Here is a 95663-nt window from a genome sequence, read left to right as displayed (position 1 = left end):
CGGGCCGCCTCCAATTTTAATTCCAAGGAGTACCGTTGGTAAGTTTGTCCTTTTTTAGCCATGAAAAAATCCCCTTCGTTAGGCAAGATTAAGTCCATCTTAACAGATGTCTTTTTTCTCTTGTCTACTAAAAGGGGATAATACCAACATGGCGACTTCAAGAGTTAATCATACGGATTGACACAAGCCAAAAGACTATTTCGGCGTGTTGCTATTCCGAGGATCATATAATCCCGACGTGTCCTTGAACCATTCGAAGATATGCGATACACAAACCTTAAGGACCGCATAGCCGGGAACGGCTAACAAAATGCCAACCACACCGAACAGATTGCCGGCCGTCAGTATGACAAAGATAATCGTAATGGGGTGAATCTTGAGCGTTTTACCCATGATTTGGGGTGAGATGAACTTCCCTTCTATTAATTGCACGATCGTCCATACCGCCACCATCTTCAGCAGCATCACCGGAGAAGTGACCAGAGCCACAATGAGCGCAGGCGTAATCGCGATTGCGGGTCCCAGATAAGGCACCACGCTGGTGAACGATGCAATAATCGCCAGAATCAACGCGTAATCCAAACCGATGATCATGTAACCGATATACAGCAGAATACCAATACAGAAGCTCACAATAATCTGCCCGCGGATAAACGAGCTGATCTGATGGTTGATATCCTGAAGCACATGCAAAATTCCGGAACGACTCTTCGTCGGCAGGAAAGACAATATTTTCAGAGGGAGCTTCTTGCCGTCTTTCAGCATATAAAACAGTACAAAAGGTACCGTCACGATCGACAACACAACCTCTGTAAATGCACCCAGAAACCCGCCAACTCTACTCCACGTGTGGTTTAGAAGTTCCGTTGCCTTCTGCGTGACGGTGGTCCACCATTCCTGGGAGTTAATGTTCATGGTTTCTTGAATCTGGTTATACAACTCGCTGCCCGTTAGATCTTCAAACTGCTGTCTAACCTTTTCGCTATATGTCGGAAAGTTATCAATCAGCCCCATAATCTGGTTGCGCAGCACCGGAATGACCGCGAGCACCACAATCGTTAGAATACCGGCTATAACCAGATAGAGGATCAGGATGGACCATCCACGCTTGATTTTCCATTTCTCCATCACATCCACCAGAGGATTCAGCAAATAATAGAGTATTCCTGATAAAATGATCGGCAAAACGATCGTCTTGATTAACACGGCGAGCGGATGCAGCACAAACGAAATTTTGCTTAGAACCAACACATTGAGTCCAACCAGCAACAGAACAAGCAAAAGAAGCACAAATTTATTGTTCAGAAAAAAGCGCTTGAACCGATCCGGCCAAATACGGGGTTGCTCCATACATGTCCTCCCTTACTTATGTATACATATTCAAGTTGTAACGCTGAGCATCGATTCACGACACCGAAAAAAACCGACAAAACGACGCGCTCTTCATTCTTTTAACTATAATGTTTGAACGGGGCACATGTCCAGTTTACCAAGAACGAACGGGGAGATACGTTCATGTATTCACAGACATCAGTAATAAACAAGCCCGCATGTCACTATGACACGCAGGCTGAAGCAATTCGGTAAGATGATGTTACAAGTATCGAGAAATGATCCGCACCAGCTTGGCTGGCAGCTCATTCAGGTTGGTCATATCCAAAAATCTCTCGGCACCATAGATCTGACTAATGACATCTTTGTCTTGGCCGATGGCTGCCGCCAGAAATTTGACTCCTTTTCTTTCGTATTCGGATAGAGTCTGCCGCATGTCTTGAATCGCCAGACTACCGGTATAGTCATCCATGGCTTTAGGCTGCCCGTCGCTGATGCTAATCAACAGCTTCGTTTGTTTCGGTGAATTTGCTAACCGTTCCGCCATAATTCTTAAAGCCATACCATCCCGATTATTACTTCTGGCCCGGATGCCCATCAGCCTGAACCGGTCGCGGACATCCGGTTGATCGTAATCGGCATAAGCGAAGATGGACATCTGCTCCAAACGGGAAACATCCGCAGTATCCCCATAAATTAAAACAGGTATATGGCAAATTTGGCAGAATTCATAGACCGCGATGACCGCCCGCTTAGCCGCCTCGAGTCTCCCGAAAGCAGCCATCGATGCTGATTCATCGACCCTTAAACCGACGACAAGACCAGGGGATTCCGTCGGAGGACGTTTCTTGGCAAAATACCTGAAATCACGGTAAGCCACGCTGTCTGCCTGAAACTTAGAACCATAGTAATGGTTCTTGGCATATTCCGTGGTTATCTCGTGCTCCAACAGCGGCATCGTCTGTCTGGCGATTTCCCGCACGATGGGCATAATGTCCTTACGCAGACTCCGATATTCCTCCTGCTGGATCGGGTCAACATCAGGACGGTGAACGATCAGCTTTACAGCCTGATGAATCGAATCGGACACGATGGCCCTGGAGACTTGATTCAGCTTTTTGCGGAAGTCCCGCTCCTTCTGTTTCTCCTCCTCTGTCATGGGTTCGGGATTGGCCTGATGATATTGCGGTGATCCGTCCTCTCCTGAATCCGTGCTTTCCATATCCGCTGACTCATCCGCGAGGATGGATGTGCTGTCTTCGCTTTCAGCGGACTTCTTTAACTGGAGCCCTTCTTCCTCAGCTTGCCCGTCAGGCATGGAATCCAGTTCTATATCGCTCTCCCATGTCGCGATCTCCACTGCCTCTGGGCTTCGTTTTTTATCCTTTTCAACCGGGACTTCCTCCAACATATCCAGCAAACCTTCGCCTTTCAGCGCTTCTTCCAGCAGTGTGATCTCTTCCGAATCGGTTGTTATCTTGTAAATCACTTTATGATAAAGGGATTCCCTCGCAGAAGCACCTTGCGAAACGGTATCCAGCCAATAGAAATAAGAGCGCATGCCATCCACGCCTTTAATGGCATTAGCTCGGGCTGTTTTATCCAATAGGATAATGACCCTTGCCAGCACATCCAGCATTTCATCGTTTTGATAGCCGGTTTTGGCCATCGCTCGCTCTATCATAATCTCTTTGGTCGGCAGGTCCATCTTCTCCGTATGCTGCACTCGGTCACGCAATGCCTCGTTAAGCGGCCTGGATCCGGCGTAACTGCGGTTTGCCGTGATCACCGCTATGAAATCCGGATGCCGCTGCACGATCTCCGTTGGGAGATTAAGACTGCCGCCCGGCTCCAATGCGGAATTCAATGCCATTAATACGCCGGCATCCCGAATCACGTTCGGTTCCTGGATTTCCAGCAGATAGCCCTTCTGAAAAGCTCGGACGATCTCGGAAGCGTAAAATCGATATTCTACAGCTCCATCCTGAGCCATATTCGCGGCCAGCTTCAATAATTGCTTCATTTTTGCGGAAGCCATCTCTTGTGTAATCTCCAGCGCCTCCATCAAAATCTCCGTCGAGCTTCGAAAGCCGTCGCTTTCGTATAATGCTTTCAAGGCCGCTCGGTCCGCTGATTCCAACTGCTTCATTCGATCAGATGAAATAACCGGCAAAATGGCTCCGAGGATATCCGATTTATCCATATCGGCAAAACAAGTTACTTTGGTATAGGGTAACCTGAAGTTTGCGGACAACGCCTTGGCAAGCTGCGTTTTTCCGGAGCCGGCATCCCCTTCCAATAAAATCGTGGCGATTTTCATCTCGCCGCGGTGCCAATTACGCTTGATTTCATTCGTGATTCGCCGTTCTTCCTCGCTTGCTTTATGTGATAATGGTTTTTTCCAGACAAGACTTTTTTCTTCCTCGGTCAATACTCTCCCAGGAGACAGCACGTAAGATTCATTATCATGCTGGTCTTTCATGACCGCTCACCTCCAAACTCTCGTTAACTCTGAACGCAGGAATGGGTTCATCACTCCCAATCCGGCAGCTTTCTCACCGTACATAACCCAATTCTTCTAACATTCTCGTCAAAGTGCGCAGACGTTCACCAATCATCTCACCATTATCGCTCAATGCCTCGTTGAACAGCTTGATATCCTCCTGAATCTGTTCATTATCCGTGCATACTGCTACCGTCATGGCGTTCCCCTGCAATCCGATCCGGTCGATCACAGGATGTTGCGGGTCATATAAATCTTCAAATCTATAGGCTTCGCTAAAATGTGTCAGGGCACTGCAAATGAGGATGGATAAATCCAGAATTCGATGAAGAGGTAACTCATCCGATGGACCGGCCCCTTGTTCCTCAGCGGCTCTCCATACTTTGGCGGCAATATGCGCCCTACCGTCCCCGTTCTGCTTGGTCAATCCCAAAGATAGTGCACTTACATCTGTCTTATATGCGAATCGCCCATCCACTTTCCCATAGTTATCCGAAATAATCACGGGTTTATGATTTGTAGAAGCAGGTATATTCATTGCGTCTCCTCTTTTCCAAAGAATTAAATCGTAATCCAACTGTGCTCATAGCTGCCTATTTAATATAGGTTTCAACACATTAATTTAAATTATTAAATAAACATAAACATGATCGATCTATCTATATAATAGACAATATTAATATTGTTGTAAACAGGAGCTTGAAAACACGCATATCGAATCGTTTCCGAGAAGGGGCCGGGTTCCCCAAAAAACGGTGAAGGCCGATGTCGATATGTCTAAGCCGGAACAAACGAAAGGCTGCCGCACTATTCCTGCGGCAGCCTTGGTACAGCTGAAGATATTCTATACATTTACTACTCCAGATTAAATGCTGATTCGAGCTCGCGAATCCGATCGTCATCGATGTGTATGACATTCCCAAGCGTTCTAGCCGACAGAATGGACTTGGCGCTGTACTCTGCAACTTCCAATCGATCAAAAGCATTGAGCAGGCTCTGTCCCGCAACGATGATGCAATTATTGTTCACGATGGCGATCGGCGTATCGGGTCTAAACAGCGAAGCGGTACGCTCGGGCTCATTGTAAACCGCATTAAAGGGAAGCTTGGGCATTCCGCGAAGCAAGATATAACTCTCCGGAATCGTTCTTGAATCGAATACGGTATCCGTTACGGCAAATGCCATGATGTTAGGCGGGTGCGCGATAATCACCGAATCGACATGCGGCTGCATTTTATAGATCGCTTCATGGAGAAAGACGGATTTGCTCGGCTGTTTGCCGGCCTCGGCTTTGCCGTTCTCTATACGAACGAGGTCACCCGGCTCCAGATGGTTGCGGTCTTTGCCGTAGGGTGTAATGATAAAATCATGACCAAATAAACGATGGGAAAAAGTACCCTGCGTGCTTGTAAACAGACCTTGTTTATACGCACGCCGCATAATTGCGCACATGTCCCGGCGAATTTCTTTTTCCTCCGACGTGCAGGTGTCGCGGATATACGTATCCAGCTGCAGCGTGCTTTTGTTGCGGACGATGTCGTAATCCTCATCGGTCAACAGGACGGGATTTCCGAGTCGCCGCGCCTCGATCTCCAGCCTCGCACAGAAGTCTAGGGTTTCAAACCGGTTAAACGCTTGCGGAAGATCCCCGGCTCCGACCACAACGCCATGGTTCTCCAGCATGACCGTGTCAATCCCGCGCTTGAAAACAGCCGCAATGTTCTCCCCGAGCTGCTCGCTTCCAGGCAGGGCGTAAGGTGCGATCCCGATCTCGCCGCAGATCTGCCGTTCGTTCGGAAGCAGCCTGGTATCCGGAATGCGCCGGACAATACTGAACGAAACCAGCGCTGGCGGATGGGCATGAATGATTGCTTTCAAATCCGGACGGGCTTGATAGATAAGCCTGTGGAAGGGAAATTCACTGGATGGTTTATGATTTCCCAGAACCGTACCATCCTCCTTCACGCATACCATATCTCCCCGTGTAAGGGAGCCTTTGTCCACCCCGGCGGGTGTTATCCAAATATCTCCGTTCTCGTCCCTGATAGACAGATTACCCCCGGACGTGGTCGTCATGCCATGGTTATAAATACGATTAATAAATTGAAGGAGCAGATCTGCCGGATGCAAAAACTCCTGATTCATTCCTACCACCGCCTTATCCGAATGTCTTTGTTTAGTTTTGTTTGTTTTTATTATACTGTTTTTTCTATTGATAAGCGATCAAGATTGTGGCAAAAACAAAACAATAACTGTAAGTAATGATTGTGATCTCGAACGGGAACAAAACAGAGATGATATCATCCCTGTTTTGTTGTGTCGCGGTTTATCTTCATGTCTTTACTTCAACAAATCAACCATTGGATAGTCTGCGGACGGAGAGGTCAGCAGCGGCTGTGGAGCACCCTTTAAATGAAAATCGAAGAAGGCAGCGACATAATCTCGATGGGCAGCGATTGTCTGTTTCGGGTCGGCAGTTCCGATAAATTGCTGGACTACTCGCGGCGATAGGCTCAGCTTATCTTGAAGCTGTGGAAGCAGCGTCTGATAATCTGTAAACGTATAATGTGCTCCCTCGGGAATAGTTAGATCGAGTTTCCAGCCGGTCGAATGCTGCCAGAACGATTGACGGTCCATCGCGGTTAGATGGGAATCAACCTCGCCATCCTTATTGTAGCCTGAATTCATGAGCATGAAAGGACGATCCAAACCATGCTGCGCCACCGGCAATGGATTATCGGGCATGTGGCCCATCGTTCCATCCATGTCGATGCCAGCGTCAAAGCGATCATCCTCGTACATCACCTGAGCAGCAGTAGCCCCGCCGGCGGAATGTCCGAATATTCCGATCTTAGACAGGTCCCATGTTTGTTGAAGTCCAGCGGGCAATGGTTGATCGCCTGGATGACGGCCTTCCTTGATGAGTTCGAATTGGTCCAACACATATTGGATATCATCCACTCTTACCTCCAGCATCTTCAGTACCGTCTCTGCACTGAAAGGCGGTAATGACTCCGTTGCCACACGTCCATCGGGAAATTGGACCGCAGAGGCTTCATACGTATGATCGACTGTAACGACCACATAACCTCTGCTGGCCAAGTCTTCGACTACAGCCGTCCCGAAGTTTCTTGGAACAGACCCGCCAGGTGAGTAGATGAGCAGCGGCCACCCAACGTCGTTGTTCGCCGGCGGTGCATTTAACCAAGCGTGAGTGCCGATACCGGAGAGATCGACCCGACCGGGATCCAATCCGATCGTCGAGATTGTGTTTTCATCATAATATTTTGCTGCTTCGGGCTGCATGTACACTGCCTTCTGCTCGCTTTTTCCCGTGGCGGGGTACCATATGCTGATCATGAGTTCCCTGTCTCTGTCCTGTTTCCATGGATCCACCCGGTTGTCATCCTTGAAGTGCATTTCCATCGTCCCCACAGAATATTCTCCAGTAGGTTCTGGTAGCTGTAATTGGATTTTCTCTGCCTGGCCCCTCTCATCCTGCGTTGCAGGGGTTTCCGTGCTGAAGAAGATTCCAATCAGAACCAGAAGACAGACCATGATTGCGATAGCCGCAATTCTAACCACGGGGGCAGACCTTCCATTGACGATCCTGCTGATGGAGTTGACCGTGAGCACATAATAAACCGTGTAGATCAGGAAAAACACAGCCACGCAGATCAGGATGGGCAGCATGAGACTGGCGCCTGCCATATTGCTGAATAATCTTTTTAACAATTGCAGGATGACCATGTAATGTGCAAGGCCGATCATGAGCGGCAAAGCAAAAATAAATGCGTTCTGCCTAATGATTGCCACACTTACTTCTTTTCCGCTTACACCGATTTTTTTAAGAATATCGTACCGTGGTTTGTCTGCTGTTGCTTCAGTCAGCTGCTTGAAATAGATCATGCTGCCTGTTGCCATGACAAAAACGAGCCCAAGAAATCCTAAGATAAACACATTAAAGGCCGCTTCTTCGATTCCAAGACGGTATTCGGAATAATATGAAGATAAATTCGATTCCGGTGTCTTCAGCGACGCCAGCGCATCAGCCGTGTGCTTCGTCGTCTTCTGTTCCTGCACGGCATACCCGACGTAGCGGGTCGGAGAAACTTGCGCCTCCATTTTGTCGTAGGTGCCGTTACTTACAACAATCATCACATCCGGATAACTCCAATTAATGATTCGTTCTTCGGTCATCCCCGTAAAAGCAAGAGTTAACCGTTGATCCGGCAATTCGATATCGACCGTTTCGCCTTCATAATCGGGCCACTCATAGTCCGTATACATGGGCCGGATCGCTATAGCTTCATCCTGTTCGATCGGATCAAGTACAGGGAAGCGCAGCGCCGCTGCCACCTGGTTGTATTGATCGATCGAGACCACTTTGAGCGGGGTTTTGTCTGCTTCGATCATTCTCTCCGGAAGGATCTCTGGATTGGAAGCCTCCCCTTTTGTCTCCAGCACCGGAATCGTCATTTGCGCAATAATCGGATGCGCTTCATCTCCACGTATGATTTCGTCTACTTTTTTATTAAAGGCGTTGTCCTGGGCAATATACATGTAGCTAAATGGAGCGGTAAGCTTCGATGTTTTGTCAAACGTATAGTATGCGCCTAAGCCGACGCTGAAGGCGCACAACGCCGCAGCGGATAACAGGGAAATGACGCTTAACAAACGAGCGTTTCCTTTAATCCGGTACACCAAATTAGAGGTGATGACCAAATTCATGCCTTTATAATAACTTCGTTTTCTCTTCTTGGCGGTTCTCAGCAAGACAATGACCAGCGAGGAGAAGAGCAGAAGCGTTCCAGCGATAATTCCGACAGTCATCACGCTCAGATTGACAAGAATTTCTTCGGTGACGGCAAAATCGCGGAAGGCGAACCCATATCCCGCAGTCAAAAAGAGAACTGCACCCACTGCCGATAGAAACGACGCTTTCGGCTCTTGCTCCCCTTCCTGCTCCGCGCGAAACAATTCGATGAGTTTAAAGCTGTAAATCAATCGATAGCCTTGGATCGACGTCGCCAAAATAATCACCATGAACACGATGAGCGTATGAATCAGAGCTCGAAGAGAGAAAGCCATGCCTACCTGTACCGGCGTCCCCAGCAGCTTGATTAAGATCATAGCGAACAGCTTGGACAACAATGTGCCAATCAAGATTCCTATGATTAAAACAGTTACCCCAATGATCAGGTTTTCATAAAACAGCATTTTTCCGATCTTTTTTTTGGGTAGACCAAGTAACGCGTACAAGCCTACTTCCTTTTTACGCTGCCTGGAGAAAAAACGGTTGGAATACATAATAAAGACGGTAACAAATACGATCAAAATGATGGATGCTATCATAAAAACGGATCGCATGCTCTGCGATGATTCGATTGAATTCGTAATTTCTTGGCTGTATTGCAAAGAAAGAAAAGTATAATAGATAATGACGCTGAACAGGATGGAAATGAAATAGATCGTGTAGTTTTTGAAGTTCCCTTTCATGTTCTTTTTCACGATGTCAAACAAGGTCACTTGCATCCCCTCCCAGAACGGTCAATACATCCAATATTTTTTTGAAAAAGTGTTTGCGGGATGCATCTCCTCTAGTCAGTTCGGTGAAAATGCGACCATCCTTTATAAACAGCACCCGCGTGCAGTAGCTTGCCGCAAACGTGTCATGAGTGACCATCAAAATCGTTGCCTGATCATATTCATTCAGGTCTTTCAGGCTCTCCAGCAGCGCGGTCGCCGATTTCGAATCCAGAGCGCCGGTCGGCTCATCGGCCAGCAGCAGACTGGGGCCGGAAATCATGGCGCGTGAAGCCGCAGTCCGCTGTTTTTGCCCTCCGGAAATCTGATACGGGTATTTGTCCAGAATCGGGGTGATGCCGAATTTGTCCGCGATTTCCTCCACTCTATGCTCCAGTTCTTTGACATTCGTCTTGGCCAGCGCCAAGGGCAGCAAGATGTTCTCCTTCACCGTTAAAGTGTCCAGCAAATTGTAATCTTGAAAAATGAATCCCAGTTTATCCCGGCGAAAAGCGGATAATTGTTCCTCATCCATCTTCAGTACGTCTACCCCGTCAATCATCACCTCTCCCGAAGTAGGCTGATCAATTGTCGCAAGCACATGGAGCAATGTCGACTTGCCTGCGCCGGACGGCCCCATGATCCCCACGAACTCTCCCTCCTGCACGGTCAAATCGATATCATCCAAGGCGGTATATACATTTCCTTTTACGCCATAAACCTTTCTAATCTGAGAAGCGTTCACTACCATTTTCATGTTGATCTATCCTTCCTGGTTATCAATATAGAAACAATCAGCACGATTTCGACATCATGTATTTCTTATCCTGATCTTAATACAGTTCACCTTTACTTTAGCTTACAACTTCCCCCTCTACCTTACATTCCTGTCACATTAGACAAAGGAAGAACCCCCGGATACTTGCTTGTCTGCCGCGGGAAGATCGTATACAATGTGTTTAATTTGCCGCTCGTAACGCCCGGGAGGATCGTTTATGAAAATCATGATCGTAGAGGATGACCCGACCATTCGGGGGATGATCCAATTAGCATTAACCAAATGGAGCTTGGAAACGGTAATCGTCGAAAACTTTGACCATGTCGTACAGTGCTTTATTCATAACCAACCCCATCTTGTCATCATGGATATTAACCTGCCTTCGTATGATGGATTTTACTGGTGTCAGAAGATAAGAGAAATTTCCAATGTACCGGTGGTCTTTCTTTCTTCCCGCGATTCGCCCATGGATGTTGTTATGTCAGTGAATATGGGCGGGGACGATTATATTCAGAAGCCGTTCCATATGGATGTGTTGACCGCTAAAGTTAATGCGCTGCTGCGCCGAACCTATTCCTATTCGGACATGCAATCGGATGTGCTCGAACATGAGGGGGTCATGTTCCATCCGGAGAAAGGTATTCTCTCGTATGAAGGAGGGAAAGCGGAGCTTACCAAAACGGAGGTCAGTATACTGAAAATCCTCATGCAGCAAAAGGGAAAGGTTGTTGACCGTAAGAAAATCATGCGTCATCTTTGGCAGGATGAAAGCTTCGTGGACGAAAACACGTTAACCGTTAACATCGTCCGCTTGCGTAAAAAACTGGCCGGCATCGGAAAGGAAAACTGGATTGTTACCAAGAAAGGGCAAGGTTATATGGTCCCATGAGTTTCATTCAATACATAAAGGACAAACGTTATTTTTTGATGTTGTACGCGGGTATGATGGGCTTTATTTCAATAATCATGACTTTATCCTTCAACCCGGCCCTCGTGTCAGGCAACTTGCTGTATATTCATATCGTTTGCTTTGCCTTGGTCGCAGCCTACTTGCTAATTGGCTATTATTATCGAAGATCCTATTACCGGAAGCTTCAGCAACTGATCCATCTGGACCGGGATGATTGGACTGTCGTTGCCCCTGAACCACAAAACTTGCAACAACGGCTGTATCTCGAGCTTTTCACCAAATTGCATCGCCAACATGAACGCGACCTTCGGAAACTGAATGAAGAGAAGATCGATCATCAGGAATTTATCTTGTCCTGGATTCATGAGGTGAAACTTCCGATAGCGGCAAGTCGTCTGCTAATGGAGAATAGCACCGGGGAAACAGCAGATTCCCTAGCCGATAAACTTGAGGATGAGCTCGACAAAATTGAAAATTATGTGGAGCAAGCATTATACTATTCTCGAATTGATTCCTTCTCCAAAGATTACTTCATCACGGAAGAACCATTAGACGCGATCATTAAAACCTGTGCGAAAAAATTCGCAAAAACGTTTATCAACAAGCGGATTCGCTTTCATATGGAGGACATTCGGCAATCGGTTCATACCGACCGGAAATGGCTCGGATTTATCCTTGATCAAATCGTTGCGAATGCTTTGAAATATACGAATGAAGGCGGAACCATCACATTCACGGTCGAGGAGGACCGACAGGAAAAAAGGATGCATATTATAGATTCGGGCATCGGAATTCAGCCGGAAGATCTTCATCGAGTCTTTGAAAAAGGATTTACCGGTTCCATCGGAAGAAGCCATGCCAAATCGACCGGCATGGGTCTTTACCTCGCAAAGCAATTAGTGCATAAGCTGGGCCATCATTTATCCATCCAATCGGAGGCGGGAGCTTATACCAAGGTCACGATCCATTTTCCTAAAACGGATACGTATCACAGCTTGCTGTAACGGTTTGAGCCCGCTACCCAACCTAAATCAAAGGAAGCCGCCAGTATGGCGGCTTCTTCATCGTATAGAGTTCTTGTCGACTGGCAGTCATCAAAGTCATCCTATCAGACCATACATGTTATGATCGAATGCCTACATCACTAAGCAGAATGCTTCCCCGCTTGGTTAGATTGAACTCGATGCGAATCTTGCTCAACTGCAGCGGGTTGAAGTCCGGATTCATTTTGTGATAATCGTCTAACTGGAAATCATAGCTTTGAAATACGGGTTCTGAAGTATTGCCTGCATTCGAAAATGGCCATTTCAGCAGTTTACCTTCAATAACAGGCGGCAACTTGGATATGTGGCTGAGGGGAAGACTTGCCTGATGGCCCTTCCTATCTTCAACCGTAATCGTAAAATTGATAAGCTCTTTCGGGTCGCCGCTTTCTTCTGTTTTGCGTGCATCTGCCAGCGAAAATACGATCGAGCTATCCCTCCCTGTTTCCACCCCGTTATCCGGCAAAGTAACCGTATAGGACGCAGGCTCGGACGAACCGTCCGAATTCCAGCCTAAGCGAACCGCGCTGTAATCCGCTTCGCCTAATTTTGTCTTAACCTTTTCTTCCTTCCATTGCTGCAGGTTCTCGCCCTGCAAGCTGCCGCCGGTAAGTGTGGTGCTCTGCAGATCGATGTCTTCATGAAAATTGGCGATCAAAGTCATCTGCGAATCGTAATAATTGCCCACATACAGATTGTCGGGAATCCATTCCTTGGCATAACCCAAATCCTTGAACACCTCCCTGTATTGCCTTTGGTCCTTCAGCGTGGCATCCAGGAACGAAGATATGAACACTTTTGCGATGGTTTCCTGCTCATCCCGTGGCATAATTTGACGTAGGTTAAACAGTTGGTTCCCCAACCCTGCCCCAGCCTCCGTTAAACTGGCCGTGGTTGGCTCCATAGATATAGATCAGCGATTTCATGTAATTTGTGCCCTTGGTATAACGAATCCGGTGATATTGCTTCGCACCGTCCAGGCTGTTGACATCCATATCATGAGCTCCATGCAAAGCCAGATAATTTACGTCTTGCAGCGGCAAAGGTTTGCCTTGCGGCTTATATTGCCCGTCTGTTCCCGCAATGGAAATGAGCGAGCGGATCGAGAAGTTATAATCAAACTTGATATCCCCATGGTCCGGATGACGGCTAAGCTTGTTATACGCTGCCGCGATCGCGACCGCTTCGCCGCCTCGGGAATGACCGATGAGGGCGATTCGTTCCATATTGACCTTTTGGTAAAACGGGTTGTCCGGATCGCTGTTCCAGCCCTTCCAGGTTTGCAAATGCTCCAGCAGCAGCAGACCCCTTGCCGGGTTTTCCTTTAGCAGCGGATTGATCAGGAATAGATCCTCATATGGGGAGAAATTGAGGAAATTTTCATCCACGGAGACAAATATATACCCTTTGCTCGCGAGCAGCCTGCCGAGATATTCATAACCCGGATCGGAATAATCATTCATTAAGTGATTACCATGTACAATCAAAACAAGCGGAAAGGTGCCCTCCCCTTCGGGATACCACACTCTTCCGTTTAACGGCATGGCCTCGGGTCCGAATCCAAGCGACTTCGTGCGCAAAGACGACCATTTCTCAACAAACCTGGACGCATCCACCGTTTGGGTGGTTAGGGAACCGCTTTGGTTAAATTCTGTCCGATAGTTGTCAGGATTTCCGTATAACAGGCTTTGGACGGGATATGTGCCTTGTTCGGCCGGGTTATTCATCATCGAGTCTTCATATCGGGTTGAGATTTTCAGCTGTTTCAATGTGATGTCCGGAGCGGCATCATCTCCGGCACGAATCAGCCAGAAACTGCCCGCGCCGATCGCGATGGTGATCAAGGACAAACAGGCCATCGAGCCGATTTTCCTGGTTTTAGACACTTGCTTGTAGCTTCCCGCTGCAAATTTATAAGCCAATGCACCAAATAAAGATAAAACAATGGCCAAAGAGACGATGAAGACTGCCGATACGCCCGGCTGCACAATAAAACAGAACAAAAACATGATCAGGGAATACAGCAACATCCAAATATAACGGCTTGGTAGTTTCTTGACCCCGTGCAGCAACATTGATGCTAGGCCGCTTATAAGGGCAGCCGCAAAGAGAAACAGGAATGTGCCCACGATGAATTTACCGACACCATGCCCCGTCAATAGATAGTTGGCCTGTATCAAAATTAGAATAAAGCCGGTGGCGCCAAGCCCAAGCGACGCCCCCTTCCATCCAGGGGATAACGGCCCCCTACGCTTCCGGTTTGCCATGATTCTTCGAAAAAAAGTAACGCCTTTTTCTTTCTCTTTCTCTTTGTGTATTTCCAATCTCTCCAGTCCTCCTGTATCCCTTAAAGTGGTTGGTTCTACTTCTGAGGTTACCGGATAACTCTTTCGCTCCGCTTTCCTGAATCTTTCAGTAATCTTACAATTCGTTAGGAAGAAAAAGAATGAATTTCGTATGCCCGTTCGTGATCAGCCTGATGTTACCCCCATGTTTTTCAATCACTTGTTTGGCAATGGCAAGACCCAGACCCGTCCCCCCATCGCTTTTTCGGGCTTGGTCTCCGCGGACAAAGGCATCGAAGACCTTTTCCTTCAACACATCCGGGATTCCGATGCCATCGTCTGTAATGTGAATTTCGACTCCTTTCCCCGTTGCTGCCAATTTCAGTTCAACAGCTGTACCGGGCGGATTGTATTGAATAGCGTTTGATAGGATATTGGAAACCGCCCGATTTAACCAGGTCGTGTTGAATGGTACGATGATTTCACTGTCAGGAATATCGTAATGGAAATGAAACTTCTGTTCGTCGAACACCTCGTAATACTCGGCTGCAATTTCCCTTGTGAATTCTGTAATGTCGGATGCCTCAACGGCAAAAGGATAGTCGGGACTATCCAGCTTGGACAGCTCGAAGATACCGTCGATCAGCTCCGACATCAGGCTGGCTTTGTCGGAAATCAAACGCAGGATTTTTTGCCTTCTCTCTTCCGAATTAACGAGCCCCAATCCCATCGCTTCGATATAGCCCTGAATGGTGGTCATCGGTGTCTTCAGGTCATGGGAAATGTCAATCAGCATTCGCTGCTTGCTCTCTGCAAGCTCTCGCTTTTCCCTCTCCATCCGTTCGAGCCGTGCAGCCATATCATTGAAATCATCCTGAATCTGCGCAAGTTCATAGCTCGCTCGAAAATGTAATCTTTCATGGTAATGTCCACGTGCAATGCTGCGGATACCATCCGCAATCGATCGGAGCGGGGTCGTCAGCCGGGATGCCGTCCATCTTCCGAAGACATATACGGTAATTGCAAACAAAGCGAGAAACAGCAGCAGCGTTTTCAGTGCCATTCCATAAAACACCTTCTCATGCTGATCGCTGTCCATGCCTGGCACGGCTGTTGGACTGCCTATGACTCCAGCCTCCGCCTTGACCGGTCCGGAAGCCTCCATAAAATAATCCATGATCAGCGCATTTAATACAAATAGCGAAAACGCGGCAATAAGCGCAATGGTAACAAAGAAAAAAATATATTGGCGAATCAGCGAACGCTGCAGACGATTAGGTGAATTCATGGCTGTAACTCATCTTTCTTCGCAAACCGGTAACCGAGACCGCGAATGGTTTTGATATAGACAGGCTTCCTGGGACAAGCCTCGATTTTGTCGCGAAGCCTGCTGATTTGGACCATCACGGCATTATCGTCAGCCAAATAAAGTTCATCCCAGGCATGCTCAAAAATTTGCTTCTTCGTAAATACGCGCCCCGGCTCCCCCATGAACAGCTTCAATAATTTGTACTCGATCGCACTCAGCGAAATCGGCGTTCCCTTGATGTATAACATGCATTCCCGGTGATCCAGCTGCAAGTCCCCAACGCAGGTTTCGGATACCGCTGGAGCTTCCAACGGCTCATTAAACTCACAGGAGCGTCTTAACTGTGCCTGAATTCTCGCCATCACTTCGAGCGGGCTGAACGGCTTGGACACATAATCGTCTGCCCCCAGCTTGAGTCCGGTTATTTTATCAAGCTCCTGATTTTTGGCCGAGATGAGAATAACCGGGATTTTATAATCCTGCCGCATCATACGGAGCAGCTGGAATCCGTCGATGAGCGGCATCATGATATCGAAGAGTGCGAGATCCACGTGCCTGCTTCGCAGATGCTCTAGGGCAGTTTTCCCGTCGAAAGCTTCGAGCGTCTTATATCCCTCTGCGTCCAGATAAAGTTTAAGCATGTCAATGATATCCGGATCATCATCGACTACAAGTATGGTTTTAGGCATAGATGCATCCTCCTCCAAGTAATATATGGTTCTCCTTGGGGGGCGAAATTCCTTTTTAGGGTTTGTTCGTTAACTCATGGTCGGAGGTCCCAGCAACTTTACCAAGGCAGATTCGAAACGGCAGGCAAGTCGAATGCCCACTGGAAATCTCGCTTCTTGCCAATAACGGTTCGTTTTAATGTAATTGATGGCGGGATGTTCGTTAAACCTGGAATCGCAAATTCCAAATATTCCGATGTTACTGGCTCCCCCTGCGTATAAGCTCCACCGATATGGACCTTGTATTCCTGCCCATTATTATCAACTGCTACCCATTCATCAAGTAATGGCTGATTCATAAACCTTCCCTTGGCGTACAGGGCAACAATTTGTTCTCCTGTAGAAGGATCTTTCAGCAGCGAAGATTTTGTAAACGTAAGGGTGTCTCCTCCATCCATCATCACAGCGGGATTCTTATCCAGCTCTCTGGGGTTAAGCTGAATGGCGCCTTCGTTTAGGAAACGCATGGTCAAGCCGTCGACCACCACCCTCACATGACTGGAATCCGGAGGAATCACGGTCGAATCGAATTCATTGGACCATTCCAGGGTCCCGCTTGAAGTATTCATTTGCTGCGATTCCACTTTTTTAATATAGGATCCGATGGTCTTATACCGGTTACCTTCCTTAATCTTCACATGATACAAAACCTCCAGGCCGTTATGCCAGTTCGATGGGACCTGTTCGAGCATCTGGGGAGCCAGGGATATCGACATATCAAAGCGGATACCGTTTGGTGTAACTAGAAGCTGTTTCATGTCCATATTGAGCCCATCCTGCGTTGAATATGTATCCTCTAAAGGTTTAGATACCGATAAAGATTTGGCATTTGTCATATCCATCGTCAACTCCAGCGGCCAATTAACCAGGACACGTTCTTGTGGTTGTTGTTCTGGATCAGCTACTACTTCTACTGCTTTACCCTGGATAACAATGTGATCCGGAACCGTGCCATTGAATACATAAACATAATCCTGTATTCCCGGATCCGTGTTGCGAAGATGCCTACCGGGAATTGCAACTTGGCGTCCCTGCGTGTCCGTAATCAAGAACGGATCGCGCACACTGTCTTTTAGTGAACGGCCATCTGGTCCGAATTGCTTCGCGATGATAACAATATGGGAACGGTCCTTCAACACGGCCATGATTTCCATCGAGTATCCGCCATCTTCCACTTTGACGTTCTGCATTTGAAGAAGATCAAAGCGTCGAGCTCTTTCATATTCCTCATCCCATAACCAATATCCGTTGGTGGATAAAGAGTCACTTCCTTGATACCGATGCTCGCCGATCATAGAGGTACTGTCAGGCGAATTCTGCCATACCATATACGCTCCGCCCATGAGTATTACGGCAGCAGCTCCGGTCATCACCATTCGCCGCAATACCTGCTTGAAAGCGGCTTTCTTTTGCAAGCCTCCGCCAAGCCCCCTCGGGTCCATTTCGATGTTCTCTAATGCTTTCATCACGTTTGAAGTAAATTCGGGGTCCGGTCCTTCCTCATATATTTTGGAGCTCCAATACTCCTCGTCACTAGCCTTTAATATAGGTTTCAAACCATATCCCTCCCTTGTTCTCGATTTGTTTCTTGAGATTCTTTTTGCCTCTGTGCATGGCATTTCGAACTTGGTCAGCATTTAATCCGGTAATCTCGCAGATTTCTTCATATGTCAGGTCATTCGTATACTTGAGAAGGAGCACCAATCGATACTTAAAGGGCAATTCCTGTAGCTGGTGATATAATTCCCTCTGCATTTCTTTTTGAAGGACAAACTGTTCAGGCGTATGCTGGTGGCTTAGTTCATGGGTCCCTTCATTTGAAGCAGAACGGATTCGATTTCGGCGCTGAAGATCCTTCACCGCATGAACGACGATTCTATATACCCAGGCCGAAAAATGCCCTTCGTCTCGATAATTCGCCAAGCTGCGGTAGATTTTAACAAATGCTTCCTGCGCAATGTCCTGAGAATCCTGATGATTTAACCCCATGCTGCGGATGATTCCGTATACTTTAATTTTGTAACGATCGACGATAACGGCAAATAATTGCTTTTCGCCTCCGACGATACGACGAATGATCTCGGTTTCGGAAGACGCATCTGTCATGTGTTTCACCTCATTTCCCTGCTCATTTAATACAACCTATAAACGTAAGCTGTCCCTCAAACTTCTCAGTAAAGTTAAAAATAAAAAACAAAAAAGAACCTTCCGGAATCGGAAAGGCACTTTCCATCTGACTATTTAGCGGCGTCCAACGAAACCATATAAGAGTAGCTGGATAAGCTCCGCCATCTTGTTTTTATAATTCCCGGCTCTGGCCCAGGAAGCTTGGAGCGTCCCGACGACACTTAATAATTCCAATAGGGTCTCCAGCGAAACAGAGGAATGAATCGCCCCTTCCTTGTTCCCCAGCTCAATAAATTCCTGAATAAGCTCTATTCTAATTTGATTCGTGTTTTCACTATATAAGCTCGCTAACACCTGATCCTCAACGGCACCCGGTGTACCAAGCAATTGATAGTCTTGATCTGCACAGATCTCCAAAATCCGAGATATCTTATCCTTAAAGTCGATATTTTGATGCAAAAGCTCCTCAGCCATTCGGATCGTATTTTGCATCAGAACATTCGCACATTCCTTGACCACCCCTTCTTTGCTGCCGAAGTAGTTATACAGCGATACCGACGATACGCCGGATTCATCGGCAATGTCCTTAATGCTAACATGGACGAAGCCTTTTTCTTTAAAAAGCTTTAATGCCGCATGAATGATCGCATCCTTCTTTTGCTGCGTTCTGATTTCGAATTTATTCATCACTCTTCACTCACTTCCCGTGTCCATCACTACAAGTAGTTTAACATAATGCGAATAGTTTTTAAATTTCACATCCAATATTTAAAAACTTGTTGACATCCTGGTTGATGTCCATATAGAATCAAGCTATGATTTTTAAATTTTGAAGATAATATTTAAAAACTTTGTTAAAGAGACAAGGGATAAACGCTTGAGCAAACATGGTTTGATCCAATCGTTCAACCCAAAATGGAGGGACCCGCGATGAGAATATTGGTTTACGGCGCAGGGGTTCTGGGCAGTTATTTAGCCCACGAGCTAGTGCGTGGAGGGCACAACGTCACGATGCTGGCAAGAGGACGACGAGCAGAGGAGCTGGAGAAGAACGGCAATGTCATTCGGCATTATTTTCAGTTTCAAACTACGGTTAATCAAGTAAGGGTCATCCGAGAACTACAGCCGGACGATGTTTATGACCTTATTTTTGTTGTAATGAAATATCCGGATTTTGAGGCTGTGCTGCCTGCCCTTGCGGCGAATCATAGCTGCCATATCGTTATAATGGGCAACAATGCAAGCCCTGGGGAAATGGAGAAGTATTTGCAAACCCATAGTCCGGTAGCGAAACAGGTTGCGTTCGCTTTTCAGTCGATTGCCGGCTGGAGGGAGAATGGCCGGATCATTAGCGTGCACGGCCCAAAAACCAACCTAACGATCGGTGGTTTAGGAGAGGATCTGTCATGGCGCACACTGATCGATGAAGCCTTGGTTAACACTAAATATAAATGGAATTACATTACAAATATGGATGAGTGGCTGAAAAGTCATTTTGTGATCATCTTGCCTTTGAATTCCATAGCTTCCTCATATAACGGTAATTTGCGCAGAGCCGCAAAAGACAAAAAGCTTCTTAATCTGGTCATCCATGCGGTAGATGAGGGGCATCAAGTGTTAGAGAAAAACGGCTTTACGGTTACGCCTGCCGGTCAGAAGCAATTTGCCCGGGGCAAAAGAAAGCTGTTCTACATCCTGCTGAAGCTGATGCTCTCAAGCCCGATTGGCAGAATCCTGTTAAGTGATAAGGCGGTGTCGGCAGACGAGATGACCGCTTTACAGCAAGCTTTTGATCATTTGAAGATACGCGCAAACATAGCGACGCCTCATTGGGATGAGCTTCTACATTATTCCCCACCCATACAGGGATCATAGAAGATGGCTCAGTCGATCTATCACTTAGCCAGATAAGAGACAATGTTCATTAAAAATCTCTGCTCAACCAACGAGCAGAGATGATATGAACCTTCCGACGGACCTAGACTGACACTTCAAGAGCAGGCTGTCACCGCCTTGAACCTTGTTAAACGGCTACACATCCCCTTCACTCTCCTTGGCAAGGTTGTTGCTCGAAGCCACCAAGCTTCCTCTTCGCTCGTACGCAACAATTACCATAGCCATGCTTAATACAGCGCATATCATATACATGACGGAGTATGAGAAATAATCCGCGATGGGCCCCATCACAACCCCGCCCATGGATACGCCAAGGTCAGCCATGGCAATAAACAGCCCGATTAACACATTGCGGTTGGATGAAGGTAAAACAAAGGACAAATAAGTAGTTAACGTTGGGTATAAGAGCGCCTGCGTAATGCCCATGAGAATAGCGCCAGTATAAAGAAAAGCTGCTCCCTGCTCTGAAGAAATGCTGATGCAAACTGCAGCGAGGGTTAGTAGAAGCATAGTACCCATGATAAAAAACGAATGCCATTTGCCATCCGAAGGAATTCTTTTTCTTAGAAGAAATCGTGAAGCAACAACGACCGCAGCCTGGAGCATCAAATAAATGCCGGCACTGCCGCTGCTTAGCTGCGATCCGTATAATGGCATAAACGTTGTTACGGCTCCAAATACGATCGATGCCGACAGCATTAACACGCTGCATTTGAACAGGGACGGATTCTTCACGATTTGTCCAAAGGAATGAAATACGCCCGAACGATTCGCCGATTGTCCGGATGGTCCCTCTTCTCTATCCATCTTGACGCTGTATCCAAACAAACCGGTACAGATTGCGATGGCTACAAAAATGACGGTGAATGAATCCATCCCCCCGGTCTGCCAGAGACCTAATGCGAGAACGGGGCCGATCACGCCGGGAATATAGGAAAACAATGAATAGAACGAGATTCCTTGCGAACGTTCCTTCTCGGGCAGTGCATCGATGATGCCGATCTGGAGTGCCATCGAAAAAAAAGCCGTTGCTACCCCTTGCAATATTCGAGCAACCAGATATCCTCCTAATCCTGTACATGTATACAGAATTAAGGCAGCGCCATTGACCAAAAGGATCAGCCGCAGCACCTTGACCGGACCGTGCTTTTGAATCAAATGTCCGGCCCAGGGTCGAAAGAACATCGTCGTGAACATGTAAGCTCCCATGACAAGACCGATGGTTGAGCTGCTGGCTCCCCAAGCAGCTCCTTGTAGCGGAATTAATACATTGAGTAAAGCATTCGCGCTGAAATAAAGCAGCGCCAGTATATATAAACGCAAAAATGGCCAAGACATCGCTCCACTCACTATTTCTCTCCTCCTGCTTGCGACTGATCCTTAGAACGTAATCAAATGCTCCATTAATTTTTTGGCATAATCCGACTGAACATGCTTTAATTCCTCTACACGAACCGTTTCCTCCACCCTGCCGCTTTTGAATATCAGAACCCTGTCGCAAAGATAAGCGGCAGCTTGTATATCATGCGTGATGAAGATGTAACTCATCTTATAAATGTCTTTGAGCTCCTTCAATAATCGAAGGACTTGAATTTGTACGGATACGTCCAAAGAGCTAATCGCCTCGTCGAGTACGATACACTTCGGTTCCGTGGCAATGGCTCTGGCAATGCATACTCGCTGCGCCTCACCACCGGATAACTCATGAGCATATTTCGTTTTATAGGAAGCATCCAATCCGACCTGATTCAGCAACAGATCGATTTTGGCCCTCGTATCATCATTCAATGACCTCTGCGCCGTTAAGGGTTCCATGATCGCTTGTTCCACAGTAAAGAATGGGTTGATTGACGAAGTGTAATCCTGAAATACGGCGCTTATATTGCCAAATCGCACATGGCGATATATGACGTGGTTCCCTTCGAATAAGACATGCCCAAGGTCCGGTTTCTCAATTCCCAAGATCATGCGTCCCAGGGTTGATTTGCCGCTACCGCTTTCACCGATGATGCCGAGGCATTCCCCACTGCCGCATTCAAAGCTTACACCCTCCAGAATGCGTTGCCTTTTCCCTGAAAACAAGCCGCCGACCCGGTAGGATTTATGAACGTTCTCAACTTTCAGCACGTTACACTCCCCCGTTCATAATCTTATTGAAATGGTGGCTGAGCTCAAGGCGCGTGGAAACCAAGTATTGCGTGTAAGGGTGCTGTGGTGCTGTAAATACCTCTTCAACGTTCCCGCTCTCCACGATGTCGCCGTTTCTCATAACCAGGACTTCATCGGCAATCTTCTTCACGACACCCAAGTCATGCGACACAAAGATCATGGAGCCGCCCATCCTTTCGCGAAGCTGGATGAATTGTTCCACGACCTCGAATTGCGAGATCGTATCCAGCGCCGTTGTCGGTTCATCGGCGATGACGACAGCGGGTTCCAGCACCAGCGTGAGCGCGATCATTAAACGCTGCAGCATCCCGCCGGATAACTGGTGAGGAAACTTATTCATGATCTCCATCGGATGGGAAAGCATAACGCTTTCCATCGCTTTTTTCATGCTGGCTTCAGCCTCGCCTTTGCTCCAGCCGAAATGCTCCTTCAACGTCTCTTGGAAATGAACGCCGACCACACTGGAGGGATCGAATGCTCCCATCCCGTTCTGCATGATCATGCCGATGTGCTTTCCCCTTCTTTTTCTCATGTCCCTTTCCGACAGATGATTTAAATGCTCTCCTTGGAAGATGATTTCCCCGGATTGGCGAATCCAGGGTTTATGCAGCCTTATGATCGACCTGCATGTCAGGGATTTTCCGCTCCCGCTTTCCCCTACAATCGCCAGACAGGTTCCCTCCTTTAATTGAAAGGAGCTGTCATGAATAATCTCTTTTCCCTCGTTCGCATCCCATACCCTTAGATGCTTAACCTCTAGCATATTCATAAGTCGGTTTCTCCACCTCTGTTGATCTCGGCTGCTTACCGGAATTCATCCTTTTGGGATCAAGCGCGACTTGAAGCCCATCTGCCAGAAAATTGAAAGCCGATACGGCAATCACAATAGCCAAGCCAGGCGCTAACATGAGCTCGGGGCGTGAGAACATAACCTCTCTCGCTTCATTCAGCATCATCCCCCATTCCGCATTGGGGGCCTTGATGCCAAGCCCTAAGAATGACAATCCGGAGATCTGCAGAATCATGGAACACATCGAACCGCTGGCAATGACGGCAATATCCGAAAATGTCATGGGAACGATATGCTTCAATATGATCCTGCGATTGCTGATGCCGGCTGCTTTTGAAAACTTCACATAATCCATTTCCGCGTACTGCAGGACCGACGTTCGGATGACACGGGCAAACCACGCCCATTTCATGGCAACAAAAGCAATCAGGATGTTCTCAAGGCCTGCGCCCAGGATGCCGACAACCGCCAGCGTCATAACATAACCGGGAAAAGATAGCATGATATCGCAAATTCGCATCAGGATCGCGTCCGTTTTTCCTCTGAAGTAACCTGCAATGAAACCAACGATCCCGCCAACTCCTACCGACGCCAACAGAGCTGCCAACACCCATAAAATACTGGGACGTATGCCATAAATTATCCGGGATAAGATACATCTCCCCAGATGATCGTTACCGAACCAATGCGCCCAGGAAGACCCGGCATAACGCAGCTTCATATCAACTTGATTCGGATCGTGGGGCGCGAATATAGGGGCACACAGGCCCACGATGACAATTGCAGCTATGGCGACCAGTGACAGGCTGGCCAGCTTGTCTCTACTCAAACTTCGAAGTACGTTCATCAGATTTCCTTCCTTAGTTTCGGATTCAGTGCAGCATTGATCATGTCAGACAAAGTGTTAAATAACACGAAAGCGACAGCCAGAATAAGAACATACGCCTGGATGACCGGAAAGTCCCTGCTCAGAATGGATTTCACGCTCAGCCGCCCAAGTCCGGGCCATGCAAACACATTCTCGATGACGACAGTGCTGCCCAGAATAATGGGGATCGCCATGCAAAATATGGATACGGCAACCTGAAGCGAATTTCTCAGAATGCGCATAGTAATCTTCTTCTCGGGCAAACCGCAGGCTCTCCCGTAAACAACATAGTCTTCATGCAAGTGATTCAACATCGAGCTTCTTACGTTTCTGAAATAAATGCCGACATAACTCACCGATATGACCGTCACGGGAAGGATATAGCTTTGATACGAATCCATTCCGCTGGTTGGCAGCAGGTCCAAACGCACGGAAAAATACCAGATCAAAATCGATGCAAGCCAGTATGAAGGCATCGCTGTTAGAAAGAAGGAAACTCCTCTCACTGACCGATCCCATATTCTGCCCTCGTTTAATGCGCAAGCAACCCCCAAGATAATGGACATGATGATAATAATGGTTGACGAAACCATGGTCAGCTTTAAAGTATTGAGAAATGCCGGGCTTATCAATGACCAAACCGTCTGTCCCGTCACGTAGGATTCTCCAAAGCCCAATCGAAGGCAGGCCATCACCCAATCGGCGTACTGTTTCAAGAACGGCTGATTCAGCCCTAGCTCTTCACGCGTCTGTGCGATCAGTTCTTCCGTGATTTCCGGAACTTCTTGGGCGCGGAGCACCACTTCGGCAGGATCCATGGGGGACAGATTAATCAGCAGAAAGGTCAAAAACGAAATGATGAGCAGAATCGGAACGGACAACAATAACCTTTTTACTATATAACTTCCCATAATGACTCCTTATCGAATAATAAGTTCGTGTCCTATTCAAAATACATTTGCTCAAAAGGAAGCTCAAACTGGGTTTGCTTGAACGTGATGCCTTTCAAGTCCTTCGGTGCAAGAACCGTGACGCTCCCGCTCGAGATCGGGATAAACACCGCTTCATCGTGAACCGTTCGCATAATTTCAGCGTATAGCGACTTGCGGGTCTCCTCGTCCTTGGATACCATAACTTCTTGAATATGCTCATAAAGATGATCCGCTTGTGCGATTCCTTTGGTTGTATGTAGATAAGAAGCTTCAGAAGTGAAGGCAGAGATGGTGCTCTGCGGGTCATACGCCAAACCCCAGGTTTGATTAAACAATAACTCATAATCCCCCGTGGATCTTCGATTCGCGATGGAGCTCGACTCTTCTCCGATGATATCCAGCTTGATTCCGATCCCTTTTACCGCATTTTGGATGAATTCCGCCTGCGTTTTTTGTGATGATGAATTACTGTCATAATATAATTTCATGGCCAGCTCCTTACCGGCTTTGATCCTGGCCTTGCCGTCACTCTCCTTCTTCCATCCTGCCTCTTCCAGCATTTGCTCAGCCCTTCCCGGATCATAGCCGCGTTCCTTCAATTCGACATCCGCATAATTCACATTGGATGAGAACAGCGTGTTCGCTTCGGTCTCGGTCCCCTCGAATATGTCCTTACTGATGGTTTCCCGATCGATTGTATGCCAGATCGCTTCACGGACCGCGGTTTCGCTTACCGGACTTTCCGATTTGCTGCTGTTCGCCACCATCATTTTTGTATTCATGGCTTCGCTGCGAACCAGTTGATATGTTCCGGCGTCAACCAGTTGATTCATCGCTTGCACGTCGATGCTGTCTGCTCCCCGATCATCGGTGAATACGAAGTTCACCTCTCCTTTCTGCATGGCCAAAAACGTCGTCTCGCCCGCAGGCAGTACCTTGGCCGTGATTTTTTTGATTTTTGGCGGACCTCCCCAATACTCCTCGTTGGCGGTAAAGGTAGCGTACTCGTCGATTTTATGTTCCGTAAACTGGTAAGGACCCGTACCGTGGTGTCCATTAACGCCATCCTTCGTTTCCCCCTGAATGAAATCCTTGGGTGAGAGAAACACATACGGCCGCGTCATGGACAGTTCGACCAGTGCAGGGTAATAGGCTTCGCTTAAAACCAATTGGACGGTGTATGCATCCACTACCTTCACGTTCTTGATTTTGGTCGACAGTTTAATCCAGGCGTGTTTCTCGGCATTATCCTGCACGGCATCGATATTCAGTTTGACAGCTTCGGCATTAAATGGTTCTCCGTCATGAAACTTCACGTCCTTCCTCAGATGAAAGGTGTAGGTGGTTCCATCTTCCGAAATGTCCCAGGATTCCGCCAGCAAAGGCTTGATCCCTTCCTTTGTGTTCTCCACCAGCGATTCATATACCATACCCTGAGCCGGCATGGATCCCGTGTATAAATGAGGATTCATATCATGAATATCTTTTGCTGTCGCATAGATGATTTCATCCCTGATTGCTGATTCGGCCTTACTTCCCTGCGTTGTCTCCCCGCACCCTGCCAGAAGCGCGATGGAGATCATTAACATCCATATCTTGACACTTTTTCTATTCACAGTTTTCCTCCTGCTATCCACTTGTTTATTGTTTCTTTCATTCGTTTGATAGTTCCATGCATATCAGATCCAGATCTTCCTCGAAGCTCTGAACCGTAAACGCATTGGACAACGACCGGCCCTTGTGAGCAAGTGATACATTTACGATTTTGTCCTCATACGATTGGATGAACTGATCGATGGTCGGACAATCCACCTTCAAGAATCTGGCAATGCCCTGGATCACCTTGATTCGATAATAGTCTTCTTTAGGCATTCTGGGGATATCCAGGCAGCCTTCCTTATTGATAAACAAACTCCTAATCGGAACAGCCGAGAAATCAAAGTACTTTCCATCTGCATCGGGCTGAGAAAAAGGGTCAATTAACAAGGAGGCGTAACGTATATACAATAGATACTCCTGATGAATCGCTTGTAATTGATCAAAGCTATCGATATCCTGGCGCGATAAACTCTCGTTTCTTACCGGATAGTTATCATCCGTCATAAATTTCAGCAAATTGATGCCCTTCATCCCTAATTGGTTTAAGATGTTCATCATCTCTTTCCACTGGGACAACATACTGCGAATCAGATCTTGCGTAATTGGGCCTTCAGGAAAAAGCTTGTAGACGTACTTGCGCGAACCCGACTCATCAAATATGGCGCTTAACGAGAAATCATTCATGAACAAAGCAGGATGAACATATAACGAAATATTTCTTGCCTCTGCCTCTAGCGGCGTCCTCATGACGCTTAGCTCAATATTCATCTCCTTATACAGGCGGCTCAGCTTGTCGACAAGATCAGAGTGCCCTCGCGTAGAGCCGATATAGACCTTTTTCTTAACCCCCGTCGTGATGACATGATTCGAAACTTGGTTATCCACCCACCTCGTGTCGCCATAATATGTAGAAAAACTAATGACTTCCGCATCCGGATTCAGTCGACGTATAAAACCGGATATCAAGCTGTTAGAACCAAAAGTTGGAGATATCAGCACCACACATTTGACCTTACGCAGGACGTTATGATTCATCTGCTGTAAGACTTCCATATACGCATCGGTCGTCACCGCAACAAATAAAGTGTCCCATTCGCCTTCTATGGTCTCAAAACCCTGAAACACATCGTCAATGCGACATTCGCCTTCCATGGAACGATGCTTTTCATTTTGGATGCTCGCGTAAACCATTTGATCGTTCCTCGCAAGGCCGTCGAAGAATCCAAGAGACCGAACCGATTCACGACCGGCGATCCCCAGGCGACAATGGAACCCCTTTTTAAGAGTCACTGCCAGCTGCAAGGCTGCAGGGCCTGTTCCCAACAACAGGACATGCTTCATCTCTTTCATAAGTCACCTCACTCCGATTACAGGTCTGCTAAGCCAGGATTTTTTGATATAAAGCGATGTCAAATATATCGTCTCGGCGCAGCACGTTATCCACTAATCCCCATTTAAGTTCATCCGTCTCTTTCAGGGGATAGTTGAATAAAGATTTCAATCGGTTTCCATACCTCATGGCTACAACAACCTGCTCATTCGTCAACGGATATAAACGCTCCAGCAGCTCGTACTTCTCTGCAACCGTTGAGCTGAAAATGATGTGGGTTATCTCATTTAAATCATCAAGGAATTCAACCGATGTCTTTTCCAATCGGATCTTCAGCTCCGGACCCAATGTCTCTACAACCTTCAGACCAAGCTCAATAGCTTCAGCATCAATGTCGATCCCGACCACCGCAGCTCCTGTGCGCTTTGCGATCAATAGTGCCGTCATCGGGAATGAACCAGAGCCAACCAACAATACCTTCGATGTAGAAGAAATCTGGAAACTTCCGAACTCTTTCTCGATGCATTCCTCGATATTCCTGAAATAATCGGTGATCTCCGTATCTCCCTTTTGCAAATTCAGCGCGCGATATTTCTCCAGTATCGCGACGCAGCGCGCTGAACTTTTCCTCAGTCCATCAACAAGACCGCTAGTTCTGCCGATTCCTTGTTGCTCCAGCTCATCCCAAACTGTGATGTTGGTTTCGTCAGTTATAAACGCCGAGTATTGGTCAATTAAACGCTCCAACTCGGATCGGTGACGAGGTGTGTAATCGAATCGGTCAGCAAAGTACTCAAACCTGGTTAAATAATCATCTAATGATTTCTCAAACTCTGCTAACTTCATGAATACCCTCCCCTGCAGATAGGTTAACTTCCGTATCAATGAACGCTGTGCCTTGTGCTACGATTCCAACAGAGCCTTCGATTTCCAGACGGGTCAGCCGGTCCTGCTCATAGAGTGCCTTTACAAGCATCGTCCCGCCGGGCTGATGGATATAGGTTTCGATATTGCGTTTATTCTTCCATGCTAAGTAAGCGCCTATGGAAGCCGTACCGGAGCCGCACCCTCTTTCCCACACCGCACTATTCAATGCGTGGACGTATATAAGCGGTGTTAGATGATTCGTGATATTGTTGTACAACAGAATCCCAAGCATGCTTGTGTCTAGAAATGGTCCGATGAGTTTGGCCAAGGATAACATGTTGTTCTTCATATCTGTGTCTATGCGTTCTACTTCAATCACGAAATGAATAAAGTCCTTGTATTTGACGACAACCATATCGATCGGGAAACGATCATCATGAAGTACCGTTTGTTCAATCTTCTCAGGAAGCGGCATATCGACACGACATTGAAAATCCTCCCTATTTTTGGTTATCAGGCATGTCACTAGTCGCTCTGCTCCTGAAACCTCTAACCTTATTTCATTCGTTTCGTAATGTTCCAAACCATGTTCATTCGCCAGAAATGCGGCTAAGGCCATACAAGCATTACCGCAAAATTCACCCCCTGCCATTTGTAAAAACGCATCAGCTTCCTGGTTCATGGTTGGCTCGATAAAACCAACTTGTTCAGCATAAACGTTGTCATAAGACATAATTTTAGAAGCAATACGTTTATGTTCATCACGTGGAAGCATCGTGTTAATTAGAATCGTCATATTCTGTGTTGGATTGCATTTCACAAAATCGATCATCTGCTTCATCACGTTTCTCGGACTCCCCTCTACTCCTAATTATGGTAGTTGGCTTGACCAGAATTTTAATCGTAATAATTACGATTAATAACGAAAAGAATATAGCATGGCATTTTGTAATAGTCAACAATTATTTCCATGGACACAACAAAAAAACCACTGGATTCCGTTTCGAATCAGCGGTTCAGAAAGTTTTTTCGCAATGCTTCAATCATCGCTTTCACTATAGGAAGGTTTCGAAATTTGATAGGATAAGCCAGATACAGCTCGTTGCTTACCTTGAAGGAAGGATAAATGATCTTTACCTGACGATTGTGTATTGATTTTTCCAGCATATAAGTGGGGAGGACACTAATTCCCGAACCGTGTTCTATGGCGGCTAATATGGAATGAAGGTCCGGCAGAACGTGCATGATTTGCATAGGTGGTCTTTTCTTGAAGTGTTCTCTCCATAATCTGCGTATGATCGGTAAATCACTGCCATAGCTGATCCAATCTTGAGCGCACAGCCAGGCTTCGAACCGGTCGGGATCTTCGAAGTCGATTTCTTTAAAATTATAGGGTGCAACCAGCACAAACTCTTCTTGAACATAATGGATATATTCAATGCCGGGAGCCAATATTTTTTGGGACGTTATAAGTATGTCGACCTTTTCTTCCAATAATAACTCCAAAATATGTGAGGCAACGCCAAAATGAGCAATCATTCGAAAGGGGAACTCCCCCAAATGGGGAGCTAGCTTCTCCCGAAAATATTCGTGGGCTGTCCCAATTCGGATGACGGGAGCTGTTACAGAAGTGTTCATCATGAATGTTTGCGTTGCTTCTTCCAAGGCTTCGATCAACGGAACCACTTGAGTATAGAGTTCTTTACCTTTTTCGGTGGGAACCATCTTTCTAGAGGTTCTTGTAAACAATGATTCACCCAGTTCGGCTTCCAATGCGGCAAGATGCTGGCTCATTGCGGGCTGGGTCATTAACCGAGTTTTGGCGGCTTCCGATACGGATCTATGTTTATAGATACTGATAAAGCTTCGGTACCATTCAAAATCCACCATTTATATTCCTACTCCTTTGCATATGGACTCAATCGTGGTGTCCCTAATATCAGCGCAATGTCGGTCCATGCTGCGCTTTTTTTGATACCGGTTTGTTTACTACAATGATAGACTTCCTAATCATTCTACACAAAAGAAAAGCATGGAGGCCACTGTTTTATACAAACAGCAGCCTCCGTGCTCCTTATCCGAGTTTTTCAATAACAGCTTTGGTTACAGCCAGGGTAGACTGAGGATTCTGGCCTGTTATCAAACTCCCGTCAACTTCATGATGGGTAGTCCAGTTAGGCGCCGCCACGAAAACGGCTCCCAATTCCCGAAGCTTGCTTTCAAGTAGAAAAGGAAGAATTTCGCTAAGTCCAGTTTCCGCCTCTTCCCTGTCTGTGAAAGCATTCACCCGTTTTCCAGCAACTAGGGGCTGTCCATCCGATAATGTGACTCCTGTCAATCCAGCAGGTCCATGACACACTGCAGCGACTATTTTTCCAGCTTCATAAAAATTACGGACTAATTGATGCAGCATTTGTTCGTCCGGCAAGTCATACATCGTTCCATGACCACCCGGCAGGAAAATAGCATCGAAATTATGGGCAGAAACATCACGGATACGAACCGTGTTTTCCAGATGTACTGCTGCTTCCCATATCTCTTTCGGGGTATCCTCATTCACGCTGTTTGGATCTACTGGACTTTGTCCGCCGAGCGGACTCGCCACTGTAACCTGATAGCCCTTCTTTATAAACTCAATATAAGCTTCAGCGAATTCTGCTAACCAGATGCCCGTTTTTCTTCCGTCTTGTATATCTGAATGATTGGTAACGACAATTAGTATGCTTTTCTCCATTGTACTTCCTCCTTTTTTTGTTGGCTGTTTACAGAGATTATTCTACAAGCCGTCTTTTAATAAGACAAATTAGATTATTATACTAGTTGTATAAATATATTTATAGATTGATCTGCCAACCCACAATCGAGGCCCCTTCAGTGCAAGAAAAACCCTTCCAGCCTTTCGGCGAAAGAGTTGCAGCTGAGAACATGACTGATTTGATTATCTGTGGACTTTCGAGCGAGATCACTTTATGTATCTGTTCAACTTATAGCGAATGGACTATTCTGCACGACCCTCAGCCATTCACGTGAAATCAATTGATGCCCGGCTGTCGTGGGATGAATGCCATCCCATATCCAATACTCTGCGCCTACTCGTTCTGCCGCATGATCAAACGCTTCTTGCAGGGGGACAAACAACGTTTCAAACTCTTGAGCCAATTGCCGGACAACTAGGCTATATTCATTCAACCGCTGACGCCATTCGTCCCAGTGTTGCACGGTGGTGCCCGTTTTCAGTACGAATGGCTCACATAACACCAGTCCCGTCTGTGGAAGCACTTCTTTCGTTTCCTCCAGTATGTGACGATATGCTTTTTCGAACCTGTCGGTAGCTCCGCTTGGCGAGCCTTCGATGATCCGGCCTGCGTCGTTAACGCCAACCAACATACTGATCAGGTCAGGTCGCAGGCTAATCGCATCTTCATTCCAACGCGCGTACAAATCCGAGACGCGATGGCCGCTGATTCCTCGATTGATGAACTGTGGCTGGCTTTCCGCTAGTTCATAGCCCAGCTCAGCAGCAATAAGATATACGAAGCCATGTCCATGAATATGATTAGGATCGTTGTCGCGCCCCCAATTCCCGTCCGTTATGGAGTCACCTTGAAACAATATGGTTTTGCTTGTCTTCGTCATCCTCTTCACTGTACCTTTCTTCAAATGGATTCGTGGAGCTATACGGATCTTTGACACGCCGAATGTTACCGCTTTCAAAATTACCCATTACATAATGATAAACCAAGCAGCGAAGCGAAAATACCCTAGCGATTAGTTTAAAAAGCATATCAACATTAGATATGAACCGGATATCTTTTGAGCTCATCGGCATCATGGTGCATTGCCACAGCATATCTAATAAAAAGCAGAAATACATCATAGGTGTATTTCTGCTCTTTTCTGCTCTATCTGCCGTATAAAATTAAGTTACACAGAGTATTCTGAGTTTCTATTGCTTGTTTTCTTTTGCATACAGGCTTTCTTCAGCTACCTGCGCTAACTCCTCTGCTTTGATACTAATCTCATGGATCGTTGCAGAGAATTCCTGAATCGCCCTTGACTGGGTATCGGTTAGCGTGTGGATATCGGAAAAAGCATGATTTAAGCGCTGCAAAAATTCCCCTGAATATTCTTCGTAATGCCATTAATCTGGTCCACGTTCTCTTTGGAGCTTGTCGCAAGCTTCCTAATCTCATCGGCAACGACCGAGAAGCCTCTTCCGACTTCCCCAGCTCTTGCTGCTTCGATAGAAGCATTAAGCCCTAGCATGTTGCTCTGATCCGAAATCTCCTTAACAACGCTGGAGATCTTCCCAATCTGCTGCGCGCTGGAGCTGACGTCCGTCATTTGGTTTGTTACATCAGTTACACGTTCGGTAAGGTGAGCAATTGATTGGCTGATATCTTCAATGGACGCGGTGGTCTGTTCAACAATTGCCGAGAAACTCTCGGCCATCTCAAACAGCGCATTCGCTTTTTCAAGACTTGTCCCCATGCCTACACCGCCGATAACCCTGCCTTGTTCGTCGTGCAGCGGGATCGCGCGTGCAGCTAGCGGAAATCCAAACAGCTCTTTCGGAACGACAGCCGATAAAGCTTTATTATTGCGGATGGCATCGGTTACGATATCCCCCTCCACTAGCGGGTCCCCAGGCTTGACATTCAGCGAAAAGGTTCTTCCCGGAATGTTGATGATAAGCTTCTCCGTATCATAAATGCCAATCGTGATGTCATCATTCGTAAGGCTTTTCAGCAATGGAGCTACCTTTACAAAGGCGCTGATCAGCTCATGCTGTGTTTGCTCTTCAGTCACATTATTCATGCCTATCTCCCCCAACCCTTAATACGGGAATTTCCTTTGTCCGTAATGAACCGATATCCACTTCATAGTCGTAAATTCATCCAAGCTCCATTCCCCATTCAGACGACCCAATCCCGACTGTTTCTCTCCGCCAAATGCTACGATCGGTTCGTCGTTGATCGTGACATCGTTCACATGGATCATACCTGTATGGACCTTCTTCGCCAGTTCTACCCCGCGTTCAAGATTGGAGGTGTGAATTGCACCGCTGAGCCCAAAACGTGTATCGTTTGCAATTGCAATGCCTTCTTCTTCCGTTTCGAACGGGATGATGCACACAACCGGGCCGAACAACTCCTCTTGCGCTACCTCCATATCCGGTTTGACATTAACGAGGACGGTAGGCTCCACCATTCTGCCGGTGATTTTACCCCGCACCAGTGGAACTGCACCTTGATCTATGCCCTTCTCAATCAGCTTCTCCAGTGTTTCTGCCTGCCGATGGTTGATGACGGGCCCGATAATGGTCTGCGGATCGCTCGGATCACCTGTTGTAAGGGTAGAGACCTTCTCTTTATATTTATCTACAAATTCCTGATAGATCGGCTTCTGTACAAGAATCCGGTTGGCCGACATACAGATCTGGCCTTGATGCGTGAATCTACTGAACGTTGCCGCTTGTACCGCGTAATCGATATCAGCATCTTCCAGTATAATGAACGCGCTGTTCCCGCCGAGCTCCAGCAGCGGCTTTTTGAAGTGCTTGACGGCCAACTGGCCAATATGGCTTCCAACCTTAGTCGAACCCGTGAAAGAAATGATTCTCGGTATCGGATGCTCAACGAACGCATCGCCAATCTCCTTGATATCTGTCACCACTACATTCAACAGGCCCTTCGGTACACCTGCTTCTTCGAAAATCTTGCCGATCAGCGTTCCACCCGTAATCGGCGAATCCTCATGCGGCTTCAGCACGACGCCGTTGCCGGCACCTAATGCCGGGGCGACGGACTTCATGGACAAGAAGAAAGGAAAGTTAAATGGACTGATCACCCCAACCACGCCAGCCGGGATCCGATACAGTCGGTTCTCCTTGCCATCTTCAGTGGATGGTAAAATCTTTCCCTCCATTCTTAGGGGGAACGTTGCCGCTTCCTTAATCATATTTTTCACAAGACCGATCTCGAATGCCGCCTTCAGACACGTTCCGCCCAGCTCCTGAACAATAATGGACGTAATATCTTCCTCATGCGACTCCATATATTTAACCGCATTTTCAAGGATGTCACGTTTACGGTAAGGGTTAACCTTGTCCCATTCCAGCTTAGCTTGGTAGGCAGCCTGATAGGCATCATCAATGTCTGCAACACTCGCGATTTGAAAAGCCGTAATGACCTCATCATTATATGGATTGATGTCAGGCAGCGTTTTACCGCTTTTACCGTCTCGCCATACCCCGCCTATGAATTGTTTTCCCAATTTCGAATAATCCATATGAACCCTCCTGTGTCGAATAATTCCAACTGATATATTTATCGACTGAATACAGGGAATAGTTAAGTGAATTTTATTTGACCTCTTCTCCCTCCCGGGGAAGGAGTCTGCACGCTAATCATGACAAAACAATAACGCCCTAACCTTAAGGTTAGGGCGTTATTGTTAGGGCGTTATTTTACACGTTCGATCGTCATCCGAGCAATACATCACCCAGCTTAGAAGGGGTTCTAACCAACGTTATACCGCTTCGCGAATCCGCTCAAACAAGATGTTGTTTTCCAGATGGATATGCTCGAAGGTGTCCTTTTCAAGCATGGCCAACCGTTGATAGACCAGCCGATACGTGCCGCAGGCATCCGACGGAAGTTCGAAATCAGCGGTTACTTCCCTGAGCTCTTGAAGCAATCTGCCGGCGTGAGCATGTTCATCTTCCAGCTCAGACACATGCGGCTTAAGCTCCGCTGCAGCTTGGTGGTTAGGCTCTGCAACAAATTTCAAGATAAGCGGGAATACATGCTCGTCCTCATCCTTCGTATGCTCCAGCAGTTCTTTTTTCAGATCCGAGAAAAGCTCCTGCACCCGGAGAAGCTCGGGATGATGCTCTCCATGAACGCGTGCCAACTTCGTCACATACGGCGTTAAAGCAGGTAATTCATCCCGCAAGAAGGCATGATGTTTATGCTGGATGTATTCAATCAGTTCGGATTCCCTCAGTGAAGCCGGACGGCTTTCCTGATAATCGGCAAACTTGTTCTCCAGGGTTTGAACCTTCTCCAGTACGGCGGCAGGTTCCAAATTACGCTGTTTAGCTGCTTCTTCCAGTGGCACCTGCCCTCCACAACAAAAATCAATCCGGAGTGATCGGAATAAATCCGCCGTTTGCGGGATGGATGTAACAATATCGGATACCTGGCTCTGAAGCGTGAATGAACTCATAGTCAAACCTCCTTAGACTAAACCCCGTCTTTGTGAACTATTTCACTCTTACAACCCAAGTATATGAAACTCCTGTCTCCGTACATGTGATTGCAGTCATACTGAAATGGAACACTATGTGAACGTTCAGGATCCGAGAACTACGGGAGCCAGAGCAACACAAAAACAGGGATCTCATCATCCCTGTTTTGTGGATTCTGGAATAGAAGCATCATGATATCCAGCGTGATTCAAAATTTGAGGGCTTTAGAACTTATATAATCCCTTCTCTTAATGCCTCGGCATGCCGCAGCAGGATGTCCGCCGCCAGTTCTGACACATGTTTGCCCCGCTGTGCCCGGACCTCGTTCTCAAAGCTGCCCATATTTCCCTTTTCCAGCTTCTTTGTCAAACTGTTGGCGATACCGGCATTCCCAATCTCTCCGCTGCTCAGGAACCGTTCGATCAAAGCGATCATATCACCGGTGCTCGTAACCGTCTGAAATTCAATCTCAGCTACTGACGTATTGCCCGCAAGATCTGCTCCTTCAACGGTTAAGACATGACTCCCGAGCGGGAGCTGATACAGCGGGATGGCTTCACCGGGTTGAACGGGATTACCGTCCAGCTTGATAACCGTCCGGCTGTCGTCGACGCCGGAAACGGAATCGCTCATTTCAATGATCGGCGTCCAATCCCTGGAGACATTCCATCCTCCCTCCTGTACCGGTGTTTCTACGTGAATATCCGGTGGGGACAGATCCATGTTCAATACAATGGATCGGATGCTTTCTTCAAGACCTGCAGCGTTGACGGAGCGATAGTATATCGCAGCCGCGGCCGCTTCCCGGTCCAGAACGATCGGCCCCGAGTACGAAGTCCAGGTGATACCGTCTAAACTGTAGACGGTTTCGGTAACAGTTGAACCGTCGTCTTCCGCACTCAATTCAATGGTAACCGGCACCGTATACCAGCCGTTCAGGCCGTTCGGTGTTTCCGGTGTTATTTTGGACGATGTGTGCGGAGGTGTATCGTCTTCTTCCCCGTAAGGCTGCGGAAGAACAGGCATTCTAGTCGGATCCCAACCATCCGATCCCTTCATCATCATTGGAATCGTGTACAGATTCGCTTCCTCCGGCGTGAGCTGCTTCGACCAATTCGCGCGGGCTTCGGCTGCCGCACCAGGTCCGGTATTGTTATATTCATAGTATTTGGCGGTTTTCTCGTTATCCGGTCGTCCCCAGTTATGCCAGCCTTTATCGTGCACGATTCCTTCCATTTCCGTGTTCATGAACAGCACATGGGCAAAGGGTCTCCATGGTCGCCCGAGGTAGACATCTTCGATTCCATCCGCTCCTGTAATCCTGCTGTTGAGGAACAAATATCCGTAGGGCTGATTTTCCGGCGTGCTGGCAGCGGTAATATATCCGCCTGAACGGACATTGTGAATGACGCTCTGGTCAAACACGGCGATTCCAGGTCCATAGATAAAATCCACCGCTCCTTCAATATAACTGTTCTTTACATAGACCCGTTTCCCGGCATTGTTCACAAAGAACGTATCCTGATAACCGATCATGCGGACATTGTTGAAATAGGCCCGGTCTCCCCGAAGGTCCAGCGCGGGCGCCGGGCCTTGAGGACCCGCTCCATTCGCAAACGTGATGTTCTCGGCGGTAAAATCATCGGATTCGACGGCGGTGGCACGTTCATTGAATCCGGTGCCCGTTATCCCGGTATAGGTAATGACCGTATCTTCCTTGCTCTCGCCAATAAAGCTCACGGCATGCTTCGTCTTGGGAACGGTAACCTGCTCCTCATAGATTCCATTACGGATATAGATTATCGTTCGGTCCGTATTGCCATCCGGGATGGAGTCCACCGCGGCTTGAACGCTGGTAAACATGCCTATGCCGTCTTTCGCCACGACGATGACGGAAGCAGGCGTTGCTCCTTGAGGATCGCTTCCGACGCCCGGCCCGTTCTCGTTTACCGACTGCACCGAATAATAATAAGTTGTGCCGGCAACGACATCCGTATCGATAAAACCGGGCTGCCGCAAATCGGAGGCGACGACACTTCCTGATTCGCTTCTTGATTCCGACCTTCTGATTTGATAAGAAGCTGCACCTTCTACGGCTGACCAGGACAGCTTGACGTGGTCTTTGGCCGGGTTTAGTCGAAGATCACCCGGAGGCGGCGAGGTATTCGCAGGGAATAGAATGACCCGAACCGCTTCAGAATTCGCGCTGGAGGCGGTGCCGTTATGTGCGGAAACAACATAATAGTAGGCCGTCCCGTTCTCCAAGCCGCTTTCCTCATAGCGGATATCCTTTACTTGATCGGCAATGACCTTGTATGGGCCGCCGAGAACGGTGCTTCGCTTGATCTGATAACTCGAAGCATCGGGTGAGGCATTCCACGAGATCACCGCCGATGCATCGCCGGCACTCGCTTTAACATCCGCTGGCGACTCTAGCGGCGCCACCGGACGGACCTCGACCGGGTCGGACGCCTCGCTTTCGCCGGCAACGCTTGTCGCCGTCACCGTATAATAGTAGACTTTACCGTTTACAAGCCCCGTATCTCTAAAGAAAGGCTCTTCTGCGCGTCCTGCCTCAATATAAGGCCCTTCCTGACTTTCGCTTCGCTTCACCGTATAGGTGACCGCATGCTCCACCGGCTGCCAGGTGAGATCAGCCTGTGTGTTGCGGCTAAGTCCCGCGAGCTCCGTCGGGGCTTGCGGCTTTACGGCATTCACCGATGGCGTAACACGCACTTGGTTCGAGGGATCGCTTTCTCCTAAATCACTCACGCCGGTAACCACATAATAATAAGTGGTTTCGTTAATTACGCTTGTATCCGTATACGATGGATTGGAAGCACTCAGATCGGATGCCACCGTCTCGTACGGCCCCCCGTTTGTCGTGCTTCTTTTGACGGTATACGATAAAGCACCTTGGGCGTTATCCCAATCCAGCTGAACCTTCCCGTTCCCAGAGATCGCCCGTAGTCCTTTAGGTGCGGCTGCCGGTTCCACGTATACCTTGATGTTGTCGAAGTAATAAGTTCCCTTGCCGGTTCCGGGCGTTCTGCCGAACAATGCGCTACCTACTCCTAATGTCCGCATATCGTCTCTAAACTCAACCTGCTCGGCTGCCAGTGCGTTGTCTACGTAAATATCCATGGTGTTAGCCGCCGCATTGGCAATGACCTTCAGATTGTACCAGCGGTTAGCGGCCGGAAGGTCGGTTAACTTTACGTCTTGCCCATTCTTGTTCTTGTAAACCAGGGCGTACGCATCCTCCTGAATCGGTAACTGCGGCTTGCGCACCTCAAGAGCAATCGGCGTCTTGGTACCTTCTGCATCCTTAATCTGAAGCAGCACCGAAGTGCCGGGCATGGCCGGGGACATGAAATCCGTCTCGACGACTACCGTACCCAACTGCTGCGGGAAGCTCATGGCAAACCCGGTGCTGCCTACTGCATTATCGTATACCTTTAGCGACTTCTCGGAATCGTTGCCCGTAGAATTCGCAGGCACTTGCTCCACCGTGACCGTATGATCGGCATCCTGCGGATCCGGGATCACGCCATATCTGTCAGGCACCGAGCCGGCTTCAAGGTTTTCAAAATCATCGTTCACATAATATACGGTTTTCGGGCCGCTGCCTGTATCTGCCGATATATTGATGTTAGTAAATGTCGAGGTATTGTATTTCCACGTCTCATTGTTCACTTTGGCCGCATCCGCCACGAGTCCGACATAGGCTTGCTTAGGCAAATCGACTTGGACGTTTCCGACCGTGGTCCAGCTGGTTCCATCTTGAGAGATCATTGATGTGAATTGGTTATCCTTGCGGACAAGCTTAATCCAATAAGGCAGCTGAAATTGCTGCTCCGGCTGAATTCTCGCAACCTCTCCGCCCTCCTCGGCTCGACTCAGGGTAACACCTCTTTTCCCCGTACGAATATAAGGGACGACCAGGGAAACGAATGGAGCATCCTCCTTCAGGCTCTCGTGGAACATGATGCCGGCTTCTGCTTCCTCGTTCGTTGGGGTAATGTATTCAACCCGGGCCACAATTTCAGCGTCCCCCTCGATCTCCTGATAGGCAAAATGAAAGACGCCCTTCGCTCCGCCGATATCGCCTGCTGCCTTGACGGTCATCTCGCCGAGGGCATCACCAAGCTGGGTGTGTCCCGGTATTCCCGGACTGCCTATATCGGCCGACTTCCAAGGCTCGATGCTCCCTTCGGTGTTCGCATGAACGACCACGCTCGTCGAGAACGCCATCGTTCCCGTATCGTCGATCGCTTTCGCGGCCCAATAATGGGTGCCGTCCGCAGCGTCCGTCCACTCATAGCGGAACGGCATGCTGTCGTCCTCTCCAACCTTCTCTCCGTTCCGGTAAAACTCGACCTTCGATACGCTTCCGTCTTTATCGGACACGGACGCTTCAATCGTCACGTTCGATCCGGCTTTGACCACCGTGTTGTTTGCCGGAGCGGTAATGACTGCAGAGGGATTAGCTGATCCGTTTCCCGTCATGGAATTCAAATACAGCTCCAGATTCGTGTATCCTTCCTCATTGGCCAGATTGCGGTCACTCGGATCTCTCGGGTCCAGCCCGCGAGCGATCTCCCAATCATTCGGCATACCATCATGATCATCATCTTCTAACGTGGATCTGACCATCTCTACTAGCGGATATCCGCCTACTTCATTCTGAGAGTTGATATGCATGCCGGTTCGGTGAATAACGTCATGGATGATTCTGGCATCGACGGCATCCCGTTTCGGCAGGGTGGCTCCGGCGCTTTGCATAACCGCTTCATAAGCCTCTTCGGCGGATTCGGTCGGCAGTGGATTGGCAAAGGAAGCGGGAGTTTCCAGCTTCACGTAATCCGGATACTTATGAACGCCGGACCAGTTATCCTGTGTATATTCCGGATATCCGTCCATAACGTTGCCGTCAATATAGTAGCTTCCGGTACTCTCCGCATTCATAAACCGAACCACTTCCGTTTCAGGTCCGGGCTTGTAATAATTGTTGATCATATTGGTAACCGCGCCTTTGCCTCCGTACGAAGCAAAGAATCCCCAGTTGTAAACAACGTTATTGCGAAAATCATGGGAATTGCCTGCCGTGCTGTCAAACGCCGGGTTGCGGCTGGAGTTGTGGGCGATCAAATTATGATGAAAGCTGGTGTTCTTGCCGCCCCATATCCCGCCGTAGCCGTGTCTGCCTTTGACATGTTTGCTAATGTGCATGGCGTCTGCTATGATCGACCACTGCACCGTGACATTTTCGTTACCGTAAGGGCTGAGCACTTCGTCGACGGACCAGCTGAACGAGGAGTGGTCGATGATAATGTTTTTCTTATACCGTCCGCCAAAAGAGTCTGCTTCCGTTTCATTCATATCGCCCAGACGGAATCGCATATAACGGATGATCAGGTTGTTTCCATCAAAGGACGTTGGATACCCGATGACCGTAATTCCATCGCCCGGCGCCGTTTGGCCGGCAATCGTCAGATTGTCTCCGAGAATCTTAAGGGGAGATTTCAGCTCGATGACGCCGCCGACTTTAAATACAACGGTCCGGTTTCCAGCACTGACCGCATCACGAAGCGAGCCTGGGCCCGAGTCGGCCAACGTCGTTACCTCGTACACGTTGCCGCCACGGCCGCCGGTCGTATACTTTCCACCGCCTTCGGCCCCCGGAAATGCCGGCGTTCGCGAGGAATTGGACGGGGTTATGATTTCTGTGCCCTCCTCAGCATAAGCGGCTCCGCCGGAAAAACTTGTGAACAGCATGGTGAGGACAAGCATTTGCTTTAACCATTTTGCTGCTATCAATTGCGTACCTCCTTATCATTTTGAAATGCTTGCAACGGTTATAATTCGATCACCTCCTTTCTAAGCCTTATTGAATCCAACAGCAAAGCTACTTGATCACGACCTCCTCCGGTTCCACTTCAGAAGAAATCATAATCTGCCTAGCCTTATCGGCCTTCAGCCCCGAGCATTCGATTTGCCTGGACCGTTCCCCGGTCACCACCAGCAGGCGGTCATCCTGTGAGCCCCCTTCTCCGCTGACATTCGCCACCTGAGCATTTCGGCTTTGGTGAAAGAGAAGCAGCTGATTTTCCTGATTACGAAGGACGATGTCCTGAATACTGAGGTTCTTTCCATTTCGGCATACAATGCCTTCCCGACTTGTGATGGCCGACCTCTTCACCGTCAAGTTCTCCACCGGCATCTCCGGCAAGCCGTTGATGAGCAGCGCAGTGTGCGCACCGCTGCACACAATATCCTGAATGACAATATTCCGGAACACGGGGGTTTCCTCGGTAACGGGCAGCATCACTTCCGTTTGATACTCGCCGGAGCCGGCTTTCCCTTCGTAATATAAATTGAAGGAGATCGCATCCCCGTCGATATCCCGCATCCGGATCCTTTCAATGAAGATGTTCTCGACCACGCCGCCGCGACCGCGGCAACTTTTAAAACGAATGCCGATATCGGTGCCGATGAAGGTGCAATCGGATACGTATACATCCTTGATGCCTCCGGACATTTCACTGCCGACCACGATGCCGCCGTGGCCGTGATAAACGGTGCAGTTCCGGATGCTGATCCGCTCACTCGGCTTTCCCAGCAGGCGCCCGGCTTCATTTTTACCGGACTTCAGACAAATCGCATCATCTCCTACATCAAACGAGCTGTTTTCCACGATTACGCATTTGCATGAATCGATGTCCAGACCGTCCCCGTTCTGGGCATACCATGGATTGCGGACGGTAATGTTCTGAATGGTAATCTGCTCTGATGCCCAAGGATGCAGGCACCAGGCTGCGGAGTTTTGAAAGGTCGGGCCGCTGAGCAGGATCCGCTTGCACTTTCTAAAGCTGAGCAGATTGGGCCTCAGGTAGTCTCTCACAGGCGCATAGTCATGTGGATCCTCGCTGCCTGTCTGTTCGATCCGGGCCAAGTTCTCCTTCCCGTCCCGGGCAGCCGGCGTTGGCCACCACAGTCCCTCGCCATCCACGACACCACCGTTGTGAATTAAACGATCCCACTGGCTTTCGGTCAGCTTCCCTTGCTTAACCGGCCTCCAGGCTTCGCCGCTTCCGTCAAAGATGCCGCTGCCGGTAATCGCGATATCCTCCAGCCCTTCTCCATCGAGCGGAGACTGGCAGCGGAACATCTGCCGGCCCTCATAAGTAGACATCCGGATCGGATAAGCTTCGAATTGCTTGCTGAACACAACAAGCGCACCGGCAGAGGCGTGAAGCTCAATCCGGCTCTGCAGGGTCAATGGACCGGTGTGCCAGATCCCGGGAGGGATGACCACCTTCCCACCACCGGCCTTAACGCAGGCTTCAATCGCTTGATGAAATGCCTCGGTGTTGTCATATACGCCGTCTCCAACGGCTCCATAGTCCGTAATCGTTACGATATACTCCGGGATCACTGGCAAGTCAGGACATATCGCTTCTTCTGTTTGTTTGATCATGTGTACCTCCGTATTTGTAAGATTGCTTATTCGATTTATACCGGCAGGACGATATACCTTCCGCCTTGTTCGGTAGGCATTTCGATGACATGGCCATGGCGTTCCATCGGGACCTCTATTCCATCCGGGGTTAAAAAAACTTCTGCTCCTCTGAAAACTCATACTTTCTTTCATCTTAAAAATTGTTGCCGATTGCGTTCAAAGCCCTTGAAGATCGGCTGCAGGCATGATATATAATTTTCTACGATCACAATCGGTGGTAATCCAACCATGCGAACTAAGGAGTTAATGAGGAATGAATGACCGGCTGCAGCCCAAGTACCATATCGGAGATCATGATTTCTCCATCCAATACATGTCGCGAAACGGTTCCAGCAGCATGCCCCGTCCGCATGAGCATCCCTACTTTGAGCTGTATTACTTGCTTAACGGTGAGCGGGTCTACTTCATGGACGATAACGTGTTTACCGTCAAAAAAGGGGACATGATGATCGTGAACCCGCATGATCTCCACTCAACGGCAAGCTCCGATAAGCTGACCTTCGAGCGGGTGCTGATCAGCTTCTCCAGAAGCTTCATCGAACAAGGCGATGCCGGCGTCGCCAAGCTGCTCGATCACGGGACGTCCAGACTCGTTCGCATTCCGCTGAAGCATCAGCCCGAAATCGAACGGTTGCTCCTCTCGATGCTCGCAGAATGCCAAACGGAGCAGACTCACTACAGCTCATTGGTTCGCGCATGGATGAACGAGCTGCTCATCCGCCTTCATCGGATCGAGACCACGCTTCAATTCCAAACCCATGAATATGAGCATCCGATGCATCAGAAAATTTCAGAAATTGCCCAATATATCAAATCCAATTATCATGAAAGGCTTACGCTGGAGCAGGTCGCCAAGCAGTTTTACATCAGCCCTTCCTATCTCAGCAGAGTGTTCACCAAGCTGACAGGCTTTCACTTTCGCGAATACCTGCAGGTGGTACGAATTCGCGAAGCACAGAAAATGCTCGTGAACAGCAGAGAATCCGTACAATTCATCTCCGAGCAAGCCGGATTTGAGCATATTGCCCACTTTAATAAAACCTTCAAAAAAATCGCGGGGACCACGCCTCTTCAGTACCGCAAGCGTCATGGATAGAATCGGGGCTGTTCCAAAGTTGTTACCGTCTTGGAGCAGCCCCGTAATCTTTCTCTTTCTATATCTCTCCTCTTCCAACCCTAAACCAGTCGATATCCACATACCCTCTATCCGCTTGTTCTTCCGTACTTGCCGCGAACAATCCGACCTTGGCACCGACCCAGTGACCCTTTTCGGCTTCGAACTCCCTATCTCCGCACGGCAAGAAAGGACCATCGGCAGAAGCAAAATAGAAGCGGCATTGAGCACCGGGATGAACGGTCACCCGAAGCGTTACCTTCCCTTCATCCAATCCGTCGGACCACACCACATTCTCCTCCGAGCCGTTCCCTTGGGCCTGGATGATTTCCATGCCGGAGCCGTCCGCCTTCATCTGAATGGCCGCATAAGCGAATGTTCGTCCGAATACGATCAAGCCCGCCCGTTCACCAGGCTTTAGCGCCGTTCCATCCAGTTTGGCTTCCGCATGAAATACTTCCGCCGGGAATTTCTGCATCAGCAAGTGAGGAGCATCGTAGATCGTGCGCGAAGGCTGGTTCTCCGGCACCGGGAAGGCGAATAATCGCAAATGGCTTTCCTCCTCGAATGCATACCAGGCCGGATTCGGATTAGCCTGCCACTGCCACTGAAGGCCAAGCTGAGCGTCTTCGAACTCGTCTGAATCGTCCGGTGCCTCAATCCTGTGTTCCCCGCCGACGTTTGGCTTCGGATAACGCAGAACCGGTTCGCCGATCCCGTCTCCATTCGTATCGGCACCCATTTCCGGCCAATCATCCACCCAGCGTATCGGCTGCAGATGAACAATTCTTCCGTAGGCCCCTTTGTCTTGAAAATGCATAAACCAGGATTCTCCCGAATCCAGCTCTACCCAGCCGCCCTGATGCGGGCCGTTAATCGGGCTATCGCCTTGATGCAGTACGATTTTGTCTTCATAAGGGCCAAAGACCGAGGTTGACCGAAGCACGGTCTGCCACCCCGTTGATACTCCCCCGGCAGGCGCAAAAATATAGTAATAACCATTTCGTTTATACATCTTCGGCCCTTCCATCGTCGGATGACGTTCGGTCCCGTCGAAGACAATCTGACCTTCATCCAAGAGGCGCTTTCCGTCCGGGGACATCCGGCACATTCTTAACAGATGCTTGATGCCGCATCTACTTTTGGCAAACGCGTGAACCAGGTAGGCCTGGCCGTCATCGTCCCAGAACGGACACGGGTCGATCAAGCCTTTCCCCTCTTGAACCAGATGCAGAGGCGTCCAGCTGCCTGCCGGGTCCGCAGCTGTGCTCATCATGATGCCGACATCCGGATCCCCATAGAACACCCAGTACTTGCCGTCATGGAACCGAAGGGCCGGAGCCCAGACGCCGTTCCCATGTTGAGGGACGTCATAGCCCGGCAGCTCCATCCGGGGCAGCACATGATTAATAATCCTCCAGTTAATCAAATCCTTCGAGTGCAGAATCGGCAGTCCCGGCAGATGACCGAAGCTGGAGGCCGTCATATAAAAATCTTCCCCGACCCGGATCACATCCGGATCCGAATAATCCGCATGAAGCACCGGGTTCACGAACGTCCCGTCTCCCTGATCCGACAACCATGATTTGTTCTGTAATGCTTGCAGCGATGACGATGAGTGCATCATTTAGTTCCTCCTCCTATCACGAATCTGCTAACCGCTCCATTTCCAGACTGGCAAGGATGAAAGGCGCTACGCCAATCTGGGCGTCGGACACCACTTGTTCACTGATGTAATATTCATACGAGCCGTTGCGGTCATCGCTGAGCCCCGCTCCATGACATATGGAATGAAGATGCACGCCGGTTTTGCCAGCCTCAACAAACCGCTGGATCAAACCTTCGTAAGCCCGCTCCGCAACAGGTCTTGAAGGCTGTTCCAGATACTGGAGCCGAACGCCCTTGGCCAAAGCGTAAATAAACATGGAGGAGCCGGAGGTTTCAAGATAATTGCCTTCCCGGAAGCCCTGATCGAGCACCTGGAACCACAGCCCGCTCTCTTTCTCCTGATAACGTGCCAGCGCTCGGCTTAGGCGTTCGAATATGCCAATCATCGTACCTCGCTTCGGATGATCTACCGGAAAAAATTCAAGACTGTCCACTAGCGCCATCGCATACCAGCCCAAGGCCCGGCTCCAAAAATGCGGGGACCGCCCGCTTTCCGGATCGGCCCATACCTGTTCCTTCGCTTCATCCCATCCGTGATAGAGCAGGCCCGTCTTGGAATCCCGGGTTCTACGCTCCACCAGCAGAAGCTGGTGAGCTACCTCGTCGAACAGTTCAGGCTGGTTATAAGTTTTGGCATACTGGGCCAGAAACGGCGATGACATATAGAGCCCATCCAGCCACATCTGAAACGGGTATACTTTTTTGTGCCAAAAACCGCCGTCCGTCGTTCTGGGCTGGCTGATCAGCTGGGCGGCTAGCGTATGGGAAGCCTTTTCATAACGGGAGTCATGAAATCTGGCACTTAGCGCAAATAAATTTTTCCCCTGATTGATCTGGTCCAGATTATATTCTTCGATTCTGTACCCCCGAATGTCCCCATCAGCCTGAACAAACAGATCCATATGCCGCTTCATGAAATCAAAATAATCGTCCTTGTTATAAAAGTCCCCTGTGCGGGCGACCGCCATGAGCATCATCCCGGGAACATACGCCCACCGGCGGGCAATTTCCGGGTGAAGTCCCTCGCTGTCCGCTTGACGGAGAATGGTTTCCGCCGTCCGGACGGACCAATTGTTCTCTTGCTTCAATACCGCCTCACCTCAATATCCTTGGAAGATTTAATCTCAAGCCTCATTATAAAGAAACATAAACGATAAAAATTCCGGATTTGATGCTGAATCAATCGCGTTTTTTGCATTTTATGCTCTGTTTACTTTCCCTCTAGAAAACAAGTCTAAGAAGCTGTTTTTTTTCAAATCCGGCAAAAAAGGCAAAGAATGACTCGATTTAAACATCGGAGATGTTTTTATTRGAATCTCCAATTCGATAACATAGATATAAAATCCATAGAGGAGCGTGTTCATCGATGAAAATCACAGTAGATCCCAACGGGCAAGGCGACTTCGTGACGGTGCAATCTGCAATCGACTCGATTCCCGAACAGTCCGATTGTCTTGTCATCATCGAAATTAAAAAAGGTGTTTACCGTGAGAAAATCAACATTCCTTCATCGAAACCAGCCATCCGTATGATCGGTGAAGGACCTGAAGAAACGATTCTTACATATTCGGATAACGCCCACACCTTAGATGAAGATGGACAACCCCTCGGGACCTTTCGCAGCGGAAGCTTCTATATCTGCGCAAATGATTTCAGCGCCGAACAATTGACCATCCGCAATGATTCCGGTCCTGGGACGGGTCAGGCAGTCGCTGCCTTTATCGATGCCGACCGGGTGTCCTTTCGGTATGTAAAACTTGAAGGTGATCAAGATACGCTCTATGTGTCCGGCGGACGTCATTTCTTTGCCGAATGTTATATCGAGGGCGATGTCGATTTTATATTTGGGCCTGCAACGGCCGTATTCGACCGGTGCACCATCCACTGCAAGCGGTCCGGTGGTTACCTGACCGCAGCCAATACGCCGGAGGAAGCGGAGTTTGGCTATGTCTTTATCGATTGCAAAATCTCGGGAGCACCCGGTGTTGAGAACGTATACCTTGGCCGGCCTTGGCGTGCTTATGCCAATGTGGTGTTCATCCGATCCGAGATGGACGGCTCCGTTCATCCACAGGGCTGGCATAACTGGAACCAACCGGACCGTGAAGAAACATCGCGTTATGCCGAATTCGGCAGCCGCGGCCCCGGAGCATCCCCCTCCTTGCGGGTTGCGTGGTCCAGGCAGCTCACTGAGACCGAGGCTAAACGGTTTACCATCGAACATGTGCTCAGTGGCCAAGACCGTTGGTATCCGCCCTACACTCCTGGTACATCCAATCAGACGAGAGGTTGATGATGATGACTGCACTGGCTCGAGTCCGTCCGGAGGACGTCGGTATTCCTCCTTCCGCCATTCTCCGCTTTATGGAGGATATGACGGAAAGGAATATGAACCTGCACAGCTTTATGCTGCTTCGGCATGGCAAAGTAGCTGCCGAAGGTTATTACTCCCCTTTTCACAAGGATTTAAGGCATCCGATCTTCTCCGTCAGCAAGAGCTTGACATCGGCAGCCGTCGGCATTGCCATCGGTGAAGGACGGATCTCCCTGGAGGACAAGGTCATTCATTTTTTTCCGGATAAGCAGCCGGAGACCGTACACCCGTACACAGCCGATATGACCATCCGGCATCTGCTGAGTATGCAAACCGTCCACCGAAAATCAACCAATAAAGAGGCCCGGGATATCGTGTTCGAGTATCTTCATACGCCACCGAGTCATCCCCCGGGGACCGTCTTTGCCTACGATACGACAGGTACGCATACGCTCTGCGCCATACTCCAACGGGTTACGGGGACAACCGTGCATGACTATCTCGATGACCGCTTGTTTCAGCCCCTCGGGATGCAGGATATCGAGTGGGAGACCTGCCCGCTCGGAATTAACCAGGGCGGCAGCGGAGCCTATTGCACCACGGAGGATCTGGCCAAATTCGGTCAGCTCTATCTGCAGGACGGGCTGTGGAACGGAATCCGGATCCTGCCGGAGGGCTGGGTAGAGTTAAGCACGTCCAAGGTCGTTGATAACTCCAGCGCCGGAATTCTGCTGGAAGGACGAAGCGGGTACGGATACCAGTTCTGGCGAGCCAGGCGTCAAGCCTACTGCGCTTTCGGCGCAGGCGGGCAATTCGTCCTTGTCATCCCAGACCATGACGCCGTTTTTGTCTCGACGGCCAACACCATGCTGAACCGGGATGAACACCAAGGAATCCTCGACTGCGTTTGGACCCATCTGGTTTCTTCCATGCAGGAGCCCTGCCCTTTCGATGATGCCGGTTATGACCGGATGCAGAAGCGTCTGAGCGCCTTGAAGCTCCATCTGCCGGATGGAAGCTTGATCTCCAGTACAGCCGTGCAGGTCTCGGGGCAGCAATATCGCCTAGCTGCTAATGAGCCGGGATGGACAGGTTGTCATTTTACGTTCAGTGAGCAAGCATGCGAGCTCACCTTCATTCATGAAACCGGTCGTCCCCGTGTTGTATGCTCCATGAATGATTGGCATATCGGTCCTGACCCTTTTTTCGGCCTTCCCTCCGCCTGTGGTGCCGTATGGGCAGACCCGTCGACCTGCTTGATCCACATTCAGCTGCTGGAACAACAGCAGATGTTTATCCTTACCTGCCGTTTTGACCGCGATGGTCTTGTGCTGCAAATCAAGCCGGCTGGCGCGCTTAGAACGAATCATCTTGATCTCGTGCTAATTGGAACGAAAATGGACAGCCCATGAACCGAGTGCTCCTAATTTGCCTCATTTATATAAGTTGAATGTGTGATTTGCCTATAAGGCAGCCGTGTGAAATGTTCTTTCGATCATTAATACAGATATATTAGTAGTGAGAGACAAAGCAGCCAAGGACACCAAAGGCACTTCCTTTTACTTGCCAGCTTTGTCTCTCGTTTACATTGCTCCTCAATGACCGCTATTTTTGATTCGTGTTAGATTCTTTATATTCTGCAGCCATTTGATCTCCGCCGCTCTTTCTCCATTTCTCCACTTCCGCCTTCCAGCCGGCCTCGTCAATCTGCCCCATAATGAACTTGGTTTGCGCATCGGTGATGATCTGCTCCAGCTCTCCGCCGCGTTCATTGTAAGTCGTCGATTTCAGGGTAAGCGCCGGATTCGGTACAATGTAATTCTCGTTCTCATACACGATTTGTTTGTTCTTGTTGAACAGCTCCGTTCCTTTCGGTTTCTTCTCCATGTTGTACAAATCGCCCCGTTGTGGAAACGTATCGCGATAAGGCTTGACTTCTTGAGCGTCCTTATCCGCATCGATCGTTACGGTATAATCTCCTTCGACTTTGTAATGCACGCCTTCGATGCCTTTGTTAATAACATTGACCATCTCGGGATCCAGCAGCTTGTCAACGAAGGTCAGCACTTTAGCCAGCTCTTCTTCAGACTTGACCGTCGATCTCGGGATTGCCAGGAAGCCGGTATTTCCGCTTTCCCCCGGAACACGAATGCCTTCTGGACCTTGCAGCGGAGATACGTCGACAACCGCTTCCGGAACAACCTTCTCCAGCTTGGTTTGCAGCGATTGACCGTTACCGCCGGAGATCCGGATATTCGCGCGGCCCGATTCATACACCTTATTGAGCTCGGAGGAATCAACCACGGCGAAATCCTGATTAATCAGCTTCTCTTCATATAATCTTCTAAACAGCTTCATGACATCGAAGAACTGCTCGGATACAAACTCCGGATAGAAATTGCCTTGCTCGTCGATGCCCCATTTATTAGGTGCGCCTTGGGAAACGGCAAGCCGGGTCAAGGTCGATGCCGTACCCTGGTTATAGCCTTTGTCGAGCATCATTCCGTAGGTGTCCCTTTTTCCGTTGCCATCCGGATCCTCCTCCGTGCTGAATCGGATAATTTCATACCAATCATCCAGAGTGACAGGCTCCTTCAAGCCGGCTGCATCGAGCCAGTCCTTGCGGTAGCTGACGATCGCCCGGCCCATGTCCCGGAACAGAGGGATGCCGTATACTTTGCCGTTCACGCTGATGTTGTCGTAATAGGCCTGCGGCTGCGCGGCCAAATTCGGGTAATTTTTCAATTGGTCGGTGATGTCCCAGAACAGATCGGCTTCGAGTGAGCTGATCGTCGTTGGCGTATAGTTCAGCTTGATCAGCTTCGGAAGCTCATTGGAAGCGACCATGACGTTAACCTTCTCGTCGTATGCAGAGTAGGGGATCCACTGAATCCGCAGATCCGTGTTCGTGTATTCGCGTATTTTTTCCTCCATCTGATTTTTCGGGTCGGGTATTTCCCCAACCTGATTAACCACCAGGGTGAGCGGATAAGGTCCGTCGCCATTGACCCCGCTCCCGCCGCTTTTGTCTCCGCAAGCCGTTACAACCATCATCCCCGCCAGCATTGCCATAACGGTTGTCATCCATCTTTTCTTCATCTTTAGCCCTCCATCATATTCATTTCTATTGAAACCCTCTTATGAGGTAGTTCAAAAAGTCGTCTTCCCATGACGAAGTAGTTCGGGAAGAGGGTTCGACGTCGAATCTTGAATTCAGCCGGGCCTAAGCAGATGCTTCCGAAGCATGTTTCCTACGAAACATTTCAGGTGCTCACGTACCCAAAACGTACGCTCCGCTCCTGACGTTCCTAGCTTCATTCAACCTTCTCGGTCCTAGAAACCCGTCTTTTTGAACTCGCATTCTTACTGGGAAGAAGGCGCATCCAACCGGTTATCCTTTCACTGAGCCCAGCATGACGCCTTTCGCAAAATGCTTCTGCAGAAAAGGATACACGAGCAGAATGGGCACGGTGGCAAAAACGATGACCGCCATACGAATCGTTAACGGCTGCACGTCCATTTCGTCGAAGCTGGAATCCCCTACCCGGCTCTGTGCCAAAATCACGATTTCCCTAAGCAGAACCTGAATCGGCCATTTCTCGTTATCATTGATGTATAGAATGGCATTAAAAAACGTGTTCCAATGAGCAACTGCGTAAAACAAACCGAACGTGGCCATCGCTGGCAGCGACAATGGAAGCACAATTCGAATCAGAACTCCCAAGTCATTGCAGCCATCGATTTTAGCCGAATCCTCCAGCCCGTCGGGAATTTGCTGGAAGAAGTTCTTCAGCACGATCAGGTTAAACGCACTGATGGCACTTGGTATCATCAAGGACCACAGCGTATTGGTCAAATTCAACCCGTTCACGACGAAGTATGTTGGGATCATCCCCCCGCTAAACAGCATCGTGATCAATACGCCGAGCAGGATGGGATTTCTGCCCCGGAGATGAGGCTTGGACAACGGATAAGCCATCAGCGATGTAAACGCCAGGTTGATTAGTGTTCCTACTACCGTAATATAGATCGAAACGAGCAAGCTTCGCGGCAGTGTGTCGGACGAGAAAATATATTGGTACGATACGAGCGACCATTCTTTGGGCCATAGAATCAACCCACCCTTGGCGACTTCAGCCGGACTGGCAAACGAAACCGCCAGCACATACACGAATGGAAGAACACACACGATCGCAACGATGAATAAAATCGAATGGTTAATGATATCAAACAGGCGATTGCCCCAGGTTTGATCTTGACGCACGTTTATTCCCTCCTGTCATTTCAAAAAATGCATCCGCGGCATCCTCCTAGTACACCCCTTCTTCCCCGAATCGCTTGGCCATCCAGTTTGAACCGAGAACCAGAATCAATCCGACAAAGGATTTAAACAAACCGACGGCTGCGCTGTAACTGTACTGTGCCTGCGTCATCCCTTTGGTGTATACATACGTATCGAATACTTCACTCACTTCCCGGTTTGTCGGCGTGATCATCAGGAAGATTTGCTCGAAGCCCGAGTCCAGGAAGTTGCCTAAACGAAGAATAAGCAAAATGATGATCGTGCTGCGGATGGCTGGCAGCGTGATATGCCACAGCTGACACCAGCGTCCGGCTCCGTCGATCCGTGCGGCTTCATACTGCTGCAGGTCTACGCCAGCAAGGGCGGCAAGAAAGATCACGGTGCCCCAGCCTACTTCCTTCCAGATCGACTGGGACACAATCATCGTCCGGAACCAGTCCTTCTCCAGCAGGAATGCGATTTTCTCTCCCGTTATCTGATAAATGATTTCATTCAGAATGCCGTTCTCGGTCGTAAACAATATATAGAAAATACCGACAACGACAACCCAGGATACAAAATGCGGAATGTAGATCAAGGTTTGTACAAACCTTTTGAAGCGCTCCCGCCTTAGCTCATTCAGCATGAGCGCCAATATAATCGGCAGCGGAAAGAAAAAGATCAGATTATATAAAGCTAAAATGATGGTGTTTCGAAAAAGCATCCAAAACTGCGGTTCGCTGAAAAAGCGCTCGAAATGCTTGAACCCGACCCACGGGCTGCCGAAGAACCCGGTATGCGGCTTGTAATCCTGAAAAGCCATCGTCACCCCGTACATCGGCACGTATTTAAATACGATAAAATACAGCACTCCTGGCAGCAGCATCAGATACATCCACCTGTCCCTGACCAGATCCCTTAGTAAGAGCTTTCGTTTCTCCAGGCGCAGTTCCCTCTTTACTTGCGGGTCGACTGTTGCCGGAGCTTGATTTGTTTTCATAGCACCTCTCCTCAAAGTTTTGTAAGCGTTACTTCTTGAATGAGATTCGAACAAAACTCACTTCGGAAGCATGCCCTTAGTTTTGTGAGCGTTACTTCCTGAATCAGTTTCGAACAAAACTCACATCGGAAGCACGCGCTTAGTTTTGTGAGCGTTACTTCCTTAATCAGCTTCGAACAAAGCTCGCTTCGGAAGCATGGGCATTGCCTGTTTGAACATCGTTTTTGTTGGTTGTATGCGTTTTCATGGATTAATTATCCGTCACCATCCTCGTGTCCGGCTATACTCCGTTCATGACTTCCGCACCAGCCCTCGGTAAATGCATTTCCAGCAAGGGTTACAGGATTTCACCAATTCCCCTGCATATGCCGTATTCCACCTTCTATATGCCGCATATGACATGCAGATAAGAACAGGATCTTTGCCGTCTACATTAGCCATGGAATAAATGGTCCCGAATCTATATTTATAATGGCACCGTACGGGCGTTCTTTTTCGTGCAAAAAAGCTGCTCCACCGCAGAACATTCTACGGATGGAACAGCTCCATTAAGTTCTTGTTATGGTGGCTTACTCAAAATTGAGCCATCATGCAGCCGGGTATGTCTTCATCTTCGGATCGAGCTGCTCATTCTCAAGCTAGCCTTCTTCACTATGCTGCTCCCGGTACTGGCCGGGAGTTACCCCAAATGTCCGACGGAACGTACGAATGAAGGCGCTGATATTTGTGTAGCTCACTTTCTGGCCGATTTCCGAGACCTTCATCTCGGTCGTGGCCAGCAGATTTTTGGCTATATTCATTCGGTACTCGCTTAAGTATTCACTGAAGGACACACCCATCTCTTTCTTAAATACCCGGCTGATATAAGCCGGATTAAAATTCATGACCGCCGCGCAGTATTCGAGTGAAATGTCTTTATCATACTGCTCTTGCACGATCTCCACGATTCGGCGGGTAATGCTTACGAATTGCTTATCTGCCATGTCCTCCAGAATCCCGATCACAGGTTTAAACAATTTGGAGTGGAACCAGCTCGCAATTTCGCTTCGTGTCTGCAGCCTGAACAGAAGCTTCAACTCCTCTTCGCCATTCCATAATTGCTGCATCGACAGTCCCTGCTCCTGGGCTATGCTTACGGTCCTGGACGCGAGCTGCAGCAGCAATAAATGATGCTCTTGATAAAGCCCGTCCTTGCACAGCAATTCATCCAAATAACGCTGAAACTGCTGCTCCACCTTCTCAAGCTGTCGTTCTTCAAGGGCAAGCATCATCTGTTCTTCAATCAGTCTTAATTTCGTGTATACTGTCTTCTCTGCACTTCCTTGATCCACAATATCGGCATAGCGTACGATGATATTCGATCCGAGAATAAATCGTAATTTGAGTGCCTGGCTGCTTTCTTTATAGGCGCGCTTCGCATTGGACAACCGCTTGAATGGAAGGCTGATGCCGATGCTGCATTCGAGCCCGAGGTATTCCTGAACCTTGGTTTTGATGTGCTGAGCGGTCTCATAGAACAAAGCTTGCCCGGCTTCGGCATCCTCTTCTTTACAGGTCAGCAGCGTCACCTGGGAATGATTCAGCACGATCGGACTGAAGCGGGCCTCTTCCGGCAGGGTTTCCGAGACGATATTGCTTACCGCAAACAGAAGAAGCTCCCGATCCTGTTCCTGGAACCGCGACTGCTGAAGGTTATCCAGCTCAAGCTGCAGCACCCCGAGGCTTCCCCAGCCCGTTGGAAACCCGTAGCGTTCGGAAGCGTACTTGTCATCGGCTCCGGACATTTGCTCAGTAAACAGCTTCAGGACATAGAACTCTCGCAAATGGACCGTTTGGGATTTCATCTGTTTGTCCAGCTCGTTTCTGGAAACGGCAAGGGAGGTCAGGCTCTCCCGAATGAACTCAAACTCATCTTTGCGGTTGTCATCGGCCTGCTGCGGCTGAACGTTCGTCGCGAACTCATGGAGTCTGCGGATTGGAGAATACATCCTCCGGCTGCCAAACCAGGAAGCAATCAGCACGGTCACAATAATCCCGAAACAGGCGGCGGCGGTAATCAGCGCAATGTTTCCTGTCTGGTCCGTTACTTTATCCAGGGATACGACGGATACATAGGTCCACCCGTTATATTCCGATTTGGCATACAGCACGCTCACCTTTTTACCTTCGCTCTCGGCATGGAATGCACCTTGGAGCTGATCGGACTGCTGAATCCTTGCCGAAATCTCTCCGTTGATCGAACGGTAAGCCTCACGATCCTGAACTGGCGACAGGAATGCATCTCCCTGCTCGTTTAGGATATACTGGGCGGCCCGCAAATTGACGGGCTCCAGCATGCTCCGGATATCTTTGGCGGTGATTTGCAGAATCAGAATACCCGTCGGCGACGCGTTCTTCGACAGCAGCGGTATTTTATGCACCAGCCGAAGGGTTGTTGCCGTTTGTTCGGCGCTGTTCCAATGATCCGTCTCCACCGGATTCGCGGTTTGCGAGATTTCTCCCGAGCCCGCTGCCCAGAATATGCTATCATTGGTATCCAGATACCGCTCGAACTCGGTTTTGTTCAATCCCTCCAGAGGTTTGAGGGAATTTAAATCCACGACCCATTCATGCTTCAGATTAACGACATACACCTGATTTAATATAGTCTGCGTCTGCAGGTTAAACATTTCCTTCATCAGTTCCCGGACCTTAATAAAGTCCTGTCCACTTAACTTGCTGTCCATCACAGACTTCAGCAGCGAAGAGTTCTCAAACTGCAGGGCGGTTCTTTGCATGGAATCGAGCACTTGCTCGACCCTCATCCGGGTCTGGTTCAACAGATGCATATTTCCCTCGTTTACCTTCTCCTCCACATCTTTGGCGGCTATAAAATAAGAGAAAAATCCGATAAGAATCGTCGGGAAGGATCCCAGCAGTAAACTATAAATGAGTATTTTGGATTTGAATGTTCCCAATATCGTCTGCTCCTTCTTGGTATTGGATGTAAAGAACAGGACCAACAGGACATTATAAATCGATATGTAGTCTTCTTATGATAACGCTTGCAAAAATAATGATTTAAAAATCATACCATACCCTAGCCATAATTTTTAGTCTCCCCATGCTTTTTTTGCCAGCATTTTGATCTATTTATGTCAAAAGCACTTCCCTCTGTTTATTCAATATAGAGAATCCAAAAGTTGCGAATATGGCCCTGGTCCATTCATATGCCAACAAGCTCTTGCGAATTGGCAAGAGCTTGTTGGCAATAGCCCATCATTCAGGCTGGAACATGATCTTATTCTGCTGAGTCGGTGACCGCACCTTTAGATGCTGAGGACACTAATCGTGCATATTTGTATAATACGCCTGTGGAAACCTTGAGTGGAGGCTGCTGCCATGTTTGTGCCCGTACAGCGAAATCTGCATCCGATACGTCGAAGTTCATTTCTTGCGTTTCACTGTCGATGGTGATCATATCTCCATTCTTCAGCAGGGCGATCGGCCCTCCTACCTGTGCTTCTGGCGATACGTGGCCAACTACGAACCCATGCGATCCTCCCGAGAACCTACCGTCCGTAATCAGCGCTACCTCCCCACCGAGACCTTTGCCTACAATGAGAGCCGTTACCGACAGCATCTCCGGCATACCCGGTCCGCCTTTTGGACCGCAATAACGAATAACTAACACATCACTCTTGCGGATTTCATCTTTCAGGATCGCTTCGGTTGCATCTTCCTCGCTGTCATACACCTTTGCCGGTCCGACAAAACGCAGCTTCTTCATACCCGACATTTTGGCAACCGCACCTTCAGGTGCGAGGTTACCTCTTAGCACAACCAATGGCCCATTTGGCTTCAACGGCTTATCGATAGGGTGAATGATTTCCTGGCTGTCCATTAACGGTGCAACCTCCGCCAGATTCTCTGCCAAGGTTTTGCCTGTAACCGTCAGGCAATCCCCATGCAGAAGCCCCTCCGCGAGCAACAATTTCATGACGCCCGGTATGCCGCCCACTTCGTTTAAGTCCTGCATGGCATGTCGTCCGCTTGGCTTGAGGTCTGCGAGGTGGGGAACGCGCAAACGGATTCGCTCGAAATCGTCTAATGTCAAATCTACGCCAACCGAATGAGCGATGGCGAGCAGATGCAGGAACGCGTTAGTTGAACCGCCTAAAGCCATGACAACCGTTATCGCATTCTCAAATGCCTTTTTGGTCATGATGTCCCTGGGATAGATTTCATGCTCCAGCAGGGATATGACCTGCCTTCCAGCGGCAGCACATTCCGCTGCCTTGTCAGGTGAAATAGCCGGTGTGGAGGATGACCCGGGCAGGCTCATCCCCATGGCTTCTGCCGCAGCGGCCATCGTGTTGGCTGTGTACATGCCCCCACAGGAGCCCGGTCCCGGGCAGACGCTGCACTCAACCTTATGGAGCTGCTCGTCCGACATTTTTCCATCATGATATTGCCCCACTGCTTCAAAAGCTGTAACGATATCCACGTTCTTGCCTTCGAGTTTCCCAGGTTGGATGGTACCGCCGTAAACGTAAACCGCAGGAATATTCATCCTTCCGATCGCCATCAGGCATGCGGGCGTATTCTTGTCACAACCGCCGATCGCCACGAGACCATCGAATCGTTCGGCCCCCGTCACGATMTCAATCGAATCCGCGATGGCTTCACGGCTGGGCAGGGAGAACAGCATTCCGCCATGTCCCATCGAAATGCCATCCGAAACCGTGATCGTGTTAAAAATAAGCGGAGCGCCGCCATGGTTGCGTACCCCTTGCTTGGCCTCTATGGCTAACTTGTCTATATGCATATTGCACGGAGTCACTTCACTCCAGGTGCTGGCTACGCCAATCATCGGTTTCTTGAAATCCTCATCTGTAAAACCAACAGCCCTAAGCATCGCTCTGTTCGGTACCCGATTGACCCCCTCACTGATTACTTTACTGCGAATACGCAAGTCTTTTTTGTTTGTCATCCTTCCCTCTCCTGTCTATTTAGAGTAACCCATGAAGTTCCTGCATGGGACGTATAAAATTTTGTTTCATCATGGCCTGTGCCCGCTCGCTGTCTTTCTGCTCGAAGGCGCTGATAATTAATGCATGCTCATCGACCGAGGCTTGTGTAGCAGCGATCGGTTGTTTTAGGAACACGTATTTAAACCGCCGGATATGCATCTGAAGAGAAGCGCTGTATGTAGCGACATATGGATTATCGGAGAGTTCCACAATCAAGTTATGAAACTGCTCATCCAACTCCATAGCTTGATAGACTTGCCCGCTTTTCATGACATTCTCAAAATCCAGATTAATCGCTTGCAATTGCTGGATCTGCGCCGGAACAATAATGGTAGCGGCCACTTCGGCAGCTAATGCTTGAAGAGCAGCCATGGTCGAATACATCTTAAAGATATCTTCCCTCTCAATGGCTGTAACTTTTGTTTCTTTTCCAGGATGCGTGGACACGAGTCCTTGTACTTCGAGCAGTTGAAAAGCTTCCCGGATAGGCGTTCGGCTTACGCCAAGGGACTCCGCCAATTCAGCGTCAAGCAATTTCTCTCCGGGCTGCAACGTGCCATCGATAATCCACCGTTGAATTTGGGAGAACGCTCTTTCCTTTGCAGTCATCCGTACGGGAGAGACAAAATTCTTAGGTACAGGCATAGTTTTAATCATCCTTACTAATCAAGTTTGTTATATGCAATATATCGCATACTTATATTAAATACAATACATTAGATGGCTTCCTTTGATAAAAATAACAATCAGAGGAAATACTTAACCAAACTATCTAACTGCTAAGAACCACCCTTTAACAAGAGAGGTGTAAACAACAATGCCATTTTCCACATGGACGGGTTCGAACGAATCCCATAACGAAGTCTCTTCCAATTCAAATGATGCGAGTTCAGAGGGCCGGAACATATCGGAGAGTCTAGAAGAGACCACATCCGAAATCAAAAATATTCTGGGCGATAACGACGATTTTATGATACATCCTTTCCATGTGTTCGGGCAGCATCCGGCCGTGTTGTTTTATTTCTCCGATATGACGGATCACGCCGTCATTAATAATACTTTATTGAGACCTCTTAAATATGGCCCTCTCCATCTCGATGTTTCAGACCTGCCTCGCCATGCGTTGATGGACACGTTGATGAAAGATACGCTCTATCACAGCGAAGGATACTCGGAACGAAAAATCCGCGTACTCACCGACAATCTTCTAAGGGGACAGTCAGTTGTAGCGATCGAAGGGCTGGACGAGGCTATTATCATTGATACACGAAAAATAACGCAGCGTTCGATAGAACAGCCCGCTACAGAACAGGTGATCCGCGGGGCCCGGGAAGGATTCATCGAGACGCTCGGCACCAACATTTCCCTGCTCCGTTACCGGCTGCAAACGCCGGATTTCCGCGTGAAATCCATGGAGATCGGAACGAAAACGAAATCCAAGGTAGCGGTCTGTTACATGGATGGCATCACCAATCCCGGCATCGTTAAAGAAGTGAATAAGCGCCTGGACGCCATTGAAATCGATGCCGTGCTGGATTCAGGGTATCTGGAACAGTTTATCGAAGACAATCATTGGTCTCCGTTTCCGCAAATCCAGTATACGGAGCGGCCCGACAAAGTCGTAGCAAATCTGCTGGAAGGCAGAGTGGCCATTCTGGTCGACGGTTCCCCGCTCGCCTTGATCGCTCCAACGGTATTCAGCCAGTTCTATCAAACGGTCGAAGATTATACCGAGCGATTTTTATTGATGAGTGCGATCCGGCTGTCCCGTCTGGTTGCTTTGATATTTTCCTTGGTTTTTCCCTCGTTGTATGTAGCGATTATCTCCTTTAATCCTGAGCTGATTCCCACGGAATTTGCGGTTGCCGTCGCGGGTGGACGTGCAGGCGTCCCGTTTCCTGCAATGGTCGAAGTGCTCGTTATAGAAATTTCGATGGAGGTTTTACGGGAAGCTACGATCCGGTTGCCGCAACAAGTGGGCGGCGCTTTATCCATTGTCGGCGTGCTCGTCATCGGACAGGCCGCGGTATCTGCCGGGTTCGCCAGTCCGATCACCATCGTCATCATCGCATTAACGACCATCGGGTCTTTCGCAACGCCGGCCTACAACGCGGCGCTTGCGCTCCGTCTTCTGCGTTTTCCGCTGATCATATTAGCCGGGATCTTCGGCTTGTACGGCGTCATGGTCGGCATCATTCTGATTGCCAATCATTTATTGTCGCTTAAATCGTTCGGGGTTCCGTATCTAAGCCCATTCGTGCCAGGAAACTTTCAAGGCATGCGGGATCTTCTGACTCGCGGACCGCTGTGGAAGATGAAGAACAGGCCTTCCTTCCTCCAACCGCTGAACACATCAAGGCTCGGTGATCAAATGAAGGAGCAGGTGGATCATTCCTCAACCAATATCATGAATCCCGTCCAACCTAACGACGAGAAAGGTCGATAACCATGAATGAACAGCGCCAAATCACGGTCCTGCAGGCCTCTGCCATTACGATCAGCACCATTGTGGGAGTAGGTGTGCTTGCACTCCCTTTGTCTGCGGTCAAAGCTGCGGATGCCGGGGCTCCGTTCGTTACTTTTTTGGGAATGCTGCTGGCGTTTGTCGGACTTTTCTTCATGACCCGGCTCGGCATGCGGTTTCCGAACGACTCATATGTGGAGTACAGCGAAGTCATCATCGGCAAGTGGTTCGGTCGAATCACAAGCGTGATCTCGATTGCGTTTTTTGCGGTTTTGAGCTCTCTGGTTGCAAGAGAATTCGGTGAGGTTGTCGTTACGGCCGTCCTGAAGAATACACCGCTGGAGGTAACCGTGCTGGTCATGCTGCTCCTGGCTGCATTTTCTTCACGCCGAAATATTATGACATTTGCATATATCCACTTATTCTACAGCCCCTTTATTCTGATACCTGCGCTCTTGATCGTCGCCCTTTCATTAAAAAATGCAGATTTGGTCAATGTTCTCCCTGTATGGGGAAATGAACCCGGAGGCATACCGGCAGGCATTATTACGCTCTCCACCGTGTTCCAAGGATACTTTATTATGATGATGGTCATTCCAGCCATGTGCAAACCCGAAAGAGCAATGCGGTCCAGCCTATGGGCCATGGTGGTAACCGGCTCTTTGTACATTTTGATCGTGGCTGCAACGGTGGGCGTGTTCGGAGCCGAGGAAACAAAAAAACTGTTGTGGCCGACACTGGAGCTTGCCAAAGCAACTTCATTGCCTGCCAATGTGCTAGAACGCTTGGATGCAGTCTTTCTAGCCGTATGGGTAACGGCTGTATTTACATCCTTGTTCTCTTGTTACTACTTTACGCTTTACTCGATAAGCAAGCTCTTCCGGTTAGCGGATCACGGGATGATATCCTTCTTCATCCTGCCCATTCTATTCGTCCTGGCCATGCTGCCCCAAAGCTTGATTCAATTGAATGAAGTGAACAGCATGATATCCAAATATGGACTGCTGATTACTATCGCGTATCCCGGAATCCTGCTGGTCATCGCCATCCTGCGCAAAAAAAGAGGTGCAGCCAAATGATCGGGGAAATTTACAGCGGTTATTTGGATGTTGCCATTCTGATCTGGCTCTTCTCCGGCTTGTTTAATCTGTTCATCGACACGAATAAGTACTTGCAATCTAATATGGCCAAGGAAAAAAAAGTATCCCGCGTGCTGGGCTGGATCAATATCGGAATCGTAACGGTTTGGTCTCTGGTTATCGTCCTTGTTAAAGTCTTCGTGTGAGTTTAAATGTCTGAGCTCAGGAGGATCTCAATGAGTAAGAGAGTAAATACCCGCCTTAACCTAAAATTCATGATCCTTCTTCTCCTCTGCTCACTTCTGACAGGCTGCTGGGATCGGATGGAGATTGAGGAACGCGCGGTCGTACTGGGCATATCGATCGACACGGCCGACAAGGATGCCGAGATTCGTGAAGATGAAATTTCTCATCTTCGAGGGAAATATCCCGCACCGAAACAGGAAATGATCCAATTATCCGTTCAAATCGCTCTTCCCGGCAGGATACCGCTCGGACCCGGCGAAGGCGGTGCTTCGGGAGAAGGCGCCCAAGAAACCGTGTGGGTGCTTGATGTTGTAGGGCATACCGTCGATGATGCGATGATGAATCTCCAGCAGCAAATATCAGGCAAATTGTTTTTTGGACATCTCCGCGTCATCGTCGTGTCTGAAGAGTTTGCCAGAAAGGGAATGGAGAACTTAAACGACTATCTTCACCGAAACGCGGAAGTTCGACGTATGGCCTGGTTGATGGTGTCCAAGGGGAAAGCAAAGGAACTGATGGAGGCTGCTCCGAAGCTGGAGCGCGTCCCGGCATTGTATTTGTCCTCGACGCTGGACGATGCCGTTAAGCATGGCAAGTTCCCGATCGACTATATCGGAACCTTTTGGAACAATTCTTCGAAGAAGGGGCAGGAAGGATTTCTGCCCTATATCCAAATCATGAAGGGGGAGAACGTCGAAATTAGCGGCATGGCTTTTTTCAAAGGGGCCAAATTGGTCGGCGTGACGAAACCGTTTGAAATTGCCGGATACTTGGTCATCAAGGGAATCAGTCCGGCAGGATACCGAGGAATCATTCATATCGGAGACGATTCTCAGGTTGTTACCATTCATGCAACGAACCGGGAATCTGAAATCAAGGTAGACATCAAGAACGGCCTTCCTCATTTTACGATCACGGCAGTGACGGAAGTGAATCTCGAAGAGAAAAACACGGAAACCCTCCCGCTCAATAACTCGCATATACTTGAAGAAATTGCGCGGGAGAACGAACGATCCGTTAAAGAACTCATGCTCGGACTCATCCAAAAAACGCAAAAAAAAGAATCCGATATTTTCGGATTCGGCGAATTGGTACGAGCCAGAAAACCATCTTATTGGAATAGCCATGTCAAAACCGCAGATCAATGGAGTGAAATTTATAAAAATACAACTTTTGATTTCCGTGTGACATCGAAAGTCCGAAGAGTCGGCATGAAGGCGGAATGATGGCAAGTTCCTAACGCTTGAATGATACTTCGGCTGCGATAGGCAGATGATCCGAAGCTTCCGTATGGATCACGCGCTGATTCGAATGCTGAACATCTGGTGAGGTCAGAATGTAATCGATCGTTGCCGACGGATTGATTACAGGAAACGTATAGGCATCTTCGATTCCCTGAAAGCTGTTTACGAATAAACCGCTGTCCAGCAAGAATTTAAACTCTGAACTGTTTGGTTCTGCGTTGAAGTCGCCCATCAGCAGCGCCGGTCCCTCAGAAGCTGATGCAAGCTCAATGATTTCCTCCGCCTGTGCCGTTCTGCTGGTGACGTCCAATCCAAGATGCGTGTTGTACACATCCACGTGGATCCCCTTCAGATTGACAACAGCGTGTAGAACACCGCGCTGCTCCTTCCCGAAGCTGCTCAGCAGCACATTCTCGGATCGAAGGATCGGATACTTGCTTACGATGGCTGTACCATACTGGCGGTTATTCGTCTGACCTTCCGCAGGTTCCAGATCTAGATTCGCACCATAAGCATAGTGATATCCGAGCAAACCTGCCAATTCCTTCGCTTGGTCTTGAAAGTCGCTTCGTTCCCCGTAAAACCGGTCCACTTCTTGAAGGCCGACAATCTCTGCGCCGGAATCACGGATAACATCGGCGATTCTTTGCAGGCTTAGCTGCTCATCCAATCCAACTCCGTGATGGATATTGTAAGACATCACCGTTGTGCTTACTTCTTTGCCTTGTCCTTTTCCAGCCGCCAGCACCCCCGTTGTAAACATCGGAACAAACAACAGGCAGGCGATAAACGAGACGAAGCCTTTTTTCATGGACAAATCTCCCTTCCATAGTCGAATGCCAACTATGCTAAATTTACTGTTGTTACAGTTATCAGAGGCTAACTCGGTGGAAGTTAATTAAATATGCTATCCGGAACGTAATACACTTTTTGCGTATCTCTTTTGTTTACCGGGTCCGTAACGATCGTAAAATAAACATTGCCGTTCTTTGTCTGTACGCCCTCGATTTCATGGTTCCCCACATTCGTTATTTTCACGAGGGTTTTGAATGTCCCTGCGTTGGTCATCATGGCAATCTGCGGGATATCGCCTTCGGCACCGCCTGACGTATATATTTTCGTCTGACCCAGCATATCGGCCCCCTGGAAGGATCCGTTCGGCCTTACGATTGCACTGCCCGACTGCGTAAAGCTGCCAACGGCGGCGTTAACCGCAGCTGCGCTGTCCATTCGCACCTGTTCATTACTGTCCAGAAGCTTATTGAGTGCGACCGTGTCATAAATCGACCATGTTACGGTTCCCTCTTTGGTTTGAACCCGGAACACCGTATGCGTACTGTTGCCGCCGCCATCCACACGGTAGGTCTCACCAAGCCTTGCCCCCGTTTTATTGGCGTAATTCATGTAGGTGAAGCGATGCAAATCCGTATAATCCACGGTCTTGCCAGCCGAATATTGCAGCCTAGCTACCTGCAGCGACCAGTAATAATCCGTTGAAGGATCTGCTTTGGAACTAAAGTAAAAGTAATTGATGCCATTGTACGTATACATATCCAGCGTTTGGCAGTGGCCGGTATTCGTAACGGTCATTTCATCTACATAAGTAGCGTCTTTCCCGTTAATGAGCAATCTTGAAAGATAGCAATTTCCCTTCGACCGCTGCGTGACATAGAGATATTTATCCGCGATATAAGCCTTCTGAACGGCCACATTATGATTAAGTCCCTTTAAGTTGTAGGCGAGCGTTGCTGAAGCGTTGATTGTTTTCTCAGGAGTCGCCGCGAATGCGGGCAATCCGGACAAACAAAACACGAGAGCTGCAAGTATTGCGGACGTTAGCATTTTTAAATGCCTATTCATATGCCTCAACCCTTGAACGTCAACCATCAATACACCTCCATTAATAGTAGGAAAGAAATTGGACTGCCCCCGAAAACGCACGAAAGACAAGGTTCATGCGGGCATTTTTGCCATGATATAGGATATCTTCCTCCTCTCTTTATACAGAAACATCGTTTCATTCCAATCAAGTTTCTGCTTCATTACAAAAAATGGGGGATCCACTATTGAGTTTACCATGTACCTCAGGAATTTCCCGTGTATAAAATACTTAAAGTTAGACGAATCGCATGGTCCTTTAGCCCTTTTTTTCACCAGCGCTCAGAAGAGGTCGGCAGTAACTTTTATCGAATGTTCATCCGATCTTAGGAAAACGAAAATCAAAAAACCGTGAATTAACACGGCTCTTTGGTCTCAAGCAGTTTTGGGATGAAGAACAATGGATATAACATGAGGTACAGATTAGGCGTCCACCACATGATGTCAAAATCGGACTTTATGATCCAAAAAGCGATCGCCTGCAGTCCGGAACAAAATGTCAGGATGAGCGAGATTAAGGCAACGCTTCTCCACTTTATATTCATCTGTTTATGTAGGTAAATGCTGTACATTCCGGTGATGGAAATGAATATATCGAGCGGGAAGAACGACCAATTCCAGGCTACTAACAGCTCATTGGTATAATCCTGATATAAATATTCCTTGGGAATTAACGCTAGTGCGGTGATGACCCAATACAAAATAAATCCGATATCCGTAAATAAAAATAAACCTTTTAATGATTTACTCATGTGTTGCCCTCTCTTCTCCATAATGAATAATGATCGTTCAAACTTCCTTCTGAATAATACCGGATAACAGGATCTCTCCCATATCCCGCAGACTCTCCTGAAGCGTAATGCTGCTTTTATTTTCAGACGAGTCCTCAATTAAGCGATAAAGGCCTCCAACATACAAATCAATAAAAATTTTAGTATTAAACGGACGTAACAATCCTTGATTGATTCCTTCTTCAAATAGTTCAGTGATGCTGTCCCACTGTTTATTCAGAAATTCATCCAGCGTCTTCCATTGATCAGGATAATAACGCTGAAGCTCGGTTATGAGGTTTAATCCGATAAACTGAAAATCAGTCGGAATGAGGATAAGACATCGCTTAAGTTTATCGAGCGTAGTCAGTTCAGGATTAGTCATGATGTCCTTTTCTTTTTCTTGAAGTTCGATAATGGCCTCACGAAGAATCGTTGCAATCAGCACATCCTTGGAAGGGAACCATCCGTACAGCGTCTTCGTGCTCATACCCAGTCGCTTGGCAAGGTCCCCCATCGTAAAGCGTAATCCTCTTCTCTTGACTTCATGGCTTGCCGCCGCAACAATTCGCTCTTTCAATAGGCACACCTCCCTATTCGGAAAATAATAAAACGATAATGTTTTCCGTGATTTCTAAAATCATATCCCAATTTCTTCTTCTAGTCAACGAAAGTGCTCATTCACGACAAAAAGAGACAGCGTTAATTGCTGCCTCCAAGTATCGATGCATCGTGCTAATGTTTAAGAACCCTTTTTTGTTTGAGCTTCGTTTTAGGACTTTAACCTTAACTGAACAATACCGGTTTCCCAATCCGAATGGGCCCCCACTACGATATTGACTCGACAAGGGACTGCTTCGAATTCCATGTTTCGATTCCATATAGCCAATTCCTCGAAGCCAAGCTCGAAGGTGACGATGCTTACATCGCCGGGCTCCAGCGCTATCTTCTTAAATCCCTTTAATTCCCGCAAACGACGGGTAATCCCTGATTGATCGCCTTGGATATAGAGCTGTACGGTTTCAAGTCCTTTCATGTCTCCGCTGTTTCTCACTTCCACGCTGACCTCGACACGGCCTCCGGATCGAAGCTCTTCCAGCGTCATCTCCTTCTGCGAAATCGTTGGAGTTCCGTATTCAAACATGCTGTAACCAAGACCGAATCCGAACGGATATAACGGCTTGGACGGCATATCGACATAGGGACGAGGCTGTCCAGCGTTCTTCTGATTATAATAAACCGGCAATTGACCCACGGAGCGTGGTATGGATACGGAAAGCTTGCCGCTGGGATTCACCTGTCCAAACAGGATCTCGCCAATGGTGCGGCCTCCTTCGCTTCCTGGATACCAGGCACACAGCAGTGCATCGCTGAGCTCAGCTACCTCGCCGATGGCCAGCGGACGTCCCTGAATGAGCACCGTAATAACTGGTTTGCCGAGCGCGTGAATTTCCCGGACCAATTGCTCCTGTATGCCGCCTAATCGGAGATCGGCTAGATCGACGCCTTCACCGCAATCCATTTCCGTCGGATCCCCTTCAGCTACAATGGCTGCACCATTACTATCAAACGTATCTCCGAATTGACGGGCACTGCTGCCGCCAAGTACGAGCACGACCGCATCCGCGGAACGGGCTGCTTCAACCGCCTCGGGTAGGCCATGCGTGGACATACCTCGCACGCTGCATCCGGGAGCAAAGACGATGTCCGTGCCTGCGGGTGCAGCCATCCGAATGCCTTGAAGCGCCGTGACTCCGCTGCCCTCGCGCTGAACGCTGGTGTAGTCTCCAAGCTGGTTGTAAAGCCTGTCCGCGTTAGGGCCGATGACCGCCAGTCGTTTGATCCGGCCGCTATTCAGCGGCAGTATGTTTGAGTCGTTCTTGAGCAGCACAACCGCTTCTCTTGCGACGGATGCATTCAAGTCTTTAGCGGCAGCATTATTGACGGTTGCAGCTGCCAAGCCTTCGTCTATGTATGGGTGCTCGAACAGTCCCAGTCTGAATTTAAGCCGAAGCACTCGAGCCACCGCGCGATCGATGTACTCCATATCGGCCTTCCCTTGTTTCACCGCTTGTTCAAGCGTGGTGAACGACTTGTCCCACAGGCTAAGATCAACCCCGGATGACAGGGCAAGTCCTGCCGCCGACTCATAATCTCCCGTTATGGCTACCAAACGGTCGATGGCCGTTCCATCCGCCATGACAATCCCATCGAACCCCCATTCATCTCTCAGAATGCCGGTTAACAGCTTATCATTGGCGTGACATGGGATGCCGTCAAGCTCATTATAGGCCGCCATGACCCCAGCCGCTCCTGCCTTGATTCCGGCTTGCGCAGCCGGCAGATGAATTTCGCGAAGCTCCCGCTCGCCAAGGGGAACCGGTCCTGCATTGCGACCGCCCTGCCCTGCTCCCTGAGCGCACAGATGCTTGAGCACGGCTGCCGCCTTGTCCGGGCGCTTCCACTCTTCTTGCTCTCTTCCCTGCATGCCGTGCACAACCGCTTCCGTCATCCGCGCAGCCAGGTACGGGTCTTCCCCGTAACACTCCTCGGAGCGTCCCCACCGCGGATCCTGCAGGATGTCCAGTACCGATACCAAGCCGATGTGAGCCCCGCGGCTGCGGATTTCGGAGGCCACATGGGAATAGGCGCGTTCAATTAATTCGGGATTCCACGTCGATCCGATAGCCGTATTAACGGGCAGAAGCGTTCCGTCAAGCGCCTGATGACCATGGGGACATTCCTCCGAGAGAAGAACAGGAATGCCAAGCCGGCTGTGTTCGATCACATAGCGCTGTATGGCATTCGCTACCTTGGCATTGTCTTGCGTAGGAATCCCGTTCTCATAGGTCACTCCGGACCAAGGGTCCGCCCGGAACAGTCCGTACAACGCCCCCATGCCTGCTCCCCACTCGACATGCTCTTTGAATAATTCGGTTAGTTCAAACTCCGTTTCAGTCCCTTCGCATTGCCGATATGCCATCCAGCCGTACAAGTGCTGGTTCAGCTGCCCGACCTTCTCGCGCAGCGTCATTCTCGACAGCAAATCCTCTACGCGCTCGTCAACGGGAAGTGCCGCATTCCGATACTTATCCATTTTCCCCTTCTCCTTCCAATCTGGTCAGTATGCTTATTCTTTGATATTCAAGACCCGATATTTCTTGGGTGTCATTCCCGTGTACAGTTTGAAGACGGATACAAAATACTTGTATTCTTTATACCCGACGCGATCTGCAATCTCAAACACCTTGTCCTGCGTTGTCAACAGCAGATTTCTCGCCTCGTTAATGCGCAGTTCGTTCATGTATTCGCTGAAGCTTTTTCCCGTGCTTTGTTTGAAAATATTGCTGAAATAGCTCGGCGTAATTTTCAAATACGCGGCCACTTCCGATGCTTTCAGGTCACTAAGATAATGTTCCGCCATATACTTCTTGGCCTTCTCAATGATCCAGAACGATCGGTCGATGCCAACCTTGTCGATGAGCTGCAGTAGGTCAAACACTTCCGTGGATATCGCCTGCCGGATCGCCTCGGGATGATTGTATACGTCCAGATCGAACGCCCTTTCCAGGCCATGCTCAAGCTGGGTCAGCCCGCTTTGTCGAAGGCGCTGCCGCAGCATAATCGATAATTCGTCACAGACCTTCACCATATCCGTCAATAGATAGCGCTGATCGCGGAAAAATTGGAACATGCCGCGCACCAGCTCTTCCAGCATATCAGCATCCTGCTTGAATAACGCCACGGACAGCTTCGAGACCATGTCCGCACTGTCAAAATCGCGCAGCACCCGGCCGTTATCCACTTTGTTCTTATATGCGCAATCCAGTAAAGGGCAGTTATCCAAAGCATGATAAGGCAGCAGGTTTCGAACTTCCGAACACATGGCGGCGGTTTGGCCCAAGGACGTGTAGGCATCCGATACCGCGCAATACATGCGATGCTCTTTCGGCCAAGAATCCAGCATATTTTGCAGGATTTCATCCCACTGCCCTTTCAATAGCGGTTGATCCGTCATCAGCAGGGTCATCAGCAAATTTTTATGCACGAATACGGATACGTGACGGACTCCGCATGATTCCAGATTATCACGTATCGTATGCAGCCACAATTGCTGAAGTATCGCAAAATCTTGTTCGGTCACGGAAGCCGCGAGGTTCGAGAACTTCTCCAGCTGCGTGGCTATGAGTTTATACTCGGCACTGGTTAGTAGATATGGAGGCACAGGCTTAGCTATTGAAGTTTCGTACGGCGCGGCCATTTCGGCAAGCCAAAGCTCGGCATCCTTCACTGAACCATCAAGACGGGTATCCTTCCGGCGAACGTCTTCCACGATTCCAGCCACGACCGCCACCAATTCTTCAATATCAACGGGTTTCAATAAGTAATCGGTTACATCAAGCTTGATGGCTTGGCGTGCATACTCGAATTCCTCATAACCGCTGATCATGATGACCCGAATCTGGGGGTGGCAGCGCTTCAGCTCCTTAGTAAGCTGAAGACCGTCCATTCCCTCCATCCGGATGTCGGTCAGAACCAAATCAATCTCTTGTTCTTGGACCACCTGCAGCGCTTCACTGCCGTCATAGGCTTCCGCAACGACTTCAACGCCATGATCCGCCCAATCAATCGTATAGCGCAGGCCTTGACAGATCACGGGTTCATCATCAACGATCAGCATTTTTACTGTCTTATCGTGTTGCATCATGCGATTCACCACCGTAGGTTTCAGAATGTGGGAGCTTGAGGCGAATCAAGGTACCTTGCGTTGAAGCCTCGATTACTTCCAGACCGTAGCGTTCTCCGAAAAATAGGTACAGACGTTCATGGATGTTGCAGAGTGCTCCTCGATTGTGACCGGTCTGTGCCCCTTTACGGAGAGTCTCCCGGACCTCCTCTAAGGTCACATCGTCCATTCCGCGCCCGTTATCCTGTACGTCGATCCACATTTCATCCTCACGCTTGTATGCTTTGACCGATATTTTCGCTACCGGCTCCCCCCGATCGATGCCATGCTTAAGGAAATTCTCAACCAATGGCTGAATGGTAGCCTTCAGAGTTAGCGTATTTGCCAGATCATATTCCATGTAAAGCGCGTATTTCAGTTTTGTACCCAGCCGCCTCTGCTGCAAATACAGATAGGAGCGGACAAATTCCATTTCCTTTGCCAGGCTGGTCTCGTACTGGCCATTGTTCAGGCTGGAACGCAAGAATCGAGACAGGATTTCGATGAGCTGACTGGATTCGCTCGCCTTCTCAAGCCTGGCGGTCCAGCGGATCATATCGAGCGTGTTATAGAGAAAATGCGGATCCATCTGCTCCTGAAGCAGACGCAGCTCCGATTCGCGCTCCCGCAGTTCCAGCTTGTATTTATGCTCGATCAATTCTTGAATCGTGGATACCATATCATTAAACCTGCGGTTCAATTCGGAAATCTCGTCCTTGGAACGAATAGGGACCCTGGCGGAGAAATCGCCGAGTTTTACCCGGTTGGTCTCAATCTTCAAGCGCAGGATCGGTCTGATAATCGTATAGTGGAAGCCGATCAAGGCCGATAAACCCAACAGGAGAATCCCGCCGAGAATGACCTTCATCAATATGGTTACGCCGCGTAGATCCTGATCCAGCGCAGCCTTGGGCACCATGGAAACGATATTCCAGTCGGTGTTTTCCATCCGTTGATGAAAGGTCAAATATTCATTACCGTCATGGCGGTAAGTAGACGTGCCCATCGTCCCTGCGGTTACGATATCCTTAAACGCTGCCTCATCGCCGATATTCAAGGGAAACCTGTCTTTGGAGGGCAGAACAGGCCGTCCATCGGAATCCACGATGAATACCATCCCTTCGTCCCGCGTTAACCCCCGCTGAAGCTGTTTGAATATACTGGCTTCATCCATACGGATCACGAGCCGGGCAAGCGGCAGCGTGATCTCGTCGTAGGAGTTCAGTACACGGAACAAGGACACGAGGCTTACTTCTCCATACCAACCGCTGGTTGAAGGATAGGCACTGCTCCACACGATCCCGCCTTTGTGCTCGTCCGCGAGCTGGTTCCATGATTCTTCGTTGCCGTGAATCGGCTCGCCCATCTCGATGGAATTGCCGTTAAAGCCGGTGATGGATATCGATTTGATATAATTTCTGGACATTAACTGAAACGTCAGGAAACCTTCGAGATTTTGCTTCAACCGCTCCGCTCTCTCACTCTCCGGCGGTGGATCCAGCCGCAAATATTGACGCATGTCATTGCTCAGTATCAAATAATCGGCAATATCCTCAATCATGGTCGTCTGCTCTTCCAGTTGATTCGTTACAATCTCCAGACTGCGCTGGCTTGATTGGATAAATTGGCCCCGCAGCACTTCGTTCAGTTTGTCTTGAGCAAGGACGCCGACCCCAAGCGTAGGCAAAATGACAAAAAAGAGGAAAATGACCAGTGCTTTCTGTTTCAGACCATAATTCCCGATCCAGCCAAAACTGCTGCGCATGTCCATTCCCTCTTTCGATGTCCTCATGATGTAGAATTGAAACCTGTTTAACCTTTAACTGCTCCTGCCGTCATGCCGTTAACCAGTTGTTTTTGCAGCAGCAGGTAGAAAATGATGATCGGTATAAGCGCGATCGTTAATGCCGCCATTTGCAGCGTCAGGCTGGCCGTCTCGATGCCGACAAAGTTGGCGAGTCCGAGCGGCAATGTTTTCAGCGACGATGAACTGATCAAGACGAGCGCAAACAAATACTCGTTCCAATTATAGATAAAGTTTAGAATCACGACAGTTGAAATGGCCGGACGCGTGATCGGTAAAATGATCGACCAGAAAATTTTGAAGACGCCCGCGCCGTCCATGACGCCTGATTCTTCGAGATCCTTCGGAAATCCTCTCATGAAGCCTTCCAGAATAAAGATTGTCAACGACAAATGGAAGGCCGTGTAAGGTAGAATCAACGATAAATGCGTATCCAGCAAATGCAGGTTCCGCATGATCAGAAAGATCGGAATCAAGGTCGCGTGGATCGGAACGACCATGCCCAGCAAAAATATCGCGTAAGTCGCTCCGCGCAGTTTAAAATTGAACCTTGCCAAGAAGTACGCCGCAAGCGATCCGAGAAGGACCGTCACGACCAACGATACCACGGTTACGATGATACTGTTGAGAAAGTAGGTATCCATATTCGCAACTTCCCACGCTTTTGCGTAATTGGAGAATTGCAGTTCGGTTGGTATGGAGAACGGGTTCGCCGCATATTCCTGTTCGGTTTTGAAAGAATCTACGATCATCCAAAAGAAAGGGATTATATTAATAATAGCGAATATCCCCAAAAATGTGTATGCCGATAAATGGAACCATTTCGTTTGTCTGTACATCTCCTCCCTCTCCCTTCTATTCTTTTTCTCTAGCAATTCGATTCACGATTGTAATAACGATAAGGCTAAACAGAAGAATCAATACGGATACCGCGCTGCCGTAGCCGAATCTCATATTCATAAATGAGTTGTTATACATATAGACGGTCATAACCTCTGTTGCATGGGCCGGTCCTCCGCCGGTCATGATCTGGATCAGATCAAACACACGGAACGAATTGCTGATGCTGTAGACAACGGAAACGAGCAATGTCCCGCGGATCATCGGAATGGTAATGCGCATAATCCGGTTTAATCCGGTCGCCCCGTCAAGGGCTGCCGCCTCATTGACTTCATCGGGGATGTTCTGCAAAGCTGCCAATAAAATAATCATGTACAGTCCGCAGTTTTGCCATATATAAGCGATGCTGATCGAGATCATGGACCAAAACGGATCGCCCAGCCAATTCTGCTGCCAGCTCTCGAGTCCCAAAACACCAAGCAGATTGTTCAGCATCCCGTATTCCGTGTTGTACACCATGCCCCAGATCAGGGACACCATGACCGATGAGATGACCACGGGCAGGAATCCGATCGTCCGGAAGAAACTGGAGCCCTTCAGCCCTCGATTCAGCAGCAAGGCCAGCAGGAGGCCAAGCGGGATCTGTCCCGCGATCCCTGTAAACATAATGATGACGTTGTTTTTAACGGAGAGCCAAAAAATATCGTCCTTAAAAATATCAACAAAATTGTCCAGCCCGATAAAACGCATAGGCGTGATCCCATCCCAGTTCATCAAGGAATAATAAACCGATAAGCCGATAGGAAAAATGGCAATACATATATATATAATGAGTGCTGGCGCCAAGCCCAAGAAAATAGCCCATTTCGTATGCTTAAGCGTATGCATTGGCGTAACTCCTTTCTTTCTGCCTTTAATAAGAAAAACCCGCTGCCGGGTTTTTCTTTGTACCATCATGATCTTGACTTAGGAAGTTCGCCCTTACTTCATGTTGTCGAACGCTTCCTGAACCTCTTGAGCGAGCTCTTCCGGCGTACCTCTGCCAATCGTCAGAGCCTGCAATCCGTTCTGCATGACATCGGTAACTTGGGTCGGAATCACGCTGTCGAATACCGGCGCCGTTCCCTTGTTGGTCAACTCCAGCATTTCCTTGAGATATGGACTCGCATCTTCAGGAATTTCAACGTTGGCCGGTACGACAACGCCTTTACTGATCAGATCTTTGTACAGGTCCTCATTAACAAAAAATTTAATGAATTCCTCGGCAGCCGCTTTCTTTTCATCGCTCAATCCTTTTTTAATGGAAATGCCGTACTGAACGACGCCCGCGCTTTTCACCGGATCGCCGGAGCCGTCAGGGACGCTCGGGAAGAGCGCAATGCCGAATTTGTCCCCTTCGTCGTTGTTGATGCGGATTCTTCCGTCAACGGTGGAAGAAGAGATATGCATGGCTGCTTTGCCTTGTATGAAGTAGTCCTGGCCTTGCACGGAATCCATGTTGTTTGCATCGGTATTAAATGCTCCCAGCTTGGCGAGTTCGTCAATGACGGCAATCGCTTTCACATATTCGGGATCGGTAAATTTGGCTTCCTTGTTCAGAATTTTCTGTAAGAAGTCACTGCCTACATAACGGTCACCGATAATCGACATGAAGGACGATTGAAGCGGCCATTTCTCTTTGTTGCCCAGAGAGATCGGCGTAATGCCGGCTTCCTTCAGCTTTTTCACCGCATCAATGAACTCGTCGTAGGTAGCCGGAAATTGGTCATAACCGACTCCAGCGAACATTTCCTTGTTGTAGTAAATAATATCCACGAAGGTTTGTTTGGTCGGCACGGCAAATTGACTGTCGTTCTGGTTGAACCCGGCCAATGCGTCCTCCGGCAAAATATCCTTCCAGTTGTCCATCAGGCCATCCAGCGGCATCAGCAGATCCCCGGCTACCAAAGGAGCCAGATCGGCGCCGGGCCATACGACATTAATATCCGACAGGTTGTTGGCGGCAGCCAGCGTGCGCAGCTTCGTTTTGTACTCGGTTGCCGCTACCCCGTCCTGCTTGATGATAATGTCGGGATGCTGTTTTTCAAACTCCGCGATCCGTTCCTTGTACACCTCGTTATCCACGTTCGGCGAGGTCCATGGATGCATGATGTTCAAGGTAACCTTTTCCGGCTCGGCAGCGTCTTTCTCTCCAGATCCGCAGGCTACGGTTGACATAAGCAGCAGCGCGGCTGTTCCGGTGAGCAGCAGCGTTCTAAGCTTCTTAGATGTTTTCATTTGATATACCCCTCTCTTTATATATTACATATCATGTTCTTATATTTAACAATATAAGATATATTAATTATACAATCGGGTTCTCGATCCCAATATCCATTAAAAAAACGATTTCATCTAATTTTTTTAAGTCATTTTAAATAGCGATAACTTATAAAAGCATATTTTCATTTCTAACGTTAATTTTAGTAACATAAACTTCACAAATTTTCAAATGAATGGTATCGCTTACAAATTGGTTCTAGAGGAAGCGCGACAGAGAAACCAACCACTCTGCCACGCCCTCACTCCTCTCGTTATTGCGGTTCGTTCAAAATATAATCAACCAAGTCATCCAGAGGAACCGTAGCGAGCGCAATCGCCGTATCCGTCACGCCATAATAGATATAGAGGAGCCCGTCCTTGACCACATTGCCTGTCGGGAATACGACATTCGGAATCTGATAGCCGAACTTCTCATAATACGTCTCCGGCTCCATAATGAAGCGGCGGGTTCTCGCGATGATTTTTTCCGGATTTTCCAAATCCAGCAGCAAGGCCCCTACACGATACACCGTATCTTGGTCCACGCCGTGATAGAGCACCAGCCATCCTTTATCTGTCCGCACCGGAGGCGTAGAGCCGCCGATTTTTTTAAACTCCCAATCGTTGTTCTCGGCCTTTGCCAGCAGCTTGGGCTCGTCCCAATGCACCAAGTCTTCGGAGTAGCTGATCCACATGGCTGCTTTTTCGGTTCCGTATTCCTCCCCTACGTATTCTTCCGGTCTGCGAAGCAGCACATACTTGCCGTTGATTTTCTCCGGAAACAGAATGTTGTCGCGATCATTGATATCCAGCGGCGTTGTATCGCACAGGTACTCCCAGTGAATGAGATCCTTGGAAGTCAATATCCCGGAACGCGTCAGCCAGTGGCCTTCCTCTTCGCCCCAACCGTCCGGATACTCGGGAATCGAGCGTTCGGGGATGCCGGCTCCCGTCGGGTAATAATTCATGGCACATGGCCGTAAGGCATAGTTCAAATAAAAGGTATCGTCGATCTTGACGATCCGCGGGTCCTGGATGCTGCCGTAGGGGAATCCCAGCTGGTCCGGCGTTACGACAGGCTCGTCCAGCACATGAGTGAAATGCACCCCGTCCGCACTCTCCAGAAGACCCAGGTAGTTTTTGCAGGGAGTCAGCGAGCCTGCCGTCCGTTCTATCATATAGAATTTTCCGTTATCGATAATGACGGCCGGATTGAATACCGTCACCTTTCTCCACTCGTAAAGTCCAGGCACTACGATCGGATTCTCCGGATGCCGGGTAATTTTCATGGGTAAGCCTCCTATGATCGTTATGTAAGTGTTATCATTTCTTGATTTCATTATAAGAGGCTTGGCCCATTCATAATATCCTGCAAACTTTCAATAATATCCGAAATATTGATATCTGTGATACTCGGCTGTTAAATAACGTAAAAAAGCGGTTCAATGGATGAACCGCTTAGATCTTTGGCCATATGGCCGATAACGTATAGGGGATGTTCCTTATTAATGCGTTATCCAGAAAAAGCGCGATGTTTCTTTTAATTGCCGCTTTCTACCTGTCTACTATTAGCTATGCACCAGTACTTTTAAGCTTAGACCTAGCGCTTGCGCAGTGGATTCTTGAATTTCCTCAAATAAGGCCGGGTTTTTCGTAAGAGACATGCCGTATGAAGGAATCATTTCCTTAATTTTCGGCTCCCATTCTTCCATATGCTGCGGGAAGCACTTCTCTAATACCTCGAGCATAACGTGAACAGCTGTCGAAGCGCCTGGGGAAGCACCGAGCAAGGCAGCGACCGAGCCATCCGCGGCACTAACCACTTCAGTACCAAATTGAAGCGTTCCTTTACCCTTCGGTGTATCCTTAATCACCTGCACACGTTGGCCCGCCACGACGATTTCCCAATCCTCGCTTTTGGCGTTCGGAATAAACTCGCGTAATTCTTCCATGCGCTTTTCATTCGATAGCACCACTTGCTGGATTAGGTATCGGGTCAATGCCATTTCTTTTACGCCAGCCGCCAGCATGGTGAACAGATTGTTCGGTTTGACGGATGTGATCAAATCAAGATTCGACCCGGTTTTTAAGAACTTCGGCGAGAAGCCGGCAAACGGACCGAAGAGCAATGCCTTTTGGTTGTCAATATATCTTGTGTCCAAGTGGGGAACCGACATCGGCGGAGCGCCAACCTTGGCTTTTCCGTATACTTTGGCATGATGCTGCGCTACCACTTCCGGGTTCTTGCATACCATGAATAATCCGCTTACCGGGAATCCTCCAATATGTTTGGACTCGGGGATACCGGTTTTTTGCAATAAATGCAGACTTCCGCCTCCGCCGCCGATAAAGATGAACTTCGCCGTATGATATTCGGTTTTACCGTGTTCGATATTATGGACTTTCACTTTCCACGAACCATCTTGTGTACGTTTAATATCCTTGACGCTATGCTTGTAGTTTATTTCGACGGCTTTGCTCTTCAAGTGGTCAAACAGCATGCGCGTTAAAGCGCCAAAGTTAATGTCCGTCCCGGAGTCGATTTTGGTTGCCGCTAACGGCTCATTCGATGTACGCCCTTCCATAATAAGCGGAATCCATTCCTTCAGCTGATCCGGATCCTCGGAATATTCCATTCCTTGAAAGAGCGGGTTGTTTGACAGCGCTTCAAAACGTTTTTTCAAAAAAGCCACGTCTTTTTCGCCTTGCACTAAACTCATATGCGGAATAGGCATGATAAAGTCCTGCGGATTGCGAATCAGATTGCTGCTTACCAGATAAGACCAGAACTGTCTTGAAACCTGAAACTGTTCGTTAATATTGATCGCTTTGCTGATGTCTATAGATCCGTCAGGTTTTTCGGACGTATAGTTAAGCTCGCACAATGCGGAATGGCCGGTCCCCGCATTATTCCATTCATTGGAGCTTTCTTCCCCCGCGCTTGCGAGTTTCTCAAACACTTTGATCTCCCACTCAGGTACTAATTCTTTCAGTAAGGCTCCCAATGTTGCGCTCATGACGCCGGCACCGATTAAGATTACGTCTGTTTTTTTCTCCATGTTGCTCATTATAAACCTTCCTTATCCCATATATTTGAAAAAAGAATAGACATCCCCGCTAAAAATGTCATTAAAAAGCAAGGCGTCCTCTGAAAACACACCTTTTCTGTGTCAATTATCACCATATTATAGTCTATTATAAATATTGATAGATTAAAATACCTACTATTATCTAATCATTATAAACGATTTAAAGTTGTTAACAAAGTGAGAAGATCCTCCACAATTCCCAAACTCCAAGAAACCAAGTATAAACTTAGGATCATGCTAGAGATAAGTCCTTTTTTACCGCTAAAAAAAGCCGCAAGAATCGCGACTTCTCAAGCTTATCTATTCCTTATCCTCCGAGACTTTATCGACTGCATCCGGCCGGCATTTCCGAGAACCTTTCGCAAATGAATAAGTATGAATATCAAATGGACACCTTGTAACTATGCAGCTACTTCCCGTTGCCAAGCAGCAGCTTCGTCTGGATCTCCAATTGCTTCTCCAGCGAGATGAGATCGCCTGCCGAGAACTGATTGATATCCAATGTGTAGATGCGATTGTTTTTGTAAGCCGGCAGGGACTTCCAGATGGCACTCTCCATAATCTCCTTGGCACGATCCCCGCCTCCGTCCGCATCGTAGACCGTCACGAACATATAATCCGCGGCCATCTCCGGCAGCGATTCCAGGGAAATGTCCAGACCGGCTCCTCCGTTTACGATCTGCTCTTTCACGGCTTCTGGCGGCTGATAGCCGAGACCCGAATACAGATTGCGGGTACCGCGCCCAAAGCTCTCACCTACGACCCAGAAGTTTTTCGCCCAAATCTCATAGACGCCAACCGTTTCTCCTTCCTTCACGACTCCGTCCAGCTTCGCCTTGGCCTCTGCAAGCTTCTCCTCATAGTGCCGAATCGCTTCCTCCGCTTCCTCCGATTTCCCGAGGAATTCTCCGAATTCACGCAGCTCGGCATACAGATCTTTTGCTCCCCAGGGAATAACAATCGTCGGTGCGATTTTGGCGAATTGCTCATAGTTCTTATCGGAAGGTCTAATAATGAGATCGGGATCAAGGGATACGATTTTCTCAAGCGCCGCCTGATCGTCACCGATATCCTCGATGCCATCGGTCAGATCCTGCAAAAAATATTGATTCAGGCTGGCCGTACCGGCGCCGACTGGCTTAACGCCCAAGGTTAGCAGATGGCCAAGATATTGCGTCGCGACAATTCGCTTCGGCTCCTTCGGAATCTCGATTGCGCCCATGACCGTTTCATATTTACGTGTTGCCTCTGTTTGCGGGTCGCCATTGGCCTTAACAATATCACTTTGCTGCTGTGTGTCTCCACAGGCGCCCAGCACAATGACCATACTTCCGATCAGAGACAGCATCAATCCTTTAAGCAACCACATCTTTGAACCCTCCATCAAATTGATAATGATTATCATTATTAACATGTTAACGGCAAGGGTTGCACGAGTCTATTGCGTTCCGTAAGCGGTTCTATGGACATTTGTTAGAAGCTCGGTGAGTATGGACAATTGCTGCTCTAAAGCAAGCGGATCATTATATTTAAATAACTCCAGATCGAGGAAGAACACATTCCCGTTTTGAACGGCAGGCAAGCTTCTCCATTCTTTGCTGTTCATGACACGTTCTGCATAGCCTGCACCTCCACCACCTTCCCAGATGGTTACAAACATATAATCTGCGGCATACGATGCCAGCATGTCCGGCGTTAACTCCAAGCCGACTCCCTCACCTAATACGTGTTCTGCAAGCGGCCCTGGTGGCCGAAACGGGAACGTCTGGTATAAATTGCGCAGGCCTCTGCCATACGCCATATTAACCGCCCACAGCCGATCCGCCCAAAACTCATACACCGCAGCCGTAGCATGTGAATCGATTAGTTTAGCTACTTGAGCAGCAGCTTGCTCCTCCTTCGCTCGAAACCCATCCATCCAGTTCATCGCTTCGCGTTCACGATTGAGTGCTCTGCCTAATCGTAACAGTTCGTCGAGCGGGTCTTCCTGTCCCCAAGGAAGTGAAATGGTTGGAGCAAGCTGGGATAAGGGCTCGCTGTTCGGTCCGCACGTGATGATCAGATCGGGCTGCAACGATGATATCGTCTGGAACGATCGAGCATCTCCTACGTCCGCTGCATTCCCCAGCTTTCCGACATAAGGGCGGGCACGCAGCAGATTGGTCGAAGTTCCTGCGGGCGTAAGTCCAAGCGCCAGCAGATGACCCACATATTGCAGGGCCACAATACGCTTCGGACGCTGGATATAATCGCGAGGAGAGTAACCGAAATACTGCTTGAATTTCCGGCTTAAATATAAACCGTCCTGGTAGCCGATTTCCCGCGCGATTCGATCGAGATTACGATCGTCGCCGCTAAGCAATTCCTCCCTGGCTTTCTCCAGGCGAAGCCGCGTCAGATACTCCGTGAAGCCGGATCCCGTTGCTCTTTTGAACGATACAGAGAAGTGTTCCGGCGTTAATCCTACCCTCTTCGCCATGTCGTTTCGCGTTATCGCCTCGGCGAAATGCTTCTCCATATAATCCACCGCAAGTCTCATGCGCTCCAGCCAATCCTCTTCCCGCTCCTCATCATCGGTTGACTGCAGCAGCGTACCCAACAGTTGTTTAAATACCGCATCTATGCGAAGGTTTGTTGCAAGTCTCCCGCTGCTGACTCCGTGAAATTGCTTGAATTGGTATAGTTCTTGAACCAGAACTAGAGCCTCGTGTGTAGCGGCGACGGGAAGCTTGCCGGTGCCCATCAGTGCAGAGATTCGCTTGCCGTATACGATTCGGCTTGGTGTCCGCTCCTTGAACTCCCATACATCGTATTGCAATTCATAAAGCTCGAGCGGAACCGACGAGTTTGGAGTCCGGCGTATGTCGGCAATCGTCCCCGGCGGACAATAACAGATCGCCTTCGCTTTCAATCGATGCCTAACTCCATTCATATACAAATCACCTGAACCTTTACTTACCAATAACATGGTATGTGTTTCCATGAATCCGCCGGCAGCCTCTTCGGTATGACCAAGCTTAATATAGCGAACTCCAAACAGCGAATATTGCGTCTCTTCCATGCTGACGGTCACCCCTTCAGACTGTAACATTGTTTTATCCTATTATAGTCTGGATGATAATCATTCTCAATTATTATCCAGTCGCTGAGGTTATGTATTGCCTTTCCTTTTAGAAGAAATAAAAAAAAAACGCCCTGTCCATACGGACAAAGCGCTTTGGTTATTAGTGAGGGGCCATATTGCCAGGCATTGGGGCTGTGCCGTAGCTATTCTGCATGTACTGCATATCTTGCTGAGGCAGCTGCGGTACTTGGTAGTATCCATGCTTATTCTGATATAGCGAAATTTCATAAGCCATTTCGATGCAGTTAGGAAGGGAATCGGCAAGCACGCGGCGTACGACCGGATTCGTGGATTCCATGGCTGCATTGGTTTTCATTGTAGCACCCGATTTCACTGCATTCAACATGCTGAGCGCGATGGTTTCATCGTTGATCTCGGCTGTGGACTGCATCGGTTTTTTCGGCTGGCCTGGTTTCATGCCGTAAATAAAGTCATTGCCCTGCTTCATTTTATAGCTTTGCGTCGGCTTTGAAGGATCTTGTCCTGATTTAAAACACTCCAAGGTGATGTTATACTCATCAGCCATAAATTGCTTCTGGCGCTGCAGGATATCCCGAAGCTCCGGATCCTGCACATGTCCGCTCAGCATGGTATACGTGTTCATGGCATTGATAGCCCCTGCCAATACTTCGTGGACATCAAACATCTCATGACCGCCGTGGTTCAATTGTGGAGGAATCATACCGGTCTCCATGTTTTGATGATTTTGTGGTTGTTCGAATTGCATTCTCGTACCTCCTAATATGGTTTGCTTACATGTCAATCAAGTAATTTCAACAAGGTGGTAGCTGGATAACGGCTTCTTTTCTGCAGTTCAGGTTTATTGTTAATTAAACAAGCCGAAAGTATTCAGGGTATTTTTAGCGAACACAAGTTTTGTTGGTGCTGAAACTTTCATTGATGTTGTTTTTCCATCTTTTGTCTGATCCATATCGTAAGGAGAAGCATCAAAGGCAGCGCCACCTGGAAGATGGGTGTTACATATGTCACGACAAACTTAATCCCAAGCCATATATGATGGGGGTAATTGGGGGACAAGAATGCCAGCATATATAAACATACCCCTAAGAAAATAGTACTTATCTTGTAGGGGATTCCTGTGAGTTTAGTGAGGCCGATTACGGCACCCATAGAAAAAGCAGTCATTTTCGCGCCCAGTCCCAGAAATAGTATAAGAACGAATAAAACGTCGATGCGCTCAAAGACATCTGCAATTTCGATCAGCTGAACCACCTGCAGCAAAGGAAGCGTACTACTGGCAGCAAGTGTCGGCCCTAAGACCAAAATATTGACTTGGTTGATCAATATTAAACAAATCGCCGTAATGATATAAGTGATTATCACGCCTCTCCGCAACCTCCCCTTCTTATGCACCAAAGGAAAAAACACCAGGAACAAGAGCGTTTGTCCAAACGGAAATGACACCAGCTCCGGTATGGCTGCAGAGAATACTGGTTTAAAACCATTCTCTAAAACCGGCAGCATCATCTCCGTTTTAATAAGTCCTGTCGTTAGCAGCAGTGAATATATGGTGAGATAACTCAATATTACGATGGGCAGCAGGCCAGCGCTGACCAAAAAGACAACACGAGGCCCATACATCACCGTACTTGTAATGACGAGAATGGAGATCAGCATGATAAATGCCAGCGGTGTCCGGTTTAACAAAGTCAACACCGTAAGTTCACCTAAATCCCTTAGATTACGAGAGGCTTCATAAGTGAAATAAGCGGCAAAGGCAAAACTTACTACATAACCGATGATTTTACCGAAATATCGTTTGCATAAATCATACAAATCAAGATCAGGATCTGTGCGGTGTATCATCAGATATATACAGAGTAGGAGCAGTCCAGCGCAGGCGGCTAGGGCCATGGCTAGCCAAGCATCCCGCTTGGCTTCAGCTCCCAAGAAAAACAAGGTTGTGCTTCCAACCTCAAAAAGAGCTAGATAACATACTAACTCGGTAACTCGAATGGATTGGTTCATATCCAGCTTTCCCTTTCTGTGCCCTTACCAATGAAAAGAGCAAAGGCCTACTAAGAGCTCCCGTCTCTCTGAAAGACGTTTGTGACATTCCGGTTTGACTGATCGTAGCATCCACCTCTAGTACAAGTTGGAGAGATTGCATCTCCTCTTCTTCCCAACGGTCCTTTAACTTCTGCCAATCCTTCGGATATTTACGATGGATCTTGTCGGCAAAATGTGGCAAATCGACTTTAAGTCTTTTGGCGGCTTCCCATCCCTGTTCGATATAGTCCTTGATTACCTTCTCAATTTCCCTCTGCGCCGCATGAAGTGTAGGCAAGCTGGTTAAGTTACCGTGACAATGAGACTCCGATATTGTACCTTTGACTTTAACAGAAACGCTCATTTGATAACCGTTTGCCGTTTTATGAGGTGTGACTTTGGTTTTTGCAGAGGCCGATTGGAATGAGAATTGTTCTCTTTCTGTATTCGATTCTGGACAAGGAATGGATAACGTACTGATGCTCACTTTATCAGTTAACCAGGATATTCCGAAGCTTTCACTCCGCGTTAACGTTCCGATTCTCCGGTCTTTATCAAATACGGATAATCCCGTAATTTTCAGCTTTCCGCGGGTTGAAGTTTTATGTAATTGATCCACGGAATCCACTTTAGCCTCCGGCCCACCCACTAATTCAATCTGGGGAACACCGGCTGCTTGTGACTCCGAATCCAAACTAATAGCCAGCTCATACATTTTCGTTGAGGGGTAATTGCCATTAAATTGATCCGTTTTGTCCAAGATATTAGCGATAGCTGCACCCGGTAATCGTTCAGTCGGTACAAGTTGCTTTAGCAGCTCACTTGCCTGCCCGTTCGTAACGAGGACATTGACGGTCTCACGCATATAGGTGTTTCTCCAATAGAAATCCATGATTTCGCTAATCCCCTTTTCCGTTGCCTGCTGACCAAGCACAAGAATATCCGTATGCGGAAAATATAGACGTCTGGCTGATTCCGTATAACTAACATCAATCGCTTCCCGAAGCGTTGGGCCCGTTGAGGAGAACACATGGATTGGAGCCTCTGAGCCTCCAGCCTTGCCAGCACCGCCAGCACCGGATGAAATCGCCGATGGGTTAATTAATTGATATGAAACGATCCACCGATCCCCTGACCGGTCTATACCGATCGCTGAGATGAGGCCGATCTCGTTTAACTCGGTTTGATTCCAGCAGCCTGTCATTGAAAACATCATGACCAGCAAAAGTGTTATGTGAGCGAAATTGCGCATATTTCACCTCTAGTTAATTAAAGTCACCTCGTCTGATCCTTTCTCGTATCCTTAGAGCGTAGATTCTCGTTCTGCCTGACTAGATTACGTTGACTGATCTCCTTAGGTCTGGTCTTGAGCAATGGCCATGGTAGACGGACGAACAGATCCTTCAATTCAGAGAAGCGAAGCGGTGTCATAGGCGACAGATATGGAACCCCAAACGAAGTCAGGGATACCAAATGAACATAAAGAGGCACGATGCCTGCCAGAATACCGAACAAACCAAGCGTACCTGCGAGCAGCATCAGGACAAAACGAATTAAACGAATGGCTGCTGCCATGCTAAAAGCCGGGATCGCAAAATTCGCAATAGCCGTAAAGGAAACTACGATCACCATCGCACCGGACACAAGGCCCGCCTGAACGGCAGCCTGTCCCAATACGAGCGCCCCCACAATCGAAATGGCGGGACCAATGACCCTTGGCATCCGAACCCCAGCTTCACGAATGATCTCGAACGTTAATTCCATCATAAAGGCTTCAACCAGCGCAGGCAGCGGAGTGCCTTCCCTTTGCGCTGCCAAACTAATGAGAAGTGGAGTCGGAATCATCTCCTGATTAAACGTCGAGAAGGCAATATATAATGAGGGAAGCAGCAGGGATACCACAAGAGAAACAAAACGAATGGCCCGCAAAAATGTGGTCAAATCATACCGTTGATAGTAGTCTTCACTAGAATGGAGGAACTTAAAAAAAGTAACAGGGGCTATCAGTACGAAAGGTGAACCATCAATCAAAATGGCAACTTGTCCTTCCAGAAGGCTTCCAGCCACTGCGTCAGGGCGTTCTGTGTTAATCATCGTTGGAAAAGATGTCACGGAAGCGTCCTGAATAAATTCTTCAATATATCCGCTTTCCAGCACGCTGTCCGTATCAATGGAATGTAACCGCGACATAATCTCTGATACAACCTGCGGATCCGCAATACCCTCAATATGAGCTATCGTCACTCTGGTATTGGTATATTTGCCGATTACCATCGTTTGAATCCGCAAATCCGGTGTTCGAAGCCTTCTTCGGATAAGGGATAGATTCGTCGAAATATCTTCAGTGAAGCCATCTTTAGGTCCTCGAATCACCGTCTGTGAACTCGGCTCAACTATCGATCGCTTCTCCAGACCTGCAACAGATGCTGAATAAGCGACATCCAAGCCATCGATTAAGATAACGGCTTTACCTTCTAATACCGCCGGGATTAAGGCATTAACGGATTGCAGCTGACTTACCTGCCTTGCTGGCAGTACTTTTTTCAGCAAGGCATCCATATCAGGCGTTCCAGCAGTATCCACTGTAACGGTTAACCAAGCCTCCATGATGCCGTTAAGCTGATCCATATCAACAAGTCCCTCTATGTAGCACACCGCAATTTCCGGTATACCGTCGCGACCCGGTACTTTTCTGACGATAAAATCAGAGCTATTCCCCAGTTTCTGCTCCAATATTTGAATGGAGACTTGAAGTGACGTGTTTATCGGATGTGGTGTATCCGTTGTTTTCTTTGTTCTGTTCTTTGGTATGCTTCGTTTCAGCGCTTTTATCAATAATCGACTTAACATAACACTCACTCCCCACCGATCTATTGCTATTATGGGGACTTACATAATAATTATTCCAATAATGGTTAATCTGCTCAAACCAGATGCATACTCCGCTCGGTACATGAACAACTTAACCATAGAGGAGGTATGTGCTATGGATTCACCTGGGTGTGCAGGACCGAACGATTCCGCATCATCGGGTCAAAAGAGCAGCAAAGGCAGCTTAAAGTGGTGGCAGCTCTCACTGCTTGGCATCGGCTGTACGATTGGTACGGGGTATTTTCTAGGTTCCGGCATTGGCATTAAGCTGACGGGACCTTCCATGGTTTTATCATTCCTTATCGCTGCTATAGGAACCTATATCGTCTTTCATTTTTTGGCCAAAATGACGACGGCGGATCCTCAAGAGGGATCCTTTTGTTATTATGCGGGAAAAGCGTTTGGGCGGTGGGCACGTTTTGGAAGCGCATGGAATTACTGGAGCACGAAAATTCTAATCATGGGCAGTCAGCTGACGGCTCTGTCCATCCTGACCAAGTTTTGGTTCCCTGATATTCCGCTATGGATATTTGCTGCCATCTATGCCGTATTATCGATTGCCGTCGTTCTGCTGGGTACGAAAGGCTTCGATAAGGTGGAAAATGTATTGGCCGTCATAAAAACAGCGGCGATTCTCATGTTTATTCTTCTCTCAACTGCAGCGCTTATGGGCTGGATTCGCGGGGGCAGCGATGGTAGACCCGGCGCATTCTGGTCCTCGCTCTTATATGCTTTCTATGCCTATGGGGGTGTCGAAACCATTGGTTTGATGTCCATGCAGCTCAAAAACAAAAAGGATGCTCCCAAGTCAGGAAAAGTCATGCTCATCGGACTGACCGTGATTTACATGATATCCATCGGGCTTGCTGTCTTCATGGTTTCCTACAAACTCTTGAGTGAGAAAGAAAGCCCGTTCGTTACAGCGCTATCCAGCTATCCGCTAACTTTCTTTCCCCATTTATACAATGGAGCGATCATTATGGCCGGATTCTCGACGATGAGCGCTTCATTGTTTGCCGTAGTGAATTTGCTTGTGACGATGGCTAAAGACGGCGATGCACCGAGTATTTTTACGAAGAAGCTGGAAAAGTTCCGGAAGCTGCCGCTCCCTTCCTTGGTGCTCGCCGCGATCGGTTTATCGGCTTCAATCGTTACGGCACTCCTATTGCCCGGAAAAATATACGAATACATTACAACGGCCGCCGGCATATTGCAGATGTATAATTGGTCGTTCATTATCATTTCGGCTTACAAAATTCTAAAGGTCAGAATGTGGGATGTGATTCTGGGTGGATTCGGCATCATCCTCCTGCTCGGTGCCGTAACCGGAACCATCATGGAGAAGAGCATTCGGCCCGGTTTTTTTGTCAGTTTGATCTTGGCTGCACTTGTGGCCATCGTGACGCTAATTATGGTCAAGATATGGAATAAGATGCAGACCAACACCATCCCCAATGAATAAAGAAAGGATATCTTCATTGTAAGATATCCTTTCTTTTTGCTTCTTATAGGAGCGGGATGTTCCCCTCTTCGCATTCTTTCAGGGTTTTCTCATTCCAAACGGATACCTGTACTTCGCCGATGTGGGCTTTTCTTAGAAGGAACATGCACAGCCTTGATTGTCCGATGCCTCCCCCGATGGTTGGCGGCAGCTCTCCTTTTACGACGGCTTGGTGGAAGTCAAGGCTCAAACGTTCCATTCTGCTGCTTGCCAGAAGCTGTTGACACAGCGATTGAGCATCAACCCGGATCCCCATGGATGAGATCTCCACCGCACAATTCAATACCGGATACCACAAAACAATATCCCCGTTTAACGTCCAGTCATCATAATCCGGCGAGCGGCCGTCATGCACCTGACCGGACTTCATCGTTCCGCCTATCTGCATAATGAATACGGCGCCATGTATCCTGACAATTTCATTTTCCCTTTCCTTCGGCGTTAAACTAGGAAAACGATCTTCCAACTCCTGCGTCGTGATGAAAAAAATCCGCTCCGGGAGGATCGGCTTCAAGAAAGGATGAAGTTCATAAAGGTACTCTTCCGTGGATTTGATCACATCATATATCCTTACAACTTCATGTTCTAAGGTGGCGAGAGTACGCATGTCTTCGCATATCACTTTTTCCCAATCCCACTGATCGACGAATATGGAATGCAGATTATCCATGTTTTCATCCCGCCTGACGGCTTTCATATCGGTGTATAAACCTTCCCCATTCTTAAAGCCGTATTGGGTAAGGGCCGACCATTTCCACTTTGCAAGGGATTGCACAATTTCGACACGGCCTTCCTTCATATCCATCACATCAAAAGATACGGTCCGTTCCGTGCCGTTCAAATTGTCGTTAATGCCTGTGCCCTCTTTTACCATAACGGGTGAGGAGACTTCGGTTAAGCGGAGTGCCTTCTCAAGCCCGATCTTAAAATACGATTTGGTTTTTTGTATGGCGATAGCCGTTTCCATTCTGTCTAGACTGGATTGGTAACGCTCAGGAATCACGATAGATCTTAGCAAGTCGTTTTTCGCCCCTTCACAACGTATTGAAATGTGTAAACTTCTGCCTAATTGTCTGAGAACAGTTTATGTTTACCCTCCAATACTGTCGCTTTGTCCCATGTATATTGAACGGAATTGGGCAGATGACCACTTGGTTATCCTGTTAACGCAAGAATGCCCTGAATACCAAAGTACACACCGAAACCGATCAGTGATACTCCCGATATGACCGAAATCGCAGTCAGCATGTTCTCGTTGAGGAAGCGACGAAGGCCTGTTGTTAGACCGGCAACGCATAGATCCCAAAGGGTTAAGCCCAAAAAGATCATGCTGCTATACAACAGCAAATGGCTCGTCCCGAACGCTGAGGCAGTCTTGGCCAGGATGGAGCCATAAATCCCCAGCCAAAACAGGATTGATAAAGGACTCGTGATGGACATGAAAAAACCGAGCAGAAAACAGCTTAACAGCGAATCCTTTTTTCTTGCCGCCGAGCTGATTTTCAATTTATTCACTTTCGTTATGCTTTCAACCCCGCTGTAAATTAACACGAATCCGCCAAAGAGCCACAAAAAGATCTGAACGATCGGAATATTAAGGAATTGAACGAGACCTAGATAAATGAGCAACATAAAAGCTGCGTCTGCCAGCATGGATCCAGCTCCGACTACCCAAGCATGCCAAAAGCCGTTCTTAATGCCTTTATCAAGCCTGGCCGAGTTCACGGGCCCGATCGGAGCAGCCAATGTTAATCCCAGAATAATGTAGCTAATTAATAAATTCACGTTCAATCGCATTCACTCCCGCCTACGAATACCAAGCTTGTACATTTTATGTGAAAAATGCGGTTGGATATGACTTCTAATCCTAAAACCAAGAAAAAAACCAGCTAATGTTTGTCAAGCATTTCAGCTTGGATGAGTTCTTTTCGTGATATACTTTTTCCGACCAACCCAAATAACCTCCACATCTATGGAGGTTTCCCCTTCGGCTTTGGCGGCTATCTTCTTGAGCTTGCCCATTCCGCCCCAGACCAAATATACGATATGCTCCACCTGGTAATACGGAAGACCGCGAACTTGGTCGAGCAGCAGTTTGACGTTTACGTCGGTTTCCATGTCCGATTGAATCTTCAGTTTCATCCAATCGGTGCAGTGCAGCATGCACTTTACCAAGGTTGGAATCGTTTCCGCACTAACACCATGCCGCTCAGTAAAAGCTAAAGTAAAATGGTTTTGAACGGATTGGTGTTCGTCATCGACTTTACCCATATATTCTTCCACCAACGGGAAATACGTTTTATCCTTCAATCCGAGGCCAAATACGGCATAGCTTCCCGGCATGCAGTTTTTCTCCCCTTCCGTATCCGCGTACCATTCAAACGGCTCCATTGCAGTTTTGGCATACTCCTCCATTAGAGGATACAGATCGGGATATTCCACAGCATTGGCAAAGAATCGATGCGTTCCCGACTTAGCCAAGCCTTTAATCGGGAGCCACTGCTTCCCTGAGGACTTCAGTTTGATTTGGCAGCTTTTCGGGAATCCCAAGCCGAAGAGGTGAGTCAGAAACCGGAGCGCGCGAGCGTAACTCTCCCCTGTTTCCTGCTTAATCCATAGACGCCAATGATCCAGTCGAGTAGGGATCCGCGTCTGGAAACAGCCCCTCGTCCAGGATGTGTCTGGACAGGAAAAACGTCTCCAACGGTTTGGTCGGATAGGTTCCTTTTTCTAGCTTATTGGCTATATAGATTGAGATTCGTTCTTGTAATTGCTTCTTCTTTGTCCCATCTGTAAGAATACAAAGGTTCAGGTCGCCTTCCCGCACTCGAAACTTGCCGTTAAACGTAAACTGATAATCGATGATAGAGCTCGGCATCTCATCCAATTTACGCTGCATATAAGAGGATAGCTCAGGAACGATATTCTCTCGCACAAGTTCTTCGGTCAACGGCTCACCAGGTGTCCATCTGTCTTCCGGCATCGATCTGTCTAGATCATCATCTGTCATGCTCACCCTGCCCTTGTCATATTTAAGCAGCGCATAGTCATGTATCCCGATCTGCAACGAAGTACGCTTCACGATGTTCTCTGCGTTTTTATCGCTGATAAAGGCCATCCATTGGTCGATCTGTTCCTTCCCCTGCCCAAAAACCATTCGGAAGATGTTCAAGAACTGAAACGTCATGCTGCCAAGGAATATTACAACTATCTCTATCCTCATATCGTCCAAAAAAGAGCCAATCTCGCGGACGATATCATCTCCGACCTCATACAAGCCGAGGTGGACGGGGATCGGTTATCGGACGATGAGATCGTCAGAACGACGATGTTTATCCTGGGTGCAGGCCTTCTGCTGCCGAAGCATCTGCCGATAAGCACCGGGCGTCATGCCAAGCTTGGCGGTAAACAGGCGCGTCATGTAGTTGGAATCACGGATTCCCACGCGTTCCGCGATCTCGGAAATGCCAAGCACCGTGCCGCCAAGCAGTTTCTTGGCCTCCTCCAGGCGCAGGTGCAGCACATACTGCAGGGGCGTTTTGCCGATATGCCTCTTCATGCATCTGGCGATATAACTCGCTTGGAAATGGAGCTTTTCCTCCAGCGAGGCCCGTTCAAACGGCTCCCTCCAATGTTCGTTTAAATAGGCTGCGGCGGCTTGGGCCAGCCGTACGGAAGGCTCCGGCTCGGACGTCCGAGCGCAGCCTGCCTGCAGGGCGGCAAACAGCTCGGTCAGCAAAAGATGGAGCTGGAGCGCATTCTCCCCGTTCAGTCTGTTGTGGGTATCGTTCAATCCGCGCAGCATCGGCTCCACGGTTTGCACCTCGACGGATGCAAACTTCGGCAAGTACATGCGCTGCTGCGATGAGGGCTCAACGTCTTCGACCGTGCCCTTGGACAGCAGGTTCGACCAGGGAATATCTTCTCGCCGGATGTGAACGGCCGGATGCCCATGGATGAAATGCACCCAATAAATCTCCGTATGCTCCGAGCAGGCTTGGTGCCCTACATGCGGCAGCCCTGCTTCCAGTACCAGCAGCTTTCCCGCGCCGACCTCATACTCCGTCTGTTCCTCCTTCATGTAAAGCGTTCCTTTCGTGACCAGAAGCAGGTCATAAACACCGAAGGTACGAGCGAAATGCCTGTCTCCCGGCTTCCATACGGCATGTCCGGCCGTTACGAACTGCGGCAGCGGCGGTATGGCGAATTCTAAGCACAGCAAGGCCATCCCCTCCTTTCGCAAGTTCATTTTGTGCTAATTAAAGTCTATATTATCACTGGTTGCCCGCATGAAAAAGAGGTACATTTGATCACAAGTAACCGCTACCATATAGCGACTAAGGAGGCTGTTTGCGCATGCGTTATCGTCAGGTTCATCTCGACTTCCATACATCCGAGGCCATCGCCGACATCGGAAGCCGTTTTTCAAAATCCCAGTTCCAGAACATGCTGCGTGCCGGGCACGTCGATTCCATCACGGTGTTTTCAAAATGCCATCACGGCTGGGCATACCATCCGAGCGAAGCCAATGAAATGCACCCGCATCTCTCATTCGATCTGCTGGGCGAGATGATTGCTGCCGCCCACGAAATCGACGTCAAAACGCCGGTGTACTTATCCGCGGGGCTGGACGAAAAGCTGGCGCGGCGCCATCCCGAATGGCTGATCCGCGACGCGGAAGATCGTACGCGCTGGGTGAAAGATTTCATGACCCCCGGTTACCACGAGTTTTGCTTTAATACGCCTTACCTGGACATCTTGATTGAGCAAATTCGTGAGGTAGTCTCCAGATATGATGCGGACGGCATTTTCCTTGACATCGTCGGGACCCGTAAATGCCGGTGCCAGCATTGCGTAGCCACCCTGCGATCAACCGGTCAAGACCCTCGCGATGAAGCAGCCGTTGCCGCCCTGGGCGAGGCGACCTACCTGAACTATACCCGCCGCGTTCGGAAAACGGTGGACGAGATCAAGCCCGGTCTACCGGTTTTCCATAACAGCGGTCATCAGCGTCGCGGCCGCCGCGACCTTGCCCAAGTCAACAGTCATCTGGAACTGGAATCGCTGCCGACCGGAGGCTGGGGGTACGACCACTTCCCGCTGTCCGCACGCTATGCACAGACGCTTGGCATGGACTATCTCGGCATGACGGGCAAATTCCATACCTCCTGGGGCGAATTCGGCGGTTACAAGCATCCGAACGCGCTTCGCTTCGAAACGGCGCTCAGTCTCGCCCACGGCGCCAAGTGCTCAATCGGCGATCAGCTTCACCCTTCCGGCCTCATGGATGAAGCGACCTACGCCTTGATCGGCACCGCCTATGCGGAGGTGGAAGCAAAGGAGCCATGGTGCAGCGAAACATCTTCAGTGGCGGATATCGCCGTCTTGTCGCTGGAGGCTGCTTGGGAGGCTTGTCCCGAAGCACGGAAGTCGGAAGACCGGAACAATCTGGCGGATGCCGGAGCCGTACGCATCCTGACCGAAGGACATTACCTGTACGACATCGTGGATGCCAGTGCTGATTTCAGCCTCTACAAAGTGCTGATTTTGCCGGATGATGTGCCGGTATGGCCGGCATTGGGAGAAGCTATCCGCGCTTTTACCGCAAGCGGCGGCAAGCTTCTGGCCACGGGTCGCTCAGGTTTGGTTCCGGACGGCAGCGCCTTTGCCCTTGATCTTGGACTGAACTGGAGAGGCGCCAGCCCTTACCGTCCGTCATATTTCCGTCCGGACTTTACTCCAGGGCCCCTCCTCCCTGCTTCATTTGTCATGTACAGCGAGGGACAGCAGGTTGAACTGAACGGTGGCCGTGCGCTTGGCAGCCGGGAGAATCCGTACTTTAACCGGGACGTGTTCACGTTCTGCTCGCATCAGCACACGCCAAGCGCGGGGGAGGACTGCGGACCCGGCATGATCGAAAGCACAAGCGGTTTCTATATCGCATGGAATGTGTTCGGCGACTATGCGGACAACGGACATCTCATTCTGAAAGAGATGGTATTGCATGCTCTTGCCCGGCTTCTGCCGCAGCCTTCCTTGAGCTGCGATTTGCCGGCACGAGGCATTGCGACGCTTCAGTATCAGCAGGGCGAGAAACGCTACATAAATCACCTGCTGTATGCCACCCCTGTGTTGAAGGGGCGTGTTGAAGTCATTGAAGACATCGTTCCGCTGCGGGATGTTTCCGTCGGCTTGCGTCTCCCGTCCCAGGCCTCGGTTAAACGGGTCTATTTAGCTCCTTCGATGGAGGAACTTCCTTATACTGTCAACAATCAAGACGAGATTAACTACACGGTTCCTTATTTGGATAATCACCAAATGGTTGTGTTGGAGCTGGCGTAGTGATCGTTCCTGCCATAGATGAGTGATGGCACACAACTCTGGCTTGAGGAAAAGCCGCAGTCCCCGGATGGTATTATCCCCTTTTAGTAGACAAGAGAAAAAAGACATCTGTTAAGATGGACTTAATCTTGCCTAACGAAGGGGATTTTTTCATGGCTAAAAAAGGACAAACTTACCAACGGTACTCCTTGGAATTAAAATTGGAGGCGCGGCCCGGC

Annotated in this window: 70 protein-coding genes and 2 pseudogenes; 12 read left to right on the top strand and 60 right to left on the bottom strand. The window is 48.7% G+C overall.

Going from position 1 to position 95663, the window contains the following annotated elements; genetic code table 11:
* Nucleotides 1–195: 195 nt before the first annotated feature.
* The 6 genes from ACPV3A_RS24820 to ACPV3A_RS24795 form a co-directional block, all read right to left on the bottom strand.
* Nucleotides 196–1350: an AI-2E family transporter gene (locus tag ACPV3A_RS24820; protein WP_071221663.1), complete on the bottom strand. Its 1155-nt coding sequence runs from the start codon at nucleotides 1348–1350 to the stop codon at nucleotides 196–198.
* A 244-nt stretch (nucleotides 1351–1594) separates the two neighbouring features.
* Nucleotides 1595–3814 (bottom strand): AAA family ATPase, encoded by a 2220-nt coding sequence (locus tag ACPV3A_RS24815; protein ID WP_426201871.1) that lies wholly within the window; start codon nucleotides 3812–3814, stop codon nucleotides 1595–1597.
* A gap of 73 nt (nucleotides 3815–3887) precedes the next feature.
* The gene (locus ACPV3A_RS24810; RefSeq protein WP_194542480.1) at nucleotides 3888–4373 is read right to left on the bottom strand and encodes a DUF6530 family protein; all 486 of its coding nucleotides are present in this window, start codon (nucleotides 4371–4373) and stop codon (nucleotides 3888–3890) included.
* Between the two features lie 317 nt (nucleotides 4374–4690).
* Complete coding sequence (locus ACPV3A_RS24805; RefSeq protein WP_426201869.1) at nucleotides 4691–5980, bottom strand: class II aldolase/adducin family protein; 1290 nt, start codon at nucleotides 5978–5980, stop codon at nucleotides 4691–4693.
* Between the two features lie 195 nt (nucleotides 5981–6175).
* Nucleotides 6176–9370 carry an FtsX-like permease family protein gene (locus ACPV3A_RS24800; protein ID WP_426201867.1) on the bottom strand — a complete coding sequence of 1065 codons (3195 nt, stop codon included), beginning with the start codon at nucleotides 9368–9370 and terminating at the stop codon, nucleotides 6176–6178.
* A complete protein-coding gene (locus ACPV3A_RS24795; protein WP_426201865.1) occupies nucleotides 9351–10118 on the bottom strand; it encodes an ABC transporter ATP-binding protein in 768 nt (255 codons plus the stop codon). The genes ACPV3A_RS24800 and ACPV3A_RS24795 overlap by 20 nt, the downstream gene beginning before the upstream one ends.
* A gap of 238 nt (nucleotides 10119–10356) precedes the next feature.
* Between ACPV3A_RS24795 and ACPV3A_RS24790 the strand changes: the two genes are divergently transcribed.
* A complete protein-coding gene (locus ACPV3A_RS24790; protein ID WP_194542477.1) occupies nucleotides 10357–11028 on the top strand; it encodes a response regulator transcription factor in 672 nt (223 codons plus the stop codon).
* Entirely contained in the window at nucleotides 11025–12053 is a 1029-nt protein-coding gene (locus tag ACPV3A_RS24785) for a sensor histidine kinase (RefSeq protein WP_426201862.1), read from the top strand. The genes ACPV3A_RS24790 and ACPV3A_RS24785 overlap by 4 nt, the downstream gene beginning before the upstream one ends.
* A gap of 118 nt (nucleotides 12054–12171) precedes the next feature.
* Here ACPV3A_RS24785 and bahA read toward each other — a convergent pair.
* The 6 genes and pseudogenes from bahA to ACPV3A_RS24755 all read right to left on the bottom strand — a co-directional run bounded on the left by bahA (nucleotide 12172) and on the right by ACPV3A_RS24755 (nucleotide 19228).
* Nucleotides 12172–14416, bottom strand: a pseudogene (bahA, locus tag ACPV3A_RS24780) (bacitracin amidohydrolase BahA).
* 97 nt (nucleotides 14417–14513) lie between these two features.
* Complete coding sequence (locus ACPV3A_RS24775; protein WP_426201860.1) at nucleotides 14514–15665, bottom strand: HAMP domain-containing sensor histidine kinase; 1152 nt, start codon at nucleotides 15663–15665, stop codon at nucleotides 14514–14516.
* On the bottom strand, nucleotides 15662–16375 hold the full coding sequence (locus ACPV3A_RS24770) for a response regulator transcription factor (protein WP_194542473.1): 714 nt from the start codon (nucleotides 16373–16375) through the stop codon (nucleotides 15662–15664). Before ACPV3A_RS24770 ends, ACPV3A_RS24775 begins: the two co-directional genes overlap by 4 nt.
* A gap of 98 nt (nucleotides 16376–16473) precedes the next feature.
* On the bottom strand, nucleotides 16474–17970 hold the full coding sequence (locus tag ACPV3A_RS24765; protein ID WP_426201858.1) for a hypothetical protein: 1497 nt from the start codon (nucleotides 17968–17970) through the stop codon (nucleotides 16474–16476).
* Nucleotides 17948–18520 (bottom strand): RNA polymerase sigma factor, encoded by a 573-nt coding sequence (locus ACPV3A_RS24760; RefSeq protein WP_426201856.1) that lies wholly within the window; start codon nucleotides 18518–18520, stop codon nucleotides 17948–17950. Before ACPV3A_RS24760 ends, ACPV3A_RS24765 begins: the two co-directional genes overlap by 23 nt.
* Nucleotides 18521–18655: 135 nt before the next feature.
* Entirely contained in the window at nucleotides 18656–19228 is a 573-nt protein-coding gene (locus ACPV3A_RS24755) for a TetR/AcrR family transcriptional regulator (protein ID WP_339296446.1), read from the bottom strand.
* A gap of 243 nt (nucleotides 19229–19471) precedes the next feature.
* Between ACPV3A_RS24755 and ACPV3A_RS24750 the strand changes: the two genes are divergently transcribed.
* Complete coding sequence (locus ACPV3A_RS24750) at nucleotides 19472–20416, top strand: ketopantoate reductase family protein (RefSeq protein WP_339296445.1); 945 nt, start codon at nucleotides 19472–19474, stop codon at nucleotides 20414–20416.
* 156 nt (nucleotides 20417–20572) lie between these two features.
* On the opposite strand, the gene cntE is transcribed toward ACPV3A_RS24750, so the two are convergent.
* From cntE to ACPV3A_RS24665, 17 genes and pseudogenes are all read right to left on the bottom strand, one after another.
* Entirely contained in the window at nucleotides 20573–21787 is a 1215-nt protein-coding gene (gene cntE / locus ACPV3A_RS24745) for a staphylopine family metallophore export MFS transporter CntE (RefSeq protein WP_426201854.1), read from the bottom strand.
* Nucleotides 21788–21817: 30 nt separating this feature from the next.
* Nucleotides 21818–22564, bottom strand: a complete 747-nt coding sequence (locus ACPV3A_RS24740) for an ABC transporter ATP-binding protein (protein WP_426201852.1) — start codon at nucleotides 22562–22564, stop codon at nucleotides 21818–21820.
* Nucleotide 22565: 1 nt separating this feature from the next.
* Nucleotides 22566–23375 carry a staphylopine uptake ABC transporter ATP-binding protein CntD gene (cntD, locus tag ACPV3A_RS24735; protein ID WP_426201850.1) on the bottom strand — a complete coding sequence of 270 codons (810 nt, stop codon included), beginning with the start codon at nucleotides 23373–23375 and terminating at the stop codon, nucleotides 22566–22568.
* Complete coding sequence (gene cntC, locus ACPV3A_RS24730; protein ID WP_426201848.1) at nucleotides 23356–24243, bottom strand: staphylopine uptake ABC transporter permease subunit CntC; 888 nt, start codon at nucleotides 24241–24243, stop codon at nucleotides 23356–23358. The genes cntD and cntC overlap by 20 nt, the downstream gene beginning before the upstream one ends.
* Entirely contained in the window at nucleotides 24243–25175 is a 933-nt protein-coding gene (gene opp1B, locus ACPV3A_RS24725) for a nickel/cobalt ABC transporter permease (RefSeq protein WP_426201846.1), read from the bottom strand. The genes cntC and opp1B overlap by 1 nt, the downstream gene beginning before the upstream one ends.
* Before the next feature lie 32 nt (nucleotides 25176–25207).
* Nucleotides 25208–26812, bottom strand: a complete 1605-nt coding sequence (cntA, locus tag ACPV3A_RS24720; RefSeq protein WP_426201845.1) for a staphylopine-dependent metal ABC transporter substrate-binding lipoprotein — start codon at nucleotides 26810–26812, stop codon at nucleotides 25208–25210.
* 37 nt (nucleotides 26813–26849) lie between these two features.
* Entirely contained in the window at nucleotides 26850–28145 is a 1296-nt protein-coding gene (locus tag ACPV3A_RS24715) for an opine metallophore biosynthesis dehydrogenase (RefSeq protein ID WP_426201843.1), read from the bottom strand.
* A gap of 28 nt (nucleotides 28146–28173) precedes the next feature.
* Nucleotides 28174–28971, bottom strand: a complete 798-nt coding sequence (locus ACPV3A_RS24710; RefSeq protein WP_426201841.1) for an SAM-dependent methyltransferase — start codon at nucleotides 28969–28971, stop codon at nucleotides 28174–28176.
* Nucleotides 28952–29833 carry a diaminopimelate epimerase gene (locus tag ACPV3A_RS24705; RefSeq protein ID WP_426201880.1) on the bottom strand — a complete coding sequence of 294 codons (882 nt, stop codon included), beginning with the start codon at nucleotides 29831–29833 and terminating at the stop codon, nucleotides 28952–28954. Before ACPV3A_RS24705 ends, ACPV3A_RS24710 begins: the two co-directional genes overlap by 20 nt.
* A 167-nt stretch (nucleotides 29834–30000) precedes the next feature.
* Nucleotides 30001–30882: a LysR family transcriptional regulator gene (locus tag ACPV3A_RS24700; RefSeq protein WP_426201839.1), complete on the bottom strand. Its 882-nt coding sequence runs from the start codon at nucleotides 30880–30882 to the stop codon at nucleotides 30001–30003.
* A 184-nt stretch (nucleotides 30883–31066) separates the two neighbouring features.
* The gene (locus tag ACPV3A_RS24695; RefSeq protein WP_426201837.1) at nucleotides 31067–31726 is read right to left on the bottom strand and encodes a type 1 glutamine amidotransferase domain-containing protein; all 660 of its coding nucleotides are present in this window, start codon (nucleotides 31724–31726) and stop codon (nucleotides 31067–31069) included.
* Nucleotides 31727–31971: 245 nt separating this feature from the next.
* The gene (locus ACPV3A_RS24690; protein WP_426201878.1) at nucleotides 31972–32628 is read right to left on the bottom strand and encodes an SGNH/GDSL hydrolase family protein; all 657 of its coding nucleotides are present in this window, start codon (nucleotides 32626–32628) and stop codon (nucleotides 31972–31974) included.
* Nucleotides 32629–32938: 310 nt separating this feature from the next.
* Nucleotides 32939–33810: pseudogene (locus ACPV3A_RS24685) on the bottom strand (methyl-accepting chemotaxis protein).
* A gap of 18 nt (nucleotides 33811–33828) precedes the next feature.
* Nucleotides 33829–35283, bottom strand: coding sequence for an aldehyde dehydrogenase family protein (locus tag ACPV3A_RS24680; protein WP_426201835.1), 1455 nt, complete (start codon nucleotides 35281–35283; stop codon nucleotides 33829–33831).
* A gap of 240 nt (nucleotides 35284–35523) precedes the next feature.
* Nucleotides 35524–36222, bottom strand: coding sequence for an iron-sulfur cluster repair di-iron protein (gene ric / locus ACPV3A_RS24675; protein ID WP_220685431.1), 699 nt, complete (start codon nucleotides 36220–36222; stop codon nucleotides 35524–35526).
* A gap of 253 nt (nucleotides 36223–36475) precedes the next feature.
* Nucleotides 36476–42064: a pectinesterase family protein gene (locus ACPV3A_RS24670; protein WP_426201833.1), complete on the bottom strand. Its 5589-nt coding sequence runs from the start codon at nucleotides 42062–42064 to the stop codon at nucleotides 36476–36478.
* Nucleotides 42065–42152: 88 nt separating this feature from the next.
* Complete coding sequence (locus tag ACPV3A_RS24665) at nucleotides 42153–43724, bottom strand: glycoside hydrolase family 28 protein (protein ID WP_426201832.1); 1572 nt, start codon at nucleotides 43722–43724, stop codon at nucleotides 42153–42155.
* Between the two features lie 295 nt (nucleotides 43725–44019).
* On the opposite strand from ACPV3A_RS24665, the gene ACPV3A_RS24660 reads away from it, so the two are divergent.
* Nucleotides 44020–44862: a helix-turn-helix transcriptional regulator gene (locus tag ACPV3A_RS24660; RefSeq protein WP_194542452.1), complete on the top strand. Its 843-nt coding sequence runs from the start codon at nucleotides 44020–44022 to the stop codon at nucleotides 44860–44862.
* Between the two features lie 58 nt (nucleotides 44863–44920).
* Here the strand turns inward: ACPV3A_RS24660 and ACPV3A_RS24655 are convergent, their stop codons facing one another.
* Together ACPV3A_RS24655 and ACPV3A_RS24650 are read right to left on the bottom strand one after the other, a co-directional pair.
* Nucleotides 44921–46507, bottom strand: a complete 1587-nt coding sequence (locus ACPV3A_RS24655; RefSeq protein WP_426201829.1) for a glycoside hydrolase family 43 protein — start codon at nucleotides 46505–46507, stop codon at nucleotides 44921–44923.
* 16 nt (nucleotides 46508–46523) lie between these two features.
* Nucleotides 46524–47636 (bottom strand): glycoside hydrolase family 88/105 protein, encoded by a 1113-nt coding sequence (locus ACPV3A_RS24650; RefSeq protein ID WP_426201827.1) that lies wholly within the window; start codon nucleotides 47634–47636, stop codon nucleotides 46524–46526.
* 278 nt (nucleotides 47637–47914) lie between these two features.
* Here ACPV3A_RS24650 and ACPV3A_RS24645 point away from each other — a divergent pair, with 278 nt between their 5' ends.
* Both ACPV3A_RS24645 and ACPV3A_RS24640 read left to right on the top strand, forming a co-directional pair.
* A complete protein-coding gene (locus ACPV3A_RS24645; protein ID WP_426201825.1) occupies nucleotides 47915–48841 on the top strand; it encodes a pectinesterase family protein in 927 nt (308 codons plus the stop codon).
* On the top strand, nucleotides 48841–50274 hold the full coding sequence (locus ACPV3A_RS24640; protein WP_194542448.1) for a serine hydrolase domain-containing protein: 1434 nt from the start codon (nucleotides 48841–48843) through the stop codon (nucleotides 50272–50274). The genes ACPV3A_RS24645 and ACPV3A_RS24640 overlap by 1 nt, the downstream gene beginning before the upstream one ends.
* A gap of 193 nt (nucleotides 50275–50467) precedes the next feature.
* Here the strand turns inward: ACPV3A_RS24640 and ACPV3A_RS24635 are convergent, their stop codons facing one another.
* The 6 genes from ACPV3A_RS24635 to ACPV3A_RS24610 form a co-directional block, all read right to left on the bottom strand.
* Nucleotides 50468–51961, bottom strand: coding sequence for an extracellular solute-binding protein (locus tag ACPV3A_RS24635; protein WP_426201823.1), 1494 nt, complete (start codon nucleotides 51959–51961; stop codon nucleotides 50468–50470).
* 292 nt (nucleotides 51962–52253) lie between these two features.
* Nucleotides 52254–53126, bottom strand: coding sequence for a carbohydrate ABC transporter permease (locus tag ACPV3A_RS24630; RefSeq protein WP_194542446.1), 873 nt, complete (start codon nucleotides 53124–53126; stop codon nucleotides 52254–52256).
* A gap of 46 nt (nucleotides 53127–53172) precedes the next feature.
* The gene (locus ACPV3A_RS24625) at nucleotides 53173–54144 is read right to left on the bottom strand and encodes an ABC transporter permease (RefSeq protein WP_426201821.1); all 972 of its coding nucleotides are present in this window, start codon (nucleotides 54142–54144) and stop codon (nucleotides 53173–53175) included.
* 638 nt (nucleotides 54145–54782) lie between these two features.
* Nucleotides 54783–57101, bottom strand: coding sequence for a helix-turn-helix domain-containing protein (locus ACPV3A_RS24620; protein ID WP_426201819.1), 2319 nt, complete (start codon nucleotides 57099–57101; stop codon nucleotides 54783–54785).
* Between the two features lie 323 nt (nucleotides 57102–57424).
* Nucleotides 57425–59116, bottom strand: coding sequence for a dihydroxy-acid dehydratase (ilvD, locus tag ACPV3A_RS24615; RefSeq protein WP_426201817.1), 1692 nt, complete (start codon nucleotides 59114–59116; stop codon nucleotides 57425–57427).
* 19 nt (nucleotides 59117–59135) lie between these two features.
* Nucleotides 59136–59801: a GntR family transcriptional regulator gene (locus ACPV3A_RS24610; protein WP_426201815.1), complete on the bottom strand. Its 666-nt coding sequence runs from the start codon at nucleotides 59799–59801 to the stop codon at nucleotides 59136–59138.
* 172 nt (nucleotides 59802–59973) lie between these two features.
* Here ACPV3A_RS24610 and ACPV3A_RS24605 point away from each other — a divergent pair, with 172 nt between their 5' ends.
* The 4 genes from ACPV3A_RS24605 to ACPV3A_RS24590 are packed head-to-tail and all read left to right on the top strand — an operon-like array spanning nucleotide 59974 to nucleotide 64171.
* A complete protein-coding gene (locus tag ACPV3A_RS24605) occupies nucleotides 59974–61602 on the top strand; it encodes a spore germination protein (protein WP_426201813.1) in 1629 nt (542 codons plus the stop codon).
* A gap of 2 nt (nucleotides 61603–61604) precedes the next feature.
* A complete protein-coding gene (locus ACPV3A_RS24600) occupies nucleotides 61605–62699 on the top strand; it encodes a GerAB/ArcD/ProY family transporter (RefSeq protein WP_426201811.1) in 1095 nt (364 codons plus the stop codon).
* On the top strand, nucleotides 62696–62905 hold the full coding sequence (locus ACPV3A_RS24595; protein ID WP_426201809.1) for a CLC_0170 family protein: 210 nt from the start codon (nucleotides 62696–62698) through the stop codon (nucleotides 62903–62905). The genes ACPV3A_RS24600 and ACPV3A_RS24595 overlap by 4 nt, the downstream gene beginning before the upstream one ends.
* Before the next feature lie 30 nt (nucleotides 62906–62935).
* Nucleotides 62936–64171 carry a Ger(x)C family spore germination protein gene (locus tag ACPV3A_RS24590; protein WP_426201807.1) on the top strand — a complete coding sequence of 412 codons (1236 nt, stop codon included), beginning with the start codon at nucleotides 62936–62938 and terminating at the stop codon, nucleotides 64169–64171.
* Between the two features lie 10 nt (nucleotides 64172–64181).
* Here ACPV3A_RS24590 and ACPV3A_RS24585 read toward each other — a convergent pair whose 3' ends face one another.
* The 18 genes from ACPV3A_RS24585 to ACPV3A_RS24500 all read right to left on the bottom strand — a co-directional run bounded on the left by ACPV3A_RS24585 (nucleotide 64182) and on the right by ACPV3A_RS24500 (nucleotide 87581).
* Complete coding sequence (locus ACPV3A_RS24585) at nucleotides 64182–65000, bottom strand: endonuclease/exonuclease/phosphatase family protein (protein ID WP_426201805.1); 819 nt, start codon at nucleotides 64998–65000, stop codon at nucleotides 64182–64184.
* 83 nt (nucleotides 65001–65083) lie between these two features.
* Nucleotides 65084–66076: a helveticin J family class III bacteriocin gene (locus tag ACPV3A_RS24580; RefSeq protein WP_194542437.1), complete on the bottom strand. Its 993-nt coding sequence runs from the start codon at nucleotides 66074–66076 to the stop codon at nucleotides 65084–65086.
* Nucleotides 66077–66423: 347 nt separating this feature from the next.
* The gene (locus ACPV3A_RS24575) at nucleotides 66424–66819 is read right to left on the bottom strand and encodes a YvaD family protein (RefSeq protein ID WP_194542436.1); all 396 of its coding nucleotides are present in this window, start codon (nucleotides 66817–66819) and stop codon (nucleotides 66424–66426) included.
* Between the two features lie 37 nt (nucleotides 66820–66856).
* The gene (locus ACPV3A_RS24570) at nucleotides 66857–67417 is read right to left on the bottom strand and encodes a TetR/AcrR family transcriptional regulator (RefSeq protein WP_426201803.1); all 561 of its coding nucleotides are present in this window, start codon (nucleotides 67415–67417) and stop codon (nucleotides 66857–66859) included.
* Nucleotides 67418–67609: 192 nt separating this feature from the next.
* Nucleotides 67610–69934, bottom strand: a complete 2325-nt coding sequence (locus tag ACPV3A_RS24565) for a glycoside hydrolase family 3 N-terminal domain-containing protein (protein WP_426201801.1) — start codon at nucleotides 69932–69934, stop codon at nucleotides 67610–67612.
* Between the two features lie 33 nt (nucleotides 69935–69967).
* A complete protein-coding gene (locus ACPV3A_RS24560) occupies nucleotides 69968–71545 on the bottom strand; it encodes a response regulator transcription factor (RefSeq protein WP_426201799.1) in 1578 nt (525 codons plus the stop codon).
* Nucleotides 71529–73328: a cache domain-containing sensor histidine kinase gene (locus ACPV3A_RS24555; RefSeq protein WP_426201797.1), complete on the bottom strand. Its 1800-nt coding sequence runs from the start codon at nucleotides 73326–73328 to the stop codon at nucleotides 71529–71531. Before ACPV3A_RS24555 ends, ACPV3A_RS24560 begins: the two co-directional genes overlap by 17 nt.
* 47 nt (nucleotides 73329–73375) lie before the next feature.
* Entirely contained in the window at nucleotides 73376–74206 is an 831-nt protein-coding gene (locus ACPV3A_RS24550) for a carbohydrate ABC transporter permease (RefSeq protein WP_009592052.1), read from the bottom strand.
* A 16-nt stretch (nucleotides 74207–74222) separates the two neighbouring features.
* Nucleotides 74223–75095, bottom strand: a complete 873-nt coding sequence (locus tag ACPV3A_RS24545; protein ID WP_194542433.1) for a carbohydrate ABC transporter permease — start codon at nucleotides 75093–75095, stop codon at nucleotides 74223–74225.
* A gap of 93 nt (nucleotides 75096–75188) precedes the next feature.
* A complete protein-coding gene (locus ACPV3A_RS24540) occupies nucleotides 75189–76484 on the bottom strand; it encodes an extracellular solute-binding protein (protein ID WP_426201794.1) in 1296 nt (431 codons plus the stop codon).
* Between the two features lie 296 nt (nucleotides 76485–76780).
* On the bottom strand, nucleotides 76781–77797 hold the full coding sequence (locus ACPV3A_RS24535) for a glycosidase (protein ID WP_194542431.1): 1017 nt from the start codon (nucleotides 77795–77797) through the stop codon (nucleotides 76781–76783).
* Nucleotides 77798–78076: 279 nt separating this feature from the next.
* Nucleotides 78077–79576, bottom strand: a complete 1500-nt coding sequence (locus ACPV3A_RS24530) for a malate:quinone oxidoreductase (RefSeq protein WP_426201792.1) — start codon at nucleotides 79574–79576, stop codon at nucleotides 78077–78079.
* Between the two features lie 430 nt (nucleotides 79577–80006).
* Nucleotides 80007–80966 (bottom strand): ABC transporter substrate-binding protein, encoded by a 960-nt coding sequence (locus ACPV3A_RS24525; RefSeq protein WP_426201790.1) that lies wholly within the window; start codon nucleotides 80964–80966, stop codon nucleotides 80007–80009.
* Nucleotides 80967–81035: 69 nt separating this feature from the next.
* A complete protein-coding gene (locus ACPV3A_RS24520) occupies nucleotides 81036–82688 on the bottom strand; it encodes a helix-turn-helix domain-containing protein (RefSeq protein WP_426201788.1) in 1653 nt (550 codons plus the stop codon).
* Between the two features lie 133 nt (nucleotides 82689–82821).
* The gene (locus ACPV3A_RS24515) at nucleotides 82822–83448 is read right to left on the bottom strand and encodes a spore coat protein (protein ID WP_194542427.1); all 627 of its coding nucleotides are present in this window, start codon (nucleotides 83446–83448) and stop codon (nucleotides 82822–82824) included.
* Between the two features lie 167 nt (nucleotides 83449–83615).
* The gene (locus ACPV3A_RS24510; protein WP_426201785.1) at nucleotides 83616–84710 is read right to left on the bottom strand and encodes a GerAB/ArcD/ProY family transporter; all 1095 of its coding nucleotides are present in this window, start codon (nucleotides 84708–84710) and stop codon (nucleotides 83616–83618) included.
* Nucleotides 84658–85983 carry a Ger(x)C family spore germination protein gene (locus ACPV3A_RS24505; RefSeq protein WP_426201783.1) on the bottom strand — a complete coding sequence of 442 codons (1326 nt, stop codon included), beginning with the start codon at nucleotides 85981–85983 and terminating at the stop codon, nucleotides 84658–84660. Before ACPV3A_RS24505 ends, ACPV3A_RS24510 begins: the two co-directional genes overlap by 53 nt.
* A gap of 23 nt (nucleotides 85984–86006) precedes the next feature.
* Entirely contained in the window at nucleotides 86007–87581 is a 1575-nt protein-coding gene (locus ACPV3A_RS24500) for a spore germination protein (RefSeq protein ID WP_426201782.1), read from the bottom strand.
* A 136-nt stretch (nucleotides 87582–87717) separates the two neighbouring features.
* Between ACPV3A_RS24500 and ACPV3A_RS24495 the strand changes: the two genes are divergently transcribed.
* The gene (locus ACPV3A_RS24495; RefSeq protein ID WP_426201780.1) at nucleotides 87718–89064 is read left to right on the top strand and encodes an amino acid permease; all 1347 of its coding nucleotides are present in this window, start codon (nucleotides 87718–87720) and stop codon (nucleotides 89062–89064) included.
* A gap of 43 nt (nucleotides 89065–89107) precedes the next feature.
* On the opposite strand, the gene asnA is transcribed toward ACPV3A_RS24495, so the two are convergent.
* The 5 genes from asnA to ACPV3A_RS24470 form a co-directional block, all read right to left on the bottom strand.
* On the bottom strand, nucleotides 89108–90070 hold the full coding sequence (gene asnA / locus ACPV3A_RS24490; protein WP_426201876.1) for an aspartate--ammonia ligase: 963 nt from the start codon (nucleotides 90068–90070) through the stop codon (nucleotides 89108–89110).
* 188 nt (nucleotides 90071–90258) lie between these two features.
* Nucleotides 90259–90894, bottom strand: a complete 636-nt coding sequence (locus ACPV3A_RS24485) for a LysE family transporter (RefSeq protein WP_339296415.1) — start codon at nucleotides 90892–90894, stop codon at nucleotides 90259–90261.
* Between the two features lie 117 nt (nucleotides 90895–91011).
* Nucleotides 91012–91671, bottom strand: coding sequence for a DUF6138 family protein (locus ACPV3A_RS24480; RefSeq protein ID WP_426201874.1), 660 nt, complete (start codon nucleotides 91669–91671; stop codon nucleotides 91012–91014).
* 40 nt (nucleotides 91672–91711) lie between these two features.
* Nucleotides 91712–92326, bottom strand: coding sequence for a DUF6138 family protein (locus tag ACPV3A_RS24475; RefSeq protein ID WP_426201778.1), 615 nt, complete (start codon nucleotides 92324–92326; stop codon nucleotides 91712–91714).
* Nucleotides 92327–92401: 75 nt separating this feature from the next.
* Nucleotides 92402–93325, bottom strand: a complete 924-nt coding sequence (locus ACPV3A_RS24470) for an AraC family transcriptional regulator (RefSeq protein ID WP_426201776.1) — start codon at nucleotides 93323–93325, stop codon at nucleotides 92402–92404.
* A 134-nt stretch (nucleotides 93326–93459) separates the two neighbouring features.
* Here ACPV3A_RS24470 and ACPV3A_RS24465 point away from each other — a divergent pair, with 134 nt between their 5' ends.
* On the top strand, nucleotides 93460–95445 hold the full coding sequence (locus ACPV3A_RS24465) for an alpha-amylase family protein (RefSeq protein ID WP_426201774.1): 1986 nt from the start codon (nucleotides 93460–93462) through the stop codon (nucleotides 95443–95445).
* Nucleotides 95446–95663 lie beyond the last annotated feature (218 nt).

The sequence above is a fragment of the Paenibacillus sp. Dod16 genome, from assembly GCF_049893405.1.
Lineage (GTDB): Bacteria > Bacillota > Bacilli > Paenibacillales > Paenibacillaceae > Paenibacillus_AQ.
This window is presented reverse-complemented; position numbering and strand designations above follow the sequence as displayed.

What these genes read in the sequence shown, in the direction of transcription:
- ACPV3A_RS24555 (WP_426201797.1), bottom strand. Translation starts at nt 73,328, where the DNA reads ATGCGCAGCAGTTTTGGCTGGATCGGGAATTATGGTCTGAAACAGAAA.
- ACPV3A_RS24475 (WP_426201778.1), bottom strand. Translation starts at nt 92,326, where the DNA reads ATGAGGATAGAGATAGTTGTAATATTCCTTGGCAGCATGACGTTTCAG.
- ACPV3A_RS24810 (WP_194542480.1), bottom strand. Translation starts at nt 4,373, where the DNA reads ATGAATATACCTGCTTCTACAAATCATAAACCCGTGATTATTTCGGAT.
- ACPV3A_RS24575 (WP_194542436.1), bottom strand. Translation starts at nt 66,819, where the DNA reads ATGAGTAAATCATTAAAAGGTTTATTTTTATTTACGGATATCGGATTT.
- ACPV3A_RS24540 (WP_426201794.1), bottom strand. Translation starts at nt 76,484, where the DNA reads ATGAAAACATCTAAGAAGCTTAGAACGCTGCTGCTCACCGGAACAGCC.
- ACPV3A_RS24595 (WP_426201809.1), top strand. Translation starts at nt 62,696, where the DNA reads ATGATCGGGGAAATTTACAGCGGTTATTTGGATGTTGCCATTCTGATC.
- ACPV3A_RS24690 (WP_426201878.1), bottom strand. Translation starts at nt 32,628, where the DNA reads ATGACGAAGACAAGCAAAACCATATTGTTTCAAGGTGACTCCATAACG.
- ACPV3A_RS24790 (WP_194542477.1), top strand. Translation starts at nt 10,357, where the DNA reads ATGAAAATCATGATCGTAGAGGATGACCCGACCATTCGGGGGATGATC.
- ACPV3A_RS24820 (WP_071221663.1), bottom strand. Translation starts at nt 1,350, where the DNA reads ATGGAGCAACCCCGTATTTGGCCGGATCGGTTCAAGCGCTTTTTTCTG.
- ric (WP_220685431.1), bottom strand. Translation starts at nt 36,222, where the DNA reads ATGAGTTCATTCACGCTTCAGAGCCAGGTATCCGATATTGTTACATCC.
- ACPV3A_RS24530 (WP_426201792.1), bottom strand. Translation starts at nt 79,576, where the DNA reads ATGAGCAACATGGAGAAAAAAACAGACGTAATCTTAATCGGTGCCGGC.
- ACPV3A_RS24770 (WP_194542473.1), bottom strand. Translation starts at nt 16,375, where the DNA reads ATGCCTAAAACCATACTTGTAGTCGATGATGATCCGGATATCATTGAC.
- ACPV3A_RS24635 (WP_426201823.1), bottom strand. Translation starts at nt 51,961, where the DNA reads ATGAAGAAAAGATGGATGACAACCGTTATGGCAATGCTGGCGGGGATG.
- ACPV3A_RS24640 (WP_194542448.1), top strand. Translation starts at nt 48,841, where the DNA reads ATGATGATGACTGCACTGGCTCGAGTCCGTCCGGAGGACGTCGGTATT.
- ACPV3A_RS24700 (WP_426201839.1), bottom strand. Translation starts at nt 30,882, where the DNA reads ATGGTGGATTTTGAATGGTACCGAAGCTTTATCAGTATCTATAAACAT.
- ACPV3A_RS24760 (WP_426201856.1), bottom strand. Translation starts at nt 18,520, where the DNA reads ATGACAGATGCGTCTTCCGAAACCGAGATCATTCGTCGTATCGTCGGA.
- ACPV3A_RS24800 (WP_426201867.1), bottom strand. Translation starts at nt 9,370, where the DNA reads ATGCAAGTGACCTTGTTTGACATCGTGAAAAAGAACATGAAAGGGAAC.
- ACPV3A_RS24785 (WP_426201862.1), top strand. Translation starts at nt 11,025, where the DNA reads ATGAGTTTCATTCAATACATAAAGGACAAACGTTATTTTTTGATGTTG.
- ACPV3A_RS24550 (WP_009592052.1), bottom strand. Translation starts at nt 74,206, where the DNA reads ATGTACAGACAAACGAAATGGTTCCATTTATCGGCATACACATTTTTG.
- ACPV3A_RS24500 (WP_426201782.1), bottom strand. Translation starts at nt 87,581, where the DNA reads ATGTTAAGTCGATTATTGATAAAAGCGCTGAAACGAAGCATACCAAAG.
- ACPV3A_RS24805 (WP_426201869.1), bottom strand. Translation starts at nt 5,980, where the DNA reads ATGAATCAGGAGTTTTTGCATCCGGCAGATCTGCTCCTTCAATTTATT.
- ACPV3A_RS24520 (WP_426201788.1), bottom strand. Translation starts at nt 82,688, where the DNA reads ATGTTACAGTCTGAAGGGGTGACCGTCAGCATGGAAGAGACGCAATAT.
- ACPV3A_RS24465 (WP_426201774.1), top strand. Translation starts at nt 93,460, where the DNA reads ATGCGTTATCGTCAGGTTCATCTCGACTTCCATACATCCGAGGCCATC.
- ACPV3A_RS24545 (WP_194542433.1), bottom strand. Translation starts at nt 75,095, where the DNA reads ATGCATACGCTTAAGCATACGAAATGGGCTATTTTCTTGGGCTTGGCG.
- ACPV3A_RS24525 (WP_426201790.1), bottom strand. Translation starts at nt 80,966, where the DNA reads ATGTGGTTGCTTAAAGGATTGATGCTGTCTCTGATCGGAAGTATGGTC.
- ACPV3A_RS24815 (WP_426201871.1), bottom strand. Translation starts at nt 3,814, where the DNA reads ATGAAAGACCAGCATGATAATGAATCTTACGTGCTGTCTCCTGGGAGA.
- ACPV3A_RS24655 (WP_426201829.1), bottom strand. Translation starts at nt 46,507, where the DNA reads ATGATGCACTCATCGTCATCGCTGCAAGCATTACAGAACAAATCATGG.
- ACPV3A_RS24645 (WP_426201825.1), top strand. Translation starts at nt 47,915, where the DNA reads ATGAAAATCACAGTAGATCCCAACGGGCAAGGCGACTTCGTGACGGTG.
- ACPV3A_RS24600 (WP_426201811.1), top strand. Translation starts at nt 61,605, where the DNA reads ATGAATGAACAGCGCCAAATCACGGTCCTGCAGGCCTCTGCCATTACG.
- ACPV3A_RS24660 (WP_194542452.1), top strand. Translation starts at nt 44,020, where the DNA reads ATGAATGACCGGCTGCAGCCCAAGTACCATATCGGAGATCATGATTTC.
- ACPV3A_RS24580 (WP_194542437.1), bottom strand. Translation starts at nt 66,076, where the DNA reads ATGGTTGACGTTCAAGGGTTGAGGCATATGAATAGGCATTTAAAAATG.
- ACPV3A_RS24680 (WP_426201835.1), bottom strand. Translation starts at nt 35,283, where the DNA reads ATGGATTATTCGAAATTGGGAAAACAATTCATAGGCGGGGTATGGCGA.
- ACPV3A_RS24715 (WP_426201843.1), bottom strand. Translation starts at nt 28,145, where the DNA reads ATGAAAGAGATGAAGCATGTCCTGTTGTTGGGAACAGGCCCTGCAGCC.
- ACPV3A_RS24510 (WP_426201785.1), bottom strand. Translation starts at nt 84,710, where the DNA reads ATGAACCAATCCATTCGAGTTACCGAGTTAGTATGTTATCTAGCTCTT.
- ACPV3A_RS24535 (WP_194542431.1), bottom strand. Translation starts at nt 77,797, where the DNA reads ATGAAAATTACCCGGCATCCGGAGAATCCGATCGTAGTGCCTGGACTT.
- asnA (WP_426201876.1), bottom strand. Translation starts at nt 90,070, where the DNA reads ATGGAAACGGCTATCGCCATACAAAAAACCAAATCGTATTTTAAGATC.
- ACPV3A_RS24590 (WP_426201807.1), top strand. Translation starts at nt 62,936, where the DNA reads ATGAGTAAGAGAGTAAATACCCGCCTTAACCTAAAATTCATGATCCTT.
- ACPV3A_RS24755 (WP_339296446.1), bottom strand. Translation starts at nt 19,228, where the DNA reads ATGAATAAATTCGAAATCAGAACGCAGCAAAAGAAGGATGCGATCATT.
- ACPV3A_RS24605 (WP_426201813.1), top strand. Translation starts at nt 59,974, where the DNA reads ATGCCATTTTCCACATGGACGGGTTCGAACGAATCCCATAACGAAGTC.
- ACPV3A_RS24750 (WP_339296445.1), top strand. Translation starts at nt 19,472, where the DNA reads ATGAGAATATTGGTTTACGGCGCAGGGGTTCTGGGCAGTTATTTAGCC.
- ACPV3A_RS24665 (WP_426201832.1), bottom strand. Translation starts at nt 43,724, where the DNA reads ATGATCAAACAAACAGAAGAAGCGATATGTCCTGACTTGCCAGTGATC.
- ACPV3A_RS24695 (WP_426201837.1), bottom strand. Translation starts at nt 31,726, where the DNA reads ATGGAGAAAAGCATACTAATTGTCGTTACCAATCATTCAGATATACAA.
- ACPV3A_RS24775 (WP_426201860.1), bottom strand. Translation starts at nt 15,665, where the DNA reads ATGAATTCACCTAATCGTCTGCAGCGTTCGCTGATTCGCCAATATATT.
- cntD (WP_426201850.1), bottom strand. Translation starts at nt 23,375, where the DNA reads ATGAATATGCTAGAGGTTAAGCATCTAAGGGTATGGGATGCGAACGAG.
- ACPV3A_RS24795 (WP_426201865.1), bottom strand. Translation starts at nt 10,118, where the DNA reads ATGAAAATGGTAGTGAACGCTTCTCAGATTAGAAAGGTTTATGGCGTA.
- ACPV3A_RS24710 (WP_426201841.1), bottom strand. Translation starts at nt 28,971, where the DNA reads ATGAAGTTAGCAGAGTTTGAGAAATCATTAGATGATTATTTAACCAGG.
- ACPV3A_RS24560 (WP_426201799.1), bottom strand. Translation starts at nt 71,545, where the DNA reads ATGATGCAACACGATAAGACAGTAAAAATGCTGATCGTTGATGATGAA.
- ACPV3A_RS24585 (WP_426201805.1), bottom strand. Translation starts at nt 65,000, where the DNA reads ATGAAAAAAGGCTTCGTCTCGTTTATCGCCTGCCTGTTGTTTGTTCCG.
- cntC (WP_426201848.1), bottom strand. Translation starts at nt 24,243, where the DNA reads ATGAACGTACTTCGAAGTTTGAGTAGAGACAAGCTGGCCAGCCTGTCA.
- ACPV3A_RS24625 (WP_426201821.1), bottom strand. Translation starts at nt 54,144, where the DNA reads ATGAAAACAAATCAAGCTCCGGCAACAGTCGACCCGCAAGTAAAGAGG.
- ACPV3A_RS24610 (WP_426201815.1), bottom strand. Translation starts at nt 59,801, where the DNA reads ATGCCTGTACCTAAGAATTTTGTCTCTCCCGTACGGATGACTGCAAAG.
- ACPV3A_RS24495 (WP_426201780.1), top strand. Translation starts at nt 87,718, where the DNA reads ATGGATTCACCTGGGTGTGCAGGACCGAACGATTCCGCATCATCGGGT.
- ACPV3A_RS24505 (WP_426201783.1), bottom strand. Translation starts at nt 85,983, where the DNA reads ATGCGCAATTTCGCTCACATAACACTTTTGCTGGTCATGATGTTTTCA.
- ACPV3A_RS24705 (WP_426201880.1), bottom strand. Translation starts at nt 29,833, where the DNA reads ATGAAGCAGATGATCGATTTTGTGAAATGCAATCCAACACAGAATATG.
- opp1B (WP_426201846.1), bottom strand. Translation starts at nt 25,175, where the DNA reads ATGGGAAGTTATATAGTAAAAAGGTTATTGTTGTCCGTTCCGATTCTG.
- ACPV3A_RS24515 (WP_194542427.1), bottom strand. Translation starts at nt 83,448, where the DNA reads ATGCAATTCGAACAACCACAAAATCATCAAAACATGGAGACCGGTATG.
- ACPV3A_RS24565 (WP_426201801.1), bottom strand. Translation starts at nt 69,934, where the DNA reads ATGGATAAGTATCGGAATGCGGCACTTCCCGTTGACGAGCGCGTAGAG.